This window comes from Candidatus Bathyarchaeia archaeon (genome assembly GCA_035935655.1).
Classification (GTDB): Archaea; Thermoproteota; Bathyarchaeia; order 40CM-2-53-6; family 40CM-2-53-6; genus 40CM-2-53-6.
Genome location: DASYWW010000037.1, coordinates 114,013 through 229,355 on the forward strand (window position 1 = coordinate 114,013; position 115,343 = coordinate 229,355).

Annotated in this window: 122 protein-coding genes, 2 tRNA genes and 2 pseudogenes (2 of these 126 only partly in view); 72 read left to right on the top strand and 54 right to left on the bottom strand. The window is 52.0% G+C overall.

Features of this window, described 5'->3' with window-relative positions:
- Positions 1–200: the beginning of a bifunctional ADP-heptose synthase gene (locus VGS11_05885; GenBank protein ID HEV2119617.1), read on the bottom strand. It extends 826 nt beyond the left edge of the window; the window shows 200 of its 1,026 coding nt (coding positions 1–200); the start codon lies at positions 198–200; its stop codon lies beyond the left edge, outside the window.
- 95 nt (positions 201–295) lie between these two features.
- Complete coding sequence (locus VGS11_05890; protein HEV2119618.1) at positions 296–520, bottom strand: hypothetical protein; 225 nt, start codon at positions 518–520, stop codon at positions 296–298.
- A gap of 33 nt (positions 521–553) precedes the next feature.
- Between VGS11_05890 and VGS11_05895 the strand changes: the two genes are divergently transcribed.
- From VGS11_05895 to VGS11_05925, 7 genes are all read left to right on the top strand, one after another.
- Positions 554–1,780 (top strand): acyl-CoA dehydrogenase family protein, encoded by a 1,227-nt coding sequence (locus VGS11_05895; protein HEV2119619.1) that lies wholly within the window; start codon positions 554–556, stop codon positions 1,778–1,780.
- A 142-nt stretch (positions 1,781–1,922) separates the two neighbouring features.
- The gene (locus tag VGS11_05900) at positions 1,923–2,297 is read left to right on the top strand and encodes a hypothetical protein (protein ID HEV2119620.1); all 375 of its coding nucleotides are present in this window, start codon (positions 1,923–1,925) and stop codon (positions 2,295–2,297) included.
- Positions 2,298–2,386: 89 nt separating this feature from the next.
- Positions 2,387–2,668 (top strand): Mut7-C RNAse domain-containing protein, encoded by a 282-nt coding sequence (locus VGS11_05905; protein ID HEV2119621.1) that lies wholly within the window; start codon positions 2,387–2,389, stop codon positions 2,666–2,668.
- Between the two features lie 34 nt (positions 2,669–2,702).
- Positions 2,703–3,218, top strand: a complete 516-nt coding sequence (locus tag VGS11_05910; GenBank protein HEV2119622.1) for a hypothetical protein — start codon at positions 2,703–2,705, stop codon at positions 3,216–3,218.
- Positions 3,219–3,289: 71 nt separating this feature from the next.
- Positions 3,290–4,570, top strand: a complete 1,281-nt coding sequence (locus VGS11_05915; GenBank protein HEV2119623.1) for an FAD-dependent oxidoreductase — start codon at positions 3,290–3,292, stop codon at positions 4,568–4,570.
- A 2-nt stretch (positions 4,571–4,572) separates the two neighbouring features.
- Complete coding sequence (locus tag VGS11_05920) at positions 4,573–4,869, top strand: hypothetical protein (GenBank protein HEV2119624.1); 297 nt, start codon at positions 4,573–4,575, stop codon at positions 4,867–4,869.
- Positions 4,870–4,924: 55 nt separating this feature from the next.
- Positions 4,925–5,293 carry a hypothetical protein gene (locus VGS11_05925; GenBank protein HEV2119625.1) on the top strand — a complete coding sequence of 123 codons (369 nt, stop codon included), beginning with the start codon at positions 4,925–4,927 and terminating at the stop codon, positions 5,291–5,293.
- Between the two features lie 8 nt (positions 5,294–5,301).
- Here the strand turns inward: VGS11_05925 and VGS11_05930 are convergent, their stop codons facing one another.
- On the bottom strand, positions 5,302–6,285 hold the full coding sequence (locus tag VGS11_05930) for an electron transfer flavoprotein subunit alpha/FixB family protein (protein HEV2119626.1): 984 nt from the start codon (positions 6,283–6,285) through the stop codon (positions 5,302–5,304).
- Positions 6,286–6,288: 3 nt separating this feature from the next.
- Positions 6,289–7,098, bottom strand: a complete 810-nt coding sequence (locus VGS11_05935) for an electron transfer flavoprotein subunit beta/FixA family protein (protein ID HEV2119627.1) — start codon at positions 7,096–7,098, stop codon at positions 6,289–6,291.
- Between the two features lie 69 nt (positions 7,099–7,167).
- On the opposite strand from VGS11_05935, the gene VGS11_05940 reads away from it, so the two are divergent.
- From VGS11_05940 to VGS11_05970, 7 genes are all read left to right on the top strand, one after another.
- Positions 7,168–7,455: a twin-arginine translocase TatA/TatE family subunit gene (locus VGS11_05940; protein HEV2119628.1), complete on the top strand. Its 288-nt coding sequence runs from the start codon at positions 7,168–7,170 to the stop codon at positions 7,453–7,455.
- 106 nt (positions 7,456–7,561) lie between these two features.
- The gene (locus VGS11_05945) at positions 7,562–8,461 is read left to right on the top strand and encodes a twin-arginine translocase subunit TatC (GenBank protein HEV2119629.1); all 900 of its coding nucleotides are present in this window, start codon (positions 7,562–7,564) and stop codon (positions 8,459–8,461) included.
- A gap of 324 nt (positions 8,462–8,785) precedes the next feature.
- Positions 8,786–9,211, top strand: coding sequence for a winged helix-turn-helix domain-containing protein (locus tag VGS11_05950; GenBank protein ID HEV2119630.1), 426 nt, complete (start codon positions 8,786–8,788; stop codon positions 9,209–9,211).
- Between the two features lie 10 nt (positions 9,212–9,221).
- Positions 9,222–9,524, top strand: coding sequence for a hypothetical protein (locus tag VGS11_05955; GenBank protein HEV2119631.1), 303 nt, complete (start codon positions 9,222–9,224; stop codon positions 9,522–9,524).
- Between the two features lie 245 nt (positions 9,525–9,769).
- Complete coding sequence (locus VGS11_05960) at positions 9,770–10,081, top strand: twin-arginine translocation signal domain-containing protein (protein ID HEV2119632.1); 312 nt, start codon at positions 9,770–9,772, stop codon at positions 10,079–10,081.
- A gap of 3 nt (positions 10,082–10,084) precedes the next feature.
- A complete protein-coding gene (locus VGS11_05965) occupies positions 10,085–11,512 on the top strand; it encodes a DUF4331 domain-containing protein (protein ID HEV2119633.1) in 1,428 nt (475 codons plus the stop codon).
- Between the two features lie 155 nt (positions 11,513–11,667).
- Positions 11,668–12,741, top strand: a complete 1,074-nt coding sequence (locus VGS11_05970; GenBank protein ID HEV2119634.1) for an adenylosuccinate synthetase — start codon at positions 11,668–11,670, stop codon at positions 12,739–12,741.
- A 5-nt stretch (positions 12,742–12,746) separates the two neighbouring features.
- Here the strand turns inward: VGS11_05970 and VGS11_05975 are convergent, their stop codons facing one another.
- The 5 genes from VGS11_05975 to glmS all read right to left on the bottom strand — a co-directional run bounded on the left by VGS11_05975 (position 12,747) and on the right by glmS (position 17,363).
- Positions 12,747–13,400 (bottom strand): hypothetical protein, encoded by a 654-nt coding sequence (locus tag VGS11_05975; protein HEV2119635.1) that lies wholly within the window; start codon positions 13,398–13,400, stop codon positions 12,747–12,749.
- 69 nt (positions 13,401–13,469) lie between these two features.
- On the bottom strand, positions 13,470–14,138 hold the full coding sequence (gene cofC / locus VGS11_05980) for a 2-phospho-L-lactate guanylyltransferase (protein ID HEV2119636.1): 669 nt from the start codon (positions 14,136–14,138) through the stop codon (positions 13,470–13,472).
- Positions 14,135–15,073, bottom strand: a complete 939-nt coding sequence (cofD, locus tag VGS11_05985; protein HEV2119637.1) for a 2-phospho-L-lactate transferase — start codon at positions 15,071–15,073, stop codon at positions 14,135–14,137. Before cofD ends, cofC begins: the two co-directional genes overlap by 4 nt.
- Before the next feature lie 50 nt (positions 15,074–15,123).
- Positions 15,124–15,516 (bottom strand): hypothetical protein, encoded by a 393-nt coding sequence (locus tag VGS11_05990; GenBank protein HEV2119638.1) that lies wholly within the window; start codon positions 15,514–15,516, stop codon positions 15,124–15,126.
- A 20-nt stretch (positions 15,517–15,536) separates the two neighbouring features.
- Positions 15,537–17,363, bottom strand: coding sequence for a glutamine--fructose-6-phosphate transaminase (isomerizing) (glmS, locus tag VGS11_05995; protein ID HEV2119639.1), 1,827 nt, complete (start codon positions 17,361–17,363; stop codon positions 15,537–15,539).
- Positions 17,364–17,655: 292 nt separating this feature from the next.
- On the opposite strand from glmS, the gene VGS11_06000 reads away from it, so the two are divergent.
- The 17 genes from VGS11_06000 to trpA all read left to right on the top strand — a co-directional run bounded on the left by VGS11_06000 (position 17,656) and on the right by trpA (position 34,346).
- Positions 17,656–18,243 carry a hypothetical protein gene (locus tag VGS11_06000; GenBank protein HEV2119640.1) on the top strand — a complete coding sequence of 196 codons (588 nt, stop codon included), beginning with the start codon at positions 17,656–17,658 and terminating at the stop codon, positions 18,241–18,243.
- A 256-nt stretch (positions 18,244–18,499) separates the two neighbouring features.
- Positions 18,500–19,732 (top strand): ACT domain-containing protein, encoded by a 1,233-nt coding sequence (locus VGS11_06005; protein HEV2119641.1) that lies wholly within the window; start codon positions 18,500–18,502, stop codon positions 19,730–19,732.
- Positions 19,733–19,739: 7 nt separating this feature from the next.
- Positions 19,740–20,783, top strand: a complete 1,044-nt coding sequence (asd, locus tag VGS11_06010) for an aspartate-semialdehyde dehydrogenase (protein ID HEV2119642.1) — start codon at positions 19,740–19,742, stop codon at positions 20,781–20,783.
- 10 nt (positions 20,784–20,793) lie between these two features.
- Positions 20,794–21,606 (top strand): 2-amino-3,7-dideoxy-D-threo-hept-6-ulosonate synthase, encoded by an 813-nt coding sequence (locus tag VGS11_06015; protein ID HEV2119643.1) that lies wholly within the window; start codon positions 20,794–20,796, stop codon positions 21,604–21,606.
- Complete coding sequence (locus tag VGS11_06020; GenBank protein HEV2119644.1) at positions 21,572–22,627, top strand: 3-dehydroquinate synthase II; 1,056 nt, start codon at positions 21,572–21,574, stop codon at positions 22,625–22,627. Before VGS11_06015 ends, VGS11_06020 begins: the two co-directional genes overlap by 35 nt.
- Positions 22,624–23,307: a type I 3-dehydroquinate dehydratase gene (aroD, locus tag VGS11_06025; GenBank protein HEV2119645.1), complete on the top strand. Its 684-nt coding sequence runs from the start codon at positions 22,624–22,626 to the stop codon at positions 23,305–23,307. The genes VGS11_06020 and aroD overlap by 4 nt, the downstream gene beginning before the upstream one ends.
- Before the next feature lie 6 nt (positions 23,308–23,313).
- On the top strand, positions 23,314–24,153 hold the full coding sequence (gene aroE / locus VGS11_06030) for a shikimate dehydrogenase (GenBank protein HEV2119646.1): 840 nt from the start codon (positions 23,314–23,316) through the stop codon (positions 24,151–24,153).
- Entirely contained in the window at positions 24,150–25,022 is an 873-nt protein-coding gene (locus tag VGS11_06035; GenBank protein HEV2119647.1) for a shikimate kinase, read from the top strand. The genes aroE and VGS11_06035 overlap by 4 nt, the downstream gene beginning before the upstream one ends.
- The gene (aroA, locus tag VGS11_06040) at positions 25,019–26,293 is read left to right on the top strand and encodes a 3-phosphoshikimate 1-carboxyvinyltransferase (GenBank protein HEV2119648.1); all 1,275 of its coding nucleotides are present in this window, start codon (positions 25,019–25,021) and stop codon (positions 26,291–26,293) included. Before VGS11_06035 ends, aroA begins: the two co-directional genes overlap by 4 nt.
- Complete coding sequence (aroC, locus tag VGS11_06045; GenBank protein HEV2119649.1) at positions 26,283–27,383, top strand: chorismate synthase; 1,101 nt, start codon at positions 26,283–26,285, stop codon at positions 27,381–27,383. The genes aroA and aroC overlap by 11 nt, the downstream gene beginning before the upstream one ends.
- Before the next feature lie 5 nt (positions 27,384–27,388).
- The gene (locus VGS11_06050) at positions 27,389–28,474 is read left to right on the top strand and encodes a prephenate dehydrogenase/arogenate dehydrogenase family protein (protein ID HEV2119650.1); all 1,086 of its coding nucleotides are present in this window, start codon (positions 27,389–27,391) and stop codon (positions 28,472–28,474) included.
- A gap of 583 nt (positions 28,475–29,057) precedes the next feature.
- Entirely contained in the window at positions 29,058–29,918 is an 861-nt protein-coding gene (locus VGS11_06055; protein HEV2119651.1) for an anthranilate synthase component I family protein, read from the top strand.
- Positions 29,915–30,493, top strand: a complete 579-nt coding sequence (locus tag VGS11_06060; GenBank protein ID HEV2119652.1) for an aminodeoxychorismate/anthranilate synthase component II — start codon at positions 29,915–29,917, stop codon at positions 30,491–30,493. The genes VGS11_06055 and VGS11_06060 overlap by 4 nt, the downstream gene beginning before the upstream one ends.
- 5 nt (positions 30,494–30,498) lie before the next feature.
- The gene (gene trpD, locus VGS11_06065) at positions 30,499–31,548 is read left to right on the top strand and encodes an anthranilate phosphoribosyltransferase (GenBank protein ID HEV2119653.1); all 1,050 of its coding nucleotides are present in this window, start codon (positions 30,499–30,501) and stop codon (positions 31,546–31,548) included.
- 5 nt (positions 31,549–31,553) lie between these two features.
- A complete protein-coding gene (locus VGS11_06070; GenBank protein ID HEV2119654.1) occupies positions 31,554–32,330 on the top strand; it encodes an indole-3-glycerol-phosphate synthase in 777 nt (258 codons plus the stop codon).
- Between the two features lie 80 nt (positions 32,331–32,410).
- The gene (trpB, locus tag VGS11_06075) at positions 32,411–33,529 is read left to right on the top strand and encodes a tryptophan synthase subunit beta (protein ID HEV2119655.1); all 1,119 of its coding nucleotides are present in this window, start codon (positions 32,411–32,413) and stop codon (positions 33,527–33,529) included.
- On the top strand, positions 33,507–34,346 hold the full coding sequence (gene trpA, locus VGS11_06080; GenBank protein HEV2119656.1) for a tryptophan synthase subunit alpha: 840 nt from the start codon (positions 33,507–33,509) through the stop codon (positions 34,344–34,346). Before trpB ends, trpA begins: the two co-directional genes overlap by 23 nt.
- Here trpA and VGS11_06085 read toward each other — a convergent pair.
- From VGS11_06085 to VGS11_06125, 9 genes are all read right to left on the bottom strand, one after another.
- A complete protein-coding gene (locus tag VGS11_06085) occupies positions 34,343–34,822 on the bottom strand; it encodes an Lrp/AsnC family transcriptional regulator (protein ID HEV2119657.1) in 480 nt (159 codons plus the stop codon). The genes trpA and VGS11_06085 overlap by 4 nt on opposite strands.
- Positions 34,819–36,717: a Glu-tRNA(Gln) amidotransferase subunit GatE gene (gene gatE / locus VGS11_06090; protein HEV2119658.1), complete on the bottom strand. Its 1,899-nt coding sequence runs from the start codon at positions 36,715–36,717 to the stop codon at positions 34,819–34,821. Before gatE ends, VGS11_06085 begins: the two co-directional genes overlap by 4 nt.
- Before the next feature lie 6 nt (positions 36,718–36,723).
- A complete protein-coding gene (gene gatD / locus VGS11_06095; GenBank protein HEV2119659.1) occupies positions 36,724–38,058 on the bottom strand; it encodes a Glu-tRNA(Gln) amidotransferase subunit GatD in 1,335 nt (444 codons plus the stop codon).
- Positions 38,059–38,113: 55 nt separating this feature from the next.
- Entirely contained in the window at positions 38,114–39,709 is a 1,596-nt protein-coding gene (locus VGS11_06100; GenBank protein ID HEV2119660.1) for a tRNA uridine(34) 5-carboxymethylaminomethyl modification radical SAM/GNAT enzyme Elp3, read from the bottom strand.
- Positions 39,710–39,734: 25 nt separating this feature from the next.
- Entirely contained in the window at positions 39,735–40,916 is a 1,182-nt protein-coding gene (locus VGS11_06105) for a glycosyltransferase (GenBank protein HEV2119661.1), read from the bottom strand.
- 83 nt (positions 40,917–40,999) lie between these two features.
- Positions 41,000–41,239, bottom strand: a complete 240-nt coding sequence (locus VGS11_06110) for a hypothetical protein (GenBank protein ID HEV2119662.1) — start codon at positions 41,237–41,239, stop codon at positions 41,000–41,002.
- 109 nt (positions 41,240–41,348) lie between these two features.
- A complete protein-coding gene (locus VGS11_06115) occupies positions 41,349–41,516 on the bottom strand; it encodes a 30S ribosomal protein S30e (protein HEV2119663.1) in 168 nt (55 codons plus the stop codon).
- Between the two features lie 82 nt (positions 41,517–41,598).
- Entirely contained in the window at positions 41,599–42,432 is an 834-nt protein-coding gene (locus VGS11_06120; GenBank protein ID HEV2119664.1) for a dihydroorotate dehydrogenase electron transfer subunit, read from the bottom strand.
- A gap of 73 nt (positions 42,433–42,505) precedes the next feature.
- Positions 42,506–42,883 carry a hypothetical protein gene (locus tag VGS11_06125; GenBank protein ID HEV2119665.1) on the bottom strand — a complete coding sequence of 126 codons (378 nt, stop codon included), beginning with the start codon at positions 42,881–42,883 and terminating at the stop codon, positions 42,506–42,508.
- 58 nt (positions 42,884–42,941) lie between these two features.
- On the opposite strand from VGS11_06125, the gene VGS11_06130 reads away from it, so the two are divergent.
- Positions 42,942–44,507 carry a pyridoxal-phosphate dependent enzyme gene (locus VGS11_06130; protein HEV2119666.1) on the top strand — a complete coding sequence of 522 codons (1,566 nt, stop codon included), beginning with the start codon at positions 42,942–42,944 and terminating at the stop codon, positions 44,505–44,507.
- A 56-nt stretch (positions 44,508–44,563) separates the two neighbouring features.
- On the opposite strand, the gene VGS11_06135 is transcribed toward VGS11_06130, so the two are convergent.
- From VGS11_06135 to VGS11_06150, 4 genes are all read right to left on the bottom strand, one after another.
- The gene (locus VGS11_06135; protein HEV2119667.1) at positions 44,564–45,988 is read right to left on the bottom strand and encodes a DUF87 domain-containing protein; all 1,425 of its coding nucleotides are present in this window, start codon (positions 45,986–45,988) and stop codon (positions 44,564–44,566) included.
- A complete protein-coding gene (locus tag VGS11_06140) occupies positions 45,989–46,984 on the bottom strand; it encodes a DNA double-strand break repair nuclease NurA (protein HEV2119668.1) in 996 nt (331 codons plus the stop codon).
- A gap of 178 nt (positions 46,985–47,162) precedes the next feature.
- The gene (locus VGS11_06145; GenBank protein ID HEV2119669.1) at positions 47,163–47,699 is read right to left on the bottom strand and encodes a hypothetical protein; all 537 of its coding nucleotides are present in this window, start codon (positions 47,697–47,699) and stop codon (positions 47,163–47,165) included.
- Between the two features lie 6 nt (positions 47,700–47,705).
- Positions 47,706–48,254: a hypothetical protein gene (locus tag VGS11_06150; protein ID HEV2119670.1), complete on the bottom strand. Its 549-nt coding sequence runs from the start codon at positions 48,252–48,254 to the stop codon at positions 47,706–47,708.
- 239 nt (positions 48,255–48,493) lie between these two features.
- Here VGS11_06150 and VGS11_06155 point away from each other — a divergent pair, with 239 nt between their 5' ends.
- Positions 48,494–48,745: a hypothetical protein gene (locus VGS11_06155; protein ID HEV2119671.1), complete on the top strand. Its 252-nt coding sequence runs from the start codon at positions 48,494–48,496 to the stop codon at positions 48,743–48,745.
- A 16-nt stretch (positions 48,746–48,761) separates the two neighbouring features.
- On the opposite strand, the gene VGS11_06160 is transcribed toward VGS11_06155, so the two are convergent.
- Positions 48,762–49,784, bottom strand: coding sequence for a GNAT family N-acetyltransferase (locus tag VGS11_06160; protein HEV2119672.1), 1,023 nt, complete (start codon positions 49,782–49,784; stop codon positions 48,762–48,764).
- Between the two features lie 156 nt (positions 49,785–49,940).
- On the opposite strand from VGS11_06160, the gene VGS11_06165 reads away from it, so the two are divergent.
- A tRNA-Gly gene (locus VGS11_06165) sits at positions 49,941–50,061 on the top strand.
- Between the two features lie 6 nt (positions 50,062–50,067).
- Here VGS11_06165 and VGS11_06170 read toward each other — a convergent pair.
- Positions 50,068–50,316: a hypothetical protein gene (locus VGS11_06170; protein ID HEV2119673.1), complete on the bottom strand. Its 249-nt coding sequence runs from the start codon at positions 50,314–50,316 to the stop codon at positions 50,068–50,070.
- Between the two features lie 230 nt (positions 50,317–50,546).
- On the opposite strand from VGS11_06170, the gene VGS11_06175 reads away from it, so the two are divergent.
- Complete coding sequence (locus VGS11_06175) at positions 50,547–52,217, top strand: serine hydrolase (GenBank protein HEV2119674.1); 1,671 nt, start codon at positions 50,547–50,549, stop codon at positions 52,215–52,217.
- Positions 52,218–52,241: 24 nt separating this feature from the next.
- Here VGS11_06175 and VGS11_06180 read toward each other — a convergent pair whose 3' ends face one another.
- From VGS11_06180 to VGS11_06190, 3 genes are read right to left on the bottom strand one after another with little or no spacing between them, the layout of a single operon-like run.
- Entirely contained in the window at positions 52,242–53,006 is a 765-nt protein-coding gene (locus tag VGS11_06180) for a hypothetical protein (protein HEV2119675.1), read from the bottom strand.
- A gap of 45 nt (positions 53,007–53,051) precedes the next feature.
- Positions 53,052–53,390 carry an FKBP-type peptidyl-prolyl cis-trans isomerase gene (locus VGS11_06185; protein HEV2119676.1) on the bottom strand — a complete coding sequence of 113 codons (339 nt, stop codon included), beginning with the start codon at positions 53,388–53,390 and terminating at the stop codon, positions 53,052–53,054.
- Positions 53,391–53,407: 17 nt separating this feature from the next.
- A complete protein-coding gene (locus VGS11_06190) occupies positions 53,408–54,010 on the bottom strand; it encodes a GNAT family protein (GenBank protein ID HEV2119677.1) in 603 nt (200 codons plus the stop codon).
- A gap of 115 nt (positions 54,011–54,125) precedes the next feature.
- Between VGS11_06190 and VGS11_06195 the strand changes: the two genes are divergently transcribed.
- The 4 genes from VGS11_06195 to VGS11_06210 all read left to right on the top strand — a co-directional run bounded on the left by VGS11_06195 (position 54,126) and on the right by VGS11_06210 (position 55,754).
- Entirely contained in the window at positions 54,126–54,407 is a 282-nt protein-coding gene (locus tag VGS11_06195) for a hypothetical protein (GenBank protein ID HEV2119678.1), read from the top strand.
- A gap of 67 nt (positions 54,408–54,474) precedes the next feature.
- Positions 54,475–54,876 (top strand): nitroreductase/quinone reductase family protein, encoded by a 402-nt coding sequence (locus VGS11_06200; GenBank protein ID HEV2119679.1) that lies wholly within the window; start codon positions 54,475–54,477, stop codon positions 54,874–54,876.
- A gap of 82 nt (positions 54,877–54,958) precedes the next feature.
- Positions 54,959–55,222: a hypothetical protein gene (locus VGS11_06205; GenBank protein HEV2119680.1), complete on the top strand. Its 264-nt coding sequence runs from the start codon at positions 54,959–54,961 to the stop codon at positions 55,220–55,222.
- A gap of 346 nt (positions 55,223–55,568) precedes the next feature.
- A complete protein-coding gene (locus VGS11_06210; protein HEV2119681.1) occupies positions 55,569–55,754 on the top strand; it encodes a hypothetical protein in 186 nt (61 codons plus the stop codon).
- A 37-nt stretch (positions 55,755–55,791) separates the two neighbouring features.
- Here the strand turns inward: VGS11_06210 and VGS11_06215 are convergent, their stop codons facing one another.
- Positions 55,792–57,132 carry an ATPase domain-containing protein gene (locus VGS11_06215; protein ID HEV2119682.1) on the bottom strand — a complete coding sequence of 447 codons (1,341 nt, stop codon included), beginning with the start codon at positions 57,130–57,132 and terminating at the stop codon, positions 55,792–55,794.
- 103 nt (positions 57,133–57,235) lie between these two features.
- Positions 57,236–57,796: a CBS domain-containing protein gene (locus tag VGS11_06220; GenBank protein ID HEV2119683.1), complete on the bottom strand. Its 561-nt coding sequence runs from the start codon at positions 57,794–57,796 to the stop codon at positions 57,236–57,238.
- A 121-nt stretch (positions 57,797–57,917) separates the two neighbouring features.
- On the opposite strand from VGS11_06220, the gene VGS11_06225 reads away from it, so the two are divergent.
- Genes VGS11_06225 through VGS11_06235 form a run of 3 tightly spaced genes read left to right on the top strand, consistent with a single transcriptional unit; the run spans position 57,918 to position 61,009 of the window.
- Positions 57,918–58,898 carry a hypothetical protein gene (locus tag VGS11_06225; GenBank protein ID HEV2119684.1) on the top strand — a complete coding sequence of 327 codons (981 nt, stop codon included), beginning with the start codon at positions 57,918–57,920 and terminating at the stop codon, positions 58,896–58,898.
- A 3-nt stretch (positions 58,899–58,901) separates the two neighbouring features.
- Positions 58,902–60,107 carry a hypothetical protein gene (locus VGS11_06230; GenBank protein ID HEV2119685.1) on the top strand — a complete coding sequence of 402 codons (1,206 nt, stop codon included), beginning with the start codon at positions 58,902–58,904 and terminating at the stop codon, positions 60,105–60,107.
- Positions 60,104–61,009, top strand: coding sequence for a methylenetetrahydrofolate reductase (locus VGS11_06235; protein HEV2119686.1), 906 nt, complete (start codon positions 60,104–60,106; stop codon positions 61,007–61,009). The genes VGS11_06230 and VGS11_06235 overlap by 4 nt, the downstream gene beginning before the upstream one ends.
- A gap of 33 nt (positions 61,010–61,042) precedes the next feature.
- Here VGS11_06235 and VGS11_06240 read toward each other — a convergent pair whose 3' ends face one another.
- The 6 genes from VGS11_06240 to VGS11_06265 are packed head-to-tail and all read right to left on the bottom strand — an operon-like array spanning position 61,043 to position 68,206.
- The gene (locus VGS11_06240) at positions 61,043–61,636 is read right to left on the bottom strand and encodes an SMC-Scp complex subunit ScpB (GenBank protein HEV2119687.1); all 594 of its coding nucleotides are present in this window, start codon (positions 61,634–61,636) and stop codon (positions 61,043–61,045) included.
- Complete coding sequence (locus tag VGS11_06245) at positions 61,614–62,291, bottom strand: hypothetical protein (GenBank protein HEV2119688.1); 678 nt, start codon at positions 62,289–62,291, stop codon at positions 61,614–61,616. The genes VGS11_06240 and VGS11_06245 overlap by 23 nt, the downstream gene beginning before the upstream one ends.
- The gene (locus VGS11_06250; GenBank protein HEV2119689.1) at positions 62,288–65,818 is read right to left on the bottom strand and encodes a chromosome segregation SMC family protein; all 3,531 of its coding nucleotides are present in this window, start codon (positions 65,816–65,818) and stop codon (positions 62,288–62,290) included. Before VGS11_06250 ends, VGS11_06245 begins: the two co-directional genes overlap by 4 nt.
- 44 nt (positions 65,819–65,862) lie before the next feature.
- Entirely contained in the window at positions 65,863–66,645 is a 783-nt protein-coding gene (uppS, locus tag VGS11_06255; protein ID HEV2119690.1) for a polyprenyl diphosphate synthase, read from the bottom strand.
- Entirely contained in the window at positions 66,639–67,445 is an 807-nt protein-coding gene (locus VGS11_06260; GenBank protein ID HEV2119691.1) for an S-methyl-5'-thioinosine phosphorylase, read from the bottom strand. Before VGS11_06260 ends, uppS begins: the two co-directional genes overlap by 7 nt.
- Positions 67,442–68,206 (bottom strand): hypothetical protein, encoded by a 765-nt coding sequence (locus tag VGS11_06265; protein ID HEV2119692.1) that lies wholly within the window; start codon positions 68,204–68,206, stop codon positions 67,442–67,444. The genes VGS11_06260 and VGS11_06265 overlap by 4 nt, the downstream gene beginning before the upstream one ends.
- Before the next feature lie 99 nt (positions 68,207–68,305).
- On the opposite strand from VGS11_06265, the gene VGS11_06270 reads away from it, so the two are divergent.
- A complete protein-coding gene (locus VGS11_06270) occupies positions 68,306–69,019 on the top strand; it encodes a TraB/GumN family protein (protein ID HEV2119693.1) in 714 nt (237 codons plus the stop codon).
- 151 nt (positions 69,020–69,170) lie between these two features.
- On the opposite strand, the gene VGS11_06275 is transcribed toward VGS11_06270, so the two are convergent.
- The 3 genes from VGS11_06275 to VGS11_06285 all read right to left on the bottom strand — a co-directional run bounded on the left by VGS11_06275 (position 69,171) and on the right by VGS11_06285 (position 71,322).
- Positions 69,171–69,995, bottom strand: coding sequence for a molybdopterin-binding protein (locus VGS11_06275; GenBank protein ID HEV2119694.1), 825 nt, complete (start codon positions 69,993–69,995; stop codon positions 69,171–69,173).
- Between the two features lie 24 nt (positions 69,996–70,019).
- Complete coding sequence (locus VGS11_06280; protein HEV2119695.1) at positions 70,020–70,646, bottom strand: DUF4443 domain-containing protein; 627 nt, start codon at positions 70,644–70,646, stop codon at positions 70,020–70,022.
- Between the two features lie 463 nt (positions 70,647–71,109).
- Positions 71,110–71,322 (bottom strand): hypothetical protein, encoded by a 213-nt coding sequence (locus VGS11_06285; GenBank protein ID HEV2119696.1) that lies wholly within the window; start codon positions 71,320–71,322, stop codon positions 71,110–71,112.
- Between the two features lie 176 nt (positions 71,323–71,498).
- Between VGS11_06285 and VGS11_06290 the strand changes: the two genes are divergently transcribed.
- The 3 genes from VGS11_06290 to VGS11_06300 all read left to right on the top strand — a co-directional run bounded on the left by VGS11_06290 (position 71,499) and on the right by VGS11_06300 (position 72,902).
- Positions 71,499–71,876: a 30S ribosomal protein S8e gene (locus VGS11_06290; protein HEV2119697.1), complete on the top strand. Its 378-nt coding sequence runs from the start codon at positions 71,499–71,501 to the stop codon at positions 71,874–71,876.
- Between the two features lie 7 nt (positions 71,877–71,883).
- Positions 71,884–72,216, top strand: coding sequence for a signal recognition particle subunit SRP19/SEC65 family protein (locus VGS11_06295; GenBank protein ID HEV2119698.1), 333 nt, complete (start codon positions 71,884–71,886; stop codon positions 72,214–72,216).
- A gap of 71 nt (positions 72,217–72,287) precedes the next feature.
- The gene (locus VGS11_06300) at positions 72,288–72,902 is read left to right on the top strand and encodes a class I SAM-dependent methyltransferase (GenBank protein ID HEV2119699.1); all 615 of its coding nucleotides are present in this window, start codon (positions 72,288–72,290) and stop codon (positions 72,900–72,902) included.
- 33 nt (positions 72,903–72,935) lie between these two features.
- On the opposite strand, the gene tdh is transcribed toward VGS11_06300, so the two are convergent.
- Positions 72,936–73,991 (bottom strand): L-threonine 3-dehydrogenase, encoded by a 1,056-nt coding sequence (tdh, locus tag VGS11_06305; protein HEV2119700.1) that lies wholly within the window; start codon positions 73,989–73,991, stop codon positions 72,936–72,938.
- Positions 73,992–74,076: 85 nt separating this feature from the next.
- On the opposite strand from tdh, the gene VGS11_06310 reads away from it, so the two are divergent.
- The 5 genes from VGS11_06310 to VGS11_06330 all read left to right on the top strand — a co-directional run bounded on the left by VGS11_06310 (position 74,077) and on the right by VGS11_06330 (position 78,059).
- Positions 74,077–75,279: a glycine C-acetyltransferase gene (locus VGS11_06310; GenBank protein HEV2119701.1), complete on the top strand. Its 1,203-nt coding sequence runs from the start codon at positions 74,077–74,079 to the stop codon at positions 75,277–75,279.
- 31 nt (positions 75,280–75,310) lie between these two features.
- A complete protein-coding gene (locus tag VGS11_06315; protein HEV2119702.1) occupies positions 75,311–75,826 on the top strand; it encodes a GNAT family N-acetyltransferase in 516 nt (171 codons plus the stop codon).
- Between the two features lie 226 nt (positions 75,827–76,052).
- A complete protein-coding gene (locus VGS11_06320; GenBank protein ID HEV2119703.1) occupies positions 76,053–76,646 on the top strand; it encodes an SIS domain-containing protein in 594 nt (197 codons plus the stop codon).
- An 81-nt stretch (positions 76,647–76,727) separates the two neighbouring features.
- The gene (locus VGS11_06325) at positions 76,728–76,991 is read left to right on the top strand and encodes a hypothetical protein (protein ID HEV2119704.1); all 264 of its coding nucleotides are present in this window, start codon (positions 76,728–76,730) and stop codon (positions 76,989–76,991) included.
- 141 nt (positions 76,992–77,132) lie between these two features.
- Positions 77,133–78,059 (top strand): hypothetical protein, encoded by a 927-nt coding sequence (locus tag VGS11_06330; GenBank protein HEV2119705.1) that lies wholly within the window; start codon positions 77,133–77,135, stop codon positions 78,057–78,059.
- 67 nt (positions 78,060–78,126) lie between these two features.
- On the opposite strand, the gene VGS11_06335 is transcribed toward VGS11_06330, so the two are convergent.
- The 4 genes from VGS11_06335 to VGS11_06350 all read right to left on the bottom strand — a co-directional run bounded on the left by VGS11_06335 (position 78,127) and on the right by VGS11_06350 (position 81,627).
- Entirely contained in the window at positions 78,127–79,143 is a 1,017-nt protein-coding gene (locus tag VGS11_06335; GenBank protein HEV2119706.1) for a G1 family glutamic endopeptidase, read from the bottom strand.
- 184 nt (positions 79,144–79,327) lie between these two features.
- A complete protein-coding gene (locus VGS11_06340) occupies positions 79,328–79,975 on the bottom strand; it encodes an HAD-IB family phosphatase (protein HEV2119707.1) in 648 nt (215 codons plus the stop codon).
- Between the two features lie 48 nt (positions 79,976–80,023).
- Positions 80,024–81,181 (bottom strand): hypothetical protein, encoded by a 1,158-nt coding sequence (locus VGS11_06345; GenBank protein HEV2119708.1) that lies wholly within the window; start codon positions 81,179–81,181, stop codon positions 80,024–80,026.
- Between the two features lie 38 nt (positions 81,182–81,219).
- On the bottom strand, positions 81,220–81,627 hold the full coding sequence (locus VGS11_06350; protein ID HEV2119709.1) for a 30S ribosomal protein S11: 408 nt from the start codon (positions 81,625–81,627) through the stop codon (positions 81,220–81,222).
- 73 nt (positions 81,628–81,700) lie between these two features.
- On the opposite strand from VGS11_06350, the gene VGS11_06355 reads away from it, so the two are divergent.
- Positions 81,701–84,040 (top strand): DNA-directed DNA polymerase, encoded by a 2,340-nt coding sequence (locus VGS11_06355; GenBank protein HEV2119710.1) that lies wholly within the window; start codon positions 81,701–81,703, stop codon positions 84,038–84,040.
- On the opposite strand, the gene dnaG is transcribed toward VGS11_06355, so the two are convergent.
- Positions 84,030–85,307 (bottom strand): DNA primase DnaG, encoded by a 1,278-nt coding sequence (gene dnaG, locus VGS11_06360; protein HEV2119711.1) that lies wholly within the window; start codon positions 85,305–85,307, stop codon positions 84,030–84,032. The genes VGS11_06355 and dnaG overlap by 11 nt on opposite strands.
- Before the next feature lie 190 nt (positions 85,308–85,497).
- Here dnaG and VGS11_06365 point away from each other — a divergent pair, with 190 nt between their 5' ends.
- The 5 genes and pseudogenes from VGS11_06365 to map all read left to right on the top strand — a co-directional run bounded on the left by VGS11_06365 (position 85,498) and on the right by map (position 91,992).
- Positions 85,498–86,535 carry a type II glyceraldehyde-3-phosphate dehydrogenase gene (locus VGS11_06365; protein HEV2119712.1) on the top strand — a complete coding sequence of 346 codons (1,038 nt, stop codon included), beginning with the start codon at positions 85,498–85,500 and terminating at the stop codon, positions 86,533–86,535.
- Between the two features lie 141 nt (positions 86,536–86,676).
- The gene (locus VGS11_06370; GenBank protein ID HEV2119713.1) at positions 86,677–88,185 is read left to right on the top strand and encodes a phenylalanine--tRNA ligase subunit alpha; all 1,509 of its coding nucleotides are present in this window, start codon (positions 86,677–86,679) and stop codon (positions 88,183–88,185) included.
- Positions 88,186–88,201: 16 nt separating this feature from the next.
- Positions 88,202–89,872 (top strand): annotated as a pseudogene (pheT, locus tag VGS11_06375) (phenylalanine--tRNA ligase subunit beta).
- A gap of 2 nt (positions 89,873–89,874) precedes the next feature.
- Entirely contained in the window at positions 89,875–91,029 is a 1,155-nt protein-coding gene (locus VGS11_06380; protein HEV2119714.1) for a tryptophan--tRNA ligase, read from the top strand.
- Between the two features lie 57 nt (positions 91,030–91,086).
- The gene (gene map, locus VGS11_06385; protein ID HEV2119715.1) at positions 91,087–91,992 is read left to right on the top strand and encodes a type II methionyl aminopeptidase; all 906 of its coding nucleotides are present in this window, start codon (positions 91,087–91,089) and stop codon (positions 91,990–91,992) included.
- A gap of 5 nt (positions 91,993–91,997) precedes the next feature.
- Here map and VGS11_06390 read toward each other — a convergent pair whose 3' ends face one another.
- The 4 genes from VGS11_06390 to VGS11_06405 form a co-directional block, all read right to left on the bottom strand.
- On the bottom strand, positions 91,998–92,387 hold the full coding sequence (locus tag VGS11_06390) for a hypothetical protein (protein HEV2119716.1): 390 nt from the start codon (positions 92,385–92,387) through the stop codon (positions 91,998–92,000).
- A gap of 14 nt (positions 92,388–92,401) precedes the next feature.
- On the bottom strand, positions 92,402–93,535 hold the full coding sequence (locus VGS11_06395) for a DUF1512 domain-containing protein (GenBank protein HEV2119717.1): 1,134 nt from the start codon (positions 93,533–93,535) through the stop codon (positions 92,402–92,404).
- A gap of 174 nt (positions 93,536–93,709) precedes the next feature.
- A complete protein-coding gene (locus VGS11_06400; protein ID HEV2119718.1) occupies positions 93,710–94,138 on the bottom strand; it encodes an LAGLIDADG family homing endonuclease in 429 nt (142 codons plus the stop codon).
- Between the two features lie 47 nt (positions 94,139–94,185).
- Positions 94,186–96,189, bottom strand: a complete 2,004-nt coding sequence (locus VGS11_06405) for a PQQ-binding-like beta-propeller repeat protein (GenBank protein HEV2119719.1) — start codon at positions 96,187–96,189, stop codon at positions 94,186–94,188.
- A 671-nt stretch (positions 96,190–96,860) separates the two neighbouring features.
- On the opposite strand from VGS11_06405, the gene VGS11_06410 reads away from it, so the two are divergent.
- Positions 96,861–97,517, top strand: a complete 657-nt coding sequence (locus VGS11_06410; GenBank protein HEV2119720.1) for an LAGLIDADG family homing endonuclease — start codon at positions 96,861–96,863, stop codon at positions 97,515–97,517.
- 65 nt (positions 97,518–97,582) lie between these two features.
- Positions 97,583–97,767 (top strand) — tRNA-Trp (locus VGS11_06415).
- Positions 97,768–97,868: 101 nt separating this feature from the next.
- Here VGS11_06415 and VGS11_06420 read toward each other — a convergent pair.
- A pseudogene (locus tag VGS11_06420) lies at positions 97,869–98,261 on the bottom strand (RpiB/LacA/LacB family sugar-phosphate isomerase).
- Between the two features lie 90 nt (positions 98,262–98,351).
- On the opposite strand from VGS11_06420, the gene VGS11_06425 reads away from it, so the two are divergent.
- The 10 genes from VGS11_06425 (at position 98,352) to VGS11_06470 (ending at position 106,656) form a co-directional block, all read left to right on the top strand.
- Complete coding sequence (locus VGS11_06425; protein ID HEV2119721.1) at positions 98,352–99,551, top strand: transposase; 1,200 nt, start codon at positions 98,352–98,354, stop codon at positions 99,549–99,551.
- A gap of 56 nt (positions 99,552–99,607) precedes the next feature.
- Positions 99,608–100,102 (top strand): acyl-CoA thioesterase, encoded by a 495-nt coding sequence (locus VGS11_06430; GenBank protein ID HEV2119722.1) that lies wholly within the window; start codon positions 99,608–99,610, stop codon positions 100,100–100,102.
- Between the two features lie 26 nt (positions 100,103–100,128).
- Entirely contained in the window at positions 100,129–100,995 is an 867-nt protein-coding gene (locus VGS11_06435) for a 3-hydroxyacyl-CoA dehydrogenase family protein (GenBank protein ID HEV2119723.1), read from the top strand.
- Positions 100,996–101,049: 54 nt separating this feature from the next.
- On the top strand, positions 101,050–101,823 hold the full coding sequence (locus tag VGS11_06440) for an enoyl-CoA hydratase-related protein (protein ID HEV2119724.1): 774 nt from the start codon (positions 101,050–101,052) through the stop codon (positions 101,821–101,823).
- A 3-nt stretch (positions 101,824–101,826) separates the two neighbouring features.
- Positions 101,827–102,621 (top strand): enoyl-CoA hydratase-related protein, encoded by a 795-nt coding sequence (locus VGS11_06445; GenBank protein HEV2119725.1) that lies wholly within the window; start codon positions 101,827–101,829, stop codon positions 102,619–102,621.
- 69 nt (positions 102,622–102,690) lie between these two features.
- Positions 102,691–103,695: a hypothetical protein gene (locus tag VGS11_06450; protein HEV2119726.1), complete on the top strand. Its 1,005-nt coding sequence runs from the start codon at positions 102,691–102,693 to the stop codon at positions 103,693–103,695.
- Between the two features lie 15 nt (positions 103,696–103,710).
- Positions 103,711–104,016, top strand: coding sequence for an EthD family reductase (locus VGS11_06455; GenBank protein ID HEV2119727.1), 306 nt, complete (start codon positions 103,711–103,713; stop codon positions 104,014–104,016).
- Positions 104,017–104,131: 115 nt separating this feature from the next.
- A complete protein-coding gene (locus tag VGS11_06460) occupies positions 104,132–105,271 on the top strand; it encodes a thiolase domain-containing protein (protein HEV2119728.1) in 1,140 nt (379 codons plus the stop codon).
- 172 nt (positions 105,272–105,443) lie between these two features.
- Positions 105,444–106,247, top strand: a complete 804-nt coding sequence (locus tag VGS11_06465) for an LAGLIDADG family homing endonuclease (GenBank protein ID HEV2119729.1) — start codon at positions 105,444–105,446, stop codon at positions 106,245–106,247.
- Position 106,248: 1 nt separating this feature from the next.
- Complete coding sequence (locus VGS11_06470) at positions 106,249–106,656, top strand: Zn-ribbon domain-containing OB-fold protein (protein ID HEV2119730.1); 408 nt, start codon at positions 106,249–106,251, stop codon at positions 106,654–106,656.
- A 57-nt stretch (positions 106,657–106,713) separates the two neighbouring features.
- Here VGS11_06470 and VGS11_06475 read toward each other — a convergent pair whose 3' ends face one another.
- The 4 genes from VGS11_06475 to VGS11_06490 all read right to left on the bottom strand — a co-directional run bounded on the left by VGS11_06475 (position 106,714) and on the right by VGS11_06490 (position 111,277).
- Positions 106,714–107,553, bottom strand: a complete 840-nt coding sequence (locus tag VGS11_06475) for an NAD+ synthase (GenBank protein ID HEV2119731.1) — start codon at positions 107,551–107,553, stop codon at positions 106,714–106,716.
- A gap of 44 nt (positions 107,554–107,597) precedes the next feature.
- Positions 107,598–108,863, bottom strand: a complete 1,266-nt coding sequence (locus tag VGS11_06480) for an AAA family ATPase (protein ID HEV2119732.1) — start codon at positions 108,861–108,863, stop codon at positions 107,598–107,600.
- A 192-nt stretch (positions 108,864–109,055) separates the two neighbouring features.
- Positions 109,056–109,820, bottom strand: a complete 765-nt coding sequence (locus VGS11_06485) for an RAD55 family ATPase (GenBank protein ID HEV2119733.1) — start codon at positions 109,818–109,820, stop codon at positions 109,056–109,058.
- Positions 109,821–110,263: 443 nt separating this feature from the next.
- Positions 110,264–111,277, bottom strand: coding sequence for a carboxypeptidase-like regulatory domain-containing protein (locus tag VGS11_06490; GenBank protein ID HEV2119734.1), 1,014 nt, complete (start codon positions 111,275–111,277; stop codon positions 110,264–110,266).
- 263 nt (positions 111,278–111,540) lie between these two features.
- On the opposite strand from VGS11_06490, the gene VGS11_06495 reads away from it, so the two are divergent.
- The 3 genes from VGS11_06495 (at position 111,541) to VGS11_06505 (ending at position 114,326) form a co-directional block, all read left to right on the top strand.
- Positions 111,541–111,921 (top strand): BlaI/MecI/CopY family transcriptional regulator, encoded by a 381-nt coding sequence (locus VGS11_06495; GenBank protein HEV2119735.1) that lies wholly within the window; start codon positions 111,541–111,543, stop codon positions 111,919–111,921.
- Between the two features lie 131 nt (positions 111,922–112,052).
- Positions 112,053–112,826 carry a M48 family metalloprotease gene (locus VGS11_06500; protein ID HEV2119736.1) on the top strand — a complete coding sequence of 258 codons (774 nt, stop codon included), beginning with the start codon at positions 112,053–112,055 and terminating at the stop codon, positions 112,824–112,826.
- Between the two features lie 42 nt (positions 112,827–112,868).
- Positions 112,869–114,326: an aldehyde dehydrogenase family protein gene (locus VGS11_06505; GenBank protein ID HEV2119737.1), complete on the top strand. Its 1,458-nt coding sequence runs from the start codon at positions 112,869–112,871 to the stop codon at positions 114,324–114,326.
- Positions 114,327–114,691: 365 nt separating this feature from the next.
- Here the strand turns inward: VGS11_06505 and VGS11_06510 are convergent, their stop codons facing one another.
- A protein-coding gene (locus VGS11_06510) for a thiamine pyrophosphate-dependent enzyme (GenBank protein ID HEV2119738.1) crosses the window boundary here: on the bottom strand, positions 114,692–115,343 show its 3' portion. Its footprint extends 275 nt past the window's final position; the window shows 652 of its 927 coding nt (coding positions 276–927); its start codon lies beyond the right edge, outside the window; the stop codon is at positions 114,692–114,694.

Genomic DNA, 115,343 nt, shown 5'->3' on the forward strand with positions numbered 1-115,343 from the left:
AAGTTGTTGGCGAGGTTTGCCGCTCCTCCGAGAACGAGCTCCTCGGAAATGAAATCCGCCACAGGGACGGGTGCTTCTCTTGACAGTTTTCGGCCTTGAGAGCGAACGTATCGGTCGACCATCAAGTCTCCTATGACCAAGATTGTTTTATCCTGAAAGCCGTCGATTATCCTCGTAGGATCGGAGACGGCCAGTGTCAACTAGGGCTCTAAGAAGAGCGGAGCCTATCGATGTTATTTAAGATTGTCAGAAATGGGAATCCACGCAAGAGCCCACGTGGAGCTGATCAAAAGCGTTACTTGACGTCTTCGGCCCGCTTTACGAGTCGCACTCTACACATGACGTGGTCTCCGTCTTTCACCCCGAAGATTTTCCGAATCTCCTCAGGGATCGTTATCCTTCCGCCGGCTATGACTTCAGCAAAGAAGGGGATGTCCTCTTCATCAACTTGAATTGGCAAAGCGATGGTCGCGGTCACGAATGCAATTGGCGAGTCATATAACGTTTTGACAAAACTCACATTAAGGACAAGAGTAATGAGAGATTGTTTCGATTGAAAACTGTAGTGGATTCAGGTAGCGAAGACCTCTCCAAGATGAATTTTGACGTTTCAGACGAACAGAAGCTTGTTCTGGACGAGGTTGACCGGGCTTGCAGAGAGCTTCGGCCCTTAGAGGACCAATCTTACTTGGCTGGAAAGTTTAACGATCATCTTGTCCCGATCTTCAGGAAGGCTCAACTCCTGGGTCTTCCCATTTCGAGACGGTATGGCGAGGGTCAAGGCGCCGACATTCTCACATACGCCCTAGCCTTGGAGAGGATCGGCCGAGAAGGAACGGGGGTCCGAACATTTCTCTCTGGACACGTTTCACTGGGCCAATTGACGGTGCAAAAGTGGGGCAATGAGGATCAGAGACAACGCTATCTTCCACAAGCGACAAGAGGGGAAAAGGTAATGTGTTTTGGGCTTACCGAGCCCACCGCGGGTAGCGATCCCACTTCGCTCCGAACCTCCTTCGAAGACAAGGGGACACACTACTTGCTTAATGGAAGTAAGGCGTGGATTTCTAATGGTAGCATAGCAGATACGTCTGTGATATTCGCTTACCCGAAAGGCAGACATGATGGAATGTGCGCCTTCATTGTTGAGAAGGAATTCGAGGGCTACTCAGCACAACAACAGAAGCACAAGCTGGGGATGCCAACTTCGGACACTGGATCAATCTTTCTAGATAATTGTCGAGTCCCGAAGGACAATTTGCTCGGTCCGGTCGGGAAGGGACTAGGCGTCGCCTACTCGGGACTAATGAGTGGCAGACTTAGTGTCGCTGCAGGATGTTTGGGTGTCATTGACGACTGTATCACGGAAGCGGTTAGCTACTCGAAGCAACGGATACAACACGGAAAACCGATCGGAAAGCACCAACTCGTCCAACGGCACGTTGGAATCATGTCGACAAATCTGGAAGCCGCCAAGAACCTCGTCTACAAAGCGGCGCTACTAAAACAACATAGTGATGAACGACCAGAAAACAAAGAGCTTCGCGACCATGCAGACATCACGATTGCCCAGGCGAAATACTTCGCCTCTAACGCATCTTTTGACGCCGCGGATCGAACTATTCAGGTATTCGGTTCTAGTGGTTATAGCTTCGAAACGCGCGCCCCTAGACACCTAGTTGACACTAGAGTGTGTCGAATCTACGAAGGGACAGACGAGATCATAGTGCAGAAAATCGCAGTAAGCCTACTCGGGCCGGACTTCGAAGCATATCGCTAGTCCCCCGCTGCGGACTGCAGCAGTAACGCTAGTCCCATGTGGACACTCCACTTTTGGGCAGGCTTATTTTCGAGGACCGCCTATGCTACGTTCAGAACCGAGAAGGCGCAGTTACTCCGAGAGCTGATCAACCACGATCCAAATGTCCAGAAAAGCCTTAGTGATAGGAGCTCAATCGGTTCTGAACATTTTCTTGGCCGGCTGGCTTTACAATGAGTACGTTCACAACAGGTTCATGCAGGACTATCTATCCAGCACATTCTCTCCTACGAGTCTCGCATTGCCGGTGGGATTGGTGGCAGTTGCCGCAGTCGCGGGAGGCTCACTTACTGCTTACTCAAGAAGACACCACATCTCAACAGGTCGTATATCACTTGGTCTCAAGACAGAGATGCTCGCTGGCACCGAAGAGAAATTGGCGCTTCTAGATACGTGTCCGTTCTGTAGTGTACCGCTCAAGAATATCTCAGAGAATCGTTTTCAATGCAGGAAATGCCGTAGATACTTCAAGAAATAGAAAACTCCGGTCTCCTCAGAACCATCACTGGGAAAGCTTCTAAGGAAGCGCCCGTCGAAACTCCTGCCAAACCGAAGCGCGTCCAGAATATGCAACGACCTACAGTCCTCCTTGACGAACAGTTGTTTGGGCTAGATGAATATCTTAGAGATCTCGGCTGGACAACAACAAAGGTACGACCGGGAATTACGGATGATGCAGTCGTCAATCTCGCGAAGGATAACAAATACATCGTGGTAAGCCTTGACAAGAAGCTCCTCAGCAGGTGTCGGGTAATGGGAATCCCCTCAGTTGACCTTGGACTCGAGGTACAAGCCAAGATCGTACATGAGTCACTCCAGAGAATCGTCGCCAGCAAGGCGCGTCCTTGAACGATTTGTTAGTCTCTAGGAGAGAGTTCTCACGTTGAACAGTGAAAAGGTGGCCGACGATGTCTCTCAGTATCTTCAGGAAGCGAGTTACTATCTACGGAAGAGAGGTCTCAGCATGGAACAGGTATCCAAGGCACTTGAAATTTCGGAACAGGAGGCGACCCGACTTTGTCAAGAATTCGAATCAAGGATAGCCTCTGGTGATGCAGTAGAAAATGAAGTCGACAGGAACCTCTGGGAAGATGTTTACAATGACTCTGTTGGCAACGAGAAGATAACCTTCGTGAGAGACAACGGGTTCTATCATTGTAGACGAGCCGACCTAGACAAGATGGAATCCCCGGCGCTCATGGCGATTTTTGAGACGAGCAAGAAATTCCTCGATTTTGATATGTACAGAAGATATCTGGACAGCAAGCCACCAGTGGGCTACGATCCAATGGCGATGCAGAGACAGATTAAGCGAGCTGTTGACTTGATCGAGCAAGTCTTGAAACGTAGATGGGAGAACGGAGGGTCAAAAGGGAATGACAGCACGTCTTCAGGCTGACGCTCGACCCCTCCACGCCTTGGCCTAGAGCTAAACCCGATAAACCCCAGAATTGGTTCAAGGTGAGAGATTTGTCGCTAGAAGGATTCGAAGTCGCAATTGTCGGCGCAGGTCCGGCAGGGAGCGCCGCCGCAATAACACTCGCGCGAGAAGGCGTCCAAGTTCTGCTTGTTGAGCGCGGCACCTTTCCAGGTTCGAAGAACGTCTTTGGTGGAAGGATCTATAGTTACGCGGTCAAACGTCTGCTTGGAGATCTATGGAAGGATGCGCCTGTTGAAAGATTTGTGAGAAAAGAGGGGATCACGTTTATGACGGCGGAAAGCTCGTTCGGCGTCGAATTCGAATCGAAGGATCCGACTGGAAGCTTCACATCTATCCGAGCCAAGTTTGACAAGTGGCTGGCCGAGCAAGCCGAGAAAGCAGGCGCCTCTCTAATAACAGATTCAAGAGTTGACGATCTAATAATCGATGGCGGTCGAGTTAGGGGAATAGTCGCCGGTCAAGATAAGATCCCAACAGACGCCGTGATCGCCTGCGATGGAACCACTACAAACCTCGCGCGCAAGGCCGGACTGACAGCCATGCTTGAGCCTTACGAGATGTCGATTGGCATGAAAGACGTCATCGAACTCCCTCCAAACAAGATTGAAGAACGCCTTGGTCTTGAGCCAGAAGAAGGAGCAGCCCACGTATTTGTTGGAGAATGCTCTGGCGGACTTCGAGGCGGAGGCTTTCTCTACACTAACAAAGATAGCCTGGCCTTAGGAATGGTTGTTGGGGCGGACGATACGTCGACGAGGGCAGTCCCGTCCCACACAGTGATGGACAAGCTGCGAAACCACCGCAAGGTTCGGCGACTCATAAGAGACGGGAAGACAATCGAATACGAGGCTCACATGATCCCCGAAGCAGGGCCAAAGATGCTAACCAGGCCCTACACGGGAGGCATGCTCGTGGCAGGAGACGCGGCTGGACATCTGCTCAACAATGGCTACACGTTCAGAGGCGTCGACATGGCAATTGTCTCAGGCATTGCTGCGGCCCAAACAATTCTTGAGGCTCGCAAGAGAAAGGACTTTTCAGCTCAATCACTCCACACTTACGAAAGAAAGCTGAGGGAGGAGCCGGCCCTCAAAGACATGTATACTTTCAGCAAAGTGCCAAGATACCTACGCAACGACAGACTGTACAATGTGTACCCTGAGCTAGTTTGCAATGCTGCAGAGGCAGTCTATCGCGTTGATGGAAATGGAAAGCGAAAAATCTACAAGGAAGTGAGGGCACAGACGAAAGGTAAGGTCTCCACAATGAGTTTGATACGGGACCTTCTTGCAGGAGCGAGGACATTCTAGACATGTCTGAGAAACAAGAGGAGATGAGTCTCGACAAACGATTAGCCCTAGTTAGCTTCAGCAAGGACCCCGAACCGTTTATTGTGGTGGACACTAAGCTCTGTCAACAATGCGAAAAGAAGCCATGCCTCTACATCTGTCCAGCCCAGGTGTACTCATGGCAGGACCAGCTGAATTACAACACCGAGGGTTGTATGGAAACTGGCGCCTGTCTAATCGTTTGTCACAAGATCGGTGCCAAAGCCATTAGCTGGAAATACCCCTCTGGCGGAAAGGGAGTAAGCTTCAAGCTAGGCTGAGCCTGGAAACCCTCTTAACCAGCAACGTATCGTCTTCGCAGACAGGAAATCAGGAATGAGCAGCCAAATGGTCGAGATAGCTCACGAACCACTGAAACGGATCGTCATCCGAGAACTCGTCAAATACGATAACCCGCAACAGCTAGTCAGTGCGTTATCGTTCATCATGAAAATGGGACAGCCCGTGCTACTGACATGGGCTGAAAGCATGGTGTTTGTATCACAGCCAATCCCTCCCTCAGACATGCCTGAGGAATATGCTCGCGGGGAACTCTACATAGCGTCAATAAGCTATGCACCCATGGCCGAATTTGTCCACAACGTTAAGTCGGGAAACATTGAGATGCCCGTGATAGACGTGTCTCGAAGCCCGCTTAGTCAAGAACTTGCAAGATTCCTAAAGTCAAAGCTGGACGACGCCTAACAAACCCGTTAGTTCTTACCATAGTACTTTTTCATCTCCTGAGTGAGAGCAGGGACAACTTCGAAAACATCTCCGACAATCCCGTAGTCCGCGAACCCGAAAATTGGGGCCTCAGGGTCCTTGTTGATAGCGACTATCACCTTCGAGTTTATCATGCCAACTCTATGTTGAATGGCTCCAGAGATGCCGCATGCGATGTAGAGGGTTGGGGAAACGGTTCTACCCGTTTGTCCAACCTGGTCTGAGTGCGGCCTCCAGCCGGCATCGACAGAGGCTCTCGAAGCTCCTACAACCCCGCCCATTACGCTTGCAAGGTCTTCCAGAATCTTGTAGTTCTCAGGCCCGCCCATCCCTCTTCCCCCTGACACGATAATTCCTGCCTCAGTTAGGTCCTGTTTCTTTGCCCCGTGTGTGGCGAATTCCTTTACGGTCATTCTCGTCGTAGGCTTGTGGAATGGGGGATACTCGATCGACGGACTGGTTGGAGGGACTCTTTCCTTCGCGGTGAATACATTTGGACGAAGGGTTGCAACCTTGGGATTCCCCCTCATCTTGACCTTTAGCAACACTTTGCCTGCGTAGGCAGGGCGAGTTGCAATGAGCTCATCGTTTCTGAGCTCCAGATCGGTGCACTCGGTTGCGACAACCGTGTTGAGATGGATCGCGAGACGCGGTGCTAGGTCCTTGCCGGTTGAAGTGGCTGGAATGAGGATGATGCTAGGGTTAATCTTCTTCGCCAAGTCTAGGGCGATTTGTCGATAGAAATCTGGCTGGAAGAGACTCAAAGACTCGTCGTCTACTACGGAAACCTTGTCCGCGCCGAACTTACCGAGAGAATGTGCCTGATCCCGTATTCTATGTCCTATTGACAATGTGTGAACTTCGCTCTTTGAGAGGTCGGCCAGCCGTCTCGCCTCTGTTACAGCTTCAAATGCAGATTTTCGGAATTCGCTTCCGGAGGATTCCGCGAAGACAAGTATTGGGCCTGGCATGTGCTAGATCACTTTAGCTTCTTCGTGCAGAACCTTGACCAACAGTGGGACGGCCTCGACGCCCTTTCCTAGAACTCTGCCGGGAGGGCGGGGTGCAGGGTATTGGACCGAGACCGTCTCTAGCACGCCGGGGAACTGTTGAGGCTCTTTCATGAGAATAGCCTTCTTTCTAGCGGCGACTAACTCTCGAAGGGAAGCATACCGAGGAACCGTCAAGTCTTTCTCGGCGGTAAATGCAGATGGAAGCGTAGCTTCGACGATGATTACTCCTCCCTCAACCTCTCGATGAGCTACGGCTTTGCCGGAGGAGATGTCGAGTTTGACGATTTGAGTGACGCATGGGATTCCAAGAAGCTCGGCAACCATCAGGCCTACTTGTTGATTGTCATCGTCAACACCTTTCTTGCCAAATAGTAGAACATCAAATTCGACAGCCTTCAATTCAGCCGCAATTGCTCGAGCAACCGCGCTTGGGTCATCCGGAAAATTTTCGCTCTTGAGATGGATGGCCCTGTCTGCGCCAAGCGCAAGGGCTTTGAGAATTACGCTGGTTGACTTCTCTGGTCCGAGCGTGAGAATCGTGACCTCTCCGCCATGTTTTTCCTTCAGCTGGACGCCTTGTTCCAAGGCGTATTCCTCGTAAGGGTTGATCACGAACTCCGCATCGGTAGTAACGATTGACTTCCCATCTGGCGCTATCTTGATGCGAGTTGCTGTGTCCGGAACGCGCCGCACGCACACGACTATTTTCAGTTCTCGCCCGCCTTTGGTGAACGCAAGTTGGGCCGAAGAATAAGGTTTCCTCGAAAGCAATGGGTTTCTGTACTAATTATGGTAAACAGTTAAAGCCCGGAACTCATTGACACTTGAGACGAGAAAAGTATGGCTTTAGGAGACCCGTTCCAGATCCTACTGATACTGGGCGTACTTGCCGTAATACTGATCTGGGGCCCACAAAAGATACCGGAGCTAGCGAGGTCCATCGGAAGGGCACGCAAAGAATTCGACGACGCTTCGAAGGGACTTACGAATCCCATCTCTTCCTCTCAGCCGAGCCTCTCTGCGTCTGACCCACTGACCGATACCGCCCATAAGTTGGGAATCAATACCCAAGGCAAGACTCGACAAGAGATATCTGACGAGATCGTCAAAGCAGCCCAGACAAAGTAGTCGAACAAGTTCCCGCCTTCACGGTTAGCCGCTACCTACTTGTTATGAGGCCAGTTGAAGACGGTCGGAGAATCATATTGGGCATCGATTGGAACAGTAAGGGAGAGTGAAGCTTTCGGAAGAAGAACGATCTCGGGATAAAGTTCTCCCCCTGTGGGATCATATCTCAGAGCTTTCCAAACGAGTCAAGGTTTGGATCTATTCCTTTGTTATTGCAACGCTCTTCTACCTTGCATTCCCATCTGACTTATCGTTCTTACAGAACCCCTTCCAAGTGTACCATCCAATAATCACGACCATTCTCGGTGGCATTAGGACTAGACTGTTGCCCTCGCAGTACATACTGATCGGGGGAACAGTCACCACGCCTCTGGAACTAATCGTCGTAGGATCGGCGGTGTTCGGATTCGCCACAAGTGTCCCTGTACTCGCGTACGAAGTGTACAAGTTTGTAGACCCGGCAATCAAGCCGAGCGAAAAACAGTCGGTGTACCCGTTCGTCGCTGCGTTTTCCATCTTGTTTTTGGTGGGGGCGTCGTTCGCGTTTTTCGTTCTGCTTCCGTTCATATTCTTATTCTCTCTGCCCTTCTTCCAGGCTGTCGGAATATCGACCTTCATTTACGCGGACCAATTCTACAACCTCGTTTTCTTCGTCATGGTTCTCGCAGGCTTTGCCTTCACGATCCCTGTCTTCTTCGTGCTGTTGGTCAAATTGCATGTTCTCGGGACCAAGATGCTAACCAAGAATCGGAAGTATGTCTGGGCCTCAATCTTGGTTTTGACGGCGATAGCATCACCAGACGGTGGACCTTTGGCCGACGTCGCACTGTTTGTTCCGATAATCGTCCTTCTGGAAGGTGCAATCTGGTATGCCAAGCGGTACGAAAAGGGACGAGCGGAAAACGAATTGAGTACACCGCCTGTCGAAATCACATGCAACTATTGTGGGGGAGACATGGACGCAAGCGGAGTCTTCTGCGGTCGTTGTGGAAAATCAAGGTTCTAGCCTTGATGCTATTCTCTCGCCGGAGACTCCGGATCGGTTAATAGAGCCTGATTCGAGGTTCGCAGTAGATGATGAATTTCCGCAAAACACGCGGACGGAGCGTTCTCAGCCGACGCAATGACGAACGACATCGGGCGGGCTGATGATAGAACACTGTCCGCCCGAATCTCATCCTTCCGAATTTCCTTACGACCATGGTCTTTTATGACTGAGTCAGGAAGGTCGTGACGAAAGTCCGACCTCACTGAGACATTCGGAGAAATATTATGACGAGACCAAAGAAGGAATTCAACTGGACCCGCCTGACAATCTCAGGGTAGACTCATGATAATGATAAAGTCGCAACCGCTTTCTGAACTTGGTCAACTCCTTCATAAGATCCCATTTTTACAAACCACGTCAAGAGAAGACCCAAGGGTCTCTCTCTACGGCGAGAAATACCTCAAACGACTCCTGTGGTATCTGTTCGCCGGAACGCGTGGAGGACCTAGCAGGGCTGAGATCATTAAGGCACTGCAGAATCGTCCTTGCAACGCAAATCAACTCGCGCAGATCCTCCGCGTTGACTACAAAACCATCCAGCACCATGTTGGGGTTCTAGAAGAGAATGGGCTGATCATTCCCTCGAACAAGGGATCGTATGGTGCTGTTCTCTTTCTTACCCCCAAGATGGAGGAAGCTCTTCCAATCCTCGACGAGATTTGGAGTAAAATTGGAAGAAGAAAGATAAACGAAACAAATGTGGAGTAAGTGAGCGAGCTTGGGTTTTGCACTATGGGCTAGCGCCATAGCCGCTTTTGCGAACATAGCAATGACCCTTGCGTTGCTGGCGATTTATCTGGGGACATATAGAAAGGTCAAGTCTTCTTTCACAATGGGTCTAGTTCTCTTTGGGAGTTTTTTTGTAGTCTTAAACCTGGCAATTCTGGTCTTCTGGCTCTTTCTCTTCGAAAACGTGAGTTCAGCCGGCACTCTTGTGGATCAAGCCTCGACCTACATGCTCCTCGTGAACGTGGGGGAAGCCCTAGCCTTGGCAAATCTACTAAGAGTGACGTGGAAATAGAGCGCGGGAGTACCTCTCCTCTCACTACCACCCTTCCAGAAATCGTCGGATCGTGCAGAAGCTTCGCGCTGTTGGCCAGCGGCATAGCGGGCTATACCCGCATTTGTCCGCCAAGCATGGCTAAGCTATCGATTACTCTGGAAGCACGTCCTTGATAGCTATCTTTGGATAGAATATGGGCTAGATTCCGGGCAGATTTGGAAAAACCGTTAAAAATCAATCGGAGCCATGTCGACCAGAAATCCTTGAAAGATAACAAGAAGACTGACGAGAAAGTTCAGTCCGAAGCGGACTACAGCAACAAGATATCCCGAAGAGATTTCCTGAAATTCGGTGTCGGCGCTGCCGCTGTGGCTGCAGGTGCCACAGCCCTCATAGGCAAAATCCCGGTCCCAGCAGAGCAAGCGAAAACGCCTGCGGCTAACAATAGCCCGGAGCCCATTGTCGCTTCTGTAAGTGGTGATCAGCTAACAGTCATGAACGGACTGGTTTCGGTGAAAGTGAAGGATGCAGGGTTAGCTGCTCAGATCGCAGAAAAGCTGCGAGAAGGGAACTAGAACTTGACCTCTCATAGAGAAGCACCTAAGATCTCCAAGGACCCGGTCGCAGACAACACCGACCTCTACGCCTTTATCAGCCCGGACAAGCCTGACACAGCAACCATTCTAGCCAATTACATTCCATTGCAGGAACCCGCTGGTGGCCCCAACTTCAACACATTCGGGGACGACGTTCTCTACGAGATAGTGATAGACAACAATGGCGACGGAATAGAAGACATAACCTACCAGTTCAGATTCAAGACCAAGATCGGCAATCCGAACACTTTCCTTTACGCCACCGGACCGATCGGGTCCCTCACCGATTCATCATGGAACGTCAAACAGTTCTATTCGGTCACAAAGGTAGTCGGACCCCGCAGGAAAGGCAGATCCACGATCCAGGGAACCGACCTCCCAACCCCACCAGTCAACATTGGACCACGGTCGACACCGAAGTATACAGACCTAGCAAACGCGGCGATCAATACGTTAAGCGACGGTTCGACCGTATTCGCTGGTCAGAGAGACGAAGCATTCTTCGTAGACCTTGGATCAATATTCGACCTCGGAGCTCTTAGACCGGTCCAGAACTTCCACCTCATACCTACAACCGCGGCCCCAGGAGTCGACGCAACAAAGGGGTTCAACGTCCATACTATCGCGATACAAGTTGCTAGGAGCAAACTAACATCCGACGGATCGACCCCCACCGATCCGCTAGGAAAGAACTCAACGATTGGAATATGGGCATCAGCAAGTCGACGAAAGGCAGCCATCCTTCCAAACGATGGAGACAGCGCCAGATCGGGCGACGACGAACCTGATGGAGTCGTGACCGGACCCTTCACACAAGTGTCCCGGTTGGGAATGCCACTGATCAACGAAGTGATAATCCCACTAGGCAAGAAAGATTTCTGGAACACGTCTCTTCCAAGGTTCGACTCCCAATTCCTCCAATATTACCAGACACCCGAACTCCAAAAGCTGCTCCCTGTGCTCTACCCAGGAGTGTTCCCGAACCTGGCAGCAGTTACTGAGGCCCGCGCAGATCTCATAGCAATACTTCTAACAGGAATACCCGCTGGCATCATTCCAGGGTTCCAAAACTTCACAGGACCCCTCCAAGCAGACTATCTCCGCCTGAACCTTGCAATACCTCCAAACAATACCAACCCCAACCGGCTAGGACTCGTCGGGGGAGACCCTGCAGGATTTCCCAACGGGAGAAGAGTCCTAGATGATGTAGTGGATGTAGAAGTCAAGGCAATAGCAGGCGCCACTCTGCCTCTAGTGGACAAGAACTTCACAACGGATGGTGCCGTAAGTCTCGTTTCACAAGGAATCACGGGGAATCCCGTCCAACCGCCCAACGGCACACCGTTTCTGTCAGTGTTTCCGTACCTACCGCACCCGGTCCCTGGCTACGAACACTCTCACGACCCGTAAGCGAAACCATTGTGCGGCCGCTGCTGCCGCACTCTCTACCTTTTTCAGGGCACATTCACTTAGATTCGAAGCTCTATCCTAGATCAGAAATTAGTTTTCAGAGAGTCATTTCAAAAGTCTTATTCTACCGCAGTTCTACGCTGCGTGGATACCTGTTGCCCTGCACGGTTATTGTTGGCGGATTCTTCGGGGACGAGGGAAAAGGGAAGATAGCCGCTTATCTGGCGATGAAGGATAAACCCCACATATGCGTTCGGGGCGGGAACGGCCCCAACGCGGGCCACACCGTAATCCACGGTGGTATCAAGTACTCGCTGAGGCTAATTCCGAGCGGGTTTGTCAACCCCTCGACCCGCCTTCTAGTCGGCCCCGGGGTCCCCGTCGACCCCAGCGTGCTCCTCGACGAACTCCGCCTGACCGACTCGGAGCGCAGGATCGAAGTCGACAACCAGTGCGCAATCGTTGAACCACGACACAAGGAGCAAGAATCACGTTCAGATCACCTGTCAAAGAAAGTCGGCTCCACAAAGAGTGGGGTTGGAGCTTGCAATGCAGAGCGAGCATTGAGAATGGTGAAATTGGCTCAGCAGATTCCGAGCCTCAAACCATACGTCGGCGATACTGTTGGAGAAATTCAGGAAGCGCTTTCTGAGAACAAGAAGGTCATGATTGAAGGGACCCAAGGCACCTTTCTCAGCCTGTATCACGGAACATATCCCTACGTCACCTCCAAAGATACAACCGCCTCTGCGGCATGCGCCGATGTTGGCGTCGGTCCCACTCAAGTTGACGATGTGATTGTCATCTTCAAGGCCTACGTAACACGAGTAGGAGAAGGACCCCTAGAGGGACAACTAGATCGTGATGAAGTTGCGCGCCGCGGGTGGACGGAGTTTGGAACGGTTACCGGGAGAGAGAGAAGAGCCGCACCTTTCGATTTCAAACTCGCAAGGAGAGCTGTTCAACTCAACGGCGCAACACAGATCGCATTGACCAAACTCGACGTGCTGTTCCCTGGCGCCAAGGGGACCCGGCGGCTGGAAGATCTCGATGGACGAGCCAAAGAATTCATTTCGAGGATCGAGCAAGAGACCGGAGTCTCCGTTACTTTGATTGGAACCGGACCCGGAGAAGAGGACATTATTGACCGAAGGAGAAACAATGAGTCGATGGCTGTTCAACCAGTGCTTGAATCCAAGAAACTCAGGCGCGTCGAAGCTAGAAGATAGCGAATCTAAGGGGTTTCCCGAGTTGGTCCCGCTCTCGCTGGCTTCATCCTGGCGAACCAGGTTCTAACTTCCAAATTCGGGGCAACTCTCGAAAGAGCCTTTACAACCAAGAAGGGGACAAGTCCGGCCAACACAGTTTGTATGACGTTGTAAAAGGCCAGTCCAACGAAGTAGAAACTTAGGAATGAAGCTGAGAAAACTGTGTTGGGTGCGAATACGAAAATCAGAAACGCGTAGTTAATTGGCGTCAAGATGATTGCCCTTAGTATGGCGCCTGTTCCCAACATGATGCCGAATCCAGTTAGCACCCCGCCTTTCCGCTTGAGAATGCGAGAATACGCTCCGTATCCCAACCACATTCCAAGGAGCATGCTCGTTACGCCGAACAACTTGAGCAAAGGTCCGAATATGGGGGAAGCCGTCGGCAGGAAATTAAGGACCAAATAATGGATTAGAGTCGTGAGTAAGCCTACTGCGGGTCCAAACAACAGAAACGCGAGAACATCTACAATCTCCGCAAGGTCGAGCTGAAGAAACGTAAATCCCGGAACGGGATAGGGTATCTGAATGAGGAAGGCAATTACCGCTGCCAACGCACCGAACACCGCGGCCCCGGTAAGTGAGGTGGTTCTCGAAGCGTTGACCCTCTGGACGGTCATGGCGCCGCCGGCTAGGTTCTACTCATAAAAGAGTTTCTACCCACAATTGAGTTGAGGGTCTGGATTGCTCTATCGGGCGCTTTGTGGTATGGCGTGAAGCAATTCTGTTTCTTCAAGACATCCACCCGTGTGTGTTTTTGCCAGAGGGTCCTTTCTCCTCATGGTGATCAGATCCTCCGGGGTGTCAACGTCGAAAGACAAGCGGGGATTCGAGAAGGAATAAACAACGGCCCCGCTCTTCTGAGCTGCTCGAAGGTGAGTGCTGAAACTCCATCTTCCATAGGATGGGTCAATAACGTTGGGAGGTTCTCGAACCATGATGTTTGTCCCCGCCTTCAGCGACGGAGATAAGACGACCATAGGAACTGAGTCTCCGAGCGAGTACAGTTCTTTCAGGTCTCTCGGTTCCAGAAGCGGAATGTCTGCAAGGATCACGGCCACAGAGGACGCCTTCTGCGTGAGAGCAAAAAGCGTTGATTGTCGGACACCTGCGTTGAGCCCTTGTCCTTCCTGGCGGAGAAATGATCCTTCACGCAAGTTGGCCGCCTTCTCAACATTCGGGTCCGGAGAAACAACTAGGATTCGACTGAAAAGTTCGGATCCCTCGGCTGCGGCCAGCACGTCCTCCAACAAAGCGATGATGAGTGTTTTCTTGTCTTTTGGGCTAAGGGATTGGGAAAGCCTGCTTTTGCTATCGATGAGGCCCTTAACAGGAATGATCGCGAAGTTCTTTGTCAAAGGGTTTCCGCCAGTTTTAACGTATCTTCTGCCAATCGCGCTCTGGCGGCGGATGAGTCCATAATTGTCTGTGTTGAGGCAACTTTCATTCCAAGCCCGGTAATGTTCGGAGCTACAGCCTTGTCAACATCGTCGATGACGAAGCCTCTCAGGAGTCCTTTGTAGAGCTGAGCCACTCCAAATGGAGAGACCTCCAATCCCAAGTGGCGCATGATTCGATCTAGGGGGCCCTTTATCGATCTCCCTCCAACGATTGGACTAATCCCGAGGATTCGGCCCTTCGTCTTCGCTAGGGCGTTCCGGATTCCGGGTACGGCGAGGATGGGTCCGATGCTGAGGATGGGGTTGCTTGGGCAGAGGATTATGACTTCTGACTCCTCTATCGATTCAGCAACTCCTGGGGCAGGAATCGCTATGCTTGCTCCTTCGTAGCTTACGTCCTCTACGTTATCTTCGTATTTTCTCTTGACGAAATACTCTTGAAAATCCAAGAGTCCGGCGGAGGTCTTGATCTTCGTAGCCACCATTTGGTCAGTCATGGGCAGAATTCTGACCTTCACTCCTAGCATAGTTCGAATTTTCTCGGTCAATTCCGATTGGCTGAATCCTTGTTGGAGGAAGGCAGTTCTGAGTAGATGGGTCGCGAAATCTCTGTCTCCGATACGGAACCATGTCTCAGCTGAGTATCGTTCCAGTTGTGTCATGCAATTGTAAGTGTCCCCAGTGATCCCGTACCCCTTTTCCTTGTCAACAATTCCCGCAAGCGTATACGTTACAATGTCAATGTCAGGGCTGATGTGGACCCCGAGGTAGTCAAGGTCGTCTCCTGTGTTAACGACTGCTGTTACCTTTTCAGGCGGAAAGACTTGCGCAAGCCCGTCCAGGAAACGGGCTGCTCCTACCCCACCTGCGAGGCAGACTACTGAGCGAAACATGCGGAAGCGCCTGCGAGAGGGCTTGCGCGAGCCCAACCTCTAGTTAAAGACTAGCGCCTTTTCGTGGCAGCCTTGTCGAGAATATGGTGCGCTTCTCTCAGCTTGTAAACTGATGTCCGGAGATGTTGATACCCTTCAAGAGAAGATTTGGCACGAAGAGCTGTTGCCTGGTGCAACGCGTCCGATGCTTCCTTGACTAGAGCCGTAGGCTCGGCGTTCCTCCTCCTCACTGGGACTGGTGGGTCCACGTCTTCGAGACCGTAGGTAAGAGAGTACAAGAGACTGCTGTATTCGGCCGCCTCCTCAGCAAGCCAGACTTTCTTCTCGGAGTCTTTCTCAACTTTGGAAAGATTTTCCAGAGCCACATCGAGCTTGACTCTCGCTTCTTCCAAGGCCTTGCTCACTTTGTCCTCAAGCATTCGTTGTTCTTCAGTGGCATCCATCAAGGGCGACCCTGGGGTGACTATTCAACAGTGACGCTTTTGGCCAGGTTTCTAGGATAGTCGGGGTCGTGACCTAGAATTACAGACATGTAGTAGGCTAGGAGTTGTAGTGGAACGACGTAGGCGACTGGAGTTGCGAGCGATGGTAGAGATTCCGGTATCTCAATTACGTCGTCGGATAGGTTTCTAATCTCCTCGTCTCCTTCTTCTATGATCGCGATTATCCGTGCTCCACGGGCCTTCATCTCCATGATATTGCCGATAATCTTCTTGTGAGTCTCGTCCTTTGGCGCCACGAATACTACTGGGAATCCTTCTTCGACGAGCGCTATGAAACCGTGTTTGCTTTCGCCAGCGGGGTATGCCATTGCAGGGATGTAGCTCAGCTCCAACAGCTTCAAGCGTCCTTCCAAGGATGTTGGCACGTTGATTCCTCTACCCAGGAAGCAGATGCTCGACGCACCGCTACAACTCTCGGCGATCTTTTTCACGGCCTCAACCTTCGTGTTCAGAAGGTTCTGGATCAATGCAGGCGTCCGGTGCAGTGCTTCTTCTAGCGCGCTGATCTCTTTCGATGAAACTTCGCCCTTCTTTCTACCGATCGCAATCGCGAGTCTGAGCAGAACAGTGACTTGCGAGGTGAAAGCCTTTGTTGATGCGACCCCGATCTCCGGTCCAGCGTTCTGTCCAATATAGACGTCGGACAAGCGCATCAAGGTGGAACCGAGGACATTTGTTATGCTGACGATCGAGGCTCCCTTAGCCTTCGCGTCCCTAACCGCATTGAGAGTGTCCATCGTCTCGCCTGACTGGCTTACTGCGAGGACCACTGTCTTGGAGTCGACGAGGTCGAGAGCCTCGTCTGAGAACTCTGATGCGACCACCACCCGCGCGTTCATTCCTGCAAGTTTCATTAGGGCTTGTCCTCCGACGAGACCGGCATGGTATGAGGTTCCGCACGCAACGACGAACACATTATCGGCCTGCATCAGTTTGCTGGCGAGAAGATCGTAGTAGATCTCCTGGGTCCCCATCGCATCTCTTATCGTGTGAACTTGCTCGTGGATTTCCTTGAGCATGAAATGACGGAAGCCCTGTTTCTTCGCGGACTCTGGGTCCCAGGTAATCGTGATGGCATCACGTTTTACGGCAACCCCGTTTTTCGCTCTGAGAATCTTGATCCCGTTCGGATCGAGAATGGCCATTTCTCCTTCCTCTAGAATCAATGCCTTTCGTGTTAGAGGGAGGAAGGCCGCGATGTCGCTCGCGCAGTAGTACTCTCCATCTCCTAATCCCAGGACCAATGGGCTCTCCTGGCGAGCGCACAGAATCGTTTTCGGTTTCTCCACACTCGTTAGGACTATGGAGTAAGCTCCTTCTAGCCGATTGACAGTTTTCCTGAAAGCCTCTTCAAGACTGAGCCCCTGGCTGAGATATTCTTCAACCATATGCGGCACAACTTCGGTGTCCGTTCTTGAGGCGAACTTGTGGCCCTTGGTTTCGAGTTCGCGCTTGAGGTCGAGATAGTTTTCTATGATGCCGTTGTGGACGACAGCGATCCGGGATTTGCAGTCGACCAACGGGTGAGAGTTTTCTTTGACTGGGCGTCCGTGTGTTGCCCAGCGGGTGTGTCCAACGCCTACCGGTCCGGGGAGATCGTCAAGGTTGTATTTCGCGTGAACCTCGTCAAGTCGTCCGCTGTCCTTCTTTATCGTGAGCTGTTTATCCGCAATGGTTACTTCGCCTACGGAATCGTATCCTCTATACTCGAGTCGTTTGAGAGCAGCGTGGATTAAGGGAGCTGCTTCTTTGCCGTCGTAGAGTATGCAGCCGAATATTCCACACAAGGATGGATGGAATACGGGGTCGGGTTGGCATTAAGAGTTCTTGGACCGATTGTGAGGGAGCTGACGCGAGATTCGAGTAGGACCCGGGGGGCCCCGAGAAGTCACATTTCCGATTTCAAGAATTGTATCAGAAAACCGGTATCGAAAACCGTTCCAAAAACCCGGTTCCAGAAAACGTTTCCCAAAAAACGTGTTTGAAAGAAGTGATTTCAGGGCCTGAATTCAGTCGATACCTCCATTTTCCCAGCCAGCCTCGCTTACCGATTCTATGTTCTCTACGGAAAAAGGTACAATGGATACTCGACTGGCATATCATAATAACCAGGCGCCTCGACACCCTTGCCGGTTCCAGCGTATGGCTGCCGACCTTGCATTCCTCGTTCTATTGGTTATCCATGTTGGCGCGATAGTTGCATGGATGGGAGGAGCCGCGCTTTTCGTGTCCGTCATTATTCCCTCACTCTCAAGAATGTCCCCGTCCTCCAGAGCTGAATTCATCCAGTCTGCCCTCCCCAAGTATCTCAGGTTCATTACCGGAAGCTCAATCCTGGCAATAGTAGCGGGACTCATCCTTTACGGATACATAACCCAGACGGCAACCTCGCTCGCCCCAAGTCCATCAGGATCAATCTACATCCAGGCGGGCGCTGTGATCGGCCTCGTGGTTCTGATAATCGCCCTGGGAGTCCTAGTCCCAGCTGGCCGGAAATTCATCTCCCTAACAAAGCAAATCCCAAAACCTCAAAGTCAATCATCAACTCAAGACCCAATGGCGGCGCAAATAGCCGCTCTCCAGAGACGAATGGGCATAACGGGACGATTGGGGGTTGCCTTGCTCGGAGTCGCCTTGATCCTAATGATAATCGGAGCCAGCATCTAGACCCGCCTACAGACAGGTATAGACTCGATTCCAGCTTCATACCCTCGTGCAACTTAAGAGAGGACGTGTGGAGAACGCTGTTCCATAACGCTAAATAAGACGCAGGACAATTGGATGATATCTCTGGTGTGAACGGGGATGGGTGGTCATCTTTACTGGCATAGACCCGCTCCTGAGACCCTCCTCCAGGTCTAAGCGCCAGAATCAGACTCTATCGCTCACAACGACGAAGCTGGGACACGAACCCAACAAGTCTTTGCCAGCGCGTCAACGCCGCCGCCTAATCATAGCCAAATTTGGCGGGTCCAGCCTATCGAGCGGAAATAAGATCACTCTCGCGGCAGACTCGGTCGCCAGAGAATATTCCAAGGGAAACAGACTTGTTGTCGTGGTCAGCGCTGTCGGAAGAACTACTGACGATCTTCTCGAACTAACGAACCACGGTGCTGGAATCGTAGAGACAGACAGAGACGATATTCTCGCGATGGGTGAGAGAACGAGTGCCAAGATCTTCGCGGCATCGTTAAAAGCGCGCGGGATACAAGCCCGACACTTTGACCCCGCAGATCGAGACTGGCCGATCATAACCGACCATGATTTTTCAAACGCCAACCCGTTGAAAACCGCAAGTGTTCAACGAATAAGGAAACATGTGAAACCCCTACTCGAGGACGGACTCATACCGGTGATCGGTGGCTTCATCGGCCGCACCAGAGACGGAAGAATCACCACACTTGGCCGCGGAGGAAGCGACACCACGGCCCTCCTCCTCGCCACCGCACTCGAAGCAGATGAGATTGTTCTGGTAACCAGCGCGCCAGGAATTCTCACCGGCGACCCCAACCTGATCAGTAACCCGCATGTTCTCAGAACCATCGAGATGAAAGCGTTGGTTGGAATCGCTGATAGCGGAACAAAATTCATTCATCGAAAAGCGTTGCGATACAAAGACCCCGCGATCAACATTCGAGTCATACCCAGCACGGCAGGAAGACTCGACGCACAAGGAACACGGATTACAAGTGGACCGCTGCCCGAACTTGAAGTGAAAATTCACAATCCAGACCCAATAGCTTCCATAACTCTGGTAGGGAGAGACCTGCCCCAGAATCCGGATCTTATCCGGAAAGTTACAAAGATCATCAGAATGAATCTTGTCGCTATTTCGCAAGACGGCGATAGCGCGATACTGTACCTCAGCCAGACCCCAAGCCTACGAAGACAAATATCCAAACTCCACGACGTAGTCGCGAGCGATCCTCGGGGTCTTGCGCTTGCAGCAAGGATGGGATTGGCCCTCATCACAGTCAAAGGAGTAGGCTTGGAAGAGACCCCTGGAGTGGTCGCAAGAATCACCGACGCGTTGCGGTCAAGTAACATCAACATATTCGGCGTCCTTACAATAACCTCCTCCGTCCTCGTCCTTGTCGATTGGAAGGAAAGGAAACGGGCTGGCAAACTGATCAAAACCTCACTGGAGAACAACTAGTATGGTGATCAAGAGAAAGGTAGCTGTCCTCGGCGCAACCGGCATGATGGGTCAAAAGTTCGTCCAGCTGCTAGCCCACCATCCATGGTTCGAGGTAAGCGCGGTCGCTGCGTCCGACAAGAGTGTTGGCAAAGAATATGGTGCTTCGATTGGATCAAGAAAAGAAGCAAACCTCCCAGATGAGCTGGGAGAACTCGTACTTACCGAGCCCAAGCCACAAGCTCTCGACGACCCTGATGTGGCGTTCTCAGCTCTACCTGCCGAAGTCGCAGGACCTATAGAGGAAGATTTCGCAAAAGCGGGAATGCCTGTGTTCTCGAATGCTTCATCGCATAGAATGGATCAGTACGTCCCGCTTCTGAATCCAGAGGTAAACCCTGAACATGCTGAGATGGTGGAAGAGCAGAAGCGGCGGATGAAGACCGACGGTTTCATAGTCGCCAACCCCAATTGCACCACCGCGATCCTCACCCTCTCCCTCAAACCCCTACAGGACAAATTCGGTCTCGAAACCGTCGTCGTGTCCTCGATGCAAGCCGTGTCCGGCGCAGGCTACCCTGGAGTTGCATCCCTCGACATCATGCAAAATGTCATCCCGTTCATCCGAAACGAAGAGGAAAAGGTAGAACATGAAACTAACAAGATACTCGGGACCGTTTCGAGACTGGCCGGGATCACTGTCTCCGCGAGCTGCAACAGGGTCCCAACCATCCATGGACACATGGAAGCAGTCTTCTCCAAAACACGATCAGCCGCGACACCCAACGAAGTCATCAAGGTGATGAGCGAGTTCAAGGGAGCTCCTCAACAACTGAAGCTTCCTTCAGCACCTGAGTATCCGATTATTGTCCGGGAGGAGGAAGATCGCCCTCAGACAAGGCTCGATGTGGACGAGGGAAACGGAATGACAGTAACGGTTGGACGTGTAAGGAGAGACCCAGCGTTGAACGGTGTCAAGTACATGGCCCTTGGCCACAACCTGGTCCGCGGCGGAGCTGGATGCTCCATCCTCAACGCCGAACTCCTCCTAGCAAAGAAACTAATCAAGTGATCTTGGAAAGATGGAAACTGGAAAAACCCGTAGACTCAGGCGAATATTCCGACAAGACGGCAAGACCGTCATCATACCGATGGACCACGGAGTATCAATCGGACCAATCGAAGGACTCGCTGATATGAACGAGACGATTGACAACGTGGCCATAGGAGGAGCCGACGCCGTTCTCGTCCACGCTGGCATAGCCAAGACAGTTGACACCCAGGGAACGGGCCTCATACTCCACCTCTCGGGCGCCACACGACTAACCCGAGAGCCCAACTGGAAAGTGCAAGTATCAAGCGTCAAACTAGCCGTTCGTCTCGGCGCGGATGCAGTATCGGTTCACATCAACGTCGGATCCGAACACGAACAAGACATGCTCGACCAGTTCTCGCGAGTACTAGACGAGAGCGATGACCTCGGTCTGCCAGTCCTCGCGATGATGTACCCGAGAGGGCCTGGAATCCAGAACGAACACAGTTACGAAGTGGTCAGCCATGCAGCCCGACTCGGTTACGAGCTGGGAGCAGATATCGTCAAGACAAACTACACAGGAGATATTGACAGCTTCCGAAGCGTCATCAAGAGCGTCAAAGCACCAGTGGTCGTAGCTGGCGGGCCCAAAGCAGGGAGCGAATCCGAAGCTCTCCAGCTCGTCTCAGACTCGATCAAAGCAGGAGCTGCCGGAGTATCCATTGGGCGAAACGTGTTCCAGCATCGCAAGCCGACCCTGATGACTAAAGCACTCGTCGAGATAGTCCACAGTGGAAGCAGCCCCGCGCAAGCGCTCTCGATCCTAGGTGAAAGAACTGAAAGAATTCTGGCTAGAGCCTAGTCCAGACCTTTCTGCACAAGCCATCCGCAAGATGGTCAATGAAGCCAAACCTCACACCATCCTCACTAACATCAAGCTTCCTGGAGTCGCAACGAGAATCGCCTCGCGGCTAGGAGGAATGGACATTCTCGTCACATCAAACTTTGATCAACTGTCAAGCGCCAAGAAAAACAGGACTCCTGTGGCGCTTGAGGCTACGATCGGTGATCAGAAGGATCTGGAAAGAATATCGCAGGCGCTGGAGCTGCGTCCTGATTATCTCCTGGTCAACTGTCCCAACTGGAAAGTTATTCCACTCGAAAACCTGATCGCGGAAGCAAAGGGACATTCAAAACTTGTTGCCAGAACTACAAGTTTTGTCGAGAGCAGGATAGCCCTCTCGACTCTTGAGTTGGGAGCGGATGGAATAGCCCTTGCTTCCCACGACACAAACGAGATTCTGAAAACCCGAGATTTGATACTTGGAGAATCCAAGGACGTCTCGCTCTCAATAGCCCGGGTTACAGGAGTGAAGCCCATTGGAACAGGGGCACGAGTCTGTGTAGACACAACTGAGATCCTCGAAGCCGGCGAGGGACTATTGACTGGTTCCTCTTCGCAAGCACTCTTCCTAGTGGAGGGGGAGGTACATTCCAACCCTCACGTGAACCCACGACCTTTCAGGGTAAACGCTGGCCCCGTCTCATCATACGTTCTAACGGCTAGTGGAAAAACACGCTATCTCTCCGAGCTATCAGCAGGGGAAACCGTGCTCCTCATCGACAAGAGCGGAAGGACCAGGAGCGTTGATGTTGCGAGAGTCAAGATCGAACGCAGGCCGATGATTCTCGTCGAGGCGAGCATCGGGAGTCAAAGGCTCACGACGATAGTTCAGAATGCTGAAACTGTCCGTCTGGTCACGAGAGGCGGGTCCAAACCAGTCTCAGAAATCAAGGCTGGCGATGAGGTGCTTGTCCGATTCGAAGAGGGCGGGCGACACTTTGGAACAAAAGTAGTAGACGAGATGATCATCGAAAGGTGAACCCCAAAGTCTGCGTCTCAATCTCCTCAACCGACACCCCTGAGCTATTGGGAAGAGCACAGAGAGCCGAGAGACTCTCCGCAGATCTCGTAGAAGTTCGCTTGGATAAGCTCCGTAGCTACCACGGACTCACAAAGATAGCTCGGGCTGTAGAACGCCCGATCATCGGAACCAACAGGCCACTATCGGAGAAAGGATCATTCGACAGATCCGAAGCTGAACGGTTGAAGATTCTGATGGAGGCGGTGGAGGGAGGATTCCAGTACGTAGATTTGGAACTGACCACGAGCAGGCTGGACCGGATCATTAAGACGTTTAGAGACAGAGGCGCCAAGATCATACTATCTCACCATGATCACTTCAGAACCCCGGATTCTGCGAAACTTACTTCGACCCTTGTGCAGCTCCAGAAATTCAAACCGGATGTCTGCAAGATCGTCACTACCGCGCAGATTCCAGAAGACAATCTCACCATCCTCAGTCTGCTGAAAACAAACCATCAGAACTCACCGCTCGTCAGCTTTGCCATGGGACGAGCAGGAGTCTGGTCAAGACTTCTAGCCCCTTTCTACGGAGCACACTTCACCTACGCCTCACTAGAGAGAGGAATGGAAACCGCTCCTGGGCAGTCGACCATCGCGGAACTCCGCAGAATCTACGAATTGCTAGGGGTGGAATGACAGCTGATGATCAAAGGCGACACCAGGGTCCACTCACTCTACGGATCCCCGATAACACACAGCCTCAGCCCCGTCATATTCAACACGACCTTCGAGAAATTATCCCTCAACCGGGCGTACATGCCATTCGAGGTCAGCAAAGACAACCTGAAAAATGCAGTAGACGCGGCCCGCACTCTAGGCTTTGACGGCTTCAACGTCACAATGCCCCACAAGACCGCTATCGTAGAGATGCTGGACAGGCTTGACGGTGGAGCGGAGAAGAGCGGATCCGTCAATACGGTTGCCCGAACCAAGAGCGGCTTTGTAGGATATAATACTGATGGAGAGGGAGCGGTCAGAGCGCTAAGATCCTATGGCTTTGAACCCCACAACAAGAAAATAGTGATGATCGGGGCAGGAGGAGCAGCTCGAGCTCTTGTTCACCGTTTATCGACAGAAAACAACACGATCACGATTCTCAATAGAACGTCGGATAAAGGACGAGGGCTGGTCGATAACGCAACCGGCTCCAGCAGGGTTTCCCATGGCGAACTAGCCAAGAATAGTCTAGAGAACTGTCTCCAGAAGACAGACCTTCTTGTAAACGCGACACCGGTAGACACCTCGACCATTCTGTCCCAACTCAAGATCCCGATCAACAGGTTGAAAGATACAAACTGGGTCTTCGATCTCGTCTATGACAAGCCCGGCGAACCTGTTCCTGCACGTTTCGGCATGATCAGCCCGTTAGAGATGCTCGTTCACCAGGCCGCCTTGTCGTATGAAGTCTGGCTCAACGAGACGGCTCCATTTGCTCTCATGCGATCTTCCCTCGTCGACTATCTGGGGAAGGATTGGAAATGAAAGGTACCGGGCAGGCTCTTTCGCACGGAGCCATCAGCATTCTAACCGCGTTTTCAACCGGCAAAGGAGGCGCCCTAGGCGTAGACCTTTGGACCCGAGCGAAGGTCAGCCTACGAGAGGGGCCAGGCCAGATTTCCGGATTAGTATCCTCTGACCCAAGCGAATCGAACAAGCTCTCAGTCACGGTCGTCCAGAAAACCCTGGAGCATCTTGGATACGGGAGGAAGCTGCAGGGAGAGGTGATCACTTCCTCTAGCATTCCAGCTTCTGTAGGTCTCAAGAGCAGTAGCGCGGCGGCCAACGCAGTTGCGCTAGCAACTGTAGCCGCCTTGGACGAGGAGCTAGAGGATGACATCCTCCTTGCGATCGGCGTCGAGGCATCCATCGAATCCGGGGTAAGCCTCACCGGTGCATATGACGATTCTTTCGCATCATATCACGGCGGCGGAGTTCTAACCGATAACGCGCGGAGGAAGGTCGAGAAAATTCTCAAGGTTCCACGAGACATCAGAATCCTCATACTCGTTCCACCACGCAAGACCCTTACAGGACAGTTGGACCGGACAAGATTTGCGCCTATTCGACGGATCTCCGAATTAGCCTACGGTGAAGCCAGTAACGGTCACGTCTGGGATGCCCTCACTCTCAACGGTCTCGCGATGTCATCCGTCCTCGGAGAAGATCCTCGTCCAGCTCTCTCAGCTATAGAGGCGGGAGCGTTTGGGGCAGGGTTATCCGGCAAGGGCCCTGCGGTGACTGCAATAGTAGACGAGAATAGCCTGGAGCCTGTGCGGCAAGCGCTCGAGAAATTCGAGGGACGAATAATCGAAGCAAATCCGAACTTCACAACGGCGATAATCGAATCTTGAGAGTTAGAATCAAGGGTCCACAAGCCGTGCGTGGAAAAGTGAAGGCCCCCGGCTCGAAGGCATACACGCACCGAGCGTTTCTAGCCTCTCTATTATCGGAGGGAGAATCGGTCATCGAAGGACCATTGCACTGTGATGATACCCAGCGAACGCTTGAAGCGATCCAACGGTTAGGAGCGAAAGTTATCGTCAAGAAGACCCGAACAATTTCTAGCGGAGTCAGGAGACCGATAGCATCTAACCGGCCTATCAACTGCGGTGACTCGGGAGCCACCCTAAGATTCCTGACCGCAATCTCGTCCACTTCCCTGAAGACGGTCAGGCTAACAGCTAGCTCAAGACTGGCCTCCCGGCCCCTGATCCCGCTTGTGAAAGCTGTCAACACGCTAGGCGCCTCCGCTAAGACAACTTCCGACACCCACGGATTCGAGGTACTGACCAGGGGACCGCTACGGGGAGGAGAAGTCACGCTTCGAGGCGACATCAGCTCACAATTCATCTCCGGACTCCTATTCGCAGCCCCACTGGCGATCCGGGACGTCACGATAAACGTCAAAGGCGCACTGGAATCGCGCCCTTACGTGAACATGTCTATTGACGTGTTAAGAAAGCATGGAATCTCCATTCACGAATCTGATGAGAAGATTAGGATTCCGGCGCCGCAAAAATTCGTGCCCACGTTTCATCATGTTCCCGGAGATTTTTCTTCTGCGGCCTTCCTCATCGCCGCGACCGGAATTGGAGGAGACGAGATCACCGTATCCGGCCTCGGCTCCAAGGGACTCGAACCCGATTCTGCAATATTGAAAATCGCCCCCGAAATCGGGCTCGAAGTCCAGCAGAATGGAGATGCTCTAACGATCGGGAGGAGAGAACTAGATGGATTCGAATTCGACGCGAGTGACAGCCCGGACCTTGTCCCGCCTCTTGAGACAATAGGATGCTTCGCGGACGGCTCATCAGAAATCAGAGGCGTAAAGAGGCTGGTTTACAAGGAATCAAACAGGCTGCAGTCCCTCCCAACAGAGTTAGGGAAGATGGGCGCCAAGATTCATGCTGAGGACGACATGGTCAGGATTGAGGGAGGCGGAGAATTGATCGGGAGTGCACTCGATTCACACAACGACCACAGAGTCGCGATGGCCTGTGCAACCGCTTCTCTCGGTGCTAAGGGAGAGTCGATAATACACGGTTCGGAAGCAGTTTCGAAATCTTACCCGGAATTCTTCCAAGACCTCGCGAGATTGGGGGTACAACTCAGTGTGGAGTAATTCAGTCGGCAAAGCCTTCGTAGTTACCTGCTTCGGAGAGAGCCACGGTCCAGTTGTAGGTGTTACCATAGATGGTTGCCCAGCCGGACTGCCATTGAGGGTCGATGATATTCAACGGCCGCTTGACCTGAGGATCCCGCAAGAAAAGGAGGTCGTTTCTGCGCGACGAGAGCCCGACATCGTGGAACTATTCTCTGGGGTATTCCAAGACCATACAACTGGGGCTCCCGTGACTTTGCATATCAGGAACAAGGACGTGAAATCATCGGATTACGAGCCTCTGAAAGATGTGGTTCGGCCTGGACACGCGGATTATCCGGCGAAGGTGAAGTATGGAGGTTTCAGTGACTACCGAGGAGGCGGAAGACTATCAGGACGAATGACCGCCGCATTCGTAGCAGCAGGAGCCATCGCACAGAAACTCCTCTCCACCTTTGCAGTAGAAGTTCTAGCCTACACTCAAGCCATTGACGGGGTTGTGCTAGATATTCCTCCCAGCATTGAGGCTGTGAAGAAGGTCACTTATGAGAATTCGATGAGATGCCCAGACGCGGATGTCGCGGAGAAAATGCGCCAGGCAGTGATAAGCGCAAAGGCTGACGGAGACAGCGTCGGCGGAGTTGTAGAATGTACGGCACTGAACCTTCCCGTGGGCGTAGGGGAGCCACTATTCGACGCTATCGACTCCGAACTGGCCAAGATACTTTTCGGAATCCCCGCGGTCAAGGGAGTCGAATTTGGAGCCGGATTCCATGCGACCCGTATTAAGGGCTCCGAAAACAACGATCAATACTTGATCAAAGAAGGGAAAGTTGTCACTCTATCCAATAATTCTGGAGGAGTGCTAGGGGGAATGTCGACAGGAATGCCTCTACTACTACGGGTCGCCTTCAAGCCACCTTCGTCGATTGGGAAGGAGCAACAGACCGTGAACGTATCGCAGATGGAGGAAACTAGGCTCGGGATCAAAGGCCGACACGACCCGTGCGTAGTCCCCAAGGCCGTCTCCGTCGTCCAGAGTATGGTGGCAATAGGATTGGCGGATTTGATGCTCCGCGGCGGAATGATTCCTCGAGTAATGAAGAGCTAGCGCTTATGGACGACCTGAATCGGATTCGAGATAAGATAGACGAACTCGACCAAGAGATAGTTCGACTTCTCAAGAACAGGTACGAGAACGCAAAACTCCTCGGCAGAATCAAACAGCAGAGAGGGCTCGACTATCGAGATCCCGAGCGAGAGAAAAACATTCTCCGGAAAATAGGACGTGCCGCCGCGGCATGGGATCTTGATCCGAAATTCATACGGCCAATATTCGATCAGATATTCTCTCTCACCCTCCAAGCCCAGCGAGACCAACCCCAAAAGTCCGCGAGGAGACTCGACCAGACGAAAATTCTAGTTGTGGGCGGAACAGGCGGGATGGGACGCGTCTTTGCAAGGTACGCCAGCCTTCAGGGAGCAAAAGTCAAGCTAGCAGGCCGGGAGATAAACAAGACCCGGACCGCGGCCAAGGAGATGGAGGTCGAACCCGGAACAATCTTGGACGCAGCCTCCTCAGACATAGTTATCCTAGCAGTACCAATGGAGGAAACTGCCAGAGTCGCCACCGAAACCGCATCACTCATGAAAACCGGCAGCCTGCTAACAGATCTCTCGTCGGTCAAGACTGGAATATCAGACAGGATCGCGGAAAAAATCCCTAAGGGATTGGAGTACGTGAGTTTACACCCTCTCTTTGGACCGAACACAGTTCATCTTCACGATCAAACCATCATAGCCGTATCCTACCAATCTGGCCAGAAATGGTCCAAGTTGTCCCGAGCACTCCAAGCCAGCGGATCGAAGATCCAGACAATGTCCGCGGCACAACACGACCGAGCAATGGCCTATGTTCAAGGCCTCCATCACTTCACACTGATCGCCCTCGGAATAGGCCTCGATGGAATGGGAGGAGAACCTCGAACCCAATCTCTCAGAGAAACCGAAGCTCGAATTGTGAGCCTGCTTGACAGCTGGGACACAATTGTCGGAATCCAACAGCTAAACCCCTTCCTTCCCGGTGTGAAACAGAAATTTCTGGAGGTTGCCACCAATATTGCCCAGACTCGATCGAGACAGGCGAGCGGCGTGAAGAAGAGGCTTGTCTCAAATGTACAGAAGTGGTCACGCAAGCTATAAAAGCGACATGCGGGAAAGAGGGTAAAGGCGACATCCATGGGGTATAGTTTTTGGACAACAACTCACACGGCACCCCACCAGGCTGAACTATCTTCGGCTGGAAGCTAGAAAACAGCCGATCGACCTTTTCGCAACGATCAAAAACAACTGCGAAACATGTTTCATTCTCGAGTCAGTCGAGGGACCACGCCGCCTAACCAGGTATACCCTCATAGGATTCGATCCGCAAAAGATCATCAGGACCTCCAGAAATCAAGTTGAGATTCTCGACCGGCCAAGATCGGAAAGACGAATCGAGAAATGCCAAGATCCTCTAACCCGCCTAGCCAATCTCAACGACCCAATCAAAGAGAGAAACCCAGGAGAAAGATACGCAGGAGGCCTTGTCGGATACGCATCCTATGACCTAGCACGCTCTTTTGAAAGAATCCCCAGACTGGGACACAAGGGCAACGAGTTCCCCGATCTAGAATTCGGACTCTTTGAAGACGGAATCGTCTTCGACCACGTCAGCGGCAAGACACACTACTTCTACCGAGAAGAAAACAGGATAGAAAAAGCTAAGGAATTTCTTCGAGACTCTCTGGGCAGCGATCAGGTCAGTTTTGGCAGGCCGAAGTCGAACGTAAATCAGGAAGACTTCTGCGAACGAGTCAATCGTGCCAAAGACTACATTGAATCAGGGGACATTTTCCAAGTCGTTCTCTCAAAGAGATACAAGATCCCGTTCAAAGGCTCGCTTCTCAAGTTCTACAGGGCGCTACGAAGGATCAACCCGTCTCCCTACATGTACTACCTCAAGTTTGGCGACAGAGAAATCGTCGGGTCCAGCCCAGAGATGCTGGCCCGGAAAATCGGTCGTAGCACAGAGAGCTTCCCCATTGCGGGAACGCGGCCGTTCACTGGGGATTCTGCGCGAAACAAAGCACTGGCAGCGGAATTGCTTCAGGACGAGAAGGAACGAGCGGAACACGTTATGCTCGTGGACCTGGCCCGGAACGACCTGGGCAGAGTCTGCGAGTATGGAACCGTCAGGGTTCCTGAGTTCATGCGAGTTCAAGGCTACAGCCATGTCCAACACATTGTCTCGAGAGTCACGGGACGGCTGAGACAGAACGCGACTAGTTTCGACTTGTTCAGAGCAGTCTTTCCTGCTGGCACAGTTTCAGGGGCGCCGAAGGTTCGTGCGATGGAAATCATCCAGGAACTGGAGACAACTGCGAGGGGTCCCTACGCGGGGGCTGTTGGTTACTTTTCGGCGAATGGAAACGCTGACTTCGCAATAACGATCCGGACTCTTTGCGCCAAGGACGGCTTCTGCTATCTCCAGTCTGGTGCAGGGATAGTTGCCGATTCGGTCCCTAACCAGGAATGGATTGAGTCCGAGAGAAAGACAGCGGCGTTGTTCACAGCGATGGATCAGGCCCAGGAGGAAGATCGGTGAAGGTTCTGATCCTCGACAACTACGACAGCTTCGTCTACAACTTGGCGCAGTGTGTTGGCGGGATCGGTGACACGGTTGTTGTGAAACGGAATGATGAGGTCGATGTCGCAGGAGTCAAAGAACTTTCGCCAGACAGGATCATAATCTCCCCGGGCCCTGGCAACCCCGATAATCCTCGGTACTTTGGGGCATGCACAGCAATCCTTCGAGAAGTAAGCAGGGAAACCCCTACGCTAGGTGTTTGTCTTGGACATCAAGGGATTGTTCACGCATTCGGCGGAAAGATAGTTCGAGCGAGAAGACTCCGACATGGAAAGACGAGCCCGATCAGGCACGATGGCAAAGGAGTCTTGCGCGGAGTAGCCAGCCCCTTCGAGGCTACGAGATACCATTCGCTTGTGGCTGATAGAAGGAGCTTGCCGAAAGACCTCGAAGTCACGGCCCACGCTATTGATGACAATGAGATAATGGGCGTTCGACATCGAGAATTCCCGATTGAAGGGGTCCAATTCCATCCAGAGTCCATACTCACACTACCGGGCCATCGCATCATCAAGAATTTCCTGGAGGGCTAACTCGAATGATCAAAGAATGCATCCCTCTACTCCTAGAAAACCACGAATTGACATCCGACCAGGCCAAAGCTACTATGAAAGAAATCATGTCTGGAGAGGCGACCCCATCGCAGGTTTCAGCCTTTCTAATAGGGCTGAAAAAGAAGCGGGAGACAGCTGACGAAGTCGCTGCCCTAGCGCAGGTAATGCGGGAATTCAGCCGGAAAATCCACCCGAAAATAAATGGTTACCTGTTGGATACTTGCGGGACCGGCGGAGATAGAACAAAAACGTTCAATGTCAGCACCACCTCTGCTTTCGTAATCGCGGCAGCCGGGGTCCATGTGGCAAAACATGGCAATCGATCGTTCACAAGCAAATGCGGAAGCGCGGACGTTCTCGAACAATTGGGTCTGAACATGAACATGGAACCGGATTTGGTCGAGAGAGCGATCGAAGAGATCGGAATCGGGTTCATGTTCGCACCCAACTTCCATCCAGCGATGAAAAACGTGGCCTCGGTGAGACGCGAAATAGGCGTACGAACCGTATTCAACATCCTCGGCCCCTTAACGAACCCTGCAGGGGCAAACGCCCAGTTGATAGGAGTCTACGACAGTGAGATTCTAGAGCCAATGTGCCTTGCGGCGCACAACTTGGGAGCGAAATCCGTGATGACAGTCTATGGGCTCGATGGAGTGGATGAGATTTCCATCACGGGCAAGACAAACATCGTAAGACGTCAAAACGGAAGAATATTCCGAGAGGAGGTGGAGCCAGAGGATCTAGGGTTCAAGAGAAGCACCGCTGAGGAGGTTGCCGGTTCGGACCCAGTGGAAAACGCACGTCTTACCGCCAAGATTCTATCCGGACATCTAGATCATAGTGATCCCCGCGTACAAATGGTCTTGGCAAACGCGGCAGCAGGACTCGTCCTGTGCGAAAGAGCCCAGACCCTTAGAGAAGGAGTCGAGATAGCTTCCAAAGTTGTGATTGACGGAAAGCCCTTCCGAACACTGTATGAGCTTGTAGAGTTCTCCGGCGGAGACACTCAGCGACTCAAGAACTTGGCCTGACATTCTTGGTAGACCATTTGCCTGAGCTCGCCGCAAAAGCCAGAGCCAGAGTCAAACGAGGCTACTATGACGATGGTGGAACTGCCAACGCGTCTTCGAGAGGCTTGGTCAAAGCGATCCAAGAAAGCAGAAAGACGCCGGTCATCACGGAGATAAAATACGCTTCTCCATCCGCTGGAAAGATCAGAGAATCTGGAAGCCCTCTTCAGATCGCGAAGGGAATGCTGAACGGTGGAGCATGCGCGATCTCGATTCTTACGGATCCTGAAAACTTCGAGGGCAATTTGGAAACATTGGTTACGATCAGCCGGGAGACAAGAGCGCTCTTGATAATGAAGGACATCATAGTGTCACCCAAGCAGCTCCATGCTGGAGCGAGGGCGGGAGCCAGTGCGGTCGTATTGATTTCTGAAGTGTTCAGTAGGAAATTGTCTAACGTTGGGCTCGATAGTATGATTCTTGAAGCTAATCGGCTTGGGCTGGAGGTCTTAGTAGAAGCGAACAGCGCTAGCGAGTTTGAAAGCCTCCGGAGGTTCAGACCGGACCTCTACGGTATCAACAACCGCAATCTGTCTACTTTCCAATTGGACCTGTCGACTACTGAGAGGATCCTTGCAGAAAACGTCAACATGGATAGGCCGGTCGTTTCTGAGAGCGGGATAGAATCTCCCCTTGATATTCGACGGCTCAAAGCCGCCGGCGCTAGGGCTTTTCTTGTTGGAACTTCGATAATGAAATCGCCAGACATCGAGGGCAAGGTAAGGGAGCTGGTCGGCGCTTGAAGAAACCCGCTGAACCTAGAACGCGTTCCAAGCCGGGCAAGTTCGGAAAATATGGAGGGCAGTATGTTCCTGAGACCTTGATGGAGCCGCTGAGAGCGCTTGAGGAGGCGTACAACCGGTTCTCGCACGACCCCTCGTTCAAGAAGGAATTGGCGGGCTGGCTGGACTGCTTCGCCGGAAGACCGACGCCGCTCTACCTTGCTAGCAATTTGACTAGACATGTTGGAGGCGCTAGGATTTACTTGAAAAGAGAGGATCTATTACATGGGGGCGCGCACAAGATCAACAATACTCTCGGCCAAGTCCTCCTAGCGAAGAAAATGGGGAAGCAGAGGATCATCGCTGAAACCGGGGCAGGACAACATGGGGTCGCCACTGCAATGGCATGCGCAGCTCTAGATTTGAAGGCCGAAGTCTACATGGGGAATGAGGACATGGACCGCCAGAAACTGAACGTGTACAGGATGAAGATGCTAGGTGCCAAAGTGCACCCAGTCGAGTCCGGATCCAAGACCTTGAAGGATGCAATCAATGAAGCATTGAGGGACTGGGTTACAAACGTTCAGGATACGTACTATCTCCTAGGATCGGTCGTGGGCCCACATCCTTACCCTACGATGGTGCGGGACTTTCAGAGTGTGATCGGGAAAGAAGCGCGAAAGCAGATCTTACGAACCGACGGCAAGCTCCCGAAGGCCGTTGTTGCGTGCGTCGGTGGGGGGAGCAACTCGATTGGAATCTTCCATTCGTTCTTGCATGATCTTGAGGTTGACCTGTATGGGGTCGAGGCTGGAGGGGAAAGCTTGTCGCCTGGACAAAACGCTGCGCCGCTGGTTGCCGGACGCGAAGGGGTCCTGCACGGCATGATGACGTATGTTCTGCAGGACGAAGTTGGGCAAGTGCAGACGACTCGGAGCATTTCAGCGGGGCTCGACTATCCCGGAGTGGGGCCGGAACACGCTTTCCTGATGACCGCAGGTCGGGCCAAGTATGTCACAGCGTCCGATGAAGAGGCTCTGGACGCGTTCAAGATCCTGTCACAACTGGAGGGGATCATGCCTGCTTTGGAATCTGCCCACGCTATCAGTTACGCGATGAAGTTGGCGCAGAATCTCAGTACAAAGGATTCGATCATCGTCAACCTTTCAGGCAGAGGCGACAAGGATGTGGAGATAATTGCCAAGCACCTCTCACAATGACGATCGGATAGAAGTGAAGTTCCGAGAACTTCAGGGCCGCAAAGAGGGAGCGCTGGTTGTTTACTTGACAGGTGGCGACCCGGACTCGAAATCGTTCATTGCTAACTCTGCGGCTTTGATAGAAGGTGGAGCTGACATCGTCGAGGTGGGGATCCCATTTTCTGACCCTATTGCAGATGGTCCGGTTATACAGGCTTCAAGCATGCGAGCCTTATCTCAAGGGGCCACCCCCGCGGGTATCCTGAACATTATCGGAGAGCTCTCGTCAAGATTTCCGGTCCCGTTTGTGGTTCTGAGCTACTACAATCCTATTCTTGCGATGGGCTTGGACCGCTTCCTGAAGAAAGCCCGCGAAAACGGTGTTGATGGGATCGTTGTCCCGGACTTGCCGGTTGAAGAGAGCGACGAGTTCAGGAACCTATCTTTGAAACACAACGTCGATAACATCTACCTAGCGGCACCGAACACTTCTACGACTAGACTGCGAGCGGTTCTCGATAAATCGAAGGGCTTCCTCTATCTCGTCTCACTCTACGGTGTCACAGGTCCCCGGGACTTGCTCAGCCCGCAGGCGCTCGAAGCTATCAAGATGGTAAAGTCCTTGTCGAGGGGAAAGATTCCGGTTTCAGCAGGATTTGGCATCTCGCAGCCCGAACACGTTTCCGCTGTCATCCAATCCGGAGCCGACGGGGCAATCGTTGGGAGTGCGCTGGTCAGAATTGTCGAAAACCACCTCGATGACCCTGGCGGGTCTGAGACCGAGCTCAAGAAGAGGGTTCGGTCTTTGAAAGAAGCCACGCGCGTCAGGTCCGACTAGAGAAGACGAAAATCTTCCTTTACGGTCGTAAGAACAATGTGAGTGTTAGTCCGTTCAACGAATGGCATTGCCAGGAGTGCCTTGGTGAACTTGCTCAGGTCGTCTCTGCTCCTGAACTTCGCAATGACCATAGCATCGGTGAGCCCGGTAACGTCGTAGACTGCTAGAACTTGCGGCATCTTTGCAACCTCCTTCTCTAGTTCGAGGAGTTTGCCCTTGGCGACGCTTACCTCTGTGATCGCGGTGAGCTGGAAGCCGATCTTGTCGTGATCGAACAGGGCTGAATATCCTCTTATGATCCCGGCCTTCTCTAGCTTCGCTGTTCTAGATTGAACTGTGCTTGTGGAAACGCCAAGCTTGTGCGCTAACTCCCTGTAGGATAGGCGAGCATCGATAAGATACCAATGCAGTATCTTCTTGTCGAGATCGTCAAGAGCAATATCTTCGACCTTCAACTCGTCCTTTGTGGTTGTCATGCTTTGACGTGTTCCAATCGGGTCCGAAGCAGCTCGGTGACTTGCCCCGGGTCCGCTCGTCCCCTCACTTCTCCCATTACCAATTTCATCATTCGTCCGAGGGCCTTGGCACCATTCTCTTCAACGAGAGACCGGTTCGATTCGACGATCTCACTGATAATATTCTCGAGGTCCGATCTGGTTAGCATTCGAAGCTTCAGCATATTGACGGCTTCTTCCGCGGTTCCATCTGGATGAAGTGCGAGCCATTTTAGAACGTCGAGAACTGACTCTTTTGCGGTTACTCCCATCGATACCAGGTCGAACGCTCGCTTGAGCTGGTCTTCCCGAACATTCTCCACAGGCACTTGCTCCCTTTGCAAGCTTCTCAGAGATTCGGTGAGGATTGTTGCCACAAAGCTTGGCGCGACCCTTTTTGTTCTTGCGACAATCTCCTCGAATGCCGGAAGATAATCAGAATCCACGAGCTGAGTGGCTAGCTTGGAGCTGAGATCGTATTTTTTCCCCAGTTCCTTGGCGAGCTCCTCGGGCATTCGGGGAAGGTTCTCCCAGATCTGTTCAAGTCGGTCCTGGCCAACCTGAACGGGCGGGACATCCGTCTCGGGATACATTCTAGCGGCTCCAGGCCTTGGGCGAAGATAGACAGTGGTCCCGTCAGGGTTTGCCGCCCTCGTTTCTTCGGGAACCCTTTCCACGGCCTCCCGAGCACGTTCTGCTACAGCCTTCAAACCGTCTTTTGCATTATCGAGACGGTCAGTTATGATGACAAACCCGTCGAGGTCCCCACACCCAAGTCTTTTCGCAATCTCTTCTACGTGACTTGAATCTATACCATATGAGGGGAGTTCATCTGAGTGGAAAATTCCTCCGACTCGGCCCCAGAAGACCGCGCGCTTGGCCATCTCAGTCCCCAGTCGAACATTGGGAATTAATTCCCGTTTGAGCAGTCCTTTGAAACCCGGAAGTTTCAGGGCTAATGCTACGCCTCCTTGATTGAGAGCAGATTGGACGATCTTCGACTGCGAGCTTGAGAGTATATTGGTGACGTCCTCGAATTCCTCTTTGAGAGCTGAAGCCTTGATGTTTCTCTGTTGGAGTTCATCTCTGATCTCGAGAAGTTCGCGCTGCCTCTGAACCTCGTAGCCCACCGCCTTAGAAACGAGTTCGAGCTCTTGAACGCCTTTGATCTCGATAATGGCACCGTTCTTGATTGATACGTTGAGGTCCTGCCTAATGCTTCCTAGACCTCGTTTTACCTTCTTTGTTGCTCGGAGGATTCGGCCTATGGCGAAAGCAACTTCTCCCGCTTGATCTGGATCATGGATTATTGGTCCAGTTGAGACTTCTATCAGCGGAACTCCGAGCCGATCTAGGCGAAAGATCACCGAGGTCTTTGTGTCGCCTGTTTTTCGTGCCGCGTCTTCTTCGAGCGTTACTTGCTCTATCGGAACTTCTACTCCGCCCACGGTTAATGATCCGTTCAGGGCGATGACCGCTGTGCGCTGGAATCCAGTTGTGTTGGACCCATCAATCACTACTTTCCGCATGACGTGAATCTCGTCCAACGGCTTCGCATGAAGTAGCATGCTCATAGTAAGGGCGACATCCAATGCTTCCGGGTTCAGCAGATGCGGGGGTTCTTCGTCAAGCTCAACGAGACAAGTGGTTTCGGGATCAGCCTCGTAAGTAATGGTCTTGCCCTTGTGGAACTCAAAGAGAGCTGCTGGATCAATCTGGCCTAGCTCGCTTTGTGTAGGCCTGAGTTTCCGTTCGAAGGAGATCGTGGGGGGCTTTGCTGATAGAATTGTTGGGCAACCGCAGAAGAGCTTGTGCTTAGTGTCTAGCTGTCTGTGTATCTCGACGCCGACTTTGAGGCCGACCGCGCGATAGTCTATGGGCGACTATGAAGCCTCCACTAGTGTCCTTGGGGTCATTTCTCCTGCGATCGGTTGAAGCATCAGTTTTCGAATCTTGCTGGCTGATTTGGTCTGGGCGGCAACCCACATCAGCTTGACGACAGCCGTTTCGGGGATCATGTCTTCGAGAGGGGTGACTCCGAGATTGAGTAAGTCTCGTCCAGTGTTGTAGACATTCATATCGACGCGCCCCCATATCGTCTGAGAGGTCATGAAAACTGGAACCTGTTTTTGCAATGCCTTCTTCAAAGAGTCAAACAGGGATCTCGAAACATGCCCTAGTCCCGTTCCCTCAATCACTACTCCTCGGGCTCCATCGGAAATGGCTAAGTCGATCATGCCAGGGTTGAACCCTGGGTAGAACTTGATCAAGTATGCGTTTTGGTCAAAACGAGACTTCGCGACAACCTTTCGAGATTTGTCCCTTTTCGGGACTCCATTCGTCATTTCGATTTGGCCGGTCTTCAGATCGTAACTTGCCAGAGGACTAGAGTTGATGGACTTGAAGGCATCTCGCCGACTCGTGTGACATTTTCGAACCCTAGTGCCTTGATGAGCCACAATTATTTGATCAGATAGGTCTCGGTGCACGGCAACACCTACCGCTGCCATGTCGGCTCGACCGGCCAGGGCAATTGCTCCAGTGAGATTGGAGGCGGCGTCTGAGCTGGGCCGGTCAGAAGATCGCTGAGCACCTACGAGTAGGACTGGGACTGGCAGGTTTGCGAGCGCGAAACTCAAAGCCGCCGCAGTATAGTGCAATGTGTCTGTTCCATGACTAATGACCACACCTTCTGCGCCGTCGGCTATTCGCTTGGCGACTTCTTCGGCCATACCCTTCCAATGTGTCGGGCCTATGTTCTCGCTATACTCGCTGAAAAGTATGTGAGCATCTATCTCTGCAATTGATGAGAGTTCAGGGACCACGCTTGCGAGATCGGCGGCTGTGAGGGCAGGTTGCACGGCACCAGTGCGATAGTCGACCCTGCTAGCAATGGTCCCGCCAGTGCTAATGATGCCGACTTTGGGTAACCCAGAATGAATAGCTGGTGGAGGAGACTTGGTGAAGTGAGGTTTCTCCCCCTCTCCAATTACCTCAAGCTTTTCCGTTCTGTCAAGTGAAATGCCTACATTGTATCCGTTTTTCATCTTCAAGACTATGTGAGTGGGATCAGAGTACTCCGATCGCGGAATTAGGGTCCCTTCGAAAACTTCGCCTGACTTCGAGGTGAGTCGGATGATGCTACCGATTCTGGTCCTTGATTTCCGTAACTTTTGAAGCACACGCCCATGGTATCCCTCTAGCTCTCGGACTCTCATTCGTGCAACACGTCTTCAGGGTGGGTCAGTGGGCGATGTATCCGGTTAAGGATTCTTACGCCATGCTCTTGGACACGTAAGGACCGTCGTGCGTGTAGCCGAAGCGCGAGTAATACCCTTTGGTGCCGAGAGCGCTAATGACTAGCATTTTCTTCCTATCGTATTCTTCGCAGGAGATTCGTTCTGCTTCTGCAAGAAGCTTCGATCCGTAGCCCTTGTGCTGAAACCCTCTGGCCAACCTGTCTCCCACCGGAACCGTCTGTCCGAATACGTGCAATTCCCTGATGATTGCCGTGTTCTGTTGAGCGATTTCAGGCCTGTGTGCTTTCTCGGTCGGCATTCTGACTCGAACATATCCAACGAGGATGTCATACTCGGGATCTTCGACCGACAGGAAAATGTCGGTTCCTCCAGATCCGTCGTAGTCGACTCGCTTGAGCTGAACTTGTTCCAAGTCGGGACTTTCGCCATTCCTAAGGTAATAGATCCCGACCTCTCGGCACCGGATACAATGACACTTCATGCCCCGACGCGTGAGTTCCTGTTGGACAAGCTGGCGGAGATTTCCGTGTTTCACACCGTCAGATATCCCATCAACAGGTATCTCTCTCTGTATCCTCATGATCCGGACCCAGCGTGGAACAAACTGCTTGACCTTTGCGATGAGGTGCGCGGATTCTTCTGTGGAATATGGCTTGTACTCTCCTCTCTTCCATTCCTCGTAGAGCTCTGTTCCAGGCGTAACCAGACACGGATAGATCTTCAACATGTCAGGCTTGAAATCTGAGTCTGCAAAAATTCTCCGGAACGCATCAAGATCCCGCCTGGGGTCACAGCCTGGGAGTCCGAGCATCATATGATAGCCGACCTTGATTCCTGAATCTTTCAAAATCTGCGTAGACGCAACGACATCAGCGACGGTGTGATCTCGATGAATTTTCTCATACACATCATCATACAGGGTCTGAACTCCAATCTCAACTCGTGTCACACCCATGGAGAGCATGTGATCAACATGACCGACGCGCGACCAGTCAGGCCGGGTCTCGACAGTAATCCCCACGTTCCTAATCTTTGCCGATTCAGCGATATTCTTCGCTTCCTTCAAAGAAGCCGAGTCAACGCCATTCAACGCGTCGAGACATCTTTTGACGAAATCTTCCTGGTATGTTCGGGGCAGGAAAGGGAAGGTTCCGCCGACAAGGATCAGCTCTACTTTGCCCACCAGGTGTCCCATCGCGCGTAGCTGAATGATTCTACTCTGAACCTGGAGGTAGGGATCGTAACCGTTCTCAAGAGCTCGCATTACCGCGGGCTCCTGTCCTGTGTAGGCTCTCGGGACCCCGACTTCGGGCCCGCCTGGGCAGTATGTGCATTTTCCGTGGGGGCAAGCGTAAGGCTTGGGCATCACAGCAACGGTGATTACTCCACTCGCACTACGGACCAGTTTTGCAGTAAGCAGGGGCTTGAGTCTGAGGAGGGCTGAGTCAGGGACCCGTTGGAGAAGATCGGAGTTAGGAGGAACAGTTGGCGAACGATGCGACCGGCACACTTCAATCTTGATTCGATTGATGTCTTCGCGAGAGGGATGGTCAAGACTGAGAAGGCGCTCGATTATTTCTGTGGAGACGATGTCAGTCGTTTGGCTCAATCTACCAATATTCCGCCTGTGCTTCTCAAGCAGCCGTGGGTTTGAGCTGTCCAGTTATGGGTTTTCCGTATACACGGCCCTTCCAAGAAAAGCCCATTCCTAGCGCTCCTCTGACAGTCGAGTCGACTCCTATGCCAATGTAGAAGAGGACGGCGAAGGGGAGCAGTAGAGCATAGAGAGGACTGACCCCTATCGATCGGTCAAGAATGATAATTCCGAGCCATAGGAAGAAGGCCATGAAACCGCCTGTGAGGAGGTAAGCGTTCAAGGGCTGCGATGGGGCAAGGTATACGCCGTATCCGAGCACGATGAAGGGCAAGACGAGAAAGGTGAAGAGCAGTAACAATCGGTACGCGGCGCGAAAAAGTGGATGGTTTCCTGAAACTGAATAGAAATTCTTCCTCCATCCACGCCAGATCTCCGGAAGACTAGAGTACATCCGGACCGCCAGGGAGTCAGAGGCTGTGACAATTCTTAGTCTGAGACCTTTCGCTTTGATCAGCCTGCCCAGCGAGTAGTCCTCCGAAATCCTATCCCTGACCGCGTCGTGTCCGCCCACTTTGTCGTAAGCCTCGCGTCGGAAGAGCATGTATTGCCCATTTCCGAGAGCCCAACGCGGCTTGAGATCGTCGTTGACCCACTTGCCCCCGACGAACATCATGATGAGCCAGAATATGGGGGGCTGGAGAAGTTTCTCCCAGAAAGTTCGAAGAATAGCTGCAGGGGCGAGAGTAACGAGATCGGCCTTTGTAGCTTCCAGATAGCTCACTGTCTTCGCTAGACTGTCGCGTGCGTGAATAGAATCGCCATCTGTGAACATTAGAAGGTCACCGGTGGCCTGCTTGTAACCGGAGTGGCAGGCCCAGTTCTTTCCCACCCATCCTTGTGGAAGAGACTCTTCCTCGACGAGCTTGATCTTGCCATTGAAACGCTTGAGTATATCCTGGGTCCCATCGGTCGAGTTTCCATCAACTACTATGATCTCTTTCTCGGGATAGTCCAATCCGACCAATGAGGCGACGCATTCGGAGACCGTGTTTGCTTGATCTCGAACGGGAAGAACAATCGACACCATAAGATTTTTCGGAGGGGAATTGGAAATTTCTGGCAAGGCGGGGAAATGCATCAGGGTAAGATACTCGTATCCTGCGAGAAGGAAAACCAATATCGATTGAACTATTAGCAACGCGTCGACTAGCGAAGACACAGTATGAACCCCGAGCCGTTTTTGGCGGGGATTATTGGCAGGATCGGTCTAGTTAAGAACTTGTCAGTTCAATGGTTGCGGAGCTAGTCTCTCCACCAGCCCATCATCCCTCTGCGACCAGCCCAAGTTACCCAGAGAATCGCTAGAGCCGCAAAGGCGATTATCATGGCAACCAATACCACCACGATTTTCTGGAAAAGATCATAGCCCGAGGTGTAGAAGCCTACGAAGATTAGTGAACCGGCCAAAAATGCGGCCAAAGTGATTATTGATAATACTACTCGTGCCATAAGTCCGCGCTGCGTGCGACTGACTTTTTCCATTCTGCAATCGACAGGAAAGGGTTAGTACCTGAGCTAATAAGCTAAACACTATCAGGACTGGATGTTCTGATCCCGTGGTTCCTAGGAGACAGGACCGTTCGGGGACCGTTTAGGTCCTGATGTAGTTCTGTCCTGGTTTTCGGCCGAGGACGAATCTCTTTTCAGAATTCCGCCTAACTCTCTCTCTTGGAGAGAGACCTGGTTTGTTCATTGCCTGGATCTTCGGAGTCTGTTGCCTGACTTTTCCTGCCTTGGTTAGCGAGCCGTGAGTTGGGATTGCCTATTCCTCCTTAGGGTTAAAAAGGGGTCGTGAGATATTTAATCGTTCCTTGACTAGATTCTCACACGGAGAGAGATACTCAGTGGCCTGCTCCCAGAGCGACCTTTTTTCCCGATAAGTCTCTTCGGGTTTTTCCGAACTCTGGCATCCCGTTGAGCTCTCTTTCCGAGAATACAGGTCCGTCGTGGCATACAAGGTAAGGGCCAATTACGCAGGCGGCGCATATTCCAACTCCACACTTGAACACCCGCTCTACGCTGACTTGTATGTGACATCTCTTCTGCATTGCCAGATCGTAGACTAGTTTCATCATTGGTTCTGGTCCACAAGTGTATATCGCGTCGAAGCTACCCTCTTTCAACACGTGCTCGACGACCTTCGGAACCTGGCTCTTTTCCCCGTAGGTCCCATCGTCAGTCGCGAACAGGAGCTTGAAGTGATGGTCCTTGCTCTCGCTGAGTAGCCAGTCCTTGAACAGGAGCTCGCTTGATGTTCTCGCTCCTGTGATCAATGTGACATCTCGTCCCCTTAGATGGACTAGGAATGAGATCAAGGGAACGAGTCCTGTTCCTCCTCCAACGACGAGTAGCTTGTGGTGGTGTCCGACGCTGAACGGGTGACCATATGGGCCTCTGACCCAGAATTTGTCGCCGACCTTTTTTTCCCAGAGCGCGGTGCTAACGGGTCCACCCTTCTTAATCACGACACCTGCCTCCGATCTCCCGTGGATTGCCAGCACGCTCATGGGAACCTCATCCACCCCGGGAACCCAGACCATTGCAAACTGGCCCGGCTTGGCATTGTGTAGGGTCGAGTCGCTGAACCAGAAAGAGCGAATTGAAGGCGTCTCGTCCGCAATGCGGTCGAGTCGAACGGCCCTCGGCGTGTGAAGCTGTTGGGTGACAGACTCCAATTCTGCGGATATTGCGGCGAGGGGCGTACTAATGACTTACGAGAGGAGGCTCTCGACCTCATCCCTATTGTTATCAGACGAGACGAGATGTCGCGACATAAACCGGCCGCTCTGGGAGTCTGTAGACCAGTTTCATCATTTCATCGTAGTGGTGTTGTATGATCCCCGCGCCCTGCGGCCCCATCATCTGCTCTGCGTTGGTCCTGCACTGGTTCATAGCCGTCAAAATTCCCTCTTTAGTTGGGTCAGTGTAGCTCGCGCCACAGCTGACGAACACTGATTCCACGAACTGTTTGACCTGTTGCTTCAACTGTTCGTCAGTGACTGGTTGGTTGAGAAGCGTGGCGAACTCTCTATTGGCGCTCTCGAAACAGCTGAGTAACTCGTCCCTAACGAATTCAGGCGTGATCTTATCGCTTGGAACGTCTGGAGCTTTGTAGGTCTGAGTCATAGGGCACCTTTATGACATACGTTATATAAAGCCGTATCCCCAATCAGTTAGATAAGGAATGCAGGAGTCGACTACTAAACCTCAAGTTGACGAAGCCCTTCTCAGAATGTTCCGAACCGAGATAAAGAGCAAAGTCCCACACGCTGTCGAGAGAAACGGAAGCAGGGCTTTCATCAATCCAACGCCTTTGGAGGACCTGACAACTCCCCTCATCGAGTGCGCTCGTATCGAATATGGGCTTGACGTCCCTGCGAAGAGCATCAAGGTCTTTGGAAAGTTCGACTCCAAGATCGCAGGTGGCTCGGTCAAAGTCCGCCCGGCAGTTGAAATCATCGAGGATGCGATTGCTTCCGGCAAGCTAAGAACTGGTCAAACGGTTTTCGAAGCAACCTCGGGCAATTTCGGTATCGCTCTTGGAATGCTCGAAGGGATCGGCATCAACGTCATTTTCTTGGTTTCAAGGAAACTTCAGAGAGGGGTCTTAGATGAACTGAACAAGAACTCAGCCAAGGCAGTCAACTTGGACATCGACATTTGCCCCGCACCAGGTCTGGCACTTGATCAGAACCTGGCCATTGCGAAGGCGACTGCGAGCAACGTCCGTGAACAGTTAGCTGATCTCGGGTTGGACGCGGCGCAGTTTGACAAGTCGCGAGCCGAGATCGAAGCTCTCCTTGCGAGACAGGACGTGATTAACCTGGCCAAGATGCTAGCTAAGATCTACGGTGGCTTCTGCCCTGAACAATATGATAACGAGTTGAACGTCAAATCACACGAGGCTGTAACAGCGCCGGAAATAGATCAGCAGCTGAAAGACCGCGGGCTTTCTCTCGCTGATTTCAAAATGGTTTCTGCTTTTGGTACGGGTGGCACGTCAGCCGGCATCAGCAAGTACATCCAGAAAAAATATGGCAAGAGATCTGTTCACGTGGTGTTTCCGCTCAACAACCAAGATGTCGCAGGAATACGGACCAAGGACAAGGCCTTGGGGCTGAGATTCTATGATCCAACTCTGTATGCGGGACAGCACGAGGTGGACTTCGAGCAAGCCCGAAGAGTCCTGCGCTTCTGCGTCGGAAGAGGGTACGACATCGGCGAGAGCAGTGCGCTTGCCCTGTACGCTTGCTTACAGATGTTGAACTATGGTGTCGGGGAGAAGTTTGTAGTAATGTTGGCAGATGGTATCGACAAGTACCGGAGCACTCTCGGAACAGTAGCGCAGGCACCCCCTCCCCTCGAAGTGACTCTTCCACAGGCCAGTTCAAGCGTGGCGGATTATGGCGAGGTTCTCTGGACTCACGGCATGTTCGTTCCGAAGGAGGACGGGATCAAACTTGTCGCATCGTCCCTTGGATGCGATGAGAGCAAGATCAAGGTCGCGCGAGCATCCGATGTGCAATCGTTGATTTCGACGGAGAAGATACCCGACAATATCAGAAATGTTCTACCAAAGGACAATCGAAAGGTCCTGTTGGTGTGTATGGCTGGAGCCACCTCGTTGCGCGTTGCACAAATCCTCGCCGCAAACGGAATGCAAGGTCAAAGTCTCACTGGCGGAATAATGAGCCTCTCCGAGAACAGCAAGAAACAGCCATCCGATCTAGTGCAGATGTCCAGAGAATAAACTACCGGGCCATTTCCTGACCCTGCGAAACCGTGGTACTCTTGCGCTGGGTCTCATCAAGAGAAGAAGAGTCTTGTTTCGCCCATTGTTCTGACGTCTAGCTGTTCCACGTCGACCATCAGAGGCAAGTCCTTCACAACATTCCCCAGCAACAAGCATCGTCTGGTGGGTATTCCTCTGACAAGGTAGCGTATCGTGTCGCTGTCCGCCTTCGCCACCTTACCAATAGCTTCGATGTCATGTTCGTTTGTGAAGTTGAAGATGAACACATTGTCCGCTTGCCTGTAGATCGCCTCCTGAACAGTGTCCGGCTGGTTCGTGATGAAAGTAGTAAACAATCCAATATGCCTCATCCGCGTAACGATATCATCCCAGTAAGTATCTCGTAAGTACAGGTGCGCCTCTTCCGCGAAGAGAAAGGCAGCCTTGAGCCAGTTCGAAGAGAGAATCTTGGTCAGTTCACCGAGAAATATTTCAACGAGTATGCGTCGAACGATCTGGCTCTGATTCTTCAGGTTCACAACCAAGACCCCGCCTCCCTCAATAGTGTGGAGAATCCGCTCTTCGGTCAGTGGGTTCGCTTCGTCAAACAATCCCGATTCCATCAAGACCTGCAGTCTAGAAGTCAGAGCCTCGCGAACGCTGTCGTGGCAGCTCCACGATTGCACAGCCTGGATAACGGTCGGCAGAGTCAGATCTCCCCGAGCTTCCAGATCCTTCCAGATAGTGGTGAAGACTTTGGACGAGGTAGCCGGAAGGTCGAGGGCGTGACTCAAGACCCCTGCTACTGTTCTCAGTCCGAGTTTGGCCATGGAGAAGTTTAGGCCACTTCTAGGGGCTAGAACGGTCAAGCGCGCAGATGATTGTCGTCCATCCTTCGATTTGTGTAGGTTGATGTATTCCCCGTTCACGTCAAGGACAATGCATGGTGCTCCCCATCCCGCCATCGACAGAAGGAGTAGTTTTGCTAGGTGAGACTTGCCTGAGCCTTTTCTTCCAGTGATGATATTGAGACCGCCGTCGAGTCCGCTAGCGTCTACGCTTATCGTCTCGCCATCGTTGTGTCCAAGCTTGACCGGCATTTTTCCACCGTTCATTATCAGCTTGTTGACTGCATACGGTCGAATCTTTGATGAGGTGCGTGATGGCAACCAGGACGTAGTTGGTGAGAGGCTCCCATCCTGTGCGATTGTTCCTCGGATTTTGCAGACCGCCAGCCTAGTATCTTTCAATGCATCTACCTGGCTGGAAATGTTCAAAGGATCCACGTCTTCCCCCGAAAGCTCCCCGTCCGTCATTACATCTCGGAGAATGTCCTCGAGGACTCCCGGAACATTGGCGTATTGCAGGTCAATCGCTTGGACAAGTAGGCCTCTGGATTGAGCCGGGTCCTCGATGACAAAATAGTCGCCCTTGTGAACGTGCTCGTCCGGGAAGGCTATGAGCTGGACCTCGTCTGCTTCCTTCCGGTAGATTCGCATCTATGTCACGTACCTACTTGTTCCAAAGGGTCCGAACAAGGATCGTCGTAGGTTCGGCCGAGCCTGAAGACTAACATGATGGTTGCTAGCAACGAATCTCTGGACGGCGAGAATCTCGTTAGCGGTGAACGTGCTGAAGATGTGGGCGATCCTCAATGTCTCTGGGTAGCCGTGGAAGATAACATCGGTTCCGGCGATTCGGCCCAGCGCAACCAATGAGTGCTGTTCATCAGCGTCCCGGTCAATATCGGTTCGGAACAGAAATCCATCTGGTGATAGTTTCGAGACACAGACCCGTCCGAGGAATCTGATCGGATAGGCTGGATATTCGTTCTCGACAACAGAGGTGATGTCGATAATGTGGGGGATTTTTTCGGCGTCGAAAAAGCCTAGAATATTCCTCCCACCAACCGTCAGCTGGGTTGATTTCGAGAGGGCGATAACAATGCTGTTGTTGTTGCGGGCAGTGGAAAGAATTCGCTGGACTCTGCTTGAAGGGTTGTCCGGAGTCCCAGCGGTCAACGATCCATCTAGCAAAACAATACCATCCTTGACGGTGATTGCGAGTTCTTCCTGGACCCAGCGTTCTACGTGATTTCTCAGCTTCGTTAGAACCCGTAGGGTCTTGACGGATAGGCCGCCGAAAGCACGTGACTCGTCGTCTCGGTACTTTTCTTGTTGGCCATCGGAGTTGGGAATATGGAATAGCAATGGTCCCCAGCGTGTGAAAGCGATCCTGTCGGGCTGTCTCCAGACAGCAACCGCGCGTATTGCGAAGATCATTCCGGTCTCGGTTTCGCCAATCTTTACGCTGGAGGCATCGCAGGCCGCGATTGGAACCGATTCTCTCAACGGATTGATAGGGCTGCGTTTCAACCCCATTGCAATCGAGGAGGCTCCAATTTCCAACTGCTCGTCAGAGTCTCCATCGTCCAATCCCATGTCGACAAGGGACACCGTTCTCGGGTTGAGTGTGGACCCTCGTAGCGATTGCATCGACTTGGTTGACAGCTGGAGTAGCGCTTCGGGTATCGGATGTTGAAGTTCTTCCGGTATGCTTTTTAATTGTGCTAAGGGTTCAGTTAATTCCTGGGTGCGGTGGAGCAAGGTTAGATTCCCCCAGTATTGGGCGGGAGATCCCCCTCTCCCGCCTGTCCCCGCACCCTCTCTGTTATCATCCGGGCGCAGTCACCTTTGTTTCATGCTGGGACGCGGCGGCACGAGCTGTCACGCCTCTCGCGATCTCGTGTGACTTGCGAATTCCCTGAATTGACAGCCGGTAGTTTCCCTCGTTAGTCCGCTCGACGATGCCTGTCTTCGCCATCATCGCGAGGGTGTTGCGTACTGTTTTGACAGATTTTCCGATAGCTTTGCTGATATTCTCAGGACTCATATCGACGCTCGATCGAGTGCCCACGGCATGGGCAACCCGGGTGGCGAGGAGAACGAGCGAGATCGATTGTTCCGCAGACATTTCTGGTTTCAGGAAGACCGCTTCACCATCAGGTGTTAGTTTGACTGTCTCGGAGAGATCGTCCACCATCGACGAGTAATCTGGAGAAAATGTCAGTTTCGATGCGAGTGAATAGTTGGGCAGAACCTGTGCTGCAAACCTCATGACCTCCTGGACCACAGTCTCCAAATCGCCTTCGACTGTGTGTTTGATGTCTCCCCATTCGATCTGAACTTTGACCTTCGGACGCTCCGTCATCGCGTTCTACCTCTCCGGCAACTGCACAGCCTTCGGCATCAATGTCTGGATGACGACGCGCTGTCCCATTGTCGTAAGCCGGTAGGAGCCCTTTCCGATTCGTTCGATCAGTTGCTCCCTTACCAGTTCGCTGAGCCGGCCAGCAATTGTCCCAGTCACTCGGCCTGTAATTTTTGCTAGTTCGTCGAGAGAGATTGAGTCGTTGTCCCTTTTCCCCATCAAGTAGAACATGCGGGCTCCAGCGACGTGAAGCATCATGAGCTCTCTATCCTTCAAGGTCGCCGTATCTTTCAGGATCACAAGACCTTCTGGAGAGTAGGCGAGGACCCCTGCGCAGCTTTGCAGAAACTCTGTGCTGTCGACTGAGAGTACGAGCTTCGATGCTAGCTCCAGAGAGGGGTAGGCTTTTGAGAAGAAGATGACAAGTTCCCGAACTACGTTTTCGGGACTACCGATGACCTTGGTCTCCGCTCCGTTGTGTCTTACGATGACTTCTATGGTTCCGGTAGGTTGGCTTGATTGAACTGATCTCTGAACTGCTTCAAGGTCGGACAATATTGCTCAGCCCGAGCATTCTTCGTTGTTGATATATAACAATTTTCGGTCCCGACATGCTGTCTACAAGGTGTTACTTTGAGAAACGGGAGTGAAAGTGAAAGTGTTTCGCCGAAACAATACGCTCGGGACGCCATACAAGGTGTTACTCCCAGCCCTCTCAGGAACATGCAAAGAGAACTACTAAAATCACGTCTCCCGCAACAGCTTTATGAGCTTGACGTGCGACCCTCCCAAGAATGAATTACAACGAGCTCAAGATTCGCATACTCGGACTCTTCGAATCTACCCGAGAATTCGACAGTCTGAACATTCGAGAGCTCTTGGCTAGAGAGACGACTCTCAAGTTGACGGACAAAGCTGTCGAGATGGCACTCATGCGCTACTGGAGACAGGGGCTGCTTAGCCGGACCCGACGAGCGAGCAGGTTTCAGTACACTCTAACCGAACGTGGCCTTGCCCGGAGAGAGTGGTTGCTCAAGAATCAATGAGCTGCCGTGAGGAAACCTACTCTAACTTCAGAGTCATGAAAATCTCATCGACATATCCTTCTTGCAGCCACCCCGGCAATCTGCCAGATTCTTCGAACCCAGCTTTCCTGTAAAGCGCCTGCGCCGGGCTGTTTCCGTCGAAAACGCTCAGCCAGACCCTGCCTAGGTGTAATCTCATCGCGAGAGTCTTTGAAGCCTCCATCAGCATTGTTCCGACCCCGAGGCCTTGGTAGTCCGGCCTGACGAAGATTCCGGTTCCCATTGAGTGTTGCATGACTTGGGCCGGAGATCCGAAGAGGTCGACGGACCCAACTGGTTCCCCAATAACTTCGTCTTCACACACGATCGGAAAGACCTGCTTTGCTGCAACCCTTTGTTGATAATCTCCGGGTGTAAATGGGTATAGTCCTTCGAAGACCCCTGAACCGATCCCGCGCATCACGTTGTGATGAACTGTGAACTTGTCGAGGATCGGCCGGTCTTCTGACCGGTAGCCTCTGATTCTCAGCTTGGGTGTTTTTGCCTTCTCAACCTCGACAGCCTTGTACAAGCCGGGCTTCGCGTAGTTTCTTCGGACGATAGGCTTGTACCTTGAACCTAGTTCCTTGTAGAGAAGATGATAGTCAAATCTCCTCCCATCGAGTGATACGACTCCCGGCAAAGAGGCGCCGACAGAGAACCCTAGCGCCTTTAGCGCCTGAAGCCGCTTCTTGTCGTATCCGAAAACATTGGTTCGAAGAACGATTTTCTCACCTGCAACAGCGGCTCGCTCAACAAGCCTGGTTGCGTCCCTTAGTCCGGAAACGGAATCTGTTACAACGCGAAATCTCGCGGTAGGAGCCTGCTTCTCTCTTCCTGCGTTATAGGAGAACAGCGCGTTAACAACCCGTCCCCTTAACAGAACATAGCTGCTGCCGGATGCAAAGAATTCTCCAAGCAAACCATCACCGATCGGAAGAAGACGCCCGACTTGCAAACTCCTCTCGTTGAGATAGTCAAGGGCTTTAGATGGATCACTTTCGAGTGGGACGATTTTCAAAACATTCCAGCTTGCTCATCATTAGATTCTTAAAACCAGTTGAGACTTGTCCGATTTTGACGGGTTACTAACTTCTGCATCCATGCGCACCCTGGTCCGTTCATTGTTCTCTTCCAATCGTAAGGCAGAAAAGACTAGGACTAGATGCATTGGTTAGCGGCCGTAGTCTAGCCTGGTCTAGGACATAGCCCTAGCGCGTCCAGTGGGCTTCCAACCCAACGACCCGGGAAGCCGTCTAAACAACGGCTCGGGACTTCAAATCCCGGCGGCCGCACCACCCAAGCTATCGATTGTTTCTAACAGGCCTAAACGCGACGATTAGCCACCAGACGACTGCCTGTCCTGCGATAGTTATCGCAGTAAGTTCTAATCCGCTGATCGCGAATAACGGAACGAAATAGGTCAAGATGGAAGCCGAGGGAATACTTGCAGTCTTCCTTGGAACTTGAGAATTCTTGTTGAGCACCGTTGGCAAGCTGAACACAGCAAGCCCAGCACTGCCGATCGAGATCAGAAGGTCCACCAAGCTCACAAGTAATGCCTCTATTGGTCGCTGTTTTTCCTACGCACTCCAATACAAAAGTCGACAGTTACGTCCGGCCTCCTTCTGCCGTGCTAAACCTGGGCGTGAGATCTTCGTGATCAATCCTAGCGAGCAAGCCTCTATGAACCACAGAGTCCATTGCTCACGGAATACTACGGTGAGCATTCACGCTCCAGTCCAAGACGAGTAACGACTCCAAAGCAGTCTCAGCTGAGACCTTGGTTGGCTTATGGGGCAGTGAGGCTGGTTTTGGGCCCAAGGTTCGTGGGGAACTCAACATTGACGGAAGAGGTTCCGAGTGGCGCGCGAGAATAGCTGGCTCCGAATCCCCTGTTGCAGTCAGAGGGACAATAGTGACATTCGATCTTCCTGATCGGAAGGGAGGGTTTCGTGGCTACATCGACACAGATTCGCATCGGATCATAGGACATTGGATTCAGCCTGTTGGAGTCTTCTTGAACAATCAGTACGCCACACCTGTAAGCCTGGTTCAGTCTGACCGCGAATCATGGAAAGGAAACGTCGTTCCTCTTGACGATCATCTTACCGTCTTCATGATGATCCAGAAGAAGGCGGATGGGTCGATAGGAGCGTTTTGGCGGAATCCAGAGTTCAACCTTGGGATGGGCCGTCCCTTTCAGGTCAGGCGTGACGGCAGAGAAGTGGTTCTTGTCAATCTCCGCAAAGAGACAGAAGAATTGAAGGGTACGTACGATGATCAAACAGATCATCTGCTGATCAATCTGCCCGGTTACGATACAACGCTAGACTTCTCTAGGCGCGATCGAGAAAACGCAAAGGGATTCTATCCTCGCACAGCCGCTCTGGATCATTTTGTTCCCCAGCAACCGGTTGCCCGCAAGGACGGTTGGTCTACTGCATCTCTCGAGGAGGTGCGACTGGACCCGAAACCGATCACTGCTCTCATCGAACGGATGCTCCGGACAGAGACGCTTGATTACACGACTCCGTACGTTCACAGTCTGTTGATAGCTCGTCACGGAAAGCTGGTGCTTGAGGAATACTTCTACGGATTCAATTGGAGTCTTCCACACGATACTAGGTCGGGGGGAAAAACTCTCGGATCATCACTAATCGGCATCGCAATGTCACAAGACGTTAAGCTGGAACTTCAGACTCCTGTCCTGTTCCTCTTTCCCGAATACAAAGAGATCGCCAATCTCGACGAACGCAAAAAGAGAATGACCGTTGAGAGCCTGTTGACCATGACGTCTGGACTCGCTGGCGATGATAACGAAGACACTTCCCCGGGCAGCGAGGACCATATGCAGAACCAACAATCGCAGCCTGACTGGTACAAGTACGCCCTAGACCTCCGGATGGCTAACGAGCCCGGAGGCGAGAAGGCTGTCTACTGTTCGCCGGCAATCAACCTGCTCGGAGGAATTGTCAGGAACACAACCGGAGTATGGCTTCCGGAATATTTCTACAAATATTTCGCCGAACCGTTGGACATCGGGTTGTATCATCTGAACCTGATGCCTTCAGGCGATGGCTACGTGGGCGGTGGCGCTTACTTGCGTCCGCGAGATCAGCTAAAACTTGGACAGCTCTACCTCTCAGGCGGGATTTGGAATGGCAAACGGCTGTTGAGCAAGTCCTGGGCGGATTCGTCTACACGGCAACACTCTAGCTTTGACCAAGACCATCGTTATGGTTACGCGTGGCATATCCGGGACCTAACTGTCGGCGGGCTTGCATACCGAGAGTATTCGGCGGAGGGAAACGGTGGTCAGCTGGTAATCGTCATTCCTGAGCTAGACTTGACCGTTGGGTTCACAGCAGGAAATTATGGCAACTTTCCGACTTGGTACAAGTTCATTCAAGAGCTCGTGCCACAGTTCATTATTCCAGCTGCACTTAGCTAGTGCCGATTTGCAAATAGACGAGCATTATTTTTCTCTCAACGTGAACCTAAGCCCAGACCAAGTCTTGTCGATCGAACAGATCTTGAAATCGACCATTCCAGCAGCGAGCCCAGCCTCTCTTACTACTGATTGTCCCAAGTCCGTTTGAATTTTGGACGTTTTCTTTGTCCAGATAATCCATAGTCCAGCATTTTTCGAAAACCGCCTCATGTGTTCCAGTCTCTCTTCTAGCTCTCTTCGAGACCTTGCAAACCAAAGGGTCAGGTCAGACTGGCCTCTGACGCCATCTCGCAGCACAGCATTTTCTGGTAATTCGCCCAGGGCTTGTCGGAACCCCGCAGGTGCCCCGACCAGGGAAATGGTTTGTCCCGGTTTGATTCCGAGCTTCTTGATGAGAGGCGCCCCTGCGTAACCTTCTAGGCGCGACCGCGCTTGTGGGGGCTCTTTGGGAGGGTGCCTGATAATCTTGTCCAATCCTTCCCGGATCTTATCCCAGTTTGTGTAGTGTGCGTAGGGTATCTGTGCTAGGACCCTTTCGACTTTCTCATGCTCTCCATCGACAAAGACCAAGGGTATTGGTCGAGTCGCCTTGTAGGATCTCAGCGCCATGGCCACATCCCGCCCTTGAGATGGCAACCGAGAAAGATCGATGATGAAGACATTTGGAGGATTCTCTCTTTCGCGGAGGAGACTAGGGGTGAACTTGTCGTAGGTTACAATATATCCAACGGAGCGAAGGCGATCTGCCTTCTCTTTAGCTTCGACCGCATTCCAATGGATGAGCCTCACACGGGTACAACAGCGCCCTCCGTGTTAGGTTGCGCTGCCACGCCGTTATTGGCGTTTGATGTTAGTCACTCTAAGTTTGAACTGCAGGGTCTTGCCTGCCATAGGATGGTTCCCTTTCTTTCCATAGGCCTTCTCAGGAGGAATGACAACTTCTTTCTCTTCGTTGACCTTCATTCCGACCAGGGCTTCGTCAAATCCTTGTATCACTTTTTCGGCTCCGAGAATTACCTGCAGGGGCTTGTAATCTCGGGCAGGGTTGTATAGTCCTGCGGATTTGGCTTCTTTCTCCATTGAAGTATCGAAGACCTTCCCACCCGGGTATCGTCCGAGGTAGTGTACCGATACTGTGTCTCCTTTCTGTGCCTTCAGTTCCGCGGTGCTCATCGTCGAGCGCTGTTCTACTAAGGGCTCTGTAAATAGCTAACGGTCGGTTTGCCACGCGGTGGTTCAGATGCCGCTCTTATCGATTCGAATTCGTGTCTAAGCAAGCCAAGCACTATCAAGTCATGGTAGCGGTTGTCGAAGAAAACCGCGTCTCGCAAACGGGCTTCCTCTTTGAAGCCTAGTTTCTTAGCCAGTTGAAGGCTAACATTATTCTCAGCGTACGTCCACCATTCGGCCCGGTGCAGATTCAATTGTCCAAACACTTCGTCGAGTAGGAGCCTGGCCGTTTCTGTCCCGTAACCCTTGTTCCAAGCAGCCTTCTCACCCAACGCCAAGCCGACATCGGCAGCGATCATTCGGCGCTGAAACTGATGGATTCGTATCGTCGCCCAGCCGACTGGCTCGCGCCGGGATCTCTCTTCGATAATGTACGCTCTCCTTCCGGTATCCTCTCCCTTCAGCTCTCTGGCGAATTCGGCCTCCAATGCTTCCTTCGAGATCACATGATCCGGGAAGGAACGAGCCAAACGCATAATCTCTTCGTCGTTCTGCCATTTGTGCAGCACTGCGATATCTTCGCGCTCTAGCGCTCGGAGAACAACTAGCGTCCCAGACAGCAATGTTGACGATCACTATTCAGATTTCGTCGAATAATAAGCTACATTTTTTGATCCGGTATTTCCAAGAAAGGAAAACGCATCTTAATACGGGATGAAAGGGCATTAGTGGCTCATGATGGCTGAGAGGCAGAGGTACAAGGCACGGTTCACGAGCAAGTTGCCCAACGGAGACTTTCTCGGGCTAACTGTCTGGCCCGGAAAGAGCGACCCCAACGCTGAGGTGCTGACCATCCAGATCCGACGTCAGGGAGGCGCCGGCTGGGAAACAGTTCACCGAATTGCCATTTATCGGACGCCTGATGGGAGATACTCCCTTCTGCCGGAGCGAACCCCAGGCTTGCAGCCTCCGAAGACCGAGCCTTTGGGGAGCGAGGGGCCGAACGAGTCGTTCGAGTAAGAACCGCCAGAACCCTTCAGGGTTATAACGAAGGGCGAGACAGCCTAGCATTGCGTCGGGGATCAGATTGGCTACTAGTGAGATTGTTCTGGAAGAAACTCCTTACCTCAACCTAACCACGAGAGGCAGACGCACCGGCCTGCCTCGCTCTGTCGAACTCTGGTTCGCTTTCCAAGATGGAAAGCTCTTCTTCTTAGCCCACGAGAATTCTCATTGGTGGAAAAACGTGGCGAGGATTCCTCGAGTGGAGGTCGAGGTTGGAGAGATACTATTTGAGGGAAATGGAAGTCTTGCCCAGGAGAAGCTGGAACATGTCTTCGGCCTCTTTCGGCGCAAGTACGGCGAGGATCAAGTGAACAGGTGGTATGGCGGTCACCGGTCCAATCGAAGAGTTGTCGCAGTGGAGCTTGGGAGAGTCCTGGGCAAGAGACCGTCTGAGAAGTTGCGGCCCATTGAACTGGCAGCGTAGGAGCCTAGGGAACACAACCTGAACTGTTTGCCCCGATAGTCATATAGCAGTTCGCTCCCTCCAGAAGAACGTTGGATTTACAATGGCCTACGGTTTGGCTGAGGGTTTCAGAAAGACTGCAATAAGACTCGGTGGTAAGAAGAAGAATCGTGCGATTGTTGTCGCCACTTTTGGAAACCATTTCACCTTGAACGACGCCCTAGAGAAATTTCGCAAAGAAGGTTTGCGATTCGAGACTCAAAAGGGCCACATTGTCAAGATTTTCCTCGACAAGAACACGGAAGCGAGAGCCGAGCAAGTACGCAAGATCATACGTGAAGGCTTCGGCTACGTAGAACCTCTCTAGACCCTTCGCTAAACTAGAAAAAATCGCCCATTATCAGCCCTGATCACGATTCTGGAAACCCTCAGGTCAATGTCCGGAAATTCGTTCGGGTTTGTCGCGATCTTTCCAATGCTATCCCTGCCCGGATTGTGCCCGGAATCACCCGTCTCGCCCATTATCACTGCCAGACAGGAAATCGTTTCTAGAAAAAGGGGGGTCTTAGCGACCGACCCTCGCGCCGCGTGAATGCCTCCCTCGGACCACCGTGAAAGTAAATCATAGGTTCACGCGATGTTTGACAGGTTTTCCTGTTTGTTCAAGTTAGGGTTTTATCGTACCCAAACTCGACCTTCAGTCCGCCTGCGTTATGTCCCTACCCAAGCCCGGCGACCAAGTCAAAGTGACATTGATGAGCGGCGAAACAATCGAGGGCGTTGTCGACTGGATCGATGGAGCTGGCGCCTGGATCAAAGGAGCCCAGAAGAACCGATGGGTACCCTTGGAAGCATTCCAACCGCAAACACAAGCGGCCGATTCAAAAGACGACGAGTAGCTAATCCCGTCGGATAAATCTCCACTTTGGAACGTGGCTATTTTACGAAGACGAGCCCTTTGCTGCCGTCTATCTCGAAAGTCTCTGTATCAAGTTTTGACGCTGATCCGTTCAGCTTTCGGACCTTCAATTCTCGCCCATTAGGATCAGAATCATCCCTGTCAAGATCGATAACGCACGACGCCGTATCCTCCAGCCACTTTACCACATCCTTAGGCGCTTTCGAGAGATCCACCGTCAAGACAAGTGTCACGCTCGAATCTCTGAGCTTGTCCAAAGTCTCGCTCAGTCTCTTAACAAAGTCCTTGGACGCAACCTTCGCTACAACAGGATCGATCGAGTCGAATAGAATCTTCGTCTTCTCGCCGATAAACATGGAGCTATTCTTGACGAGTGCGTCCTGTATCGAATCGAAATCAAACGCCTTCTCAACATAGTACGGCTCAAAACTGAACGAGTCAGACTGGGACGAAAAACCGTCCACCAGCAAGAACCTGTACTGCGACTCAGCTTCTGACGGATCCGCGCCTATCTTCTTCATCTGCTCTCTAAGCGCACCCGGCGCCTTGTCATAAGTGACGAACATGCACGGGTTTCCCTGCTTCAGAAAACTGCTCGCAAGCCCAGAGCACAGAGTAGTCTTACCAGAACCTTGGCTCCCATTCACAACCACGAGACCAGGAGACTCCAGGTTCCCCTGCGTAAGCTCGAAAATATGGTCGAAACTCTGAGAGGCCTTTGGAGGGCTTGAACGTTTCGGAGCCTCTTCCCGGACCGACCTCTCAGGTTTGTCCGGAGACGGCGGCGGATAGAACTTAGGCTGCACCGTTTCCTTTGCAGGCTGCTGCGGAACAGGCTCAGGAGGTTTCATGGAACGGACTGGCGACGCAGGGGGCGTTGGCGCCATAGTTGGTTTGTCGGGCTCGGCGTCCTTCTTCCCACCTGGGACGATCATCATCGGCCTGCTCGTGGGTGTCGCTCTGGGTGGCACCCATTCTGGGCTGCTCTGCATAGCGAACGCTCTCGGCGGTTCCCCGCCAAACGAGCCTGAATCGGGCGGCAAATCTCTGAGCAAAGATTGCAGCAGTCTGCTCAACGAACTATCCTCGTCTATCTGAGCCATAGATGGGGAACTTCTCGCAGACTGATAGGAGCTACTAGTAGTAGTCATAGGCGGAAGGTTCGGAGGCGTAGGTGAGCCAGCTGGAACTGGGTGAGCCTGGACCGGAGTCGAAGTCACGGGAGCATTGGCCGTCGATGCGGACGTGGACGTTGTTGACACATCGTCAGTTGCCTCGTCTTCCTTCTCATCTTTTTTCTTGCGTCCGAACATGGTGAGTATTCCTATGATAGTAATTCGAACAGGAGAACACAGCATGAGTTGTTCTTGGATAGGAATGATGTTACCCTAGCGAATAGTCACCGGAAACAACCCAGAGGCTTCATTCAATCCTGGACGATGCAACCTTGTCCTTCGATAGTCACCGCTTGGTCTTCAGAATGTCCGACTTTGTCAGAATGCCAACAACGTTCTCACCCTTTGAAACGAGGACCCCATAGTTGGTCTGCAACAATCCAAGGACCATATCTATGGGCGTGTCACTATTGACCACCGGCAACGGCGAATCCATAATCTCGCGGACTTTGAGGCCAAGGACAGACTCCAGCGACTCGCCCCTTGCAGCCCGATCGAGAATCGTCTTCTCCGAAATGCTTCCAACAGATCTTCCGCCCTCGAAAACGGGGAGTTGGGAATAACCCCTACGCCTCATCAAATCAACGGCATCCCGTACAAGCTGCGTTCTAGCTACAGAGACGACAGGACGGCTGATCAGCTCATCTACCCGACGAGCAGGGCTCTCAACCCCCGCCCTTTCCAAAGCGCTGAAGAGTCTTTGCACGACCGAGTACGAGGGATCCACTGAACCAGCTTCTATTTTGGCGATTATCGACTGGCTTACTCCAGCGGAGATAGCGAGTCTAGACTGCGTCAACCCGAGCTCCTTCCTTTTCTTCGGAATTTCCCCCAGAGACGGAAGCATACCACTAGACTAGTTGGACGGTGTTCTTATTCCTATCGGAATATGGCCCAACCATATTCTTAACGGAATATGAGTACAATAGAACTTATATAATTAGAATATCTGAAACGACAACGAAAACATGTCCCCGGAAGTCCAGCTTGCTGGAATTCACCCGCGCTCAGAGAAGCTAATTGAACTCACCCGCTCGTACGAGCGGGCAAAAACCAGCTGGAGCCAAGTTGAAACTCAACTTGAGCAAGAGACAAGAAAACTCATCAAGCTTCAAGAGAGCCTCGGCTTCAGACACATCTCCGACGGAGCCTTAGGCTGGCAAGACCAGCTAAGGCCTATGGCGCGATCCCTCAAAGGAGTGGAATCGGGCACCCGATACTCAAGATGGTTTGACACCAACACGTTCTACCAAAAGCCCATTATCACAGGCAAGATTTCAGCGGGAGACATCGACCCCAAGAACTTTCTTCGACCAGAGCGCTCGACAAAAGGAGAAAACCGAAAAATCACTCTTCCCGGGCCATATACATTCTCCCAGCTCTCAGAAAACAAGCACTACGAAAATTATCCTGACTTACTCTCCGACATTGCACTGGCCGAACGCGAGATTGTCCGAAGACTCCGGAATGAAGGCGTTACGCTCTTCCAACTATCAGAACCCTGTCTGGTCTATCAGCCATACAGAGAGCGCTTTAGGGACAAGTCCGAAGTTGAACTTGCTCTCAGAACAATTCGGTCCCTAGTCAACGATACTCCCGAAGAATTTGTGGTCCAAACCTTCTTTGGGGACGCAGCACCGATACTCCCCGATCTTCTAGAACTCCCGATTTACGGTATTGGGATCGACCTGTTCGAAACTGACATTTCCTCTCTTGACGAACTGCAAAAGACCTCTAAGGCACTCGTTTTGGGTGCTGTCGACTCTCGAGAGTCCTTCGTTGAGAGCCCTCGCTGGATTGCTGACACAACGAGGAAGATCAGCGACCTGGCCACTGTTCAGAATGTGGTCCTTGCTTCCAACTCGGACCTGAAATTTGTGCCGCAAGGAATTGCCAATCAGAAGTTGGAAGCCTTGTCCAAAGCATCGGAACTCTTGGAGGAGAACTGATACTTGACAAAGCTCTTTCCTGTTCAGGAGATAGGGAGTCTCGCTAAACCAAAGTGGAGAACGAAGGGCCTACAACAGCCACTCTCTGCACAAGATCTCCTTGAAGCTGAAGAATGGGCTGAGAAACTCGCCATTGAGGATTTCCATGATCGGGCCAAGAATATTCTCAAGGCCGGTGACGACAAAGAGCGTGTGAAGGACATTCTTGAGCTCTCTACATTATACGGGCTGCGCCTGTTCGAAACGGCTGATGTAGACAACGTTGGCGTAGGGGGAGAGCAGCAACGAGTCGAAATGTACGAACATGTGATCAAGGCTGTGAATGGAATGAACCTCCTCGGTCACGTCCACTCCTTTGATTACAAGTACTTCAACAAAGGAGTAGCAGAATCAAAGATCTCCAGGAAACACCCCATCTACCTACCAGAATTTCTTGATGTTAAGAAGTACGCCCACCGAGCCGTGAAAGTTCCAATTACGGGACCATACACCCTAGTAGAATGGTCCTTTTGCGGATATTACATCCAGAAGCAACACGCTTCTTCGCCAAAGACACGAAAGATCGAAGCGAAGCGCGAATTCCTCCTCGATATTGTCGAGCAAGTCATACGGCCTGAGATCCGAGACCTTGTCAACGCGGGAGCGTCTTGGATACAAATAGACGAGCCCGCGGTGACCACTCATCCAGAACCTCAGGAAATGGATCTCTTCGTCGAAGGGTGGAACGAAACGGTCAAAGGATTCAATTGCAAGTTCAGCGACCACACCTGTTACCCATCCGAAATAGGCTACAAGGTTCTTGCAGAGTACGCACCGAAACTAGACAAATGCGACCAGCTTGCCCTAGAATTCGCTAACCGGGACACCTCGCGTCTCGGAGTCGATGATGATTCAAGAGAAGGCTACAGTGACCTCAAATATTTCGTCGACGCCGGTTTCAACGGAGAATTTGGACTTGGCGTCGCTCACGTGCACGACTTCACAGGAACCGTGTCCTCCGGAGCTGGGCAATCAGTGGGACGAAACCTGATTGAGTCTCCAGAGCTAGTGCGGGACCGACTTCTCTACGCTACTAAGGTCGTCGGGGATCCGGCAAAAATCTGGGCGAACCCGGACTGCGGGCTCAGGACGCGAACATGGGACGTGTCACTGACGAAGCTCGCGAGAATCACGAAAGGAGCTGAACTTGCTCGGGAGAGGTACCAATGAGGCTGAATGATCAGGCGAGGCATCACAACCTTGTTACAGTTGAGCTTATTCCCGACAGAGTTGTTCCAAGCGACTTGGCCTCCCTTAAGGGAAGAGTGGACGCAATCACGGTCCCGGCCCTGAGGAACGGTCACAATGATCCGAGCTATCCGAAGTCTTTCCCAGTAACTCCGCAACGCAGAAGCCTCGCCTCAGCTTCTATAATCAACAGGGCTGGGATAACCGCTGTTCCCTCGCTCACATGTCGCGATTGCCGAAGATCAGACCTCTCAACTATCTCGGACCAAGTGAGACAAGGTCTTGGAAATGTACTGATTGTCTATGGAGACCCTTATCCAGAGCCCCATCCTGGGACCTACGAATTCACCAAAACCAACGAGCTAATTCGAGAGGTCTCCTCGCTAAACGATGGAGACGGCCCATGCATTGGAGCAGTGACCAACCAGCATGCTAAAAATAGAGAAACCGAAATATCCAAGACTATATTACGAGTCGATGCCGGCGCGAATTTCATTGTTACAAATGTCGCCTTTGACTCGGAGAGTGTACTTGACCATAGGGATTCCCTGCTTGAAGCAGGGCTGAACGTCCCACTCTTCGTCCAAGTCTCTATCCCGCTCAGCCTGGACAATGTGCTTTTCGTGAGCCAGAAATTTGACATACCTGTCCCAGCCCACGTTAAGGAGAAACTGCTAAACGACCCGACAGGAGGAAGCCTAGCTGTCGCAGCAGATGCCTACCAAGCTCTGCGAGGGGAAGTAAATGGAATTCACTTCTCATATCTGTTCAGACAGCGAAACCCGATCCCCGCTTATCGCCATTTGCTAGAGACAATTGGGATATCGAGCCAGACTATAGCTCCGCTAGCCACTTCGACTGTGAAAACTTACCCGGTCGCATAGCTCTCTTTAGAGATGGTAGAATAATTAGAAGAATCAGCTATCCGGCTTAACCGTTTCTAACGATGCTGGCGCGTCCTCTCCTAGCTGGAGTACTTTCTTCAGTTCCCTTTTCATTAGCGACGGATCATGGTTGAGGTTGAAGTAGTCCGCGAACGTCGTAGTCGTCCTTAGCATTCTAGTTCTCCCTATTCTCTCGTCATTAATCAGATCCATGTCTTTCAACTGTTTCACATGAACGTAGGCCAGTTTTCCACGAACGCGTACGACATAGGACTGTGTGATGGGTTGCTTCAGAGCTATGAAAGATAGTGTTCGAAGAGGTCCCGGTGTTAGAAGAGGCCGGTTCGCTAGTTTTCGAACGTGCTTTGCAAATTCTGCCTTTAACTGCATGACAAACCGCCCGTCTGGAAGTTCGACAACTTGAATTGGGCTGCCAGCAATCTTGTAGCGTTTTGAAACCGCTGTCGCAATTCCGCGAATCTTATCCTCTGATCTAGCGCCGATGACAGACCCGATCATCTTCAAGTCTAAAGGCCTTCCAGATACATACAGTGCGGCCTCGCAGAGCTGCTGTTGTAGATCAGCAGATTTCAGCTGGGCTGTGCTAGTCGAAACTTGTGCTTCCATCGTTCTTCAACTCGATTTCGATATCTCCGAACTCGAAGGGCTGGGCGAGACCAACTCTTCCCTCCACGGCGAGGAATAGCAACATGATGAACATTCTCACTGCCTCCAGAGGATTACCCTTTCCGAGAAGGGTCAAGAAGGACACTTTCTTTCGCGCAGGACCAGCCTTTGTGAGTAATGTTTGGAGAAACGCTTTGATGTTTTCTTCTATCTTTACAAGGAAATCGTCAACTTGTTCGAACACCTCCGGCGGTCTAAGAACCATCTGTGCACTCGCCGGTAGCATTCTTTCCGCCGTTAGCACCTCCAATAATCCTTTGATAACTTCCTCAAAAGATGTGGTTGTCGATTCATATCGCAACGGAAAGGCAAGGGGTGGTGGGACGAAATCTGTGGGCCTTTCGAGCGGTGGTTTTGGTGGTTCTTCCATCTTCAGGATGAGCTCCGACTTCATGCGGAGGAGAATTGCAGAGGATAGAAGGGCAGTGCCGGAAACGGAGAAGTCGATGAAGCCGCGACCCCTCATCTCAAGCATAAGCTCATCAAGCAGATTTGCAAGATTTACATCCCACGGTTTCACCCGGTGAAGATGAATCAGATCAAAAAGGACCGCATAAGGTGCCTTCAGCCAGTACGCCTTTTCGTGCGCTGTCAATTGTTCTCGCCTCTTACCGGTAAGGACACGATCTGGCTGCTGCCTTTATCGATGAAGACTCCGAAGACTCTCTCTGCTCGCGATATTGTCGTGTCTTTGAGAGAGATTACGATGAACTGGGACATGCTGCTCCTCGATCTCAGAAGCGTTGCCAGACGCTTTGCATTCAGAACATCGAGATGCGCGTCGATCTCGTCCATCACGTAAAAGGGCATGGGATGGATCTGTTGAAGTGCGAGGAGGTAGCAGACTGTTGAGACGGACTTCTCTCCTCCACTCGCGCTACCAATTGTGAGCTCGGTTTTTCCAGGGAACTGAAGCAGGACATCGAGTCCGCCTTCGAACGGGTTTTCAGGATTATCCAGAACCATTCTTCCATTTCCCTCGCTGGTCATCTCTCGGAAAATACTCTGGAATGTCTCGTTCACCTTGTTGTATGCGCTCATGAAAGTGTCAAGTTTCCTCCTCTCTAGTTCGTTCATGAAGTCGAGGATCACTAGTTTCTCGCGCTCGAGTTCTCCAATCCTGACTGAGAGGTGTTTGTATCCTTCTTTCTGTGATTCGTATTGTTGTGCGGCGAGCTGGTTGATGGCGCCTATCTCGTCGCGTTCTTGTTCGAGGGCGCGTTTCATATCTTCGGCCGCCTTGATTAGGTCGGGGTGAGTCTCAAGGGGCCTCTCGAAGCCGAGTCCACTAAGTTGTCCTCTGAAGATCGTGAGTTGAGCGTCGACTTCTCTAAGTCCTGCTTTTAGATCGGTCACGCTTGCATTGAGAGGATCCATCATTTGCAAGAGTTTCCGAGTTGCCTTTTCGACTTCCACAAACTGTTCTTCGTACTTCTTTCGCTCATCTCCAACGCTGTCCAAATTTCCGACTAACCGCTCCTTCTCCTCGGTGAACTGCTTCATCCCTTTCTCTAGCGTCTGGAGTCGCTCAAGTGCTTCGCCGGCTCGGCCCTCTTCCCGATGAATCTCAGAGTCAAGCGCTCGCAGCTGTATTCGAATCTGGTCGATTCCCGGTCTCAGAGTCTCAAGAGAAGATTGTTCGGAAGATAGTCGGGATTCTAGTTCGAGTTTTTCTCGAAGAACAACCTGATTCTCGCGGGTGGCTTGGTCTCGCTCAGTTTCGAGCTGGGAGAGCGCTGACCTCCTGGAATCAAGTCTGAGTCTCGTTCTTTCTTCTTCTCTGACGGCGAGGCGCCGCTTCATCTCCGCTTGTTTTTCTGCAGTCTCCTCCAACAGGATTTTTTCTTTCGACATCGAGTTCTGAAGGCTGTCAATCCGTCGGGTAGTCTGCCGTAGGAAGGCTCTTGTTCTCTCGGAGCTCTTCTTGGCAAGTTCCACATCTCTTGCTAAGGCCTCTCGCGTCTTGCTCGCGGACACTCGGTCTTCCAATAGCTCATCTAGCTCCGTCTCAATCCGGTCAACATCGGACCGCGAACGCTGCACAACTGTTTCCAGCGACTTCACTGTTTTCTCAAGGCTTTCAAGCGCGGTAGAGCGGGGGACCAAGTTTGAAATTTCGAGCGGGGCTCTATAGTAACCGCTCTCCAAGCCTCCTCCGGGCTCATAAAGATCCCCGCTGGTCACGACGCATCGTTGCCCTTTGGCCGCTGTCAGGAAGGCTGCTCTTTGCGTTGTGGCGAGTATCGTATCGCCGAAGACGAACCGGACGGCAGGAGTGATGGACTTGTCTGACCGTACTACTTTCGAAAGGGGACCAACTATCCCGGATGCATTGTCTACCTCGAGTTCTTCTTCGAGCTCAAGATCTTCTATTGGAACTATCTTGACGCGTCCAAGCTTGGTACGTTTCAGGCTCTCGACACACCGGATTGCTACTTCTAGATTCTTCACAACCAGCGCTTTCATCCAGCCGGCGCTGGCTGATTGGATTGCCTTGCGGTACTCTTCAGGGAATTTGACGAGGTCTTCGAGACGACCATAGACGCCCTTCAGTGCGCCTTCATCAGCCATCTCTTCGATCTTCTCGATTGCCTTGTCTTCGGCCCCTATGTTGTCTGCTAGGGTTTTTTGGGTGTTGAATTCAACGACGGTGACTCTCGCCTTCTTTGCGATGTCAAAGGCTTCGTCGATCTCTTTCCTGCGCTGATCCTTGAGTTCACTGTATTCCTTTGTTTTTTGTTCGATTGTTTCGAGCCGCTTTTCTTCTTCCTTCTGAAGCTTTTCCATTTCTCGGATTCGGGTCTTCAGTTCTTCAGAGAGCTGGGAGAACTCCTTCTGGCGGGCTTCCAGGGTTTGCAGGTGGCTTGCGGTCAGGTCGAGTTTTGTCGAACTGCCCTTGCCTTGGGCGGTGAGGTTTGCGAGTTCCTTTCCCAGCCCGTCGATCTCGTCTTGGACATCTCGCAGTTTTTTGGTATCTTGGTCGAGGGACGCTCTGTTGGCGGTGAGTTTTTCGCTTATTTTTTCGACCTTGGAGGTGGAGTCTTCGAGCTTCTCTTCGATGACTTTTCGGTGTGAATGGAGGCTCTTGATCGAGCTAGATAGGGGTTTGATGGCGGTTTCCATCTCTTCAGCTTGTTTTGTGAAGGCTTCACGTTGTCTTGTGCGGGTTGCAACTAGATTCCTTGCCGTTTCTGCGGCGGACTTTGCTTCGACAATGCCTTTGCTCGCTTCTGCCATGCGTCTTTCAATGTCGAAGAGTTCCTGGTTTCCTTGCGTGACCGTTTTTTCCTCGAAGCTACGTCTTTCCGCCTCGATCTTTGCTCTTTGCTGCGTTAGGTCTTCTCGTTCTCGTCTTACTTGATCGAGCTTGAGCAGTTCCTGCTGGAGGGTTTGGGACATCTCGTGATCGCGGTTTTCGAGTGCCAGGATCTGGGCGGAAAGGATGCGGGCTTGTTGGCTGTTTATCTCTGTCTTGAGAAGGTTGAACCGGAGAAGGTCGTTTCTTTCTCTTTCCAACTGTTCTATTCTCTGTCTGACCTCGTCAACTCTCGCGGCGGCGACTTTGAGGTTTAGATCAGCCTCTTGCAACTGTACTCTCGCTTCGGCTTTCTTGGTCTCGAAGGTTCCGATTCCGATTAGGCTTTCCAGAATCCTTCTTCGTTCCTCCGTGCTGATCTCTGCGAGGCGGGTGATTGCGTGTTGTGAGATGAGGTTGAATCCGGTGACCTGGATGTCAGCTGAGCTCATTATGTCTTGGACTTGTTTTCTGGAGAGGCGTCTTCCGTTGAGGCGGTAGATTCCTTCTCCGCCTTTGGAGAATTCCCTGGATACTGTTACGAGGTCAGAATCTACCGGTAGCTTGCGGTCGCTGTTATCGAACTGCACGGCCACATAGGCGGAGCGGGCTCCTTCGCCCTGGGATTTGTGGACTAGGTCGGAGAGGCTTCTGCCTCGGAGTTCTCTGGGGCTCAGTTCGCCCAGCGCGAACTTGAGGCTATCTAGGATGTTGGATTTGCCGGATCCGTTGGGTCCGGTGATGACGGTGAATCCCGTGCCGAGGTTGATGGAGACCTTCTTGTTGAAGGTCTTGAATCCTCGAATGTCGATTCTCTTGATGAACACCAAGGCTAAGGCCCTGGACTCTCACTCGGAATCGTGGCGTGTTCTCATCGGCCGAATCTTCTGTAGCGCCTCTGATACAATCTGATGGCCCTTAAGAAATCGATTCTTCGAAACTCGGGCCAGTAGACGTCCACGAAGACGAGCTCGCTATATGCGGACTGCCAGAGGAGGAAACCGCTCAACCTTTCTTCGCCTGAGGTGCGTATTACCAAGTCGGGGTTCGGGTTGGGCAGGTGTGCTGTGTAGAGATATTTGTGGAATATTCCCTCATCGATATCTTGAGGTCTCAGGTTTCCCTGGTAAACGTCGTCCACGATCTTCTTTGTAGCATCAACGATCTCGGCGCGTCCGGTGTATGCGATTGCGATATTTAGGAAGTGACCTGAGTACTGGTCTGTCTCGTCCTCCAGTTTCTTCAGTGCATCTTGGAGGCTTTCGGGGAGGAGGTCTGTTCTGCCGAGGGCTTTGACTCTGACTTTCTGGGTATGAAGGCGCTTGTCTCTCCCAAGTTTCCTAGCCTCTTCTTCAACGAGTTTGAGGACGGCATTGACCTCTTCGGCTGGACGATCGAAGTTCTCGGTTGAGAAAGTGTATAGCGTAAGCGTCTTGATGCCGTATTCTAGGCACCAGTCCAGCACTTCTTCCCCAACTTTGGCACCGATCGTGTGCCCGTCGTTAGGTCGGAGGGCCTTTTCTACGGCCCATCTTCGGTTCCCATCAAGTATGATTCCGATATGTTCAGGCAACGGTTTTCCCTTTACCTGTTCGGTGAGCCATTTTTCGTATGCGGTGTATACTCCTGCGATTCTCAGCAGGCTGTCTAACATGTTTGTTCTTTGACCTCCGGTTTGTTCAATTGGGCCTGGGCGAGCGCTCTTCCGCAGGAGCAGCCCTCTCTCGTGTCAGGTATCTTACCTATAGCTTCTATGAGAATCTTGTTCAGGATCTGACCAGTTTCTCTTCCCTTCTCCTCCACTTCCTTGGCTGAGAGTGTTCTCTGCAGGCCTGCAGCCATGTTGGAGACGAAGCTCATGGAGGCATAACAGATCTCGAGCTCTCTAGCCAGGAAAGCTTCCGGAGCGCCCGTCATCCCTACGATTCCGCCTCCGAGGGTCTTGAGCATGCGAATCTCTGCCGGAGTCTCGTATCTTGGACCTTCGGTAGCAGCCATCACGATATCGTTTCGAAGGGTTTTCCTGTTGTCCGAAGCGGCGCTGGATATGGCGTTCCTCAACGTTGGGCAGTAAGGTTCGGACACGTCGACGTGAGTAACAGGAGCACCGTCATAGAACGTGCCTTTTCGTGATTTTGTAAAATCGATTAGGTCCGAGGGTATCACAATCTCTCCTGGTGTTAGGGTGGTGTCTATCGCGCCAACAGCGTTGGTTGCGATTATTCGTTCAACCCCTAGGCTCTTGAGTCCCCAGATGTTGGCACGGTAGCTTACTTTGTGAGGTGGGGCGGTGTGTTCTTCGCCATGTCGTGGTAGATAGATCGCTTCTCGTCCCTTGACTTGTCCGATGATCAGGGTTGGAGTTGGACCGTAAGGCGTGCCAACGATTCTTTCTTCTCCTTTGATGATGGACTTGACTCCTGAGCCGCCTATTATTGCGATGGGCGATCTCAATCTTGTTCCTCGTATAACGCGCCTAGCTCATGAAGCGATAGTTTCTCTCCCTGGCTGAGCTTCTTCTTTGCTGCCTCCTTGAGGTTCTGCTTGTGGGTTTCTTCTTTTTGGCGCTGGTTCATTTTCTCAGCTAGGTCGATTGATTTTCTGACTACTTGGTATTTCTCGTCGGTGTCTTTGTATTCTCCGCGAAGCGAGTTCAGGGATTTTCTGACATCTTCCTGTTTTATCTTGAGTGCTTCGAACCGTTCGGAGAGTATTACGATCTCCTCATGATGCTTCTGGCTCTCTTCGGCAAGCTCCTGGATTTTTACATGGAGCTCGTCTGCCTCCTTGTTGTCTCTGGCGGTCGCATCTCTTAGTCGTAGGATTTTTTTGGACGCGGTTACCTGGATCTCAAGCGCACGGATCTTGATCATCAGACGCTTCTCTTCGTCTTTGCCTAGCGGTGCGGATTGTACTTGCCATTCGAGCTGTTGCAGCTCGTGTTCGGCTGTTACGGACTGGAGTAGTTTGGGCGCTGTTTTCTGGAGGGTCTTGAGTTTTGTGACGTTCTGTCTTGCTTTGTCTCGAAGGTTGTCACGGGTTTTCTTGAGGGCCCTGACAGTCTCGTTGAGCTCGTCGCGGGTTTTCCGGCTCTGCAGTAGTTCTGTGCGGGTAGTGTCAAGCTTGTTTCTCACCTCGGCGAGTGCTCCGAGGAGTTTTCTCTCGTCGGTTTTGATCCGCTGGCGCTCGTCCGCGAGCGTGTCGAGATTGGTCATAGATGGGATCCCGTTTGACTACTAACGGGTTCTGATGTTTGGATTGGGGAAGCCGCCTTATAGACGTTCAACTGGTCCTGACCGGAGGGAGGCTAACGCCTGGAGCGGGTTGGAAGTCGCTTGTCAATGATCGGGACGGTCCATGTAGATGCTGCTAGTGCGACGGCTGTCAGAGACGGTATCGTCGCGTTGAAGCCGGAGGTTGTGGCTTTGGAACTTGACGAGGGACGGTTGATTGCTCTGGAGAATCCGAAGGCTCAGAGCGGGCGAGGCGTCGGACTATCATTTCTGACCATGGCGTTGTTGGAGAGGTTTGCGGGACGGATGACTGGGTCAGCACCGGGAACAGAGATGCTGGAGGCAGCCAAGGCGGCGAAGGCTGTAGGGTCCAGGGTAGAGTTCATTGATCTTCCGATTGCAATTACGGGTGCAGCTTTGAGGAACTTGCCCCGGAAGGAAAAGGCGAAGCTGGTGGTGGATGCCTTGGTGAGCCTGGCGGTATTACCGTTCAGCAGGATAAACTGGTCGAAGGTCACCGAGGATATGGACTCGCAGATCGGGGCTTTCCGGAAAAGCTACCCGGTCTTGAGCAGAATACTGATCGACTCGCGTGAGGAGTACATGATCAAACGGTTGAAGATGGTCATGGACTCCACGACGGGACAGGTCTTGGCGGTTGTAGGGCTCGGACACAAGGCGTCACTGGCACGGGCGCTTGCAGTGTATATGCCAGGACCAGGGTTCCAGACAGGCTTCTCCTTTCAGATCTCAAGCGATGGTACGAAGCAAGAAGGGCCAGGCATGGAACCTTGAACGTGGGAATCGCCGCGTTTCACGAAGGGCGGGACGCGGGAAAAATGACCACCCGGGGGGGGTCACTAGAAAAAGAATACTTATGCAATAGTTAGGCAATAAAAGAAAGTTAGCAGAAAAAAATGGCAACAGGAAAAAAGGAAGTTACGATTCAGGCATTTTCCCTGCCGTACTTTCCTGGACTTTTCGGGTGGGCATCGGCCGACTTCGATAGTTCGCGAAGAAGGTATCCGATCGCGTTGTCAAGTTTCGCGCGAGATTCGGGGTCCACGCTGTAGACATGAAGCTGTATCAGGCTCCGAGTTCCGCCATCACGCCCCCGTGGATGGGACTTGAAGTATAGTCCCGGAAAAGCCCTACGCGTACGGTCTAGGGCAGGCGCGAGCGCCGACTCGATAATTCCCGCAAGACCAATGGACTCTTCTTTTGGAGACGTTGCCTTTGATCCTCTCAGTATAGGAATTATGGATCCTTTGAAGATGGCTTTCATCTCAGACGGCACTCCTGGCAGGGAGACTAGCTGTGTCTTGCCAACCTTGATCGTGACTCCAGGGGCTGTACCGACGGGATTCGGCAGAGGTTGAGCGCCGTCCGGCAAGGTGGCCATTTTTCTACGGAACCGGGTTAGACCCGTGGACGCCTCCAGCGTACTGTAACGGGCTTTCACCATGGCGAACGCTTCCGGATTGAGCGCTAAGTGCTTGTTCAATGCGAGAGCGATTCCCTTCAGAGTCATGTCATCATGTGTTGGCCCAAGACCCCCCATCGTAATCAGCAGGTTAGACTTTCTCCGGAGAGCGCCCGTAACCCCGTCCTTTATGGACGGAAGAGAGTCTCGAAGGACTGTGATCCTCTGAAGGGTCCAGCCAAACTTCGTCAGACGTTTTGCGATCCAGTGAGAATTCGTATCCAGCGTATGCCCGATCAGTAGTTCGTTGCCGACAGAGATAATCTCCACCGTCGGCGATCTATTCACTTTGGTTGGCCCCTTTACCTCGTACTAGTGTTTTTCCAAAGAGAGAACGGCGGCTAGTGCGCCTGAAAGGCCCCGATGAGCATCCTTCCCAAACCCGATTATCACGAGATCATTTTCGGAGAGACTGAAGAGTTCTCGAATGCGGGCATCTTCACGGGGCGATAGCTCGGCTACCTTCTTGTTATCAGGCGGAATCGAAAGCCTGCCATTGACAACCGCTATTGTCAGGGTCCCTTCAGCGCCAACCTTGATGGCCTCGTCCCTCTGCGAGACTCCTGTGATTCCGGGCTTGTACCTTTTCGCCAAATGAACTCCTACCGAGATTTTGCCAGGAACAAGATCCATCTCATCTAGCGTCTTGATCTTGCGAACGGCTATTTGCTTGAGGTACCTCTGCAGCGTTCCTTGTCCCTGCGTGGAAAGCTTGACGCCCGTTCCCTCACCAACCTCAACCAAGCCCTGCTCCGCGAGCCTCTCAAGCAAGCCTCGGGTGACGCCGTCGTTGATTTGAAGAGCTTGGGCTAGAGCGCGGCGTCCCACAGGACCCTCTTGGTCAATGAGGACTAGAGCGTTTAGAAGCTGGACGGGAGTAAGCTGGGGAAGCGGGCCTCTCGCTCCACGACGCCATTTGTCAAGCATCTCTTCAAGCATGGAATCCGACAACAGGGCGATCACGCCACCGGAAAGTTAACTCTTCGCAAGAAGGAACAATGCCTGCTTCAAGCCCTTGCAATGGACAGAAATTATAGAGGCTGGCTCTGACGGTTTTCGGTCAGGAGGAGAACTCCCTGAACAATTTCCTAGTCAGGCCCATCCAAGCGACAGATCGTAATTGGGTCGAATCGTTCATTAGATCTCACTGGGGTTCTGAGATTGTCGTCGAAAAAAGCCTAGTCATTCGGCCAGCCGAGCTGGATGGTTTTGCGGCCTTCAAAGAAGAAAAACCAGTAGGCTTGTTGACCTACAAGATCCGCGGTCCTGATTGCGAGATCGTCACCCTCGACAGCGCCACCGATTAGGGACGAGCTAGAACTTGAGCTTGAACTCTAAGGCTAAGACTTCTTCGAAAACACGATATTAAGAGGGATTCTCTTTGAACGAAGCTAAGCCTAGGCTACTTTTTCTTGTCGCTGAGCCACCATTTCAGATAGTCCTTGTGGCGACGTTTTTTCTCTTCGTCTGCAGACTCTTCGGTGCGAAGCATCCTTTCTCGTCCTTCTAGAAGGTTTTGCTGGGTGAAGGTTAGCCCGCAGCTCTTACACGCGTATTGCTTGATTGCAGGGTCATAACTTAGGTTTCCACCGCACTCCAAGCAATAGTTAGGCAAACTTCTCCTCGAGAAGAAATTTGGCTCCGGAACCAGATAAAGATTCGGTTACTCAAACGGTGAGAAAACAAAAGAAATTGTCCAGTCGATGACGAAAATCGTGTCGCGTGGAGAACGGTTAATATGTCGACTGTGCCGGTCAGAATTCGATTCGATTGCCTCGATACCATGGCAATATGCACAAGAAGAAACCTACTGGTGGGGTTAAGCGCAGCTGGCGTGGAAAACGCGCGTTCGAAGCCGGCGGAGAACCAGTTGAGACGACCCTAGGCAAGGTCAAGCAAAGAAGGGTTGGAATCCGAGGCGGGGCAACCAAAATAAGACTGGCTGCAGCAGACTGGGCTGTTGTCACAGACAAGTCGACGGGGAAATCGTCGAAATCGAAACTCCTGCGGGTTGTCAAGAACCCGGCGAACGTTGACTACCAGAGGAGAGGAGTGATCACAAAAGGTGCCATCGTCGACACCGAACTCGGTCAAGCACGTGTAACCTCTCGTCCAGGACAACACGGAGTCATAAACGCGGTCCTCGTATCTCAAACCAGCAAGTCATAGTAAGAAGGTGGAGCCGGTGAAAAACCCGGGTCACATTATCATCTGGCCATTTCACATCGACAGCACCAAGACCCGAGGCGAGGGCAGAAAACTCCCGATAACAAGAGCTATCAAACAACCAAACCTCAGAGAGATCGTGCAAGCAGCCACAGCACTGGGTTACGTTCATGAGCCGAAAGAAAAATCGGCAATGCCCAGCCTTCACTGGGAAAAGGCAGGATACATCACGGTGAAGAAGACAGCTCCGAAGGTTGCAATGCTCAAATCGATCGCTGGGGAGATCGTAAAAATGCGACAGAAAGAAGCCCAGGCTGCCGAGCCAAAGAAAGATAGGCGATAGGAAGAGTAGATGATGGCCGGACACCGATCTCGCCAATTAACCGGTTAGAGTCCTTCTGAAGATGATTCATCTTGAATCCAAGGCAGATTGTGAAAGCAGGGTACAACAAAATCATCCTAGAATACCTTGCCAGCAGAAAGAATGATTCAGAAGACGTCCAACTGTTACACGAGATAGTTGAACGATTACCCAAGAATGCAATTGTTCTGGACGCAGGTTGCGGTGCTGGCTATCCCATAACTCAATTCCTCGCCGAGCACTTCAAGGTGACCGGAGTAGACTTTGCTCGGGAACAAATTCATTCGGCGAAAAAGAGACTCCCAACTGTCGAGTTCATCTGCGCTGACATCTCGAACTTGCCGATCCGCGGAAATGCGTTTGACGGTGTTTGTTGTTATTATGCAATTATTCACATTCCTCGTAGCGAGCATCGGAACATCCTTGACGGTTTTCTCAGCATCCTGAGGCCAGGTGGGTTGGCTCTGTTATGCATGGGAGCGGGAGATCTTCCGAAAGACTGCAGTCGTTATCGTGGTGCTCCCATGTTTTGGAGCCACTTTGACCGCAAGACCAACCTCAGAATGATCAAGAATTCTGGACTTAACATTCTTTGGTCCAAGAATATCCGAGATTCCACGGATCCGAATAGCGTGCATCTCTTTGTCCTTGCTCAGAAGGTAGGTTAGGACTGGACGTAACGCCGGTCTCTGGATTTTTGGCTAGGAATGTTTCTTGTTTGGATACATTATGATCTTGCCGGAGCGTCCTGACTTCATTAAGGCGAATGCCTTCGAGAACTCTTCCAAATCGAATCTGTGAGTTATCAGCTTCGACAGGTCCACCTGACTCGCCTTCAGTACCTCGGCGGTCTTGTACCAGGTTCCGAATAGCCGGCGACCAAAAACACCGCGAACATGAGCGTCTTTGAAGACAATCCAGTTTGCGACGTCAAGTTCGACCCTCTTCGAGGGCAATCCGAAGAGGACGGCGGTTCCGCCGGGACGAAGGACCTTGAAGCCTTCCTCGAATGAGGGCTGGGCCCCGGACATCTCAAAAAACGCGTCCACTCCCCGCCCATCTGTCAAGCGCATGATCTCCTTCACTGGATCCTGTTGGGATCCGTTGATCAGGATGTCCGCGCCCATGTCTTTTGCGAGCTTCAATCTGTAGTCGACAATGTCGACTCCGATAATCTTGGTCGCTCCGAATGACTTGCAGAGTCCGATGAGGCATGCGCCTATTGGACCGCAACCAAGGATTGCGACTGTGTTCCCAGAGATCTCGGCCGCGGACGCGGCATGTACAGCATTGCCGAGCGGCTCTTGAGCCGAAGCAACCTCGATCGGGATCTTTCTATCGTTTAGCCAAGCATGCTGTTCGTTGAGGACGTGGTACTCTGCGAAACAACCATCCGTGTCGACTCCTCGGAGATGCATTCTCTCGCAGATGTGAGCGTTCCCAGTTCTGCACTGGAAGCATTTGCCACAGAAAATGTGGGTCTCGCCGGAGATAATGTCGCCTTCGCGGAGGTCGGATACCTCCTTGCCTACCTCAATGATCTTGCCTGCGAATTCGTGTCCCATGACCATTGGAGGTTTGACTTTGTCATGGATCGATTCATGCCAGTCGTAGATGTGTATGTCTGTTCCACAGATTGATGTGGCTTCGATCCGGACGAGAATGTCTCTGAGACCGGGTTTGGGTGTTGGCCATTGCTCGAAGGCCGCGCCGGGACCCGGGGTTGTCTTAACAACTGCGTGCATCTTTTCTTTCAACAGATTTCCTCGAAACTGTGTGTTAGCCGCGCAGAGAGCGCTGTAAAACGTTTTAGATTAGAAACAAATTCTCAACCCTGAGATTATGAGCCAGGAATCCGGTTTCCAGAGAGCTTCACTTCTAGACGCACTGCGGGAAGAGCTTAGAGGACTGGATCAACAGGATTTTCTGTGGCGTGTCCGGACCCTTCAGAGTCCGTCTGCGCCGCATGCCAAAGTGGATGGCAAGAACGTCATCGTTCTCTGCTCAAACAACTATCTTGGACTCGCGAACCACCCCAAGCTAAAGCAAGCCGCAATTGCCGCGACAAGAAAGTATGGAGCGGGGAGCGGGTCGGTGCGAGTCATCGCCGGAACGATGAACCTGCATGTTAGGCTGGAGAAGGAATTAGCGGATTACAGGGGAACCGAGTCTTCGATTACTTTCCAGTCTGGCTACGCCACGAACCTTGGAACGATAATGTCTTTGGTCGATGAACGTGACCTCATAATAAGCGATGAGCTGAACCATGGTAGCATAATCGACGGTTGTCGTCTGACGAAGGCGGAGAGGCGGGTCTACAAGCACAAGGACATGGGCGACCTTGAGAAACAGCTCAATGGGACAGAACGTTTCCGTAGAATCCTAATCATAACAGATGGGGTCTTTAGCATGGACGGAGACATCGCTCCGTTGAAGGATATCGTCCAGCTCGCCCGGGAGCACAGCGCGATAACGTATGTGGACGATGCTCACGGGGACGGGGTCTTAGGCAAAGATGGCAGGGGAGTTACCAACCACTTCCACCTGGAGGGAAAGGTGGATGTTGACATGGGAACTTTCTCGAAGGCTTTCGGCTGCGTCGGAGGATACGTGGTCGGGTCGAAAGATCTCTGCACGTATTTTCAGAACAAGGTCCGAAGCTACCTGCTCTCCGGGTCCCAACCGCCCGCAGTTGCCGGAGCGTGCATTGCGGCTCTTCAGATTGTGCAAGAGCAGCCCTCGTTACTGAGTAAGCTCTGGGCCAACACACTTTACTTCAAAAACGGTCTGAAAGATATCGGCTTCGACACTGGAAACAGCGAGACTCCAATCACGCCAGTGATAGCCGGGGATGCCGGTAAGGCTCGCGAACTGGCTGAAAACCTCTTCAAGCTCGGAATATTCGTTCTCCCGATTGTCTACCCGATGGTTGCGAAAGACAAAGCAAGGGTCAGGACAATTGTAACCAGCGCGCACACAAGGAAGGATCTCGATTTGGCACTGGTAGCATTTCGAAAGGCTGGCAGACAACTAGCTCTGATCTGACCACAGTTGTCCTTGCTCGGGATTCGCATTGGTGAAGAAGAATAAAGGAGCAAAGAAGAGCCGAAGTCTAGCGTTCAAAGTTCGCAAGGCTACATTGAAAGATGTTCCGGTCTTGGTTCGCCAGCGCAGGGAGATGTGGCGCGTTCTTGGGGAGAGAGACCCGGAAGAGTTGGACAGAGCTGACAAGGTCTACGCCCGGTGGTCACGATCAAGAATGAAAAGCGGGAATTTGATGGGATGGGTGGCCGAGGATCGGGGCAAGATACTTGGTGGAGGATGTGTGTGGCTGCAGCCTGTTCAACCGCGGCCAGGGTACAGTCTCATGGTCCAGCCATACCTACTATCAATGTATACGGAACCTCGGTCAAGGGGACTGGGCGTGGCCTCCGGTATTGTGGAGAAAGCTCTGGAGTGGTGCCGATCGAACGGGTTTCCGCAGCTTCGGTTGCATGCTAGCGTGATGGGAAGGAAAGTCTACCGCAAGCATGGTTTCGAGCGGACTTGGGAAATGAGGCGTAGAATCAAGAAGCTCAGAGAAGATAGCTAACCGGTCATTTTGACAGAGAAGTTTAGGTACCAAGCGATCGTCTGAGCTGGTCTTGTCACGTGTGGTTCCGAGATGCTCCTGCGGTGGAGAGCTAGTTATCGTAGGTGAGAATCAGAGCCCGGAAGGCTGGAGGACTGGTTTCAAGCTTGAATGCAAGAAATGCAGAAAGAGATGGACCTACTCAGGCGGAACCTACCGTGCAGACCCGGCTTCTAGTTGATATGAAATGCCCTTTTCCGCGATGGAACAAGAGATCTGGAACCAGGCAGAAGACATTCCGAAATTCGCTTTACAAGCCCGACGACTCTATCGTTTCAAGCTCAAACCCTCTTCTCTGATATTCGCCGGGTCAGGGGACTCGTACGCGGCCGCAGTCTTTGCGCAGGAATTGTCGATGGGATATGCCGTTGCTTCAGATCCCTGCGAGCTTTTGAGAAGAATCTCAAGGGTTAGAGGAAAAAATCTCGTCATAGTCTCCATCAGTGGCAAAACACGCGCAAATGTCGAGCTAGCTCGAAGGTCAAAGCGAATCGCAAGAGAACGAATAGCTGTCACTTCTAATCCAGATAGCCCCCTTGCACATGAATGCGATCAAACTCTGCCTCTGTCGTATCGAACTGCCGAAACGCCAACGCCGGGCACGATTAGTTTCACCGCTAGCCTAATTGCATGTGCAGCTATTCTCAGACAGCTTCCCAGGACCATCAAACTTGACGGGGCGCTCAGCAAGGCTCGTGAATGGGCAACGAGCCAAGGGACAGTCGGAAAGGGCTCATTCGTTTTCGTTGGCTCCTCGGTGAATTATGCACTCTCAATCTAAGGAGCTGCAAAGATACGAGAAGCGTTAGGCGAGAAAGCTGAGGCTGAATATCCTGAGCAGCTTGGCCACTCGAGACTGTTCGTGATTGACAAGAAGAACGACACAATCATTTGCGTATCTTCTGGACAGGACAGGTCCCGCCGGATCCAAAGGCTACTCGACAGGAACGGTTTCCGAACCAGACTCCTGACGCCACATGGAGAGAATCCCGTCCAGACAAGCTTGGAGGTTGCTATCCACCTGCAACAACTGGCCCTCACGCCTGCTAGGAAACGTGGAATGAAGGACCCCGCATTCGTAGCCGACTCCAGCAGGCTGAAGCTAAGCAGTAAGATGATCTACTAAGACCTGACGGTGAAGTCGCGGTAGAGGTGGATAACCATAGTTCGCTCCGGGAATAGGCAGTGATCTTGAGTTAAGTCATCGAGGAGCGACAACGGATAACCTTAAGCCATGTTCTCACCGGCCCTGATTTTGATTTTTCGATTGATAGAAGAGAGAAAATCCAAGATTGCGCTCGTCCTTCTCGTACTTGGTGTGTTGATGATTGTCCCTCGAGAGCCTGTGGCGGTCAGGGCCCAACTGGTGGGCAAAGTTTGCATCGCGGATATTGCTACAACTTTCTGTCCAACAAGCCCGACGATCGTTTCCGGAACGGTAGGCACGCCATTAAACGTGGCGGTCAATATTCAGGGCTCTGATGTAATGAACGGTTTCGACATTTTCGTCAAATCCGACACCGCCACAGTTCAGCCTATCGGTGTAAACATGACTGGAACGGTGCTAGGTACAAACACTCTAGCGTTTGCCGACTGCGTTGAGTTTGTCGGTTCGGGATGCGGGACTCTTTTGAATGGTCCCGGTATTGTACGTTTTGCCCTAGTCGCTCTAGGCACAGTCGTCCTGGCTCCTGCCACGGGCAGATTGTTCAGCATAGGCTACAGGGTACTCCAAAACTCGACTGGAATCAATGTGGGCTTTCAGACCGGCTGCACAGGAGGGAGCGTGCCATCGGGTCTTTGCATTCTGGTGGTAAACGCGGGGGTGGCTGTTCCAGAGACCGCCCAAGAGAGTGCGACGCCTGGAATTGGAGACTTCTCCCTTTCAGGAGACCAGTTGATCACGATTCCGCGAGGAACAGAAGCATCAGGACTGGTGAACGTGCTAAGCCAAGGAGGCTTCTTTGGAGGCATCACGCTATCCACAACGATTTCGCCCGTCAGAAAGGACGGTCCTGTCGCTGTTCTGAGTACGTCTCTCGTTTTCATTCTGCCAGGAACATCCTCAACAGTCAGGCTGCTGATAAGCACCTCCCTGCGCACGCATCCCGGAAATTACAACGTCATTATTACGGCAACAAGCGGGTCTAAAACGCACTCAATGACTGTGGTCATTACTGTTCCCCGCCGATAATCCGATACGACAATTATCACTAGGGAAGTTTCTAGCACTTATCGACTAGCGCGTTGCTCTTCTGGACCTATGGTCCGGCAGACATCCACCACACAGAGAAGCTCGTCCCATCATTCCAAAATGGAAGGAATGATCTAGCTTTGGCATATCCAGCAGAATCGACCATTGTATCTTGCACTAAACTGAATGATCCCATTGGACCCGACGAATCAGCAGTGGTGACGATACAGTTCGAGAAATAGACTTTGTCGAATTTGGCGAGGGGGACGGTTGAGTTGGTCTTGAGAGACAATGGAGCCTCGACTATCCATTCTGCAGAAGCTCTCCAAGCGGACCTGTCTATAGTCGAATTGACATCGCTTCCAGTCCATCCTTGAGTGAAGTCGGCAAGTGTAGCTGTGAAAACGTTATTGCTCCAGCTGACCTCGGCTGTCACCTTGTCTCCGGCGCTCACGGGTTTGTTGAAGGATTTGGGACTCGCGGGGTACCATTCAACAAATGACTCATAGACCGGGATAGCCATACCGTTGGCAATCATACAGCCCGCGACGATTCCAGTCTGTTCGAGTGTCCCTGTGTCGTTCCGGACCCCGTCTATCCCAACCCAGAAACTCGAATACTGGTCCGCTGTCACCCTGGTACAATTCATGACGGGAACGATCCACGTGCCCTTTACGTCAGTTATCGATGATATCGGGTGATAGAGCTTGTAGCCACTCCATGAAGTCGAGAAATCCTGGCCGACCACCGAGTATGGATTTCTCGGGAGAACTGGCGAAAACTGCGTCTTAGTCATATTTGCGACGACTGCTCCGAGACCGACCAGGGCCAGTAGAAGAACCGCGATGGAAATCTTGTATATTCGATGTTCATGCGTTTTTTCCTCGCGATATGGAACCCAAGAGCCAGGCCGCTGGGGCTCAGTAGCCAGGACTTGACTTCCAATTGGAGTCGTGAGGACGGGTGCTAGCCGCCCTGCGCACCAGGGACAAAATACTGTCGTGTTTGGAACAAGCCTCCGACAGCTCTGACAAGTGACGAGTTTCGGTGCCGGCTGTTCGCTGGCTACCGACTTCTGGGCCATTACCAGTTGGGCGTTGATTGAGGATTGACGAAACCGTCCGCATGAGGGACAGCGTTGAGCAGACGCTGGTAGTTCAGTCCCGCATGTATCGCACGTGACCAAATCTCGCAATTCCCCTCATCGCTAGGGCTCAATGGAGGACAAAAGTCTGCCGGAAATATGGCGATCGCAAATGCTTGTAGTTTCAGATTACCGTTAGCAGCTGGTGGTACACGTCGAGAAGATCGTCAGTCTCCACGTGATGTGACGCTGAGGCCTTGACCTTGTCAGTCTTAGCGTTCAATGCAACAGAGTACCGCACAATGCGGAAGACTGGGATATCGTTAATCCAATCGCCCACGTGAGCACATCGGGACGGAGGAATGCCCGTCCATGCACAATATTTTCGCAAGCCGAGTCTTTTGTCAGGTAGCGGTTCTATTTCGCCGGTGAATACTCCGCCTTTGATCGCGACTTTGGAGCCGACGTAGCCTTCGAACCCGAACCTTTCGATCATGTAGGCGCACAAGAAATCTGGATTATCAGTCAAGAGAATAACTCGGATGCTATGACTTTCCAGTTTCTCCACTGTTTCCCTGACGTTTTTGATCACTTCGACCTTCGAGACCTCTCGTAGAATATCATTGAGCTTCATTCCTTGGAGAAGCCTGTACTGTGAGACCAAGAGTTGTCCCTTTGTGATCCTTCGATGAAGATGCATTTCTTCAAAAGAGTCCCATTTCTCTCCGATTCCAAGAGATCGAGCGGCTTGGGTGAGGGCTGCTTTGCGAAAAATCGTTCCATCAACGTCGAACGATACCATTGAGAGGGAGGAGAACGGCAGAATCTTCACCCGTCCACGACTATCGCTCCTTTCCGGGAACGTTTGAACTCTTCGTGGTTAAGTGTATTCGATCGTCTTGAATTCTTTTCTCAGCCGAGTGGCTGCCGAACGAACTTTACTCGGGTCCTCGCCCTTGTAGACTCTTAGGATCAACTCCGCAACTCTCTCCAACTCGCGCGGTTTCATTCCCCGGCGTGTAGATTCGTTAGTTCCGAGCCGGATCCCGTGATCCACTATCATGTTTGCTTGCTCCAGCTTCTCCGAAAACCGTTTCACGCTCTCCTCGCCATTGATATCAAGGAAGACCTGGTGCGACTCGGTGAACCCGTAATCTGCGCATTTGACCGGTAGACCTCCCTCGTGCAGCGCTTTGGCCAAAGCTTTCGCGTTTGCTATCACTTGAGGCGCATATTTCAATCCTCTACGGCGAACTTCGTCCAACGCCCATGTTAGAGCCGCGATTCTGTTCCAGTGTGCGTTATCGACCAAGCCTGGAAACTGTTGGTCTTTGACCCGCATCTTCAGTCGGTCAGTTCCGAGGATTATTCCTCCCTGAGGCCCAAAGAAGCTCTTGTGAGTGGAGCCAAGCATCAGGTCGGCACCCTCGTTCAGAGGACGCTGGAATTCGCCGCCCCCGATTAGGCCCAAGACATGGGACGCGTCGAAGGCAACTTGAGACTCAGCTGCCCGGCAGGCCTCGGATAGCTCCTTGACCGGATGAGGGAAGAGGAAGTAGGACTGGCCAAAAACGACGAGAGCGGGCTTCTCGTCCTCGATGAGCGCCTTGGTTTTTTCCACGTCAATATTCATTCGTTCAGAATCGTACGGGAAAAACAGATTCTTCACGTTGACGAACGGAGGATAACCTCGGGTCCCAAGCCCGTCATAACCACCGTTAGAAGGATCGACAGTGAGGATCGAGCTTCCAGGTTTCGTGAGGGTCGAGACCATTATCATGTCCGCAATGTGTCCGGAGAGCGGTCGGAGGCTTGCCCAGTCAGATCCGAAGACCTCGCATGCTAGCTTCTCACCGAGGACCTCTAGCTCGTCGATGAAGCGCGTCCCCTTGTAGAACCCGTCCCACGCAGTATAGCGATGGCCCATATCATTCGTGAGAAGTTGGCGAACCGTGGGGCTGGTTACGTTTTCAGATGGGATGAGGTTGAGGCATTCTTCCGCGCGCCAGCGTTGATGCTCGTCAACGATCTTTCTGATCTGGGACGCGTAGGACGTTGAAAGTCTACCCTAGTTGACTAGACTCTTCGGCCGCGTCGACCGCCAGGCCTTCGGGTCCCATCGTGAGGCACAGGTGTCACGTCTTCTATTCGGCCGATCCTGAAACCGTGACGGGCGAGCATTCTGATAGCGGCTTGCGCTCCGGGCCCAGGGGTTCTGGCACCGTGTCCACCAGGAGCTCTTACTCGAATATGAAGAGAAGTAATTCCCTTGTCTTTCGCGGTCTTTGCGGCTGCTGCAGCAGCTTGCATCGCGGCGTATGGCGTTCCTTGGAGTCTGTCTGCCTTCACATGTTGTCCTCCCGCGCTTCGGGATATTGTCTCCGCGCCAGTAAGGTCTGTTATGTGGACCATGGTGTTGTTGAAGGATGAGTAGATGTGGGCTATCCCCCATCTGTCCGCCGGTGCCTTAGCCTTCTCCGCCATGCAGATTTACCTGATAGATTGGGGCTTGACCCTTACGCGAATTTAAACTCTCCTTGGAAGAGTTCATCCGAACTTGAAACTTGACTTCTGGCTCCTAGACCTCAACCACGAGGCTCGGGAGGGCAAGTCTGCCATCTGGCTCTGGGGATTAACCCACGACAACAAACGAGTCCTGATCATAGACTCCAACTTTCAACCCTATTTCTATCTCCAGCCGAAAAAAGGCCAGGATATCGGTCAACTCAAAGAGACAATTGAGAGGGAGAAGCCCCACCCATCTGTTGAAAGAGTGGTCGTTGAAAAGGGAAAACGCCTCGGCGAAGAGAAACGGGTTCTCAAAGTGTTCTGCAAAGACCCTGATACTTTGGAAAAGTGCGCCAGAGAATGTGTAAAGCAGCTTGGCGTAGAGGCGAGCTTTGAGGACAAGCTTCGCTATTCGATAAAGTACCAGATCGAGTTCGAGATCAGACCCTGCCAATGGTACAGCGTCGAAGGAATAGAGTCTAGCATAGATTCGGCAATATATCATGTGGATAGGATCTTGGAAGCAAAGGGGCATCCGGCTTCTATCCCGAGAGAAAACTCCCCCAAGCTCCGACTCCTCTCCTTCATTATCCTAGCCGTCAGTCCGACAGGTTCTCCAAGCCCGCTTAGGGATCCCGTAAGACTTGTCGCATGGAAGAACTGCGATCGTCCAGCCGCTACCATTCAAACAGAGAAAAAGTCCGACGAAGAAATAATCGATGGAATTTCACATGTCCATCAGAAATATGACCCTGACGTTGTCTTCACGTTTGGCGGGAACACATTCGATTGGTCCTACCTGGTCAAACGAGCGAGTAACACGAATGCGAAGCTTTCCGTCGGAAGGGACAACGGTCCAGCACGCCAGAGCCTCTATGGCCACTTCTCCCTTACCGGACGTGCAAATGTCGATTTGCTTGATTTCTCATCTGACCTCTATGATGTCAAGATCAAGACCGTGGAAAACGTTGCAGGGTATCTCGGAGTCGAAGCAACAACTCCAACGATTGATGAGACAGAATACTACGATCGCTGGATTGGTAGGGATCACCCGGCGCTAGTTGAACAGATGAGGAGACAGGCAACTTCAATATTCGATGTCGGAGAAGACGCGCTCGACTACACGCTCCAGCTCTCCAACCTCTCGGCGCTCCCACCAGACCAGGTTCTAGCCGCGGCAGTCGGGTTCAGAGTTGACAACTACCTTATGATGGAGGCCCACAAACTCGGCGAACTGATACCAGCTAGAAACGAACTGAACATCGTCCCCTACAAAGGCGCAATTGTCCTCGAGCCAAGCGTAGGTTTACACGACAAAGTTGCGGTAGTCGACTTCTCGGCAATGTATCCAAGCCTCATGGTCAAGTACAACATTTCTCCTGACACTCTTGTCAACACGGGAGGCGATGACATCTTTGAGGTTCCAGAGGTCGGACATCATTTCCGTAAGAGCCCTCCAGGGTTTTACAAGATCGTTTTAAGTCAGCTCATCGCGAGCCGACAGGGGGCGAGAAGAGAAGCCGCTAAGACACCACGAGGAACTCCCGAGCACAAGATTCTGAAGGCGCGTGAGAAGGCGACCAAGGTCATCACCAACGCAACCTATGGCTACGCGGGTTGGGCAGGGTCCAGGTGGTATTCTCGAGAGGTCGCAGAATCCGCAGCCGCCCTTGGACGCGATACCATCAACAAATCCATCGATATCGCCAAGAGTCTCGGGCTCAAGGTCCTGTATGGGGACACAGACAGTCTCTTTATCGAGTACGAAGAGAAACTCGTCAATCAATTCATCAAAGAGATTGACGAGATATTAGGACTGGAAATTAGTCTGGGACAGATGTACAAGCGAATCCTGTTCACTGAGGCTAAGAAAAAGTACGCTGGACTATTGGACGATGGCGAACTTGACGTTGTTGGAATGGAAGCTATCAGGGGAGACTGGTCTAATCTTGCCAGAAATGTTCAGAACGAGGTTCTCAGACTTGTGCTTCAAGACGGCAATCCGGCGAGAGCGCAGTCGTACGTTACGAGTTTGGTTGTGGACCTGGAATCCGCGAAGGTCCCAAAGTCTTCGCTGGTGATATGGAAGACTTTGACCAAACGACCGGATGATTATGAGGTTAACGCTCCCCATGTGGAGGTGGCTCGGAAGATGGCGAAAGAAGGCTGGCCGGTAACCGTAGGAGACAAGGTTGGCTTCATCATCACAAAGAGGCCAGGGAAACTCTACCAGAAGGCGGAGCCGCACTTCAAAGTCTCACTAGAGCAGGTGGATTACGAATACTATGTCCACAATCAGATTGTTCCGGCTGCGGCTAGGGTTCTAGAAGTCTTTGGAATAGCTGAGAAAGATTTGGTCGGGCCGAGTCGCAGTCAGGTCAGTTTGTAATTGTAGGGCCTGGACTGAATGAGGATAGATCGCTAAGCGTCATTACGTTAACGTTAGATGGTTTCTTGGCTCCATCGGATACTCTGTCGCCGATGACGAATCGGATATTCTTGCCCGCTGCAATGTCCAACAGTCTCTGCGTGACAACTCCGTCGAAAAGGATCAAGTGCGCGTTCTCTACACTGGGGATCTTCTCGGCTAGCTCGCTGACGGGCATCCGGGACAGCTCTTTGCCTGCCTCGTCGAATATTACTGCCTCCAGAGTTCCGCGGAGGTCTTTCGCGGCTTCAACCACCGTTGGTGAAAGACTGGGTCGCGGGATAGGTGGTGCTTCAATTCGCGGTTCAGAGGGACCGTAGCCTCTTTCGTAGGGCCGCTCGTATCGCTCCTGCCTTTCAGGTCGCTCCTGGCGAGCGAATTGTGGTCTCTCTTGCCTCTCAACTGGTCTAGCGAGGTTGATTGGGACTTTTTCGCGGAGCGCTTTCATTATCTCCTTTGGCGTGAGTTCTTCCACCTCTTTCCCAAAGGATGCGCGTGCGACGTAGTCTATGTCTGCGACTTGTTGTAGTTCTTTGAGGATTAGGTCTCCTGCTCTGTCCCCATCGAGGAAGGCCGTGACTTCCTTGTCCTTGGTGAGCTTGATGACGGTTTCAGGAACCTTGGTGCCGTTGAGTGCGATTACGTTCTTGATGCCGACCTTCATTAGGAGAATGACATCTGCCCTTCCTTCAACCACGATCAACGAGCCGCTCTCGACTTCAGGACCGGCTGGCAGCTTCTCGGGACCATACTCGATGAGATCGACTCCTCGAAGCGAAGATGCGACCTCCTTGACGACCTCTTCCGTGCTGGGGGATGATTCGACTACCCATTTACGTAGAATGTCTTTCGCCTTGGTTAGGATCGCGTTTCTCTTTTCCTCGCGAACATCTTCGACCTTTTCCAGTGTAATCTTGGCTTCGCAAGGTCCGATTCTGTCCACACTCTCAATAGCCGCCGCGATAATTGCTGTTGAAACTTTGTCTAGGCTTGAGGGGATTACGATCGACCCTGTTGTCTTGTCGCGTTTGGAATCGAGATTGATCTCGATTCGTCCTATTCTTCCAGATTTTTGCAGTTCTCTAAGATCTAGATCGGGGCCGAACAGTCCCTCTGTTTGTCCAAAAACTGCGCCGACAACGTCCGGTTTTTCGACAACGCCTTGAACGTCGAAGTGTGCTTTTACTATGTATTTTGTAGTCGTAGCGTACTGTGATTGTTCAACCATGAAAGTTTAACCTCCATAACTCATTACCTTCTTTCTGATACCTTCTCTTTTCGATTTGTAAGCGTTAATGCTTGAGAGCGTAAGAGCCCGTTCCCTAGTATTAAAGCCCGTCTCCAGCCATGACAATTATCGATATTGCTAGTTATGTCTAAAAGACACCATTCTCAATCCTTGAGCCCGATGTGTTAACATGCCGAAGCCAGCTACCCGGGTTGGAGTAAACGGGTTCGGTGTCATCGGCAAGCGGGTCGCCGAGGCCGTGTCGAAACAGAAGGACATGAAACTCATTGGCATCTCTGACGTCGTAGCGGATTATCGTGTGAAGATGGGGCAGAAGAAGAATTTCGCGATATACAGTTCCATTCCCGAGAAACTTCCCGATATGAAAAAGGCGGGAATAGAAGTTTCAGGAGTTCTAGAGGACCTGATCAAGAGGGTTGACGTCATGATCGATTGCACCCCCGCAGGGCTAGGCGCAAAGAACAAGGCCCAATACGATAAGTTGGGTGTCAAGTCGGTTTTCCAAGGCGGCGAGAAACACGATCTGACAGGATCATCATTCGTCGCGCAGTGCAACTACGAGGAGAATCTGAACAGGAACGCCACCCGGGTCGTAAGTTGCAATACCACCGGAATCTGCAGAACCATCGGAGCATTGCAGAAAGGGCTAGGCGTGAGAAAAGCAAGGGTTGTCGTGTTCCGCAGGGGAACCGACCCATGGGAGAGCCACAAGAACGGACTTATCAACACTGTCGTCCCCGAGGCTCATATTCCATCGCATCAAGGACCTGACGCGCAGACCGTTCTTCCCAAACTTGACATTACAACAATGGCTGCGAAAGGACCCTTCACTATCGGCCATCTCCACTTCGCAATGGTTCAGCTGAAGAACGACCCCGAGAGAAAGGATGTCTTGAAGGTCTTGAAGAATGCACCTCGGTTGGCACCTGTTAGGACGACTGATGGAGTTGACAGCATGAATGCTGTGGCAGAAATGATGCGAGACATGCATAGAGCTAGGGCCGACATGTGGGAAGTAGCCTACTGGGAGGACATACTCAACGTCACAGACGGCGAGGCCAATCTCGTCTACCAAGTTCACAATGAAAGCGTTGTAGTTCCCGAGAACGTTGATGCGATAAGAGCGCTTACTGGCCTTGAAACTGAGGGCAGGAGATCGATTGCGAAGACTGACGAGGCCCTGGGCATCACTAACAAGTTCCTTTGATCAGATACAGACTGAAGACTCAGCGGGCTGAAACTCAAATCGTCTCGTCTCTTCGATAGTTTAGCCCAACGTCGACATTTTCAAGTCAAATATAGCGGTTGAACTGCTGATCGGAGTTTCTAGCCTCGGAGACCATTGCAATTGGACTTGCGCGAAAATGACGCTAAGGTTCTGAAGACTCTCCGTGAGACTGGCGGGACGGCCTCTGTCGAAGAAATAGTCCAGAAAACTGGGTTAGCCGATGCTGCAGTTGCTCGTGCTTCACTCACATTATCGGAACTGGGTCTAGCCAAGGAACAGACAACAAGAACAACTGAGATATTTTGCACTGAAGAGGGACATGATTACCTCGCTAACGGTCTGCCTGAGCGAAGGGTCGCCAGGGTTGTCTATGAAGCAGGGGGAAAACTCTCGATCAGCGAAGCCGTTGAGGAAGCGGGTTTACCCCTCGACTTTGTCTCAATAGTTACTGGTTGGATTGCCCGCAAAGGCTGGGGAAGAATTGAGAAAACGAGCTCAGGTGCGTCCCTATTGGTGTCGAAGAACCCGCCCAAAGACGAGGATGAGGAGGTGCTTGAGAGAGTTGGTCAGGTAAGTATTCCAATAGATGAGTTGCCGAGCAACCTGAAACAAGCGGCCGAAAGACTGCTCAAGAGAAACATCCTCGCCTGGAAGGAGCGGGTACAACGGAAGCTGCAGATCACACCTCGAGGATTGAAGACGATTCCGACCGAAACGCCTACCGACGAGGTCAGCGCTCTAACGAGCGAGATGATTCTATCGGGAGACTGGGAAAGGGTCCACCTTCGATCTTACAATGTCTCCTCTCCTGTCCCTCCAATCAATCCCGGAAAATATCATCCATATTTGAGATTCTTACGTATGGTCAAACGGAAACTCGTAGCTCTTGGTTTCACAGAGGCTGTTGGACCTCTAGTCGAGACTGCCTTCATCAATGACGACTGCCTCTACATGCCGCAAGATCATCCAGCGAGAGAGATACACGATCTCTACTATCTGAAACGTCCATCCAAGGCGAGCCTGGAGCCTTGGAGGGATATAGTGGAAAAAGTTGCCCAAACGCACGAGAACGGATGGAAGACAGGGTCCACCGGTTGGGGCTACAAGTATTCGAAAGAAGAAGCTTCCAAACTCGTCCTTCGCAGCCACGGAACTGCCCTGAGCGTTCGGTCGATGATATCTGAGGACCTAAGGATCCCTGGCAAGTACTTCGCCATCGCGAGATGTTTCCGCCCTGAGCTTCTAGATAGAACCCATTTGACAGAGTTCAACCAGGCTGAGGGAATAGTTCTCGATCCCATTCTCAGCCTCCGGAACCTACTCGGGGTCTTGGAGATGTTCGCCCGCGAAGTAGCAGGAGCTGACAAGGTACGTTTCAAGCCGGACTACTTCCCATTTACAGAACCCAGTGTCGAGTTGCAAGCCTACAAGGAGGGGTATGGTTGGATGGAATTCGGCGGCAGTGGAATATTCAGACCGGAAGTGACAGAACCCCTCGGCATCAAAGTTCCCGTGATCGCATGGGGACTTGGAATCGATAGGCTCTACATGATGCACCAGCAGATCCAGGACATTAGACAGCTCTTCACGACAGACCTCGAATGGATAAGACAGCAGAAGGTGGGCTAGAACGCCTTCAGTCCAATTCTCTCTAACGGATCTTGAGGATCTTCTTGGACAGAAGGTGCCCCGGGACGAAGACGGGCTCAACGAGATCCTCGCTTATGTCAAGGGCGATGTGGAATCTCTTGACGAACAGAACGATAGCGTCAGCATCGAAGTAAAGGACAGCAACCATCCAGATATCTGGTCAGTCGAGGGAATCGCACGCGCCCTTAGAACTCACCTCGGAATCGCTAAACCCAAGGCTCCAATACTTTCCGGAAAATCTGGCCTGAGTGTCACAGTAGATCGTAGACTGGGGCCGATTCGGCCCTTCATAGCGACATCCATCGTGAAGAATGTCAAGCCCAGCGAGAACGCTCTGAAGAGCTGGATAAGCCTACAAGAAAAAATGGACCTCACTTATGGGAGAAAGAGGAAACGCGCGTCAATCGGATTCTACTGGGCCGACCTGGTTAAGTCGCCTCTTGGCTACACAGTGGCCAACCCCGACGGCACATCTTTCGTCCCCTTAGGCTCAACCGAGAAGATGACGCTTCGAGAGATTGTACAGAAACATCCTAAGGGAATCGAGTACGGTGAAATAATCTCATCCTTCAAAGACTGGCCACTACTGGAAGACGACGAGCGCAAGATTCTCTCTCTACCTCCGATCATCAACTCGAACGACCTCGGCAAGATAACCTCAGACACGAAGAATATCCTCGTAGAAGTCACGGGGACGAATATCGATACAGTAGGCAATACGCTGAAAATAGTTGTGGCCGCCCTCGCTGAGAGAGGAGGCAAGATCTACGGCTGCACTCAAAACTACGCCAATAAGCCCGCTAAACCCGTAATCACGCCTGACCTGACATCTAGCTTCAAAGAATTGTCTGTTAGTTACGCTAACAGACTACTCGGGGCCACATTCAAACCATCTGAGATGATGCGATCTCTCGTGAGAGCGGGTCATCCAGCTCGACAAGTAAGTAAGGACGCGTTGCGCGTGGAAAGCCTCTGCTACCGCATCGACATCATGCATCAAGTCGATCTCGTGGAGGATCTTGCGATTGCGCTAGACATCAACAAACTGGATCCCGAATGGCCGAGAATCTGGACTCTTGGTGGACTCGCACCCGAAACTGATAGACATGAGATCCTTGCAGAGGCAATGATCGGACTGGGATACCAAGAGATCCTGACCTACAGTCTGACATCCCCAGAAGTCTTCGTTAACAAAATGGGCATAGGAAAGGAAACTTACGCGGAGCTAATGAATCCGAAGATGTCCACGCACACAGCGATGAGAAGCTGGCTTCTCCCGAGCATTCTCAATCTGCTCAAGGACAACACTCATGTCGATTATCCTCAGAGAGTCTTCGAGATTGGACCATGCATTCTTGTCAAGGAGAATGGCGAGGATCAGACGGAGACTCGATACAAGATCGCCGCGGTAACAATTCACACAGCGGCTGGTTTCACTGAGATGCGATCCTGCCTCGACACACTCCTTGGAAGCATCGGGGTCAAGTTCGAAGTCGTACCTACCATTCATCCAAGCTTTCTTGAGGGACGAACAGGGGAGGTAATGTCAGGGCAAAAGCGGCTGGGAGTAGTTGGCGAATTGCACCCTGAGATAATTCGTACGTGGGGCCTGAGTCTTCCCATGGCAGCATTCGAGCTGGAGATCCCACCAATGGCGGTCGGGTAAGATTGGTCGAAGAAAAATTTGTAGTAACACCCTGGGAAGTCAAAGGGGCAGTTGACTACGACAGACTCATCCAAGACTTCGGAACCCAACCCATCACAGGCCCTTTAGCCAAGAGGCTCGAGGAAATCATGGGGGAAGCTGCCTACCTCATCCGCCGTCATATCTTCTTCTCCCACAGAGATCTCAACCTCGTACTCGACGACTACTCAAAGGGGAAGGGGTTGTTCCTGTATACTGGTCGTGGACCCAGCGGTCCAATGCACATCGGCCACATCATCCAGTTCTACTTCACAAAGTGGCTCCAAGACAAATTCCATACGAACGTATACGTTCAGATAACCGATGATGAGAAGTTCCTTGAAGAGAAGCGAAACCTGTCGTACGATGATACTCAACGATGGGCGATCGACAATATCCTTGAGATCGCAGCGGTCGGCTTCGATCCCGATCGAACATTCATACTTCAAGACACAGAATTCATCGGACATGCCTACCCACTGATTCTCAAGATAGCACGCCGGATCAATTTCAGTACCGCCAAGTCTGTCTTCGGCTTTACCGGCGAGACAAACATTGGCTTCTCATTCTACCCATCCATCCAGATTCTTCCAAGTCTCCTCGAGAAACGTCGCTGTCTTATTCCGTCGGCTATAGACCAAGATCCTTACTGGAGGATACAACGGGACATTGCCGAATCCATGGGATACAACAAGGCGGCTGCTGTCCACAGCAAGTTCCTGCCCCCGCTTACCGGGATGAAGGATAAGATGAGTTCCTCAAAGCCGGAGACCGCGATCGACCTCAGCGACGACGACAAGACTGTGCGGAACAAGGTATACCGTTATGCCTTCTCCGGTGGACAGGCGACGAAGGAGGAGCACCGTAAGAAGGGTGGAGACCCTGATGTTGACGTTCCATTTCAGTGGCTCTACATGTTCTTCGAGCCCGACGACAAGAGGATAGAGCAGATACGGGCCGAGTACAAGAGCGGCCGGATGCTAACAGGAGACTTGAAAGACATCCTCATCGAGAAAGTGGCAACATTTCTCAACCAGCACCGGCAGCGCAGGGAGAAAGCTCGCGACCTCGTTCATTTGTACAAGAGGGACGGGATGCTTGCGCGGGAGATGTGGAAGCGTGACTTCAGTAAGTCATAGTTCATACGTAAGAGACAGACGCTTCTATTACGGTAGCTAGGACCCCCGGTGGATACAATGTACGACACAGAAGCTCTCAACTCGTTTCGGAAATCAGGCCAGATCATCGCGAAGCTCCGAAAAGAAATTCCCAGCATCGTCAAACCGGGGAAACCCGCGTTGAAGATCTGTGTGGAAATCGAGAGCAGGATTAGGGAACTTGGCGGGAAACCCGCTTTCCCCGTCAATATCGGGATCAATGAGATCGCCGCACACTACACTTCGCCCCCCGGCGATATTCTCACTATACCTTTCGGTTCAATGGTGAAGGTAGACTTCGGGGTCCACGTAAACGGCTACGTCACCGATACAGCAGTGACCGTTTTTTATGATCCCAAGTTCGAACCCATGGTCAAGGCTGCTGACGAGGCACTGCAGAACGCGATCAAGACATTCAGAGGTGGCGTCAAACTGTCAGACATTGGACGCGTCATTCAGACTACCATAGGAAAATACGGATTCAGACCAATCAGCAACCTCACAGGTCACAGCATTGAGAGATACAGTATACACGCTGGCAAATCCGTGCCGAATGTCTCAGTCCTCACCGCGGGAAAAGCGAACGCAGGAGAAGTGTTCGCAGTAGAGCCCTTCGTGACCATGCCAGACGCCGCAGGGTCTGTCACAAACATGCTGCCAGCTCAGATCTATCGCTACATCAAATCGAAAGGCGTCAAGAACGACGACTCCAAGAAGGTTCTTGACGACATTTACACCCGATTCTCAACCCTACCCTTCGCGCCTCGATGGCTCGAGGACAAATTCTCCAGAGAAACCGCGAAGAGGGCTATGTTGGACTTGACTCAGAGCAAGTGTGTGGGCGGCTATCCTGTCCTCGTTGAAGAGACGCGTAAACCTGTTGCTCAGTCAGAACACACTATTCTCGTTGGACGTGATGACTGTACTGTGCTTACAGCGGATTAACAGAGCTACTTTTTCGGCGGGCCTTCGGTGTATATCCCGTTGATACTGAGATCTCCAGTAGTACACTGGGTGCACTTGCCGAGTGTCTTGAAAACAAAGTCACCGAGCGCGAAGTTCTTGATCTGTTTGAAGCTGCATTGACCGCACTTGACCACGGAAAGCACTTTTGGTGGTGTGTAGGCACCTATTCTGACTCCTCTCCTCATTCTCGTCAGGGAGAGAAAAACGAATCCGAAGGCGAGAACTGCGATAGTGAAGTAGAGGATCTGAAGATTCGGGTCCTGGATGCCGCCGTTCAGCGCGAGACCGATAGTGTAGAGGCCGACGACGGCCATGACGGCAACTAGTATCGTCATGACTAGTGATGAGCCACTACGTGGCTTAGGCTGCGACACCTACGATTATCCTTCTATTGACCGATACCGATGGTGTTGCCGATACCCGCGACTATTATAGTATCGCCCGGCTTGCTTCGTTCCAGAATGAGGCTTTTGATTCTCTCGATAACTTTCTCTCCAGCCTCCATGATCTCCTTCTTCATCGGCGTAATCGCTTCCTGAATGCTCTCCTTGACGATAACAGCGTAGACTGGAATCTTGTGGAGTGTTGCTTCCTGTTCGATCTTGAACCGTTCTGTGCCAACACCGCCAATCGCTGCTCCGATTCCTTCGCTGACTTCGCCGGAGGTCTCTCCCTCGAACTTCACCGCCGCGTCCACCATTACCACCATTGAGACATTACCGCCATTTTCTTCGATGATCGTCTTGATTGCGTCCCCCGGTTTCCCGACGTTTCCGCCAGGACCCTCCGCCTTCAAAGCGATCACTCTCCGGTCCTCCATCATCGTCTCAGCAACAACAACATCTTTCTCGACCTTCCGTTTCTCCTTATCCTTCATCAAGCGCGAAGCAACCAGCGGACCGATTCCATCGCCAATAGGCTGGCCTTCAGCGAACGCTTTTGCCGCCCCCAAGTACGCCTCAGCCTCTTGGATGATGAGTGGAAGCAACGCTTGTAGCTGGATGATGATGAATATACTGTTAGTCTTCTTTCCCATCAAATAGAAGTGCCGAATGATCCTGTAGATCGTGTTAAGTGCCCAAGACGCCTCTACGAGGTTCTCCAGGTTCATGACCTGGGAGGAATCGGCTCCTGGCGCGATCCTTCGAACATCTTCCTTGAATTTCGCATCTCGGACATCGAGCAAGTGATCGATCTTGCCGACGATTCCCGCCGGGTCCATATCGACCGGGGAGATGAGGAACTGTTCCATCAAAACGTTGATTTGTGGACCGGGATCACTTGATGGTTTTCCGATATCTTTGACTGTCTTGAGTGTTAGATCCTTGGCAGAGTTCCGGAACATATCCAGTCTCCGCAATCCTTTGTCTATCTCCCAGAGGAACTGGCGCATCTGCAGCTTCTGGCCGAAGCCAAAGAACAACGCGATGAAGAGAACTGTAAAGAGTAACTGACTGATGGTGCCAAGGTTTCCAAGCAGTGGACCGAGAAGATCATTTTCGTGAAGAGAGATTGGCAGCACTGACTCGGCACCGGAATATGCTCAATATTCCCCTCTGAATGTTATAAACGTTGATCCCTAAGACTAACCCAAAGTAATCCGAAAGATATCCAGCAAAGAAACCGTTACATCATCGTTGAAAACAGAAAATGGAGTTGGCAGCGGTCTAAGCTTCGCGTGGGCTTTCGCACCACACTACCACAGAGATCGCCTGAGAGATTCACTTCCGTGCTTCCGGTACGAGTCAAGCATAGACTTCAGTATTCCCGCCTTGCCAGCATCACTGAATCCGATCCTATCGCGGAATAGGCGCAAGTTGTCCCTGCCAAGGATAGCTAACTTCCAGCTTGTAATCGTGCTTCGTCGGACGCCAGCCTTCGTATCCAAGTACAACTTGGAGTCTATGCCCATCTTGTAGAGCATGACTCTGATGTTTTCCAGTAGCGCCTTGTTTGTGTTTGAGATGAAGACTGCACGACTGCTGACATAACCAGGTTTGTGGTGTGCTCGCGTGCTTCTGGTTCTGTAGTACGCAGGCCATCCTTCGCCGTCTACGAACCCTCGGATGTAGCGCTCCTGCTCACGAAGCGCCCACTGCAACATTTCCGTCTTGCTCGTGTCCATGATGCTTTCCTCGTTCTTTCGGAATGGGTACGGGTCCTAGCTCCCAGCTATGGCCGCCAACCCCAGTTGGACCTGGCAAGAAAACGCATAGTTAAGCCTTCCCGAAAACTAGACTCAAGGAAATAGCTTGGAACAGTCGGGACAGGAACCTTAGGCTCTTTCTTCCTCTTGGAGAAGAAAATCCCAACGGCTCCAACTAGCGCCAGAGCCATTGCTCCAATGAGGAAGAGGACTGGTATGCCGGCGACTGTCAAGCCCGTAAGGTCGGGAGTTCCGCTGACGGTAACTGTTACTTGGTTTTGGCCGGGAGTAAATCCAGTCTTCGACGCCTGAATAGTGACCATTGCGCTGGAGCTCTGCATTGGAGCGTTGAAGATCGCAGAATAGTTCCCGTCCCCGGCGTCTTTCAAGCTTGAGAAGCTGCCTCCTGCAGAGGATGTTAGGTTGATGTTAGCTCCGATAATCGGTATACTTCCGTTAGTTACCTGAATTAGTAGCATAATGGTCCCGCCAGGCGACACAGTCACAGTCTTCGGACCGGCTGTAACAGTGAGCGTCGGCAAGGGACTCAGCGTGATCGTGGATGAAGCCGATCCGTTGAGGAAGCCAGATTTTGATACAACAACCTGAATATCAGTGACCGTGGATGTGCTCACCGAGGGTGCTGTGAAATTGAATGTGTACGTTCCAGGACCGGTCATCATGGGAACTGTGAAAGTACCTCCAGCCGTTGAACTGAGTGCGAGCGAGGCCCCCGACTCTGGGGTCGTTATCGATCCGTTAGTCACCTTGATGGTTATGGCAGAGATCTGCCCAGTTCGGAGACTGGTCGGGGTCGTTGAGACGATTGAGGCGTGCAAAGCGGGTGCGATTACCCCTAACGCGTAGACTTTCGCATCCCAGGATCCGAAGAAAGCTCTTCCATCAGCGATTGCTGGAGAGGATGAGATAACTCCTCCAGCAGCATATTTCCAGAGAAGCTTTCCAGAGGTCATGTTGAGAGCGTACAAGTTGTTGTCGCCTGATCCGAACAATATGGTCTTGGAGCCTAACGCTATGGCAGGCGATGACATTACTGCGCCAATTGCTCCACTGCTGGGGTAGGTCCAAAGTGGGTTGCCCGTTGTGGCATTCCGTGCATAGAGGATGCCCTGCGCAGTCCCGAAATACACGATCCCGTTATTCACTGCTGCCGATGTGGAGTTGTACGCACCGATGTTGAAGGACCATGATATTGAACCGGTGACCTGGTCAATCGCTACGAACGTCCCTGTGTCGGCCCCAACGAATACCTTCCCTAGCCCGAGGGCAGGGGCTGTACTGATAGAAGTGAAAGGGCCGACGGCTCGGCCCCACAAAGCTCGCCCAGTGGATTCGTTGAGCGCGACAACGATTCCTGTGTTCTGGCCGAAGAACACTCGTCCATTGTAGACTGCCGGTGATGATTTGATCGTGTCGTTGGCTTCGAGATATTGCCAGGCAACGGTGCCATTATTGGCGTAGAGCGCCATTAGAGCAGAGGCTGAGGTTTTGAACCAAGTTCCATAGAACACCTTTCCATCAGCAACAACGGGCGAGGAGGTTAGAGGGCTGATATTGATCCGTTTCCATAACATCTGCCCAGTCTGCTCGTCGATCGCGTAGAGAGCAGTGTCCTTGGAAGCGAGATAGACAACACCGTTCATCACCGCAGGTGTTGCATAGATAGGCGCGGAGGTGTAGAATACCCATCTTTGCGCGCCGCTATACTCGTCTAGAGCGTAGAGATTGCCATCATAAGATGGAATGAAAACCATTCCGTCGGTAACCACTGGAGATGGATACACATATGACCCCGTTGGGAAGGCCCACATCAAGTTCGGACCGTTTGGAGCTGATGCCGGAGTAACACCGGATCTAAGAGGGTCGTGGTGGAACATTGTCCAGGGATAGTCAGTAGAACCCAAGGGTCCTGAAGCAGAGCGACTGGGAGATTCTGGAGGTTTTGCTGCAGGCATTCCGATACTTAGGAGGTAGAGAGAAAGGACCAGAAGAACAACTGCCTTTCTCAATAAGAATCCCTAGTAGAGAGCGAACACCCTTTATCAGAGAGAGTTTGGAGAATCTGCAACTAAAGAGACATGTAACTCATGCTTCCCCAATCATGGGTAAGCTGTCGATCGCCAGAGCCGAAAGCTAGATTAATCTAGACCTTGCCAAACGCCCGAGCAAGGTGCACCCTGTCTGATATTCGCATTCCTCATATTCTATCGAGTAAGACCCCTTTCCGAAGCCGATAAGAAAAAAGCCACAGCCGACTGGACACGCTTCAAGAAGACGCTCTCAAAAGAGCTCGCCATCGTAGCAGAGTACGCCCACATCTGGGGAACAACATACAACGGCATGATTCTCGTCGAGTCACGCGATCTATCCACCTTCCACGATTTCTGGCACCGTTTCCGAGAAACAACAAGATGGTACGTGCCTGAGACACGAACGTACATCGCCCAGAAAGAAGAATAACCCGCCTCGACCTTCATCATTCGACTAAGCTTTATACCAAGAATTTCCGACACCCACCTTTCGGTGGGGCACTGCATAGAGCCTTCGTACAGTACCGGGCCGTAGTCTAGCCAGACCCAACGAAATCAGGGTCCTAAGAAAGGAACGATGACGCATTTCAATACGATTCACTTTGACTCAGGTCTATCCTAAACAGAACCGTTTACCCAAATAGAAACTGATGCTGACCGAACAAGAATCTGAGATTCTCGGCATACTATTTGGGGACGGGTGCCTGTCTAAGAATCGCGGCTCCGTCCAGATTGCTGTTACGGGGAACAAGCACGATGACCGAGAATACTTGATCGGCCACGTTTGTCCGATGTTCGAAGAGCTCTTTGCCGTACAGTTCAAGGTATTATTCGTGAAAGACCAAAATACTATGATTCTATACAAGTACTCTAAACGAGTTGGGGAGACCCTTCGTCAATGGGGAATGCCCTTTGGCCGAAAGAAGTTCTCCGAGCTGGCACCAAGGCTCGCAGTGCATGAAGTATGTTTCGTCAGAGGCTTATTTGACACGGATGGCTCTGTATATCGCAAGTATGGCCATTATCAGCAAATTCAGTTCAAGTTCGCTTCCTTTTCCCTACTTGCATACGCGAGGGAGTGCCTTGTAAGACTCGGCTTTCACCCCACATCGATTACAAGCGACGATACTAAGTTTAGGTTCTATCTAAGTAGACAAGCTGAGGTAGACCATTTCTTTAGGGTCGTAGAGCCCAAAAATCCGAAGCATCTTAGACGGTTCCAAAATGCTTCTCGAAGACAGTCCTACCGTCCGTACACACATCCTTCTGTAGCATTGAAGGGATCCAGAACCGCCCAAACCTTATAGGAACTATTTTGTGAGAACACGCTCGGTGGGGTAGCCCAGGGAGCTTTTCAGTACAAGGGCTCTATGGGGCCGTAGTCTAGCCAGACCCGTTCCGGGTCCTAGAAAGGGACGACGACGGGCTCCAGAATCTATTGCAAAAGGATAGACCGACCCAAAAATTGAGGGATGAGGAAATTCAGGAGCGCGTGAAGATACCCGTAGACGAGGGACTCGGCGGATGTCGTGGGTTCAAATCCCACCGGCCCCACCATTCGGATCTATTTCTTGGTTGAGAAGATGCTTCGCGTCTAATGCCTTCGCGCGCGCTATTAGCTCAGCGTCAATTCCGATAGTAACAGCACTGTTCGCAAACCATGAGTCAAGTATCTGCTTTGAGACAGCGGTCGATGTGCTTCTGAGGCTCATCGCCAACACGTTGGCATCGTCCCACATGCGAGCGCCCTTCGCGGTTTCCGCGTCCCAGCACAGAGCTGCTCGGACTCCTGGGACCTTGTTGGCAGCAATCGTAACCCCAGTTCCGGTCCAACAGAAGAGAACGCCTTGGTCCGCTCTCCCGTGGCTTACCTCTAGTCCAACTTGCTCTCCAACATCAGGCCAGCCCATTGCCTCTCCTTTCAGTGGGCCAAGGCAGGCGACCGTGTGACCTCTCCTCTTCAACTCCTCGATGACAAAGTCTGTTAGAGGCGTCTTCTCGTCGCTTCCTACTACGATCTTCAATTCTCGTTCGCGAAACTGTCTAGCCAAAATAGGTCTGGTCTTGCGAAACTCTGTAAAATTAGCGTCGGATATCTCTCTAACGTATTAGCCAGGTTAAGCTTCTCTCCTTCGGCGTTGTTGGCTGTCAAGTCTGTCTGGCAACACTATGCTCCAGCAGGCGATGCTCTGCGTTTGCTGGAGTTGTTCAGGAGGATGGTTAACGAGTCCCTGTGGATAGGTATGGCTAATGACGTGTCGGCGCTGAGAAAGCTCTCACTCCTCTCCTACAACCAGCTAGCCCAGTACAACTCTCCCAGCTATTACAAGCTCTGCGCCATATCACGCGCAGCAGGAATACTAGCCTCCAGGAAGAAGTCTATCCGGAGAGGCTACGTCAACAGGACCCCGTACGCCGTCAGGCAACACCTTGTCTCCTGCTACGGATTCAAGATTAGAAACAGTCTACTGGAGATTCCGGTTGCCAGGGGACGACGATTTGCAATCCCGCTGACCAAGCATACCCTTCAAATCATATCCCATCCAGATGTCGAAGTTCGTTCCTTCACTCTCACCCGTACCAGGCTCTGCCTTTGCATCGCCCGCGACCCTCCCATGATAGAATGCGCCTCCACGATAGGTGTGGATCGTAATCTTCGTAATCTCACGGTTGGAAACGACCAGCATGCCCATCGATACGATCTCTCAGAGGCGATGCGCATAGCAAGTACCACGGCACGCATAGTAGCCTCCTTCAGACGAGACGATGCTAGAGTAAGAACGGTGATAGCGTCTAAGTATGGACGGCGAAGAACCTCTAGAACCCTTCACCTACTCCACAACACGACAAAGACAATTGTCGCAGAGGGAGTCCGGCGGAAAACAGCAATAGTTCTCGAGAACATCGAAGGCATCCGATCCCTCTATCGTAAGGGTAACGGTCAGGGCAGAAAGTATAGGGGTAGAATGAACGGATGGGGTTTCGGCGAGGCTCAGCGACAGATCGAGTACAAGGCACGATGGGTAGGCCTACCGGTTGTCCGTTTGTCTAGGCGTGGGACCAGAGGCTCCAGTATTACTTGTCCGAGATGCGGGGAGAGACTCCAATCAGACAAGCGACTAGAACGCAAGCTCTGGTGCAGCAATTGTCGAACAGTAATGGACCGGGACATGGTAGCAGCGATAAACTTGTCTCGGCGGGGACGGGTGAGGTTCGCACGTTCCCGGCCTCCCATCAATGAGGCGCAAGGCGGAGCAGTTGAAGCAGTGAAGGGGAACCCGACGCCTACGGTAATCCCCGGAGTCGATGTCCCGAAGCTAACTCAACCAACGAAGAGTTAACAGAACCTTCTGGGAAAGCTAAAGTCTGTCTAGATCACTTCGTGAACCGACGCATAATGAGTAGGCCGTCTAAGCCGGTGAGCAGTTCCAAGACCATTCTCTCAAGTCAGATGATGCCTGTAGATGCGAACCCTATGGGAAACGTCCACGGCGGTACAATACTCAAGCTGGTCGATGAGGCAGCCGGGGTCACGGCTCTCAGGCACGCGCGATCAGTTGTGGTCACAGCGAGTATCGACCGCATGGACTTCTACCATCCAGTCTATGTCGGCAACCTTCTCAGCCTCAAGGCCTCAGTCAATTATGCTGGGACAACCTCGATGGAGGTTGGAGTCCGGATAGAAGCAGAGGATCTCAAGACCGGTAGAATTACACACACCGGATCATCCTACCTCACCTACGTTGCCATTGATGAAAACGGGCGCCCCGTAGAAATCCCGGACGTCCTCCCTGAAACACCAGAAGAGAAACGACGGTGGAGAGAAGGAAAACAGCGACGAGCTGAACGTCTAAGGACCCTAAAAGACCGAAAGAGGAAGGGCAAAGCCTAGGTCGATCAAGAACGAAGGTCGCAATTATCGGATTCGGAATGATGGGACGACAAATAGCCCAAGTATTCGCCCAACATGGCCATGAGGTAGAAGCTGCTGATGAAGATCAACAAGCACTGAAGACAGGGCTCGACGAAATCGCAGACGGACCCTACGGAGTGCATGCGGCCGTTTCAAAAGGAAAACTGACCCCAGAGCAAGCGAAGAAGACCCTGGCAAGCGTCAAGACAACACCCAGGCTTGAAGACGCCTGCATGAACTCGACCCTTGTGATCGAAGCGGCCTTCGAGGACCTTCAACTCAAACAGAATCTCTTTCAGAAGATTGAATCCGCTGCTCCACTAACTGCGATCATAGCGTCAAACACCTCAACCCTCAGTCTCGATAAAATTACTCAAAAGATCTCGAGGAAAGATAGAACGGTTGGAATGCACTTCTTCAATCCAGCCCAGCTCACAAAACTCGTCGAGATCATCCGAGGACCGTCTACGTCACCTGAAACAGTTGAGAAGGCATCCCAAGTTGTCCGCGAGATCGGCAAGACCCCCATCCTCGCTCAAGACGAGCCAGGTTTCATCGCCAACCGGCTAGGACTCACCCTCTACATTGAGGCTTCCAAACTGCTAGAAGATGGTGTCGCGAGTCTTTCGGATATCGACTCGTGCATGAGACTTGGCTACAACCATCCAATGGGCCCCTTCGAACTAGCCGACTTCGTCGGACTAGATACTAGGCTCCGCAACCTTGAATCACTCTACAAGTCGACGAATGAGAGTCGATGGATGCCACCTAGGATTCTGAGAGAGATGGTCGAACAAGGGTACATCGGCGATCCTTCGAGAAAGAAGGCGAGCAAGGGCGGATACTACGAGTACCTCCGGACAAAACTCTGACAAGAAATCCTAACCCTTTATACAGAACAGAACCTTACGAACCACTGATTTCGATTGCCCTACACGCACATACTTGTTGAGACTGAGCCACCTATCGGAATTGTCCGGCTGAACCGTCCAAAAGCTCTCAACGCCCTCAACTTCGAACTCATCCGAGAAACAGTCGAAGCGCTCGAATCCTTCGACAAAGACGAGAAGATTAGGGCGACGGTCCTGACCGGGGGAGACGACGCATTTTCCGCAGGAGCCGATATCAAAGAACTAGCTGAGGCGACCCCTGTGACGCTGATCGACCAGAACAAGTTCGCTCTTTGGGATCGTCTGAAAAAGATTGCAAAGCCGATCATCGGAGCAGTGAGTGGCTACATCTACGGAGGCGGGTGCGAACTAGCGATGAACTGCGACATCATCATTGCATCCGAGACTGCTCGATTCGCCCAACCTGAAATCAACATTGGAATAATGCCCGGAGCAGGCGGGACCCAGCGTCTTACTAGAACCATTGGGAAGTATAGGGCAATGGAGATGGTTCTGACCGGACAACCCGTGACCGCGAAGGAGATGGAAAAGCACGGACTCGTCAACAGAATCGTGCCGGTAGAAGCTTACTTCGATGAAGCGCGAAAGCTGGCGATGCAGATCGCACAAAAAGCCCCCATCGCCACCCGCTTGGCCAAGGAAGCAGTTCTGAAAGCATTCGATTCGCCACTTGAAGAAGGACTTCAGTTTGAGAGAAAGAACTTCTATCTCCTCTTCTCGACGGAGGACATGAAAGAGGGCATGAAGGCGTTCACGGAAAAAAGACCCCCAAACTTCAAGGGACGATGATTCTTGACCCCTGAAACACTCATCGTCAAAGAGCACGATCACATCAGAAAGATTACGTTCAACAGGCCGAGCGCTCTCAACGCGATAAACGACAAGATGGGAGAAGAACTACTCACAACTCTCAAAGAGGCAGAGAAGAACGAGACAGTCCGATGCCTCCTCATAACAGGCGCCGGAAGAGCCTTCTCAGCAGGCGAAGACGTATCCAGTTTGAAAGAGCGCTACGGGGCAGGAGAACATCCTTCACTTGGGGATCATCTGAGGAAAAAATATCATCCGATCATCACTCGCATTCGAAGTATCGAAAAGCCGATTATCGCCCGCTTGAACGGCATCGCTGCCGGAAGCGGAGCAAGCATAGCTCTTGCGTGCGATATCCGAATAGCCTCTGAGGAAGCAGGTCTCAAACAGGCATTCATTGGAATGGGCCTAGTACCAGATTCTGGAAGTAGCTACTTCCTTACACGAATGATCGGCCCAGGAAGAGCTCTTGAACTGATCATGACGGGAAGAACAATACCCGCGAAAGAAGCGGAACAGCTCGGCCTCATCCACAAGGTCGTTCCGGCCGCAGACCTCGATAAGCACACCGACGAGCTTGCCCATCGGCTTGCAACCGGCCCGACCAAAGCAATTGGATTGTCGAAGCGAATCGTCAATAGAGCCGCAAGCCTCGAACTTCCCGAAGTTCTCGAGTACGAGGCCTACAATCAGGACATCGCCGGAAAGACTAGCGACCATATTGAAGCGGTCAAATCCTTTTTGGAAAAACGCCCACCTAAATTCTCAGGAAAATGAGACAAAGAGAGACTTCTCAGGGTTTCACGTTTAAGTAACAATCTCTTCCATCGGGAGAGTTGAACGACCGTGCCGGGCAAGGACAAGAACAAACGGCCGAAGATTGATCTCAACATCTTCCCCGGAAACTGGACTGTTACGAACGACCAGATGTTCAAGGCCTTTGACCTCTCCTTCGCCCAGAACTGGAACCCGGCCACTTTTGCGTGGGATGAGCTAGACCAGAAAAATTTCGACTCGAAGGAGCGAATAGCCCAAGCTTATTGGATGTCGAAGCTCGCCCTCTTCGAGAAATCCGGGATCGGAGCATTCGGCTTCGGCGCGGTAAGAGCTGCAGAGCTCAACATGGAGGATCCGACGAAGAAGATGCTCGCCTCTATCACATACGATGAATGCCGCCATGATGAGGTTTGCCGGAGAGCATGCGACAAGCTCTGCCCCAACTGGCCGTATGGGTATAAGCCCCAATCCGATTTCGAGGCAAGGGCCCTGCGAAACATCACAGCCCTCTATGACGATGGCAAGCGATACTGGGAAGGGTTCCTAAAGGCATGGGAATACCTTCCTCCTGAAATCCTGTTTGCAGGATTCTTTTTCGCGGAAATAGGCGCAGAAACAATCTTCAACGCGATGCGCCAGACGAGCAAACTTGGAATCTACCAGCAAACATTCCGCAACATTACACGAGACGAGACGCGGCACCTCGTGGCCACTATGGCCTTGCTCCGAGCCATGGCCGAGAAATTCACTCTGGAGCAGAAGATGACGATAACGCGCCAGATGAAACAGGGCTTCATCTTTCTCTCACCGCTCCTCTATCAACACAAACCCGAATTCTGGCACCTTCCTGCAGACTTCGACAAGGTCGACCAAGAGATGGAGGAAGCGGCCAGGGACGCGGGACTCGGCGTGCTTACTCTCGAAGAGAAGGTTAAGTTCTGGAGAGAAGCAATCGAAAAGAAACGGGGCGAGATCGAAGCGATGGGAATCAAAGTACCCGCGATACCGGAGCTGGGAGTTGAGGGCGAGATAGTTCAGGTTAGGAAGAACGAAACAATTGCCACAAGCTTCTAGGAGATAGAGAAAAAGGTGACAAAGATCATTGTCTTGTTCGGACAGCCCAAGGACCCGAAGCTGTTCGATGAACAATACTGGAAAGACCATATTCCAATGGCGAAGGCAATGCCCGGTCTGAAAAAATACACGGTTCACAAGATCGTCGGGGCACCCCGAGGAGAACCTGCCTATTACCAAGTCGTCGAGCTCGAGTTCGAAACAATGGACACCCTGAAGAAAGCGTTGGATAGTCCAGCGGGACGCGAATCAGGACGCCACGGCATCAAGATAGCCTCGGGCGGCATAACTTTCCTCTACGCAGAATCAAAAGAGGCCTAGTAGAAGCAGGCCCTCGAGCCCGATCTGTTTGGTTGAAGGGTCATCAGAAAACGTTCTTCTAATGAAGTGCTAGAATTCTAGCCTAGGAGCGTCGGAATTTACGAGCCGTATTGGAATCGTCGGAGTCGGCCACTCAAAGTTCGGAAAAAGGAGCGACGCCTCACTTAGAGAGCTTGCCTTCGAAGCTTACAGCTCCGCTCTTGACGACGCCGACATGGATTCTTCGAGAATAGACGGTTCAGTAGTCTGCTCCGCGACTCACTATGATAAGCAACGATCACCAGCGGGCGTTGTGGCAGAATACTTGGGACTTAACCCTCAACCTACCTTCAATGTCGAAGCGGCTTGCGCGTCGAGCGCAGTTGGCCTCCGGACCGCCTGGGCTCTTGTCTCATCAAAGCTCCACGATGTAATCGCGGTCGTAGGGGTCCAGAAGATGACTGAACTCTCCTCGGAAGAGATCCAAGAACTCATGGGCAGAGCGGGAGATGTCATGTGGGAATCGCCCTTCGGGACAACGATGCCTGCATACTACGCAATGTACGCAACCGCCCATATGGCGAAGTATGGGACTACGGAGGAGCAGATGGCTCTCGTTACAGTGAAGAATCGGAAGTACGGATCAAAAAATCCAAACGCTATGTTTCAAAAACCCGTAACCGCAGAAGAAGTCCTCAAGTCTCGACCCGTATCGACACCGCTGAAACTCTTCGATTGCTGCGCGAACGCCGACGGCGCAGCATGCCTCATTATCGCAAACGCAGAGAAAGCAAGGAAGCTAACCGACAGACCCGTATGGGTTGCCGGCTTAGGCCTTGCCTCCAGCCCCATGTCTCTGGCAGGACGCAAGGGTCCGATGACAAGTTTCGAGGTTACAAAGAACGCGGCAAAGGCGGCCTACCAGATGGCGCGAATAGGACCAAGGGACATTGATGTTGCCGAGGTGCACGACTCGTTCTCGATCACCGAGATTCTGAACTATGAAGACCTAGGCTTTGCGAAACCCGGAACAGGAGGCAGACTCCTGCAGAAAGAGGAAACTGAGCTAGGAGGAAGAATACCCGTAAACATTGATGGAGGCCTCATCTCGAAAGGCCATCCCGTCGGCGCAACAGGCGCCTCCCAACTCTTCGCCCTGACTAAACACCTCAGAGGTGAAGCCGGCTCAACTCAAGTCGACGGCGCGAAAATAGGGTTAGCTCAGAACATCGGCGGAATAGGAATGTACTGCTCTGTTACAATACTGCGATCATGAGTACATTCTCGTTGCTCTTTGACGAAAAGCGAGTGCGAAACTAAAGTTGCAAGCGGGCTTTCAAGAGTTGACTCCCTCTCATAGTTTGGACAGAAGGATTAGAGCGTATAGTGAAGCCGTACACCTTGCACAAAAGGGTCGCTCTGTTACGGAAATCTCGAACGAGACGGGAATGCCTGACGCGACTATTAGAGGATGGCTCGTAGATGGTCGAAGACCTTGGACCCGTTACGAACTCTTCAGACCAACATCCTCTGATCAATTGTCGTATGTAATCGGTGTCTACATGGGAGACGGTTCGATTTCCCGGTGGAGAAATCGTTTTTCTCTGCGACTAAGTGTCAAAGACAAAGAATTCGCGAATAAGTTTTCTTCAACATGCGCTCAGATTCTTGGAAAGGGACCATATTCTGTGAGGCATGTCGAGGATCGAGACAACTACGAGACAATTGTCGCAAACGTGTCTTTCTGCAAGTTTCTCGCGCGAGGCCTCCTTGGCCTGGATCGGTACGTGCGAGAGTATCCGTCTGGCTTTGTAAGAGGTTTGGCAGATAGCGATGGATGCCCCGCCGTGACAACAACAAAAAGACGAGGCAAACCTTGGTTCTTTGTTCAAGTTGTTGTCGCAACATCTACAAGCATTCGCCTACTGAGCTATACCAAGACAATTCTGAGGGAGTGCCTTGGTCTCAAGGCAACATTCGTATACAAAGGTAAGCCACGACCTAGTGTGTACAAGAACAAGTTGTTTAATTCAAAAAAGAGGGTCTTTGACCTTAGGATATCGCGCTTTGGTGATGTGAAACGATTTTCCCGGGTTGTCGGTTTCGAACTAGCTCGGAAACAAGAGAAGCTTGACGCCGCCATTGCCGTTCATGAAAGATTTGGATCCGGTCAAGACGCAGTAGAAGAGTGGACCCGTCACTGGGAACGCGGCAAGACTGAGTGGATTCTCAAGAAAAGCGTGGACCAGTAAATTGGGTTTTGAAAAGTTTGGTAGAGTCGGTTATGTCTCCCAGACCAAGATCAATCAACTATTATCCTACCTGGAGAAAGGGCAGATTGTAGCGACAAAATGCAAAAAGTGCGGAAGAAGATACTTTCCACCACGAGCCGACTGCCTAGACTGCCGCCACAGCGCGATAGAGTGGGTTGTGCTGGACGGGAAGGCTAACCTGATCACTTTCACCGAGGTTTTCTTCGCACCGCCAGCGTTTCAGCCGGAAACACCGTACCTACTGGGACTTGCTGAACTCACCAACGGGCTGCGAGCATTCGCCCCAATCAGTCCCAACGTAAACAAGGAGCGGCTGAAACCAGGCCTAGAGTTGAGCCTGAAGGTTGCAAAAGGATCCCGTGACAACTTGTTCTATTGGCTTGAATAAAGAATCCTTCCCCGTCGCATTTACCTCTTGTTGCGGAACAGATTCTTCCAGGCTTCTCTAGCGAGGTAAACGGAGATCATTCCCTGCAGTCCTATAGCCCAGCTTCAATACCATAGGGGGGCGTCTCTTGTGTTCCGACTTCAACCACCGTTCACGAACTTTCTTGACCAGTGCTAGCCTCAAGCCTGTTTCCCCTGCTATCTCTTCTGGCATCATCCATCTCTCGAGGCCCCAGAGAATCCTATCCAACTTCTCATAGCTGAGACCCAACTCTTTCTCCGCTGTCTGACCAGGCCAAAGCTCAGGGCTGGAGGCTTTCACACGGATCCTTTCTGGTATCCCCAGATGTTTTGCCAAGTTACGGACGGACGTCTTGTAGAGATCCGCTAACGGCATGATGTCGCAGGCTCCATCGCCAAACTTGGTAAAGTAGCCTAGCATGACCTCGCTCTTGTCCCCAGTTCCTACGACAAGACCACGCCCTGCGTTTGCAAAATGGTACAAGACCATTGCACGGAGGCGCGCCTTGACGTTGCCCCAAGGAATTCCCCGCGCCTTCTCAGCGCCGAGAGTAGTTCGAGAGGTTTCAACAATTGGAGTTACGTCGATTATCTTGAGGCGTATCCGATATTTCGATGCGACCAATCTAGCGTCCTCGAGCGCTCGATCATTCCTCGTCTCCTTCTCAGGCAGGCACACACCCAAAACCCGCTGGCCCCCGACAGCGCGAGCACACAACGCCGCAGCAACACTAGAATCCAGACCGCCAGACATTCCCACAACGAGGAGTCTTGCTTCTGCCTCTTCCAGATGAGTCGCAAGAAATCGTTCAAGTCGGCCGATCGTTTCCTCCAGCTCCCGGATCGCAAAAGGATCCTCACCGAACCTAGAGGACATGACGTCCTCTGCTCTTCCAATCGGTAATAAGTCGAGAGGTTGATCTAGCTAACTATACGAGATCCTCGGTTCGATTCATCCGAGGCGAGGTTCTTGAACAATGGAAGCATCCTGTCCATCGTCACCCAGCGCTCACCTGCGAAGGATGCCTCGCTTGCCGCCTCTTGTACAACGTTCTTCAGGTCACGAGGCGTCACAACATACTGTTCTCGAACCGTAATCCCGCGTTCGGGAATGGATGCTTCATACAACTGCTTTCTTGATCTGATGGTCCGCCATACACCTTCAAAGGCCTCGTCAGTCAATCCTCCATGATAGTTCGAGATACCAGGATCCAGTTCGACTTTGGAGCAGTAAAAGTCCAGCAACCTCTTGACTTCCTCCATCGATCTTGGCGGTGGAACATAGATAATTCGTTTGATCCTATCAAGGAGAGCGGTGTCTATGACACTCGGATAGTTCGTCGCAAATATTACGGACACGTTTCTGTTGACGTGGAAGCCTTCTCCAAGCTCGGTAAGAATCTGATTGAGCATTCCCTGAACATCTCGTCCCGCGTCCGTGGTAGCCTCCATCCTCGCTCGCCCAATAGCATCGGCCTCATCGATGAAGAGAACCGTTGGGGCCGATTCGCGAGCGAGCTTGAATACTTCCTTGACGTTTTTCGCGGACTCTCCGAGCCACTTTGATACTATTTCGTAGCTCTCTATCTTGAGGAAGCTGGTCTCTTGGCCTCTCTGACCGATCGTTCCAGCTACTGCCTTTGCCATGTAGGTCTTCCCTGTTCCAGGCGGACCGAACAGGAGGATGGATCCGGCCTCTTCCAGCATCCTTGGATCGCGGATAATCTGCTCGCGTCGAGCTCGGACCTGGGGGTCAAGTATCCACTCGACCGCTTGCCTCAGGCTGTGCAGCTCTTTTTCTAAGCCAACAACGTCTTCGTAGAAGACCTTGGGCGATTTTTCCACTTGGTATTCTAAGAGCGAACGCTCACGCAGCCGTTCAATTACGTCTACAATGACACCTTTCGTGGGAGATAGGACCGCGTCGACATCAGTCGACACTTTTTCTCTTATTTCAGGTGGAATGCTGACCTGGAATGCTTGGCCGCCCGATAATCGGACAAGGGCCATGTCTCCCTTGACTTCTTCGATCGTTCCAATAGGGCGCATGCCTTGTTTTAGTTCCTCCATGAGGTTGTGGTATCTGCGGAGCTCCGTCTGGAGATATTCGATCTGTCTCTCCTTTCTCGTCAATTCCCTTTCGAGGTCTAAGGCAGGAGGATATTCTGGCGAGTTTTGCTCGGCCATGCAGCTTCCGCTCTAAGATAGCCGTTCGGGGAATAAATAGATATGGGCTTGCCTGCGAGACAGCTCTGTGGTCTTTCACGTAGAGAGCAAATTGGAAGACTCGATAATATTCGGTTCTCAGGATTCCGAGAATGGGGACAGTCCTGACATGGCGAAGAATGATCTGTTGTGAACAAAACGGTTTCTTTGGATCTAGCTTCCAATCATTGTGCCCATGCTAGGCTTCTTTCGGAGAAACCCGAACCTCGGGAGTTGGAGCTGAATCCCTATGCCGCTTATGATATCGAACCGAACAAGTCGGGGCATTATCTGACGACGGTCCATTTTCCTGACTAGCAGATATCGCCTTAGCATCTGATGCTCTTCGACCATTCGCAGTTCGACAACGCCATCGACGAGACTCTCTACCTTGTGGAAGAGTTCGGGCTGGACGCTCCCTGTTGACAGCGTGGCTATCATTTTTCCGCCGACTTTCTTGACTTTTGCGGCGATGCTCTGGAGGAAACTAACAGCATGCTTTGGCTCTGTTTCGCTAAAGATTGGCATCAGCGAGTCCACGATGATCGTAACCTGATGGTTTCCCATCTTCTCCATGACCGAAGTCAAGTGGATGCTCACGTTGGTAAGGTCAAATGGTTGTGGAACGACCCCCTCGGTCACTCCAGCTGTAGCAGAATAACAATCGACGATGCTGAGCTTGTTCAGCAATTGATACTTCCGAGGGTCCCACCCGAACTGGCTCATTCTCTCCAGAATGTTCGAAGGGAATGTGTCGTAAGTGACAATAATGCAGGGTCTCGACCTTTGAAGCTCCTCGTAGAGGATCTGTTGCGCAAGGGTCGTCTTCCCACTTCCCGGGTCACCGGTAATCAACACCGATGAAGAATCGGGCAGACTTCCTCCTATGAGGTTGTAGAATCCTTTGAAGGGAGAGGAACCATCCAGTTCTAAGTTCACCTGAGGAAACTTACCGTTGATAGCGTCTATTTTCCGTCAGGGCTGTTGCGCCGTATGAATGGGGATTGTAACCTATCCACCTAGCAACGAGTGACCGAGCATCGACGGGTCGACCACCGAGGGATTCTTCCGAGAACTGACGAAGAGAAAAATGTCCCTAAGGCGCGGGGATGTTACTCCAGTTCGCTCTCAAAACGATTTACGTTTCTGAGGCTTGCACTCAGCTCAAGTAGATTGATAAGAGTGGAAATGTCATCGAGGTCCTCGGGAGAAGGAGTTTGCCTAGGGTTTCGCCCCTCCATGCCGACTCGACGCATGAATTCGCTTATTCTCTACTAGTATAAGTGTTGTCATTCTGACAAGCAGAAACAGTGATCAAGCCGGTTCGAATCGCGACCTACTCCCGAGACGTAAGAGAGAGTAGAGCTCAGTGACGCAGAATTCTAGATGTTTGGTGGTTGAGGTCGTGGACTCCGCAATTTGATCGCAAGGAGAACCAGGAAGAAGGCCACCCCGAAAATAGTCAATAGCACAATTGCGGAGACAACGGGAGCCGAGGCTGCGCCTCCAACATTCAGGGTTACGGTGCTCACTGAGGAAACAGAGGCATCTTCGGACCACCTTGTTCCTTGATCCTGCCCCTGGTAAGAGACGCGAACTGAGTAGGGTCCTAGTGGAATGTGCCCGAGCTGAACTGTTCCCTGACTATCAGTCGTGAACGTTCTAGTTGTAGTATTCGCGAAAGTGGCGGTCACAGACGCTCCTGGAAGAGGGCTGTTTGACTTGTCGACCACCTTGACCGATGCAGGATACGCGCTGATGGTGACCGCGACAGTCGCGGGAGCTGAGGTGAGATCGATAACCGCATTGGTGAGCACGGCTGGCTGGTAGCTCTCCCAGGTTGCCGAAGTGACCGTCCATGAGGCAGCAGAAAGCCACTGGCCTGAATATGTCGATGTTGTAATCGCGGCTGCTCCGCTTGTCAAGACCAATGAGGTCGGTGCCGGAGTCAATGGCTGGCCTGCGGCATCGTTAAAGGTCAGGGTGTACTGAAATTGTTTGTCGAACTTGGCTGTGAAAGAGCCTGATCCAGTGTAGTTGTTTATCATAAGGGGGGTTTTCATCAGAGCTGTTGGGGTCCACTGGTTGCTGTAGACTTCCCATTGCTTCCAGATGTATCTGGCGCCGGATGATGCCTGAATTGTGAGATTGAGAACTTCGAGGGAGTGGTATGTCCCGTTCGGAAACGAGAATAGGTGAGGGAGAATAAATCTCAAGGCGGTGTTATTGTCCTCTTGGACCCATATCGATCCGTCTGCGTTGGGAACATTTGTTTGAGCGTACAAGTCGCAGAATCCTGATTGACATCCTACCGCATGGACGTTCTGGATAGAGAGGGGAATAAGCACCATTGACATTACGAGAATGAGAAGTGCAATGGGTTTCCTCGATCTCACGATGACCCTCTCGGGACTATTCTGAAAATCGGAATACTCCGTTTAGAATGTCTTGAATCGGGAGACTGAAAGTGTGGGTACTGGAAGCCCTTTAGAACCCACTCTTCCCCCGGAGACTGAAATTTCTCACTCTCCCCCGGCACCATTAAGAGTCCGTCTTTGCGCTCACAGCCTAGGTTCGCGTGTCACTAACGCCTGTTTTGTGGTAGTTCCGACCGGAATAGAAAGTTAGATATTAGAGCTGGGCTACATGCACATTAACGTTGGAGCTTGGCGATCTAGAGGCCGCTGTCCTTGGGACAGTTGTACGGCTAGGAAACGCTTCTGCCCGTCAAGTGGCCCAAGAGCTCGAATCCTCGCGCGGGCTCGCCTACACGACAATCAGTACTACACTAGATCGCCTCTACAAGAAAGGGATCTTGGCTCGAGACGAGGCCATTGGCAGGGGAGGCTCCCGGTACGTCTATCGCCTTCACTCAGAAGACAGAGTCAAAGGCCGAGTTGTGAAAGGATTTGTTGATCGACTACTGACTGCCTTCGGACCCAGCATAATCTCCACTTTGCATGACTACATGGAAGAGATCCCGAAAGAGGACCTAAAAAGGCTCGAAGAAAGAATTCGAAGGGAGTCTGGGCAACGATAATCCTTGAGCTCTACTCCGTTTACTTTCTTTCAATAACGACTCTGGGAATCGTAGCAACTGTAGGCGTCGTCCAAGCGCTCTGCTACATTGCTTACCGATCAAACACCGGCGATCCTTCGAAAAGATCCAAGATGCTCTACCCGATCCTATCTTCCTCCATTTTCCTTTGGTCGTTTCTTGGAACTAGCCTTGTCGTGTGCACCCTTTTCCTCAACATGTACGAGTGGCAACCACAACGAGTCATAGAGCTCGTACTCGGAAGCTCGCTGCTCGCATCCTTCGGAATTGCATCTTTGCTCTCCCTCATTGCGCGAAGATTCGCATTCCCTAGAATGCTGGAAGGCATGATTGCGGGGACGTTCTCAGGCTCCAGCCTCAGCGAGACATGTTCGGAACTTTGCAGAAAAATGAACATCAAAGGAGTTGACCTCAGAGAAGCCACGGTTGGAAACGCCTTTTCCTTGGACAACAAAAGCCGAAAGATCGTAGCTGTATCCCCAATGCTAGCAGGGTCGATGTCCTCAGCAGAGGTTGAGGCCGTTATCGCTCACGAACTTTCACACTTGAAGAACAACGATTCTAGGGAGAAGGGACTAGCTAGGTTGGCCAAATTGGCGTTTGCTTTTGACCCAGTCCTCCATCTTGCCGAGGCGGCGGTCCACAGAGAACGAGAACTTTTGGCCGATCAAGCATCGGTGATGTACACACGGAAACCATTAGCTTTGGCATCCGCCCTGTTGAGGGTTCACTCGGCGTTTCATACCGGCTCGCCTGGCCCGGGGGCTGGATTGTTTGTTGGTAACAAGGCGAAGGGTTTGCTCAGTAGGTATCCTGATCTTGACCGAAGGGTCGAACTGTTGATCGATATGGCTCGTGTGATGAAGACGGAATCAATTCCCGCTTGAGGAAACCCTCTTTTATAGCATCATCAAGTTTGGAGGACAGTCTTGACAGTTCAGATTCAGAAATACAAGATGCTGATTGGCGGAGAATGGAAGGACAGCTCAAACGGGGCTGTCTCGTCAGTTCTTGATCCATCGAATAACGAGGTTGTTGCCGAAGTTCCGCGAGCCACGAACGAGGACGCGAAGGCCGCAGTCGAGATTGCCAAGACAGCGCTCGAATCGACAGGCTGGGTCGACATCGATCCCAGCAAGAGAGGCCGCCTGCTTGCGAAACTCACAGGCCTCGTTCGCGAGAATTCGGAGCAGCTGGCAAGGCTGGAGACTCTGAGCGAGGGGAAGACTCTTCGAGAGTCAAAGGGTGATGTTGCATGGGCGGCAAGGGCATTCGAGTACTGGGCCGGATTGGCAGACAAGGTTGAAGGAGAGACCATACCGGTTCCTCCGAGACGTTTGAATTATACTCTCCGAGAACCGTTAGGCGTAACCGTCCATATTGTTCCTTGGAACTATCCCATTGCTTTGGCTGCGAGAAGTCTGGCACCGGCTATAGCAGCCGGAAATACCGCTGTTGTGAAGCCGTCTGAAATCACGCCGCTCACAGCGATCATGCTTGGAGACCTAGCGCTCAAGGCCGGGATTCCGAAGGGAGTAGTCAATATCGTGACCGGGTCTGGCGCCGAAGTCGGCGGAGCGCTTGTGTCTGACCCGCGAGTGGACGGAATAGTTTTCACAGGATCTGCTGAGACCGGAAAGCAAGTGATGGAATCCGCGGCGAAAAATGTTACTAGAGTTCTTCTCGAACTGGGTGGGAAGAACCCTCACATTGTTTTCCCTGATGCAGACTTGGCGAAGGCAGGGAGGAGCGTGAAAGAGGGAATTTTTACCAACGCTGGACAGATGTGCTGGGCGGGATCGAGGGCGTTCGTTCACGAGAGTGTATACGACAGCTTCGTGAAGGAGCTCGTGTCTAAGACCCGAGCGATAAAAGTTGGGCCTGGCATTGATGAGACCAGCGAGATGGGCCCCTTGGCTTCCAAGGCTCGCCAAGCCGCGATTCTAGGATTTGTCAAGGATGGTCTCGAAGAGGGAGCTAGCCTACTCTGCGGAGGAAAGATACCTACCGATCCGAGATTGCAGAAGGGAAATTTCTTCGAACCGACTATTTTCGAGAATGTCAATGGGAAGATGAAGATTGGCTGCGACGAGATCTTTGGACCTGTCCTCAGCATTACGAAGTTCAAGACTCTCGAGCAGGTAGTCGCTATGGCGAATGAAACCGACTATGGACTCTACGGGGGAGTTTGGACCAGCAATCTGAAAGTAGCTCATGAGCTCGCGGCTCGTCTGCAAGTCGGTGGGCTGGCGGTGAACGAGTACTTGGTGACTTTTCCACAGACGCCATTTGGGGGCTACAAGGACAGCGGGATAGGCCACGAGAACGGGATGCGATCGTTAGAATTCTACACGCGAACCAAGAATGTTTCAATCAACCTGTCGTAGAATCCTGTGCCGCTGGACGGCCCTATTCATGGGCAGTTGGTATCGCCCATCAGCATCGTCACCAATCTCGAATCCGGCGCATCCCCCACATCTCACGAAGAAATCGTTCGGGAATCGGTGGATAGCGCAAGCAGACTATTCCATCAAAGCCTGAATCACGCCTTGAGTCCCCTTATCTCGCGGAATCAGCACCACGCCAGGAAACCTAGCAAGAGAAAAAAGCGGTAGCAGCGATAGGGTCTCGAGATACTAGAGCGGAAGGTCCCGATCATCCGATCGATTAGCCCCGGTCAAGCTGAAAGTAACCAAGCGTGGCAAAACCCGGTTCACCAAGCAGCTTGGAAATGGGGGAGATTTTCCCGGATCTAGGTAAGCTCGTCGAGCAATGGTGTAATGTCGCGGTTGTAGATGTCCTGTTCGACGAACGGCTTGTCCCTTAGAGCAGGCATTCTAAGGGCGAGCTGGTCCTCGAAAGTAGGCACTTCCATTCTGAAGAACACACCGATGGGTATCTTGTCGCCCCACTCGAATGACTTTAACATGGCATTCCCTTTCTTCGCGTTAACCTCATCTGTCGAGGGATCTGCTACTGAACCATTGTATCCTGAATCTTCTAGCTTGTAGAGCCTCGGTGCTTTGACGGGAAGATCCTCTCCACCATACCATTCCTTAGTGTTGATGTCGTTGTAAGTTGGACATGTCTGGAGAACGTCAACGAACGCGCTTCCTCGGTGTTCTATTGCCGCTCGGAGGGTCTGCTTCAGGTGACGAACGTCGAGAGCATAACTTCGCGCAACGAAGGTGTAGCCTGAGGCAATGGCCATGGCGATCGGGTTTACACGATCAACAATGTTGGGGGCAGGCATAGATTTTGTCTTGGCACCTTTCGGCAAGGTTGGAGACGCTTGACCCTTCGTCAACCCATAGACCCCGTTATCGTAGAGAACATATGTGAAGTCGAGGTTCCTCCTGCCTGTATTGACGAAATGTCCGGCTCCGATGCCAAGCCCGTCTCCA

What these genes read in the sequence shown, in the direction of transcription:
- VGS11_05900 (HEV2119620.1), top strand. Translation starts at nt 1,923, where the DNA reads ATGTCCAGAAAAGCCTTAGTGATAGGAGCTCAATCGGTTCTGAACATT.
- VGS11_05905 (HEV2119621.1), top strand. Translation starts at nt 2,387, where the DNA reads ATGCAACGACCTACAGTCCTCCTTGACGAACAGTTGTTTGGGCTAGAT.
- VGS11_05920 (HEV2119624.1), top strand. Translation starts at nt 4,573, where the DNA reads ATGTCTGAGAAACAAGAGGAGATGAGTCTCGACAAACGATTAGCCCTA.
- VGS11_05925 (HEV2119625.1), top strand. Translation starts at nt 4,925, where the DNA reads ATGAGCAGCCAAATGGTCGAGATAGCTCACGAACCACTGAAACGGATC.
- VGS11_05930 (HEV2119626.1), bottom strand. Translation starts at nt 6,285, where the DNA reads ATGCCAGGCCCAATACTTGTCTTCGCGGAATCCTCCGGAAGCGAATTC.
- VGS11_05940 (HEV2119628.1), top strand. Translation starts at nt 7,168, where the DNA reads ATGGCTTTAGGAGACCCGTTCCAGATCCTACTGATACTGGGCGTACTT.
- VGS11_05950 (HEV2119630.1), top strand. Translation starts at nt 8,786, where the DNA reads ATGATAATGATAAAGTCGCAACCGCTTTCTGAACTTGGTCAACTCCTT.
- VGS11_05975 (HEV2119635.1), bottom strand. Translation starts at nt 13,400, where the DNA reads ATGACCGTCCAGAGGGTCAACGCTTCGAGAACCACCTCACTTACCGGG.
- cofD (HEV2119637.1), bottom strand. Translation starts at nt 15,073, where the DNA reads ATGTTTCGCTCAGTAGTCTGCCTCGCAGGTGGGGTAGGAGCAGCCCGT.
- VGS11_05990 (HEV2119638.1), bottom strand. Translation starts at nt 15,516, where the DNA reads ATGGATGCCACTGAAGAACAACGAATGCTTGAGGACAAAGTGAGCAAG.
- VGS11_06000 (HEV2119640.1), top strand. Translation starts at nt 17,656, where the DNA reads ATGGATACTCGACTGGCATATCATAATAACCAGGCGCCTCGACACCCT.
- VGS11_06015 (HEV2119643.1), top strand. Translation starts at nt 20,794, where the DNA reads ATGGAAACTGGAAAAACCCGTAGACTCAGGCGAATATTCCGACAAGAC.
- aroE (HEV2119646.1), top strand. Translation starts at nt 23,314, where the DNA reads ATGATCAAAGGCGACACCAGGGTCCACTCACTCTACGGATCCCCGATA.
- VGS11_06035 (HEV2119647.1), top strand. Translation starts at nt 24,150, where the DNA reads ATGAAAGGTACCGGGCAGGCTCTTTCGCACGGAGCCATCAGCATTCTA.
- VGS11_06050 (HEV2119650.1), top strand. Translation starts at nt 27,389, where the DNA reads ATGGACGACCTGAATCGGATTCGAGATAAGATAGACGAACTCGACCAA.
- trpD (HEV2119653.1), top strand. Translation starts at nt 30,499, where the DNA reads ATGATCAAAGAATGCATCCCTCTACTCCTAGAAAACCACGAATTGACA.
- trpB (HEV2119655.1), top strand. Translation starts at nt 32,411, where the DNA reads ATGGAGCCGCTGAGAGCGCTTGAGGAGGCGTACAACCGGTTCTCGCAC.
- VGS11_06085 (HEV2119657.1), bottom strand. Translation starts at nt 34,822, where the DNA reads ATGACAACCACAAAGGACGAGTTGAAGGTCGAAGATATTGCTCTTGAC.
- gatD (HEV2119659.1), bottom strand. Translation starts at nt 38,058, where the DNA reads ATGAGAGTCCGAGAGCTAGAGGGATACCATGGGCGTGTGCTTCAAAAG.
- VGS11_06110 (HEV2119662.1), bottom strand. Translation starts at nt 41,239, where the DNA reads ATGGAAAAAGTCAGTCGCACGCAGCGCGGACTTATGGCACGAGTAGTA.
- VGS11_06125 (HEV2119665.1), bottom strand. Translation starts at nt 42,883, where the DNA reads ATGACTCAGACCTACAAAGCTCCAGACGTTCCAAGCGATAAGATCACG.
- VGS11_06130 (HEV2119666.1), top strand. Translation starts at nt 42,942, where the DNA reads ATGCAGGAGTCGACTACTAAACCTCAAGTTGACGAAGCCCTTCTCAGA.
- VGS11_06135 (HEV2119667.1), bottom strand. Translation starts at nt 45,988, where the DNA reads ATGCGAATCTACCGGAAGGAAGCAGACGAGGTCCAGCTCATAGCCTTC.
- VGS11_06140 (HEV2119668.1), bottom strand. Translation starts at nt 46,984, where the DNA reads ATGCAATCGCTACGAGGGTCCACACTCAACCCGAGAACGGTGTCCCTT.
- VGS11_06145 (HEV2119669.1), bottom strand. Translation starts at nt 47,699, where the DNA reads ATGACGGAGCGTCCGAAGGTCAAAGTTCAGATCGAATGGGGAGACATC.
- VGS11_06155 (HEV2119671.1), top strand. Translation starts at nt 48,494, where the DNA reads ATGAATTACAACGAGCTCAAGATTCGCATACTCGGACTCTTCGAATCT.
- VGS11_06185 (HEV2119676.1), bottom strand. Translation starts at nt 53,390, where the DNA reads ATGAGCACCGCGGAACTGAAGGCACAGAAAGGAGACACAGTATCGGTA.
- VGS11_06195 (HEV2119678.1), top strand. Translation starts at nt 54,126, where the DNA reads ATGGCTGAGAGGCAGAGGTACAAGGCACGGTTCACGAGCAAGTTGCCC.
- VGS11_06205 (HEV2119680.1), top strand. Translation starts at nt 54,959, where the DNA reads ATGGCCTACGGTTTGGCTGAGGGTTTCAGAAAGACTGCAATAAGACTC.
- VGS11_06210 (HEV2119681.1), top strand. Translation starts at nt 55,569, where the DNA reads ATGTCCCTACCCAAGCCCGGCGACCAAGTCAAAGTGACATTGATGAGC.
- VGS11_06215 (HEV2119682.1), bottom strand. Translation starts at nt 57,132, where the DNA reads ATGCTGTGTTCTCCTGTTCGAATTACTATCATAGGAATACTCACCATG.
- VGS11_06220 (HEV2119683.1), bottom strand. Translation starts at nt 57,796, where the DNA reads ATGCTTCCGTCTCTGGGGGAAATTCCGAAGAAAAGGAAGGAGCTCGGG.
- VGS11_06225 (HEV2119684.1), top strand. Translation starts at nt 57,918, where the DNA reads ATGTCCCCGGAAGTCCAGCTTGCTGGAATTCACCCGCGCTCAGAGAAG.
- VGS11_06235 (HEV2119686.1), top strand. Translation starts at nt 60,104, where the DNA reads ATGAGGCTGAATGATCAGGCGAGGCATCACAACCTTGTTACAGTTGAG.
- VGS11_06240 (HEV2119687.1), bottom strand. Translation starts at nt 61,636, where the DNA reads ATGGAAGCACAAGTTTCGACTAGCACAGCCCAGCTGAAATCTGCTGAT.
- uppS (HEV2119690.1), bottom strand. Translation starts at nt 66,645, where the DNA reads ATGTTAGACAGCCTGCTGAGAATCGCAGGAGTATACACCGCATACGAA.
- VGS11_06265 (HEV2119692.1), bottom strand. Translation starts at nt 68,206, where the DNA reads ATGACCAATCTCGACACGCTCGCGGACGAGCGCCAGCGGATCAAAACC.
- VGS11_06280 (HEV2119695.1), bottom strand. Translation starts at nt 70,646, where the DNA reads ATGCTTGAAGAGATGCTTGACAAATGGCGTCGTGGAGCGAGAGGCCCG.
- VGS11_06290 (HEV2119697.1), top strand. Translation starts at nt 71,499, where the DNA reads ATGCACAAGAAGAAACCTACTGGTGGGGTTAAGCGCAGCTGGCGTGGA.
- VGS11_06310 (HEV2119701.1), top strand. Translation starts at nt 74,077, where the DNA reads ATGAGCCAGGAATCCGGTTTCCAGAGAGCTTCACTTCTAGACGCACTG.
- VGS11_06320 (HEV2119703.1), top strand. Translation starts at nt 76,053, where the DNA reads ATGCCCTTTTCCGCGATGGAACAAGAGATCTGGAACCAGGCAGAAGAC.
- VGS11_06335 (HEV2119706.1), bottom strand. Translation starts at nt 79,143, where the DNA reads ATGGCCCAGAAGTCGGTAGCCAGCGAACAGCCGGCACCGAAACTCGTC.
- VGS11_06350 (HEV2119709.1), bottom strand. Translation starts at nt 81,627, where the DNA reads ATGGCGGAGAAGGCTAAGGCACCGGCGGACAGATGGGGGATAGCCCAC.
- dnaG (HEV2119711.1), bottom strand. Translation starts at nt 85,307, where the DNA reads ATGGTTGAACAATCACAGTACGCTACGACTACAAAATACATAGTAAAA.
- VGS11_06365 (HEV2119712.1), top strand. Translation starts at nt 85,498, where the DNA reads ATGCCGAAGCCAGCTACCCGGGTTGGAGTAAACGGGTTCGGTGTCATC.
- map (HEV2119715.1), top strand. Translation starts at nt 91,087, where the DNA reads ATGTACGACACAGAAGCTCTCAACTCGTTTCGGAAATCAGGCCAGATC.
- VGS11_06400 (HEV2119718.1), bottom strand. Translation starts at nt 94,138, where the DNA reads ATGGACACGAGCAAGACGGAAATGTTGCAGTGGGCGCTTCGTGAGCAG.
- VGS11_06410 (HEV2119720.1), top strand. Translation starts at nt 96,861, where the DNA reads ATGCTGACCGAACAAGAATCTGAGATTCTCGGCATACTATTTGGGGAC.
- VGS11_06430 (HEV2119722.1), top strand. Translation starts at nt 99,608, where the DNA reads ATGAGTAGGCCGTCTAAGCCGGTGAGCAGTTCCAAGACCATTCTCTCA.
- VGS11_06465 (HEV2119729.1), top strand. Translation starts at nt 105,444, where the DNA reads ATGCCTGACGCGACTATTAGAGGATGGCTCGTAGATGGTCGAAGACCT.
- VGS11_06475 (HEV2119731.1), bottom strand. Translation starts at nt 107,553, where the DNA reads ATGTCCTCTAGGTTCGGTGAGGATCCTTTTGCGATCCGGGAGCTGGAG.
- VGS11_06480 (HEV2119732.1), bottom strand. Translation starts at nt 108,863, where the DNA reads ATGGCCGAGCAAAACTCGCCAGAATATCCTCCTGCCTTAGACCTCGAA.
- VGS11_06500 (HEV2119736.1), top strand. Translation starts at nt 112,053, where the DNA reads ATGCTCTACCCGATCCTATCTTCCTCCATTTTCCTTTGGTCGTTTCTT.